The following is a 115,343-nucleotide window of genomic DNA, read 5'->3' as shown; positions in this document are numbered from 1 at the left end:
GGCAGGAACAGGCCGCTCTCGGACAGGGTCTGCAACAATTTTCCGCCGGCTGGCACGTGGATGGTTTTTTCGCCGTTGATCTCGATCGCCACCTCGCCGCTGCTGACCAGGCGCGAGCGGGCACTGAGAATAACCGCCACCAGGGCGAGCACGATCGCCGTGAACATGGTGACGCCGAGTACAATCGTCAGATTCATATCAACATTTCCGCCTAGAGGTTCATACCGCCGAAGGACATGAAGCCCAGCGACATCAGGCCCACCGTGATAAAGGTTATGCCCAGGCCCTGCAGGCCATCGGGCACATCACTGTACTTGAGTTTCTCGCGAATGCCCGCCAGCGCCACGATCGCCAGCGCCCAGCCGACCCCGGCGCCAGCGCCGAAGACCACGCTTTCGCCAAAGTTGTAGTCGCGCTCCACCATGAACAGGGCGCCACCGAGAATGGCGCAGTTTACCGTGATCAGGGGCAGGAATACCCCCAGGGCGTTGTAGAGAGCCGGGACATACTTGTCGAGAAACATCTCCATAATCTGGACAATCGCCGCGATCACGCCGATGTAGGACAGCAGGCCAAGGAAACTCAGGTCCACATCCGGCAATCCGGCCCAGGCCAGGGCCCCTTCCGCCAGCAGGTAGTTGTAGATCAGGTTGTTCACCGGTACGGTAATGGTCAGGACCACGATGACCGCGATACCGAGGCCGATGGCCGCCTGCACTTTCTTGGAGATCGCCAGGAACGTGCACATCCCAAGGAAGAAGGCCAGCGCCATGTTCTCGATGAATACTGCGCGAATGAATAGGCTCAGGTACTGTTCCATCACGCGCCCTCCTCGGCTGCCGTGTGCTTGGCCATGCGGAAATCCGGTTCCTCGACCTGCTTCCTGTCAACGCTGCGCAGGATCCAGATAAAAGCACCAATCAGGAAGAAGGCGCTGGGGGGCAGCAGCAGCAGGCCGTTGGGGTTGTACCAGCCGCCCTCTGTGACCAGCGGCAGCACCTCCATGCCGAACAGTTTGCCGGAGCCGAACAGCTCGCGGAAGAAGGCGACCGCCAGCAGCACCACGCTGTAACCGAGACCGTTGCCAATGCCATCGAAAAAGCTGGGCAGCGGCGGGTTCTTCATGGCGAAGGCTTCCGCCCGGCCCATGACGATGCAGTTGGTAATGATCAGACCGACGAACACCGACAGCTGCTTGCTGATGTCATAGGCCACCGCCTTCAGGATCTGGTCGACCACAATCACCAGCGAGGCGATGATCGTCATCTGCACGATAATGCGGATGCTGCCAGGGATGTGGGTCCGGATCGAGGAAATAAACAGACTGGAAAAGGCGGTCACCAGGGTAAGGGCGATGCACATCACCACGGTCACCTGCAGAGACGAGGTGACCGCCAGTGCGGAGCAGATACCGAGGATCTGCAGGGCAATCGGGTTGTCCTTGAAGATCGGGGTAACAAGGGTTTCTTTCATGGTCGTCATGTCAGGCCTCCCCGGCTTTCAGGTTGTTGAGAAACGGCTCGTAGCCCTGCTCACCCAGCCAGAAATGCACCAGTTGAGTGACGCCACGCGAGGTCAGGGTGGCCCCGGAGAGACCGTCCACACGCCAGCGGGCATCGGGACTGCCGGCATCCACGCTACCCTTGGCCAGGGCGAGTTCGACCTCGCCGCCGCGGTAGACCTGCTTGCCGGGCCACTGGGATTTCCAGCGCGGGTTGTCGACCTCGCCGCCGAGGCCGGGGGTCTCGCCGTGCTCGTAGAAGCCCAGCCCGGCCACGGTGTTGGCGTCCGATTCCAGGGCGATGAAGCCGTACAGGGTGGACCACAGACCGTAACCGCGCACCGGCAGGATGACCTTCTCCCAGTCGCCGCTGGCAGACTCCACCAGATACACCAGGGCGTAGTCCTCGCGACGGCCGATACCGGCGATATCTTCCTGCTGGCTCAGGTTCATGGAGCGCGACGGGTCCTTGGCCGCCTTTACCGGTTCGTAGCTGGCCGGGTCGACTGCATCGGTGAAGCGGCCGGTGCGCAGGTCCACGACCCGGGTCTGGATCTGGGCAAACTGCTCCTCGATCGAGGCCCCTTCTTGCAGCATCCCCGCCGCGGCGAGGATATTGCGCTTGCGATCCAGGGTCTTGTTGGCTTCCTGGGCCGGCTTCAGCAGCACCGCCGCGGTGGAAACCACCACCGAGCAGACGATGCAGAGGGAGAAGGCGACCAGCAGGGTCTTCCTGATGCCGTCATTCTTGGACACGGGCAAGCCTCCGTTTGATGTTGGACTGGATCACGAAGTGGTCCATGAGCGGAGCGAACAGGTTTGCAAACAGGATCGCCAGCATGATGCCCTCGGGGAAGGCCGGATTGACCACGCGGATCAACACGCACATCAGGCCGATCAGGATGCCGTAGGCAAACTTGCCGGTATTGGTAAAGGCAGCGGAGACCGGGTCGGTGGCCATGAACATCATGCCGAAGGCAAAACCGCCCACCACCAGGTGCCAGTACCAGGGCATGGCAAAGGCCGGATTGGTGTCGGAGCCGATGATGTTGAACAGGGTCGACAGGGCCACCATGCCCAGGAACACGCCGGCAACGATGCGCCAGGAGGCGATGCGGGTCACCAGCAACAGCGCGCCGCCGATCAGGATCGCCAGGGTGGAGGTCTCGCCGATGGAACCGGGAATGGAGCCGACGAAGGCGTCCATCCAGGTGATCTGCTGCTGCAGGGCCGCCATGCCATCGGAAGCCACCACCGACAGCGGGGTCGCGCCGGTGTAGCCGTCCACTGCGGTCCACACGGCATCGCCGGACATTTGCGCCGGGTAGGCGAAGTAGAGGAAGGCGCGACCGGTCAGGGCCGGGTTGAGAAAGTTCTTGCCGGTGCCGCCGAACACTTCCTTGCCGATCACCACGCCGAAGCTGATGCCCAGCGCGACCTGCCACAGGGGCACGTCGGGCGGGCAGATCAGGGCGAACAGGATCGAAGTGACGAAGAAGCCCTCGTTGACCTCGTGGCCGCGCTTCATCGCGAACAGCACTTCCCAGAAGCCGCCCACGACGAAGGTGACGAAATAGATAGGCAGGAAGTACAGGGCACCGAAGAAGAAGCAGTCCCAGAGGCTGGTGGGGTCGTAGCCACCGACAGCGCCGATCAGGCTGCCGCGCCAGCCGTCCACCGTGCCGCCGCTGGCGGCGAGGATGTCGTTGGCCTGGAAGCCCAGGTTGTACATGCCGTAGAACATCGCCGGGAAGGCCGCGAACCACACCGTGATCATGATGCGCTTGAGGTCGATACCGTCGCGTACGTGGGCGGTGCTGCGGGTTACCGAAGCGGGAGAGTAAAAAATGGTGTCCACCGCTTCGTACAGAGGGTACCACTTCTTGTAGCGGCCACCCTCTTCGAAATGGTGCTCGACACCGTCAAGGATCTTGCGCAGTCCCACGGTCTAACCCTCCTTCTCAATGCGTGTCAGGTTGTCCCGCAAAATGGGACCGTACTCGTACTTGCCGGGGCAGACATAGGTACACAGCGCCAGGTCTTCCTCGTCGAGGTCGAGACAGCCCAGGGATTGGGCGGTTTCGGTGTCGCCGACGATCAGCGCCCGCAACAGGTGAGTGGGCAGGTAATCCTGGGGCACCACGGTTTCATAGGTGCCCACGGGCACCATGGCGCGCTGGCTGCCATTGGTGTTGGTAGTCATCGCCAGCGGCTTGAGGCCGAACAGGCTGCTCAGGTAAATGCCGAGACTGGAGTGCTTTTCCGTGCCCGGGGACAGCCAGCCCATGAAGGCCCGATCGCGACCTTCGCGCAGCGCGGTGACCTGGTTGTGATAGCGACCGAGGTAGGCCGTTGGTGCCTGTACCCGGCGTCCGCCGAGAACGGAGCCGGAAATCACCCGGTTGTCACCCTCCTTCAATTCCCCGGCGCACAGCGCCTGCAGGTCAGCCCCGAGGCGGGTGCGCAGCAGACGCGGGTTCTCGACCTGCGGGCCGGCCAGGGCGATCACCCGGGTGGTATGAATCTGGCCATCCAGGAACAGGCGACCAAAGGCGATCACCTCCTGGTAGCCGATGGTCCACACCACCTTGCTGGCGCTGACGCCGCCGAGCACAAAATGGATGTGAGTGCCGGCGAGGCCCGCGGGGTGGGGGCCGGAAAATTCGGCCAGTTCAATATTTCCCGCCTGCCCCTGCGGCAAATTCGCGCCCGGCGCCGCGCACAGGTAGACCTTGCCTGCGGTGAGGCGAGCCAGCAGATCCTGGCCGAGGGCGAAGGCCTCGGGTTCCTCGGCAATAATAACCGCGGGGTCCGCTGCCAGCGGATGGGTATCGATAGCGGTGATGAAGATGGCCGCGGCCTCTGCATCCAGCGCCGGCACGCGGCTGAAGGGGCGCGTGCGCAGCGCAGTCCACTGGCCAGTGAGGTTGAGATGGTCGCGAATGGCCTGGGGTTCCAGTGCCCGGGCGTCGCCCGCGCTCCAGGAGGGGAAGCTTTCGGAGGCGTCGCCCTCGACCTCGATCACGACCGACTGCAGGGCCCGGCGGGCACCGCGGTTGATGGCCGCGACCACGCCGCCCGCGGGGGCAGTGTAGCGCACACCGTCGGTTTTCTTGTCGGTAAAGAGCAACTGGCCGGCCTTGACCCGGTCGCCCTCGGCGACTTCCATGGTCGGCTTCATGCCCACGTAGTCAGGCCCCAGCAACGCTACCGCGCGGGCCGCGGTGGCATCTTCAATGGCTTGCTTCGGAGCGCCCTGGATGGGGATGTCCATGCCCCGCTTGATCTTGATCATACGATCTGCCTACAGGTTCAAAGTAAGGATATGGCGGCCGCAACCGCGATGCAGAGCGGCGGGCATTATAGCCGAAGCCGCCGCCCAAAGGCCACAACGGGCGGCAGCAGCCGGTTGATTTTGAACAACTTTTACAACGCCGTCGTCACGCTTGTGTCTTTTTCGGATAGCGGGCGTAATTGATGCCCGCCATCTGCTCCAGGATCCGGTACACCTGGCAGCTGTAACCGAACTCGTTGTCGTACCACAGGTACAGCACTGCCTGCGTGCCGTTGACGATGGTGGCCTGGGCATCGTAAATGCAGGCGTGACGGGAGCCGACGAAATCGCTGGAGACCACCTCCGGCGAATTGGAGTAGTCAATCTGCTTGCGCATTTCCGAGTGCAATGCCATGTGGCGCATGTACTCGTTGACCTCGTCCCTGGTGGTCGCCTGGCCCAGGGTCAAATTGAGAATCGCCATGGAGACGTTGGGGATCGGCACCCGGATCGCGTTGCCGGTGAGCTTGCCCTCGAGCTGCGGCAGGACCTTGGCCACTGCCTTGGCGGCACCGGTCTCGGTGATCACCATGTTCAGGGGCGCGCTGCGACCGCGGCGGTCGGCCTTGTGATAGTTGTCGGTGAGGTTCTGGTCATTGGTGTAGGCGTGCACTGTCTCCACATGGCCGCTGATGATACCGAACCGGTCGTCCATGGCTTTCAGCGGCGGCACGATGGCGTTGGTGGTGCAGGAGGCCGCGGACACGATCTGGTCGCTGTCGTCAATCGCCCCGTGGTTGATGCCGGCCACCACGTTTTTCATCTCACCCTTGCCCGGCGCCGTCAGGATGACCTTGCTGACACCTTTGGATTTCAGGTGCAGGGAGAGGCCCTCCCGGTCGCGCCAGACACCGGTGTTGTCGATGATGATGGCATTGTTGATGCCGTAGGCGGTGTAGTCGATGCTGTCCGGCGAGTCGGCGTAGATCACCTTGACTTCGTTGCCATTGGCGACAAACGACTGGCGCTCCTCGTCGACGCGTATGGTGCCATCGAAGGCGCCGTGCACGGAATCGCGGCGCAGCAGGCTGGCGCGCTTGACCAGGTCGTCGGGGGCCTTGCCCTTGCGCACCACAACCGCGCGCAGGCGCAGGGAATCGCCACCGTCAGTCTTGTCGATCAGGATTCTGGCCATGAGGCGGCCAATACGGCCGAAGCCGTAGAGAACCACGTCCACGGGGCCGGCCACGGGCTTGGTGTCGGCGCCAATCAGGTCCGCTACCTGCTCGCGGACATATTCCTCCACGCTCATGCCGGCGCCATCGCCCTTGTCGTAATAGGCGACCGCGAGGCGGCCGATATCGATGTGGGCGGGGCCCAGGTTCAGTTCCGAAAGGGCCTTGACCACAGGGAAGGTTTCGAACTCGGACAGCTCGTTTTCCTCCACCTGGCGCACATAGCGGTGATCCTTCATGATCTGGGTCACGGCCTGGTTGACCAGCGGCTTGCCGTAAATGTAGCACTTGACGTTCTTGCGGCGGGAGAGTTCACCCACCAGCGGGATCATGCCCTCCGCCAGCGCTTCGCGCTCCTTCCAGTCCCTGAAATAGTCGTCGGGGCGCTCTCGCTTGCGTTCATTCACTCGTCTGTCACCTGTCTGCGGGGAAATCCGGGGTTCCAACGGGCGCGTATTATCCCGTTCCGACCTGCCGAGAGCAAGGCGCAGTGGTACTTTTCACTGCGCGCACTACAATAGGCCCCTGTTTTTTGCCAACCGCTGGTCACTCATGTTCAAACCCCTGCTTGCAAGCACCCCCTGGCCCGCCAAACCGGGCAGTCGCACCGCGATGGGTCCGTTCCACGGTTGCGCCGAGGCGCGCTGTATCGCCGAGCTGGCCCGGCCAGGGGAACTGCTGCTGGTGGTGACCGCGGACACCAGTTCCGCGCTGGCACTGGAGCGGGAACTGCCCTTCTTCCTCGATAGAGACATCGACATTCTCGCATTTCCGGACTGGGAGACACTGCCCTACGATAATTTTTCGCCCCACCAGGACATCGTTTCCGAGCGTCTGCAGACCCTCTACCGGCTGCCCAGCCTGGCGACGGGTATCCTGATTGTACCGGTGCCAACGCTGATGCACCGGCTGGCGCCCTCCTCCTACATTGCCGGCTCCAGCCTGGTGCTGGAGCCGGGGCAGACCCTGGACCGGGACAGTTTCCGGCGCAACCTCGAGCGCAACGGCTACCACAACGTCGATACCGTCTACGAACACGGCGAGTTTGCCCTGCGCGGTTCCCTGCTGGACATCTTCCCCATGGGCAGCGAACTGCCGTTCCGGGTCGATCTGCTCGACGATGAGGTCGACAGTCTGCGCACCTTCAGCCCTGAAACCCAGCGCACGATAGAGAAAGTTGCGGCCATCAACCTGCTGCCGGCGCGGGAATACCCTCTCAACCCGGCCGCCATCGACCGCTTCCGGATGAACTGGTACGAGGCCTTTGATATCGTCGACCACGATGCCTGCCCGGTCTACCACGAGGTCAGCGCCGGCCGCTCCCCGGGCGGCTGCGAATACTACCTGCCGCTGTTTTTCGATCACTGCGCCACCCTGTTCGACTACCTGCCCAAAGGCACGCCGGTGATTGCCATCGGCGACCACTACCAGGCCGCGCAGCGCTTCTGGGAGGATGCCAGCCACCGTTACAGCGAGTACGGGATAGACCCGCGCCGCCCCCTGCTGCCGCCTTCGCGCTGCTTTACCCCGGTAGAGGAGCTGTACCAGCTGCTGGGCGCCTGCCCTGTGCTGGAACTGCGCCGCAACCCGGACGCCCCGGTGCATGTGGCCAGTCCCTCGCAGTCCCTGCCGGACCTGGCACCGGAGGGCTCCCGGCAGACCCCCGCCGATCGCCTGCATCAGTTTCTCGGCCGCCACCGGGGGGCGGTACTGCTCTGCGCCGAATCCGCCGGCCGCCGCGAGGTGCTGCTGGAGACGCTGGCCGCGCACCAGCTGGCACCGCCGGAGGTGGCCAACTGGGCCGATTTTCTGGCGTCGGGCCTGGACTTCGCCATTACCACTGCGCCCATCGACCGCGGCATGTATTTTGGACCTGACGCCCCGGCCCTGGTCTGTGAATCGCAGCTGTTCGGCAACCGGGTCGCCCAGCGCAGGCGCCGCGGCAAGGCCGATGAGACCAGCGCCGAAAACGTATTTCGCGACATCAACGAATTGCGCGAGGGCGTACCGGTGGTGCATCTGGAGCACGGGGTTGGCCGTTACCTGGGGCTGCAGACGTTGCAGGTGGACGGTGCCGACAGCGAATTCCTGGCGCTGGAATACGCCGCCGGCAGCAAGCTCTACGTGCCGGTAGCCTCCCTGCACCTCGTCAGTCGCTACGCCGGCAGTGACCCGGAGCTCGCACCGCTGCACAAACTCGGCTCCGACCAATGGGAGAAGGCGCGCCGCAAGGCAACGGAGCGGGCAAGTGACGTCGCCGCCCAATTGCTGGAGGTCTACGCCCGGCGCGAAGCACGCCAGGGATTCGCTTTTGAGCTGCCGGCCATGGAATACGAACAGTTTGCCGCCAGTTTCCCCTTCGAGGAAACCGCCGACCAGGCCGCCGCCATCGAGGCGGTAATCGCCGACATGACCAGCCCCCGGGTCATGGACCGGCTGGTCTGTGGCGACGTCGGCTTCGGCAAGACCGAGGTGGCGATGCGCGCCGCCTTTATCGCCGCGCGCAACGGCAAGCAGGTGGCAGTGCTGGTGCCCACTACCCTGCTCGCACGCCAGCACCACAATTCCTTCGCCGACCGCTTTGCCGGCTGGCCGCTGACCGTGGAGGTGGTCTCCCGTTTCAAGTCCTCGAAGGAGCTGGAGGCGCTCACTGCCCGGGTCGCCAGCGGCGAGATCGACATCCTCGTGGGGACGCACAAACTGCTGTCCAGGGACTTCCGCTTCAAGGACCTGGGCCTGCTGATCATCGACGAGGAACACCGCTTCGGAGTCAAGCAGAAGGAAGCGATCAAGGCCCTGCGCGCGGAGGTGGATATTCTCACCCTCACCGCGACTCCCATTCCCCGCACCCTTAACATGGCCCTGGGGGGCATGCGCGATCTTTCCGTCATCGCCACCCCACCGGCGCGGCGGCTGTCGATAAAGACTTTCGTGCGCGAACACAATATCGCCCTGATCCGCGAGGCCGTGTTGCGGGAAACCCTGCGCGGCGGCCAGGTGTACTACCTGCACAACGAGGTCCGTACCATTGAGGAAACCGCGCGCAAGCTGCGCGAACTGCTGCCGGACCTGTCGATTGCCGTGGCCCACGGCCAGATGCGGGAGACCCAGCTGGAGCAGGTAATGTCCTCGTTCTATCACCAGCGTCACCACATCCTGCTGTGTACCACGATTATTGAAACCGGCATCGACATTCCCAATGCCAACACCATCATCATTGAGCGTGCGGACAAGTTCGGTCTGGCGCAGCTGCATCAGCTCCGCGGCCGGGTCGGTCGCTCCCACCACCAGGCCTACGCCTACCTGCTGTGCCCTCCCCGCTCGGCGATTACGCCGGATGCGGAGAAGCGGCTGGAGGCGATCGAGGCTGCCGGCGACCTGGGTGCCGGCTACCTCCTCGCCACTCACGACCTGGAGATCCGTGGCGCCGGAGAACTGCTGGGGGATGAGCAGAGCGGCCAGATCCAGAGTGTCGGCTTCGCCCTCTACATGCGGATGCTGGAGCGCGCGGTGGCAGCCCTGCGCCGGGGCGAGATTCCGGACCGGGATACCCCCCTGGACGCCGGTACCGAGGTCAACCTGCACCAGCCGGCGCTGATCCCCGACGACTACCTCCCGGACATCAATACCCGCCTGGTTCTCTACAAGCGCATCGCCGCGGCGGCACACGAGCGGGATTTGCGCGCGATCCAGGTGGAAATGATCGACCGCTTCGGCCTGCTGCCGCAGCAGGTGAAGAACCTGGTGCAGGTGGCGCGCCTGCGCATCCGCGCCGACGCCCTGGGCATCGCCGGCATTGAGGTTGGCCCCGCCGGTGGTAACATCGACTTTCGCGAATCCACGCGGGTCAACCCGCTGAGCCTGGTGAAGCTGGTGCAAACCGATCCCAGGGGCTACCAGCTCGCGGGATCGATGCGCCTGCGCTTCAAGCAGAGCCTGGAGGAGCCCGAACAGCGCCAGCAGTTTGCCGATCAGTTGCTGGACAAATTTGCCGCCGATGCTACGGAAGATGCCGCCTGATGACCCGAGTCCCCGTCCGCTCCCTGCTCACTGCCGTTCTGGCGGTCCTGCCCCTGCTGCCCCTGCACGCCCAGGAGGATGAGCGCTGGTATCAGGTGGAGCTGCTGGTGGTCGCGCACACCGACCCTGAAGCCCAGCGCGCGGAGCGCTGGGAGCCGCTGCCGGCACTGGCCTACCCCGGGCAACTGCGATTCCTGATCGACCCGCAGCGCCTGCAGGCCAACATGGATGCCAGCGAACGCGCCGAGGACAGCGAGGTCGATGCGCGCGGCTTGCAGCGCATATATCTGGCGCCGCAATGGCAGCCCGCAGGATTGCCGCTTGAGCACGAGAGCAGCGAGATAGCGCCCGTCGCAGCCCCCGGCGAGGAGGATGCTGTGGACGCGGCTGCCACTGCAGCGGGTGAAGCTCCCCCAACCGCAGCCGGAGATGGCGTCGAGCAAGAGACTGCTGCGGCACTGGAGGAAGAGCCACCACGCCTGCCGACGCCGTTTGTAAAATTGCCGGCCAGCGCCCGCGAATTCCGTGGCAAGGCCGCGTACATGGAGCGCAACGGCCCCTATCGCATCCTGTTTCACGAAACCTGGTGGCAACCGGTATCCGCACAGCGCAGCGCCCTGCCACTGTTGCTGGACCAGTCCGGTGACAGCGCCAGCTACCCGCCGCTGCAGGGCACCATTACCCTGTACCTGTCCCGCTTCCTGCACCTGGAAACCAATCTCTGGCTGAACACGGACGGCAGCTACTTGCCGGGCACCTGGCGCATGCCGGCACCGCCTTTGGGGCCAGCGTCACTGGAGCTGGTGGAGGCACCGTTGCTGCAACCCGAGCTGGAGGCAATTCTCGATTTTGGCGCTGCCTATGATCCGGCCTGGGACCAGGCCGGGGAACCCGCAGGGATGCTCCCCCCGCCGGCCTACACCTGGCGCCACGCGGTGCTGCTGCAGCAGCAGCGGCGCATGCGCTCCAACGAGGTGCACTACATCGATCACCCCTTGCTGGGACTGGTGATCAAGATCACTCCGTTGAGTGACGAGGCACTGCAGGAAGCAGACTACGACGAGGCTATCCTTCCGCTGCTGGAGCGGACAGATTCGACAGCAGCGTCTGCAACAGGGTTCTGACCACGCCCGCTTCCCGCTCCAGGATGTGCCGCATCATGTCCAGCGTCAGCGGCAGATCGCCGAGACCGGCGGCGGGATTCACCACCATGCAGACACAGGCGTACGCCATGCCCAGCTCCCGAGCCAGGGCGGCCTCGGGCATTCCGGTCATCCCCACCACATCACAACCGTCTCTGGCCAGACGCCGCACCTCGGCGGCGGTTTCCAGCCGCGGCCCCTGGGTAACGCCATGGGTACCGCAGGGCTCATGGGCAATGCCCGCCCGTTCCGCCGCCTCCACCAGGGCCAGCCGCAACTCGCGGTCGTAGGGCTCGGTGAAGTCGATATGCTGCAGGCTGCCACTGCTGCCGTCGTCGAAGCTGTGCTCCCGGCCCCAGGTATAGTCGATCAGCTGGTCCGGGATCAGCAGCCGCCCGGGCTGCATGTCCGGGCTGATGCCGCCCACTGCGTTGATCGCCACCACCCGGCTCACGCCGAGCCTGTGCAGGAGACTGATATTGGCGCGATAGTTGATGCGGTGCGGAGGAATCGACCGGGGGCCGCCGTGACGATGCAGAAAGTACAGGGACTGCCCTCCCAGGAGACCCTCCTGCACCGGGCCCGAGGGGGCGCCGAATAACGTCTCGGCAGCGTGCTCACGGACGACGCTGAGTCCCGGCAGTTGCTCGATACCGGTACCGCCGATAATACCGATGGTGCTCATTGCTGCGCCTCCATGCCAGTTGTTGTTAGACAATTTTCTTATTTAGGGAGCGGCTGCTCTTTGCGGTTCAAGCATAACCGCTGCCAGCGAACATCAGGCCAGCTTTACAAGTGAGGCGCAAGCAACTGATCTGGCGCAGAAAACCCTCGAAGCTCAATAAACCGCTATTTCCAGCGGCTTTTTTAGATCGTTAACGGATAATGGACAGCCTTGGCTGGCGTGTTATGTTGGGACCAGAGTGTAGCGAGGGAGAGGGGAAATGAAAATGCTGAGCCCCGTAGTTGGTGGCTGGTACAAGGATCTGGAGACGAACACCCTGTTTGAAGTCGTCGCCTGGGACGAGGCCAGCCTGACCATTGAAACCCAGTACCTGGACGGCGAGGTCGCCGAATACGATCTGGACATGTGGCGGTTGATGCCGCTGGAACGGGTCGCCGCGCCCGAGGACTGGCGCTCCCCGTTCGAGCTTGACGACGATGACGGCCTCGATCCAGATCTGCCCTTCCATCCCGAGGACTGGAACAATCCTGTGAGCATGATCGAGCCCGATACCATGTACGGCGTCGAAGACTACTGACAGGATCCGCCGACGCTCCCTTGTGGTCGCCGTGTTTTACTGTATATAATCACAGTCACTGTATAAATACACAGATGGACTGGTTATGGAAAAGCTTACGCAGCGGCAACAGCAGGTGCTGGATATCATTCGCCAGCATATCGACCAGACCGGTTACCCCCCGACCCGGGCGGACATTGCCAAGGAACTGGGATTCAAGTCCGCGAATGCCGCGGAAGAGCACCTGAAAGCCCTGGCCCGCAAGGGCGCCATCGAAATCATTGCCGGTGCCTCCCGCGGCATCCGCCTGCCGGACAATCCGGGCATCCCCATTATCGGCCGGGTCGCTGCCGGCAGTCCGCTGTTGGCGGCGGAGCATATCGAGGACTACTGCGCCCTGCCGCCGGATTTCTTCAAGCCCGCGGCGGACTATTTTCTTCGGGTCCACGGCGACAGCATGCAGGATGTCGGCATTCTCGACGGCGACCTGCTTGCGGTGCACCGCACTGCGGTGGCGCGCAACAATGACATAGTGGTGGCACGTATCGAGGACGAAGTCACGGTGAAGCGACTGCGGCGCGGCTCCAGCAAGCACATTGTCGAGTTGTTGCCGGAGAATGCGGATTATGAGCCGATACGTGTGGATTTGCGTGAGCAGGACTTTGCCATCGAGGGTTTGAGCGTCGGCGTGCTGCGCCGGGGTGCCTGAAGTAGCCACTGTCGCAGGCGCAGCCTCGCGGTTCTAGCACTCGTCGAGGAAGTCTCCCGCCTGGGTGAAAGCGTCGTCCAACTGCTGCGCCAGGGCCTGCAGGCTGTCCGGGTCGGGCAGGTTGGCGGCAGGCGCCGCCAGGCTGTCCGCGCTGCGCCGGGGCTGCTCTGCGCCCGGCTCCTGCACCAGTTCAGCCAGCCAGCCCCGTTGCTCCAGACGGGCGAATTCCGCAATTTCCACCGGCACCGCCTTGCCCGGTGCAACCGGCGGCAGTGACGTTACGCTGTGGGGCGGTGTGGCTGGCAGCTGTGCCGGCTTCTGCAGGTCCAGCAAAAACCAGCCGTAGGCATCCAGCAGGTGACCGCGTACCGCCGGCCCGTAGGCCTGGGCGAGGACACTGGCGGGGATATCCTCGGCAGCGAGATCCCGGCGCCAGGCCCGCAGCAGCAACCTGGCGAGGTAGAGCCCGTGGTTGGCCTGTCCACGCAGTGAACTCATGACTTCTTGCGCGCCGCCTTGCGCTTCGGTGCGGCTTTTTTCTTGCGCGCGCCCGCTTTTTTCGCTGCGGGAGCGCTGGATTTGCCGCCCTCTTCCACCTGCCAGGCGCCGCCCCGGAAAACCGCGCGCCAGCCGGTAGGTTTACCGTCCTGCTCGGTCATCACGTATTGCTCGCCCGCCTTGCGACTGTAGCGAATCTGGCTGCGATTGCCCTCCGGGTCGGTGACCGGGGCACTGAACAGGAAAGTGTACTTCGGGTCGATCTCGCTCTTGTGCGGCAGCAGCTCATCAACGAAAGGTGCCCGGGTCTCTCGGTTGCGGGGAAACTGGCTGGCAGCGAGGAACAGGCCGGCTGCACCGTCGCGCAACACATAGTGATCCTCGACTTTCTCACAGACCAGTTCCGGCATCGGCACCGGATCCATTTTCGGCGGCGCCGCCTCGCCGCTGCGCAGGAGCTTGCGGGTATTCTTGCAGCTGTCGGAGGTGCAGCCGAAATACTTGCCAAAGCGGCCGGTCTTGAGCTGCATCTCGGCGCCGCACTTGTCGCATTCGAGCACCGGGCCGTCGTAGCCCTTGATCTTGAACTTGCCCTGCTCCACCTCGAAGCCGGGACAGTCCGGGTTGTTGCCGCAGACATGCAGCTTGCGCTGCTCGTCGATCAAATAGCTGTCCATGGCGGCGTTGCAGAGCTTGCAGCGGTGCTTGCTGCGCAGCAGCCGCGACTCCGCTTCATCGTCGGCGTCCTCGCGGATGGCTTCATCACCCGGGGTCAGGTTGATAGTGTTCTTGCAGCGCTCCTTGGGTGGCAGTGCGTAGCCGGAGCAGCCCAGGAATACGCCGGTACTGGCGGTGCGAATCTGCATCGGCCGCCCGCACTGACCACAGGGAATGTCCGTGGGCGTGGGTTCGTTTGGCTGCATGCCAACCGGCTCCGGCTCCTCCGCCTTGTCCAGCAGCTGGCGGAAGTCGGCATAGAAGTGGTCCAGCAGTTCACGCCAATCCAGTCCGCCCTGGGCGACTTCATCCAGGCGCTCCTCCATGCTCGCGGTAAAACCGTAGTCAAGCAGCTCCCTGAAACTGTTCTGCAGGCGCTCGGTGACAATGTCACCCATTTTCTCGGCATAGAAGCGCTTGTTCTCCAGGCGCACATAGCCCCGGTCCTGAATGGTGGAGATGATGGAGGCGTAGGTCGAGGGGCGACCGATACCGCGCTTCTCCAGTTCACGCACCAGGCTGGCCTCACCGTAGCGCGGCGCCGGCTTGGTGAAGTGCTGGGTCGGCTCCAGGGCCTCCAGGGCGAGACTGTCGCCCTGCTGAATGTCAGGCAGTACTTCGTCCTCACCCTTGCGGCCGCCGGCGCCCTGCACCCGGGTGTAGCCGTCGAAACGGATGATCCGGCCCTTGGCCGCCAACTCGTAGTCGCCGGCAGTCACCGTTATGGTGGTGGCGGTATATTCCGCGGGTGTCATCTGGCAGGCCACGAACTGGCGCCAGATCATTTCATAGAGTCGCTCGGCGTCGCGCTCCATGCCCTGCAGGCCCGACTGCAGCACATTCACATCGGAGGGACGGATCGCCTCGTGGGCCTCCTGGGCGCCGTCCTTGCTGCTGTAGCGGTTGGGGTTCTCCGGCAGGTAGCGGGGCGGAAAGTTGGCGCCAATATACTCGCGGCAGGCGTTGACGGCCTCGCTGCTGAGGTTGGTGGAGTCCGTGCGCATGTAGGTAATATAGCCGGCCTCGTACAGCCGCTGCGCCATCATCATGGTCTTTTTCACGGTGAATCCGAGGCGGGTACTGGCGGCCTGCTGCAGGGTGGAGGTGATGAACGGCGCCGGCGCCTTTGAGCGGGTCGGCTTGTCTTCACGCTGGCTGACCACGTAGGGCAGCTGCTCCAGTTGTGTGGTAGCCGCGCGTGTGTCCGCCTCGTTGTCCGGGCGAAAGGCTTCGCCGCGGTGCTTGCGGACCTGAAAGCGGACGCTGTCTTCGCCCTTGGGCAGCAGGTCGGCGTGGACCTCCCAGTACTCCTCGGGAATAAAGGCGCGGATTTCCCGCTCACGCTCCACGATCAGGCGCACTGCCACCGACTGCACACGACCCGCGGACAGGCCCCGGGCCACCTTGGCCCACAGCAGCGGCGACACCATGTAGCCCACCACCCGGTCGAGAAAGCGCCGGGCCTGCTGGGCGTTGACCCGGTTCTGGTCGAGATGGGAGGGATGCTCAAAGGCTTCACCAATGGCTTTCCTGGTGATTTCGTTGAACACCACCCGCTGGTAGCGGGAGTCGTCGCCGCCGATCGCCTCGCGCAGGTGCCAGGCGATGGCCTCCCCCTCGCGGTCAAGGTCGGTCGCGAGGTAGATGGCATCGCTGCTGGCTGCCAGCTTGCGCAGTTCAGCCACCACCTTTTCCTTGCCGGGAAGGATCTGGTAGGAGGCCTTCCAGCCGTGCTCCGGGTCGATCCCCATGCGCCGCACCAGTTGCTCGCGGGACTTCTTCTTGCGGTGCTCGACCTTTTCTTCCGGGGAAAGCTTGCGGGTGATGGCAGCCTGGGCGGCGCGTTCCTTGGGGTCAACCGGTTCGGCGCTGCCGGCGGTGGGCAGATCGCGGATATGGCCGACGCTGGACTTGACGATGAAATCCGGGCCCAGGTACTTGTTGATGGTTTTCGCCTTGGCGGGCGATTCTACGATGACCAGTGATTTACCCATAATCTCCTGCAAAAGTCGCTGCTGGCGGATCGCCATCGGACCGAAAAGGTGGCATATATAAGGGTCCAGCGCGCCCGGGTCAAGGAATCTGTTCCGCCCAGGCCAGCAGAATGGTGCGAATCTCCTCTACGGTAGCTGTATCGCCCTGTTCTTGCCAGTACACCCCACAGCTGCCCTCGTCGATGCTGGCCGCGAGAATATCTGCGCCACAGGCGAGCAAGGGTTCCGGTATCGGTGCGCGGGCTCCGGCACCCACTGACTGCCATTCACTGTCGCGCTGCAGCCAGGCGCCGCGACGGCTGCCGCGACCTTTCGAGGGTGCCAGTCGGCGGCCGTAGTAGATGACATCCTGTTGCGCCTGGGGCACCCTCCCCGCCGCCCCCCCCGGCAGGGAACGGAATTCGACGAACAGCCCGCCGACGGCCGCCGCCTCACGCATGGCAGCCTGTCGACGCTGGCGTTTGCTCGGCAAGAAGTGGGTCAGCGGCGCCAGTGCAACAACAACGATAAAGGCGATCAACAGGTAATTCAGCAAAGGGGGCCTGACTCAGGTCAAAGATGCGGTTAAAGTGGGCAGCCGTTGCCGCGGCAGGCGTTGCCCTCGCGGCATTGTATGCTATAACGGGGCCTGATTTCTCTGACACGCTGTGGGGGTTTGTTAATGTCCAATTACAAAAAGCTGATTATTGCCGTCGACCTGAGTGAAGATTCCTCTCCGGTGGCGGAGCGCGCACGGGGGCTGGTGGCTGGCACTGGCGCCGAACTACACCTGATTCACGTGATCGAGCCCCTGAGCTTTGCCTACGGCGGCGATATTCCCATGGACTTCTCCGGTATCCAGGACGAGATCCACCAACAGGCTGCGCAGCAACTGGCGCGCTTTGGCGAGAAGTACGACATTGCCCCGGAACGCCAGCACATTGTGCTCGGCCGGCCGGAAGTGGAAATCCACAGCAAGGCCGAGGAAATCGGTGCCGACCTCATTGTGGTCGGCAGCCACGGCCGCTATGGCCTGGCCCTGCTGATGGGCTCCACCGCCAATGGCGTCCTGCACGGCGCCACCTGTGATGTGCTGGCAGTGCGGGTCGGTTCCGCCAGGAACAAGGACTAAGCAGCGGCGGTCGAGACCAGCAGGCCACCCGGGCCCCGGGCGCCGTCGCAGAGGCCCTCCAGGCGCTCTGGACAGGCGCGCAGTCCTGCCAGGGTGGCCCTGCCCGGGGGCAGCCCCTGTTGCCTGCGCGGCCCGCTACCTTTGGCCGTTCAGGAAGACTGCCAGCTCGGCGGCGCCGAAGGGCCACTCCAGTTCCGCTCCGTCGCGACGCTTGAGCACGGGTATACGCAGGCCATAGCGCGCAAACAGGTCCTCCGAATCGCTGATATCCACCTTGATGAAATCCCCGCCCAGACCGTCCTGGGCCGCCTGCAGCAGCAGGGTCTCGGCCTCATCGCACAGATGGCAGGCACTGGTCCCGTACAAGATAGGCTGGTCCTGACAAAGCTCTGGCACCGACGCGCTCCCTGTTGTTTAATGCCCGTCGCGTGTGATTACGGCGGGTCCTATGGATTGCGGTCGTCACCGACCGGAGGTTATGATCAAGCGGTACAGTATTCTGAACCGCATAATAGCAAAGCCTGGAGTACCTGACGTGGCACTGTTTTCCCAACCGACCGCTCGCGCCCTGGCCATACTCGATCTGCTTATGGCCAACCCGCAGCAGGCCTTTGGCCTGACCGAGATGACCCGGCGCCTGAACCTGAACAAGGCCACCTGCCACGCCATTCTCACCACCATGTCCAATTATGGTTTCCTGGTCCAGCACCCGAAAACCAAGGCCTACCGGCTGGGGCCTTCCATTATAGCCGCCGGCAACGCCGCCTTTGCACAGTTTCCGGTACTGGAATACGCCCGTCCGGAGCTGGAGAGCCTGAACAGCGACCTCAGCATGGGCTTCGCGGTTACTGCCCGCTCCAAACTGCATCAGGTATTGCTGGCCCTGTATGGCAACGCCACCCCTTTGATGGACTCATTCCAGCTCGGCCTGCGCCTGCCCAACACGGCACCTATCGCAGCCTGCTTCACCGCCTTTTCACCCGCCAAGCAGCTGGAGGCCTGGCTGACACGGGCCCATGAGTCCCGCGGCGGCTACAACGAGCGCCTGGACCAGAAGCTGCGGGTATCGGTAATCGCCATCCGCGCCCGCGGCTTCGAGGTCACCCTGAAGACCAGGGCCGAGGAGGAGCTGACCCGTGAACTGACCCGTATTCACCAGTCCTGGAGCCTTGAAGAGCTGGAGGAAGCCACCAACAAATACCAGCAGGATGCCTGCCTGGAACACTACCACCTGGACCGGATCGAACCCAAGGCCCGCTACGAGGTCAGCACCATCGCCGTGCCGGTGTTCGTCTACCGGCAGGTGCCGGTAATGTGCTTCGTCGCCGGCTCAATTGCCGGGCCCGTCACCGGCGCCCAGATCGAAGATATTGCCGGCCGCATGAAACAGTCCGCGGACAAGGTCACCCGGCTCGCCAGCGGCCACGAACACAGCGTCTGAATCCTTGAACGGCCCTGGCGACTACACAGCGCGCAAGGCGTTCTTTGACCGTGTACTGACGGTCTACGGGCGCAAGCCCGTGCTGGAAGCACTGCTGGACCCCGCCCTGACCTTGCACGCCCTGCACATCGCCGACAGCAATCGCGATGGCGGCGTGATGGCCGAGATCCTGCGGGCCGCCCAGCGCCGCGGCGTGGAGCCGCGCTACCACGGCCGCGCCGAGCTGGCGCGCATTTCCCGCAACGGACGCCAGGACCAGGGTGTGGCGGCGGACATCCTCTGCCCCGCCTTCCAGCGGCTGGAGGACTACCTGGAAAAGCTGCCGGCGCCGCCGCAGCGCCTGCTGGCGCTGGACGGTATCACCAACCCGCAGAACCTGGGCATGATCATTCGCTCCGCCGCCGCCGGACAGATCGACGGCATTGTGCTGGCGAAACGCGGCAACGCGGCCCTGGGGCCGCTGGTAATCAAGGCCAGTGCCGGCACCGTCTATCGGGCGCCGCTGCTGGCCTGTGCAGAGCTGCCCGCGGCGCTGCGGGCCTGCAAGACCGCCGGCATCAGTGTTTGCAGCCTGCGCGCGGACGCCAGCGAGAGCCTGTTCAGCCACCGGCCCGGGGGGCACTGTGTCTATGTGCTGGGCAACGAAACCGAGGGCGTCTCCGCCGCCACCGACGCGCTGGCGGACGTGGCCCTGGGGATTCCCATGCGCAACGGGGTGGAATCACTCAACGTGGCGGTAACCGCCAGCCTGATTGCGTTCTCCGGCTACTTGGACAAATAGCCCATGGCCTCTTCGAGGCCGCGCAGGGTCAGAGGGTACATGTGGCCCTCCAGCAGCTTGTGGGTCATGGCGGTGGACTGGGTGTACTCCCACTCCTCCTGCGGCACCGGGTTGATCCAGATGACTTTCTCGTAGGTCTGCTTCAGGCGCCGCATCCATACCTCGCCCGCCTCCTCGTTCCAGTGCTCCACCGAACCGCCGGGCTGGGCGATCTCGTAGGGCGACATGGCGGCGTCGCCGACGAAGATCACCTTGTAGTCGTGGCTGTACTTGTGCATGACGTCCAGCAGCGGCAAGCGTTCATTGTGCCGGCGGACATTGTTGCGCCACACGCTCTCGTAGATGAAGTTGTGGAAGTAGAAATACTCCATGTGCTTGAACTCGGTGCGCGCCGCGGAGAACAGCTCCTCGCACACGCGCACGTGCGGGTCCATGGAGCCGCCGACATCGAAAAACAGCAGCACCTTCACCGCGTTGTGTCGCTCCGGAACCATCTTGATGTCCAGCAGCCCCGCATTGCGGGCAGTGGAACGGATGGTATCGTCCAGATCCAGCTCGTCGGCGGCGCCGGTGCGGGCGAACTTGCGCAGCCGCCGCAGGGCCACCTTGATGTTGCGGGTACCCAGCTCCACGCTGTCGTCGAGGTTGCGGAATTCACGCTTGTCCCAGACCTTCACCGCCTTGCGGTTGCCGCCATTGGGGCCCACGCGGATGCCCTCCGGGTGGTAGCCCTGCTGGCCGAAGGGCGAGGTGCCGCCGGTGCCGATCCACTTGCTGCCACCCTGGTGGCGCTCCTTCTGCTCCTCCAGCCGCTTCTTGAACTCCTCGATCAGCTTTTCCAGCCCGCCCAGGGATTCAATCTTCTCCCTGTCCTCGTCGGACAGCTGCTTCATGAATTCCGCCCGCAGCCAGTCGTCGGGGATAATGGCTTCAATGACGTCGTCCAGCGCCTCCAGGTCCTTGAAGTGCAAACCGAAGGCGCGGTCAAAGCGGTCGAAGTACTTCTCGTCCTTGACCAGGCAGGTGCGGCTGAAGTAGTAGAAGTCATCGATGGAGCCGAAAGCGACGTGCTGTTGCATGCCCGCCAGCAGGTCCAGCAGCTCGCGAGTCGTGACCGGTATGCCGGCGTCGCGCAGGCCGTGGAAGAAGTTGACCAGCATGAGGCTAGCGGCTTTCCCGGCGGTGCATGAAGGCCAAACGCTCCAGCAGGTGCACATCCTGCTCGTTTTTCAGCAGGGCGCCGTACAGGGGCGGAATGGCCTTGCTGGCATCGCGGTTCTTCAGTACTTCATCGGGAATGTCGTCGGCCAGAATCAGCTTCAGCCAGTCGATCAGCTCCGAGGTGGAGGGCTTTTTCTTCAGCCCCGGAATCGAGCGCAGGTCGAAGAACACTTCCATTGCTTCCTGCACCAGGGCCTGGGCAATGCCCGGGTGGTGCACGTCGATGATCTTGCGCATGGTGTCGCGGTCGGGGAAGTTGATGAAGTGGAAGAAGCAGCGGCGCAGGAAGGCGTCCGGCAGTTCCTTCTCGTTGTTGCTGGTGATGATGATGATCGGACGCTGTTTCGCCTTGATGGTCTCGCCGGTTTCATAGACGAAGAATTCCATCCGGTCCAGCTCCACCAGCAGGTCGTTGGGGAACTCGATGTCGGCCTTGTCCACCTCGTCGATCAGCAGTACCACCTGCTCATCTGCCTCGAAGGCCTCCCACAGCTTGCCCTTCTTGATGTAGTTGGCAATGTCCTGGACCTTGGCATCGCCGAGCTGGGAGTCGCGCAGGCGGGATACGGCATCGTACTCGTAGAGGCCCTGCTGGGCCTTGGTGGTGGACTTGATGTGCCACTGGATCAGGCGCTTGCCCAGCCCCAGGGCCACCTCCTCCGCGAGCATGGTCTTGCCGGTGCCGGGCTCGCCCTTGATCAGCAGCGGCCGCTGCAGGGTGACGGCGGCGTTGACCGCCATCCGCAGGTCGTCCGTGGCAACGTAGCGTTCGGTTCCCTCAAATTTCATAGTCAGTCCATCAGCAGTCAAAAACAAAGCGGCCAAGGGTAGCGACGGCGGCCGCGCGAATCAAGGCGCTTTGTCAGCGTCCGCGTCCGCGCGCATGCCGCGTACCTCCGCGTCCGCGGCCGCGTCGCCGTCCTGGTTGAAGCGGCGCTGCCAGATCTCGAGTTTGCGCCGGCGTCGGCGCCAGTACACGAAAGCGCCGATCGCAATCGCGGCCAGCACGATGGCCGCCAGGCTCAGGGCCGGGCCCTTGAGGTCTTCCTCGGGAACATCCGGCGGCCGGGTGCTGATGGTGGGGGCAGCCTCGGGGGCAATCACCTCCACGTACAGGGGCAGCTCACGTTCCAGGGTCTCCCCCTTCAGTTCCACCAGCAATTGATAGCGCCCCCCGCGTTCGAACGCGGGAATGCTGACCCGGTACTCGCCGGTCGCGGGCAGCGGATAGGTGCCGGTGACGTCTATGGTTTCGCGGAAATCGTCGGGGCCGGTAATCAGCACACTGATGGCAAACAGCTGCATCAGGTCCTGACTGGTGATGACTTCGCCACTGTCGCGCAGGCGGATGCCCAGCTCCGTGACCCGGTCCGCGGGCAGACTGTTGGGCAGCGGATCGACTTCCAGTTGCAGATCCGATATCACCGATACCCGGCTGCGGGCGCCGTCGGGCACCGCCAGGGTCCAGGCGCCACGCTCCGGCGCAGTGACCGTTACCAGCGCAAACTGGCCGCTGCGGAACCATTCGACGCCGTCGCGCTTCTCGTCCGGATGGTATTCCTCTTCACCGGGGCTGGTCAGGGTGACGTCGGTGGTCGGCTGGTCGTAGAACACGAGCGCAGTAAACTCGTCGACACTGTCATCAATGAGGAAAATGTTGCCTACCACCGGCACCCGCGCCGAGGGCGCAACCATTTCCAGGGACTGGACGAAAATCCCGGTCAGCTCGGCGGCGGTTTCGGCCTTCTCGGCAATACCGGCGGTGGTATCCGCGAGTGCCCGCAGGAAAGTCCAGTCGGCCTCGTCCGAGAGCGCAATGGTATGCACCGGAATCCCGGTGGCACCCAGGTCGGGGGCGGTATCCGCCAACAGGTCACGGGCCGCGGCGGCATTCGCCATGGGCGAAGGCGATACATCCACCTTGCCGTCGGTCAGCAGCACGATGCTGGTGCGGTAGGCGGAGCTGAGGCTGCCGAGATCATAGGTGGCCGCGGCCAGGGCAGAGGGAATATTGGTACGCTGGCCCGAGTTATCGATCCGCGCTACCGCCTCCAGGGCCTGCTCCCGCCAAGCGGCGTTGACCGTGGCATGGGGCACGATCTGCTCGACGCTTTCGCCAAAAATCCAGACGCCGGCGCGGGCGCCCTCTGGCAACAGCCGCACGATCAGCTCCAGCGCCGGGCCTCGCAGGTTGTCGGGATCCGACTCTTTCATGCTGCCGGAGATGTCGATCAGCAGCCGCAGGTCCGGTTGCGGCCCCAGCGGCGCCTGGGCGTGGAGCCTGGCAGCGGGCAGCAAAGTGGCCAGCAGCAACAGCGCCACAGTCAGCCAAACGGGTGCTTTCGTGCTCAGCTTGGGCATGATGAATCCTCCTTTCAGGGCCTTTTGGCGACCCGGGGTTTGCGCAGGACAAGAATGCGCAGGAGCAGCGTCAGCAGCAGCGCCAGCGCCACGGCGACAGCCAGGGGTCGCAACGCGTGCTGGGCGGCCTCTGGCCCTGCGGTCAAAAGCTGGAAGGCGGCGACGATCAACGCCGGCGCCAAAGTGTCAACTCCTTCATAAGGATAGGCCGGGGTCAGCAGCAGGGCCAGTCCGGTCAGCAGCAGCAGCCAGCGCCAGACCGGCCGCCAGCTACGCCGCAGCCACAGGAACAGGGCGCCGAGCGCCAATACGGCGGAACCTGTGTAGACTGCCAGCGCCGTGAGATAGCCCTGATCCTCCAGCATTATCGCTCCTCCTCGACCCAGTGTACTATGTGCTCCTCATGGCTGTCCGGATGCACATGCTCCTCCGGCAGGACGCGCCCGCGGACGGAGATACCGGCGCGGTGCACCGAGTCTGGATCGCCCGATAGCAGTGGATGCCACTCGCGCAGGGGCTCACCCCGGGCTCGCAGCCGATAGGCGCAGGTGGGCGGCAGCCAGTCCAGCGCCGCCTGGTTGTCCGGAGTCAGGGTGACGCAGTCCGGCACCAGCGCACTGCGGCGCGGGTACTGGCTGCAGCGGCAGCTGTCCGTATCCAGGTAGCGGCAGCTGATGCGGGTATAGAACACCTCGCCACTGTCCTCATCCTGCAGCTTGTGCAGGCAGCAACGACCGCAGCCATCGCACAATGCCTCCCACTGCGCCGCGGTTAACGCGGCGAGGGGTTGCTGCCACCAGTCAGCCACCTGCGCTATCCCGCACACGCGCACTCTCGCGCTGCAGCAGTTCAGCGTCGGTCGGCGGCATCTGCAGAAAGAAACCCTGGCTCTCGATTTTCTCCAGGACTTCCGCTGCCTGCACCCGCGCCAGCTTGCGGCCGGCATCCAGGGCCAGCACCATCACCGGTTGCGGCTCGCCAAACTGGGCCAACAGCAGCTCTGGCACCTCAGCCAACCCCATGGTCTTGTCCACGTACAGATACATTTCGGGCTTCCGCGGGCTGCGGAAAATCTGGCAGATGCGCTTCATGTCGCGGCCTCCAGGACCCGGCGCAGTGGCGCGATCACCCGCTCTGCACGCCAGCCGCCCCAGGCCGGCGGATCCGGCAATTCCGCTCCGAGTTGCTGGCGCAGCAGGATTTCGTAGTCTTTTGCCTGCAGCAGTGCTTCCGGCGCCACCCCCAGTTCGCGGGCGATGATCTTCGCCCGGGTCTTGAGTGCCTGCAGCTGTTTGCGTTCAGCGGGCTCCAGCGGCTGCGGCAAGCGCGGCGGCAGCTCAGACTCGGGCAGATCCCGCTGCGCCGCCAGCAGCGCCAGCAGGGCTTCGCCGTCGCGGCGCAGGGCGCCGGGACTCAGGCAGCCGCTGCGCTCGACCGCCGCCAGACTCTGCGGGTCCGTTTCGGCCAGCACCAGGCAGGCGTTGTCATCGATGATCCAGCCCCGGGGCTTGTTGCGGCTGCGAGCAGTGTCTTCGCGCCAGGCGCAGAGAGCGTGCAGGCGCGCGGTGGCGCGCCGGTCCAGCTTCCAGGCAGATTTAATCCTGTGGGCAAAATTGAGGTTGTCGGCGCGAAAGTTTGCCAGCGTGTCGGCGCCGTCCGCCAACACCCAGTCCAGCTTGCCCTGGGCCACACAGAGACCCTGCAGCTTGCGCCATACCGGCAGCAGGTGGGCCACGTCCTGGGCAGCGTATTCGCACTGGGAGGCGGTCAGAGGACGCTGCAGCCAGTCCGAACGGGTCTCGCCCTTGGGCAGGTCCACGCCCTCCAGGTCGAGCACCAGGGCGCGGTAACCCATGCCGAAACCGTGATCGACCAGGGCCGCGGCGCGCTGGGTGTCGAACAGGGGTTCCGGCAATACGCCCAGCCAGCGATCGAAGACCTCCAGGTCCTCGCTGGCGGAGTGCAGGACTTTTATTGTGCGCGGGTCCTGCAGCAGGGCCCGCAAGGGCGCCAGATCGGTCAGCGGCAGCGGGTCGACCAGCCAGGCCTTGTCGCCAAAGCAGAGCTGCACCAGCGCCACCTCGGGATAGAACGTGTTGGTGCGCATGAATTCGGTATCCACCGCCACGGCCTCGGCACCTGCATGCTCGGCCAGCAGTGTCGCCAGGGCGGCGTCACTCTCGATCAATTTCCACTCCACGCTCAGGACTCCTGTGCCATCTGCCGGCGACCGCTGAATGCGTGGGCCAGGGTACTGCCATCGACATATTCCAGCTCCCCGCCAAGAGGCACGCCGTGGGCGATGCGCGACACGTTGATGCCCCGCGGCAGCAACATGTCCGAGAGGTAGTAGGCGGTGGCCTCGCCCTCTACTGTGGGATTGGTGGCCAGGATCACTTCGGTGACACCCTCCTCCACCACCCGGGCCTGGAACCGATCGAGGCCAATTTCCTTCGGGCCGATGCCGTCGATCGGCGACAAGTGCCCCATCAGGACAAAGTAGAGACCCCGGTAGCTGCCACTCTGCTCCACCGCCAGCACATCGCCGGGGGTTTCCAGCACACAGATGGTGTGGTGGTCCCGACGCGGGTCGCTGCATATTTCGCAGACATCCAACTCGGTGAAGTTGCGGCAGCGGCTGCAGTGATCTACCCGATCCACGGCTACCTGCAGCGCATCGGCCAGCGCCAGGGCGCCGTCACGGTCGCGCTCCAGCAAATGCAGGGTCATACGCTGAGCGGACTTGGGGCCGACGCCGGGGAGACAGCGCAGGGCATCCATCAGATTGCTGAGGGCGGGACTGAATTTCATGCAGTTCTCTACAGGGAGCTCAGAAGGGCATCTTGAAGCCGGGGGGCAGACTCATCCCCGAGGCGAGTCCGGCCATGGCCTCCTTGTTGTGAGCCTCGACCTTGCGCACCGCGTCGTTGACCGCCGCTGCCAGCAAATCCTCCAGCACTTCCCTGGGCTCGCTGAGCACGCTGTCGTCGATACGCACACGCTTGACGTCGTGACGGCCGGTCATGGTCACGATCACCAGGCCCGCAGCGGCCTCGCCGGTGACCTCGGACCTGGCCAGTTCTTCTTGCGCCTTCTGCATGTCAGCCTGCATCTTCTGGGCCTGCTGCATCAGATCATTGATGCCTTTCATCTCGTCTCCTCAGGAATCCATGGGGGTAATCGAGCCGCGGTCCAGTTCACCGTCAAAGCGCTGGATCAACTGCTGCAGCAACGGGTCGTGCTCGATGGCCTGCTCCGCTTCCAGCTGGCGCTCCGCGGCGCGACGCGCGCTGCGTTGGGCAGGGGTTTCCAGCTGTGGACAGCCGGGCTCAATGGAAACAGACACCGGGGTGTCGAAGTAGTTCTGCAGCGCCAGGCGGATACGATCCGCGTGCCCGGGGTTGAACAGGGCGAGGTTGCTCTCGTCCAGCACGAACTGAAAATCCGTGCCCTGCTGAGCCTGTAGCGCGCAGTGGGAAGCGATATTCTGGACGATACCGGCAAGACCAAGCCTGGCAAGCAGGTCCGGCCAGTCTTCGGGCGCCATCATCGACGGCGCCGTAGCGCGGTCGATGCGAGAAGCGGGTGTGGCTGCGACTGACGGTTCGGGCCGGGGTAGCTGTGCGGGCGCGGGCCCGGCAGCGGGTGCAGGCGGCTGGATCGGCGGGGGCGCTGCGGCGGGCGCAGGCGCTGGGGACCGGGCTTGCGGCACCGGTTGCACTGGGCGGGAAGCAGTGCCATTAGCGCCATTTTGTGAGGCGGGGGCGGCTGGGGTCGCACTGCCCGAGCCCGAGCCCGCACCTGCTGCGGAGGAATCATCGCCACCGACCGCGCCGGAATCCGGCAGCAGCGCCGGCCGGAAGGCCAGCATCCGCAGCAGGGTCATCTCAAAGCCGCTGCGCGGATCCGCGGCATGCGGCAGGTCACGCTTGCCGTTCAACGCCATCTGGTAGAACAGCTGCACGTCTTCCGCAGTCAGCCTGCCCGCCAGCGCCTCGATACGCTCGGCGTCACCGCGGCTATTGTCGCGCAGTTCCGGCAGCACCTGGGCCACCGTGATCCGGTGCAGCAGCGACTGCATTTCCTCGAGGCTGGATTCAAAGTCCGGCGCGTGCTCGGCCATGCGCGCCACAGTGTCCAGTAGGGCCGCCGGCTCTCCCGCCGCAAGCGCGTCGAGCAGCTGATAGACAAAGCTCATGTCCACCGTGCCCAGCATGCTGCGAACCCCGGCTTCGGTGATGCTGCCGGAACCAAACGCGATTGCCTGGTCGGTGAGACTCAGGGCATCGCGCATGCTGCCATCGGCGGCGCGGCCCAGCAGCCACAGGGCAGGCTCCTCGAAGCGGATCATCTCCACCTCCAGCACCCGCGCCAGGTGGCCTGCGATCTGCTCCGGCACCATGTTTTTCAGGTTGAACTGCAGGCAGCGCGAGAGCACGGTGGCGGGCAGTTTCTGCGGGTCCGTGGTCGCCAGCAGGAACTTCACGTGCGGCGGTGGCTCCTCAAGGGTTTTCAGCAGGGCGTTGAAGCTGCTGTTGGAGAGCATGTGTACCTCGTCAATCAGGTACACCTTGTAGCGCGAGCGGGTGGGCGCGTATTGCACGTTTTCCAGCAGGTCGCGGGTGTCTTCCACCTTGGTACGGGAGGCAGCGTCGACCTCCAGCAAGTCCACGCTGCGGCCTTCGGCGATCTCGGTGCAGGAACTGCAGTTGCCGCAGGGCTCGGAGCTGACGCCAGTTTCACAGTTGAGGCTTTTGGCGAGAATGCGGGCGATGGTGGTCTTGCCGACGCCGCGGGTGCCGGTAAACAGGTAGGCATGGTGCAGGCGGTCATGGTCCAGAGCATTGATGAGCGCCTGCAGGACGTGTTCCTGACCAACCATTTCGCTGAAACGGCGGGGGCGCCACTTGCGGGCGAGAACCTGATACGACATTGAACAAGGGCCTTGCAGAAAAGCGTAGAGGATACACCAAAGCAAGCGGAGGGGGTAAAGTAGAGGCAACCCGAGCAGCCACACCCCGGCACACGCACCAGTAACTACCGTTGCTCCCTTCCGGGCCTGGCGGGGTTCGCTACCTGGCGTTGCGAGGGGACCACCCGGGTCGCCAAGCGGCGCATTCTCCCCGAAACCCTGCCGTGCTGCAAGTCACGTTGGTGCCACTGGTCTTCCCGGGCGTTCGATGCCAACGCCAGACCCGCCGACAAATCCCGTACCCCCGGCCGGTCATTGGGTCGCTTGCCAACCAATGTTAGTCGATATAACATCTATGTTATTCGCTCTAACATTGGTCGCCCCCATGCCAGGCTCCACCCGCCCGAACACCGGCAGTAGTCGAACGCTGCTGGTCAGCCTTGGCCTCGCCGCCGGGCTCACTGCGCTGCTGACCACCGCCATCACGCTCCGCGCCAGTCTCGCAGGACATCCACAATCAGCACCGCTGCCGGTCACGACTACCCTTTTCCGGCAGCAGGACAGTTACGAGCAGGCCCTGCGCCTGACCGGACTCCTGCAGGCCCGAGCCCGTGCCCGGTTGGCGTTTGAGGTGCCCGGACTGCTGCTGTCACTGAGCGCCCGGGAAGGCGAGCATGTGACAGCCGGCGCAGCACTCGCGCAACTGGACACCCGGCAACTGCAAGCGCAGCGTGCGGTGGCTGCCGCCGACCTGGCCAGCGTCGAGGCAGACCTGGAGCTGGCGCGCCTGCGCAGCGAGCGCAGCACCCGGCTGCAAGCCACTGGCGCCATTTCCGCCCAGGATGCGGATGCAGCGCGCCTGGGCGCGGCGGCCCTCGCCAGCCGCCGCCAGGCTCTGCTTGCGCGACTGCACAGTATTGATCTGGACCTGGAGAAATCCACTCTGCGCGCACCTTATGAAGGCGTCGTCGCCGCACGCGACGTCGATCCGGGCACGGTACTGGCAGTCGGCACACCGGTGTTGCAGCTGGTTTCCGCCGGTACCCTGCAGGCGCGCATTGGCATCCCCGCCGGTCACGTTGCTGCACTTGTGCCCGGGGAACGCTATCCGCTGCAATTGCCCAGCGGCTCAGTGGATGCGGTCCTGAGTGCAGTGCGCGCGGACCTCGATCCCCGTACCCGCACTGCCCTCGCCGTATTCGACCTGCCAGCCGGTGCCGCGGCACTGGACGGTGAGATCGCCACCCTGGTGCTCTCGGAAACAGTGGCCGCCGCCGGCGGCTGGCTGCCGATCAGCGCCCTGCTGGAAGGCGAGCGCGGCATCTGGACGGTACTGCGTCTGGGTCAGCGTGACGACGGCGCCACGGTAGCGCAGCGCGAGGCGGTGGAGGTCCTGCATGTCGACGGCAACCGAGCCTATGTCCGCGGCACTCTGCAGCCTGGCCAGCGAGTGATAGCCGATGGCATTCACCGTATCGCAGCCGGCACGCCGGTACAGCCGCTGGAGTCCTGAGATGCTCGCGCGCATTTTCTACAACAACGGCCGCTACTTCACCCTGCTGGTGCTGGTGATTCTGGTGGTGGGTATCTCCAGCCTGCGCTCCATTGCTCGCCAGGAAGACCCGACCATAACCAATTTTGTCGCCATCGTTACCACGGTCTACCCCGGTGCCGATCCGGCCCGGGTCGAAGCCCTCGTCACTCGGCCGCTGGAGGATGAACTGCGTCAGATCGCAGAGATCGACGAACTCAACTCCACTTCCGCCAGTGGCATTTCCAGCATCACGGTGAAGCTGGTGGACACCCTGTCTGCGCAGGATATCGAGCGCAGCTGGTCGGAGATCCGCTACGCCATCGATGATGCCGCCAGTCACTTCCCCCCGGGCGTGGCGCCACCGGTGTTCGACGACGACCGTTTCAGCGCCTACACCGCCATTGTCGCGCTGCGGGCACAGGACGCCGTCACGGTACCCCTGTCCCTGCTCAATCGAGTGGCGCTGGATTTTGCCGATGCCGCGCGCAATTTCAATGGCACGGAACTGGTGGATCTGTACGGCGAACCGGAGGAGGAAATCCGCGTCGCCATCGACGAACAGGCACTGATCAGCCGCGGCCTGGGTCTGGATGAGGTGGCTGCCGCCCTGCAGGCGGCCGACCCGCGCACAGCTGCCGGGCGCAGTGCCGGGGCCGGCAATGACTTCCTGATCGAGGTCGGTGGCGAGTTCAGCAGTACCGCCCGGGTGCGGGAAGTCGTTCTGCGTGCGCAAACCGACGGCAGCGCCGTGCGCCTGGGGGACATCGCCCGGGTCTACCGCGCCGAAGTTACTCCACCCGCAGCCCGGGCGCTGGTACAGGGCCGGGAGGGCATTCTGGTAGGTGTGGTCATGCTCGACGGCCGCCAGGTGGACAAGTGGGCCCGGGACTTCAGCGACTTTGTGGATGACTACCGCGCGCTGGCGCCCCAGGGCATCAGCCTGGAGATCAGCTACGACCAGAGTATCTATACCCTCGAGCGCCTGCAAAGTGTCGCCATCAATCTGGCAGTGGGAGTCGTGCTGGTGCTGTTGGTACTGCTGTGTACGATGGGCTGGCGCGCGGCCGTGGTGGTGGCCTGCATCCTGCCCCTGTGCACCCTGTTTTCGGTGGCGGTTTTGTACCAGCTGGGTATCGGCATTCACCAGATGTCGGTCAGCGGCCTGGTGGTGGCGCTGGGGCTGCTCGTGGACGGCTCCATCGTCATGACCGACGAAATCCGCAAGCGCCTGGTGGACCACGGCGACAGCCCCCTGTCCTCCATCGCTGGCGCCGTGTCGCGCCTGCGGGTGCCCCTGCTCTCCTCCACCGCGACGACGGTGCTGGCCTTCATGCCCATGGTGATCCTGCCCGGGCCCGCCGGCGACTTCATGAGCTCCATTGCCATCGCCGTGGTGGTAATGCTGATCGGCTCGCTCTTGTTGGCGCTGATCGTGACCCCGGTACTGGCGGCCTGGCTGCTGCCAAAGGGACTGCAGCGCACGGGTCGCTGGTGGGAAATGGGCGTGCGCAGTGGCCACCCGGGGCGTCTGCTGGTGCGCACCCTGGACTGGTCCCTGCGCAATCCCGGAAGTTCCGTGGCGCTGGCGCTGGTGCTGCCGCTGACGGGATTCCTGTGCCTGTCATCCCTGACCGCACAGTTCTTCCCCGGTACCGATCGCGACCAGATGTATCTGCAGGTGAAGCTGCCGGACGGGCGCTCCATCAATGACACCAGCGCCCTGGTACAAAAGCTGGATGCACAACTGCGCGCGGACCCGTTGATCCGGCGGGTGGACTGGACCATCGGCGAGAGTGCGCCTGCCTTCTACTACAACATGTTCCGCACCCGCGAGCGGATCCCCAGCTGGGCCGAGGCGCTGGTGCTGACCACTGACCCGAAACAGACCGATGCGCTGATCCGGCGCCTGCAGCGGGAGGTGGACCGGGACTACCCCGCGGCGCGTATCATCGTTCGCGGTATCGACCAGGGACCACCGGTGATGGCGCCACTGGAGGTGGAAATCTATGGCGACAACCTGGATGTGCTGAGGGCGCTTGGCGAGCAGTTTAGACTGCGGCTGGAGCAGTTGCCAGACGTCACCCACACCAATACCAGCCTGGTGGCCGGCGCGCCCAAGCTGGTGTTTGAGGCCGACGAAACCCGGCTGCGGCTGGCGGGCCTGCAGCGGCGCGACGTCGCCGCGGCGCTTGACGCGGCCCTGACCGGCATCACCGGCGGCGAAGTGCTGGAAGGCACCGAACGCCTGCCAGTGCGGGCGCGGCTGGAGGAAGCGAGCTGGGGCAGCGCCGGCCAGATCGCCGCCCTGCACCTGCCCCTGCGTAACGGCGCGGGCGCAGAAAGCGGTATTCCCGGCGTCGCCCTGCAGAGTCTGGGCGAGTTCACGCTGGTGCCTTCCCGCAGCCCCATCAGCCGCACCCGCGGTGAGCGTACCAACATCGTGCAGGCCTACCTGACCCGCGGAGTGCTGCCGGAAGAGGCGCTGGCCCGCCTGCGGGCCGATCTGGAAGCGAACCCCGTTCCGCTCCCCGAGGGCTACCGCGTCGGCTTTGGCGGTGACAGCGACGAGCGCGCCGGGGTGGTGGACAGCATCATGGCACCCATGGGGATGATCATCGCCATGCTCGTGGCTACCATCGTGCTCACCTTCAATTCCTGGCGCCTGTCGCTGGTGGCCGTGCTGGTGTGCATCTGCTCCACCGGTCTGAGCCTGCTGTCGCTGGCGGTTTTCCAGTACCCCTTCGGTATCCAGGCCCTGATTGGGGTTATCGGCTCCATCGGCGTGTCCATCAATGCAGCGATCATCATCATGACCGCCCTGCAGCTCGAACCGGGCGCCATGGCGGGCGGGCTTCACGCCATTCGCGGCGTGGTGATGGACTCCAGCCGCCACATTGTCTCCACCACCATTACCACTTTCGGCGGCTTCCTGCCCCTGATCCTGGAGGGGAGCCAGTTCTGGCCGCCCTTTGCCATGGCAATTGCCGGCGGCGTGTTGTTGTCCACCGTAGTCTCCTTCTTCCTGGTGCCGCAACTGTTCCTGTTGCTGCGCCGGCGGCCGGGCCTGTTTCCAGCGCCTGCTACAGCCGCCGCGGGGGAACTCCAGCGATGACCGGGAAACCAAAAGTGCAGCCCCGCGGGTACCATCACGGTGATCTGCGCAACGCGCTGATCATCGCTGCAGCGGAATTGATCGAGGAGAGCGGCAGCCTCGACTTTGCCATGATCGACGCTGCACGCCGCGCCGGCGTCAGCAGCGCAGCGCCCTACCGCCATTTCAGGGACAAGGCCGCGCTCCTCGATGCCGTGCTGGAGTTCGCCTTCTTCGCCCTGAGCCAGGAGATGGATGCGGTGACCCGCAACCAGGAGCGCGGCAGCATCGAAGCCATCGTTGCCCTGGGTCAGGCCTATATCCGCTTTGTCACCGGCCACCCGCAGTTCTATGACCTGATGTGGGGAGACCGCGACAAGCGTTTCGTTGACGACGTCGAAAACGAACTGCGAAGCTCCGGATTCTACCTGCTGGTAGCCACGGTGGAGGCCTGGTGTCAGCGTAGCGGCCGCGATGGGGAAGATGCCCTGACCCTGTCGATCAAGCTCTGGGCCATGGCGCACGGTCTCAGCGGCATCGCCATGCACGGCCACGTCGAGCGCTTCCTGCCCCAGGCGGATGTGTACTCCCTGCTGGAAAGCAGCACCCAAACCTTTCTGGAAGGTGTACGACGAGGAGCGTGAACTGCCCACCCTTCCCCCAGGTTCTGCCGGTGGGCGTGAACGGTGGAGACTCTGGACAGGTTGCCCGCTAGCCGGGGCGAGCCACCCGCAACAGTACGAACGCCAGGATGATTGCCGGCAAGCCGGTGGCGGCGGTAATGAAAAAGAACGGTACCCAGCCCACCAACTCCGCCAGCATCCCGGTGAAACCCGCCAGCAACTGCCCGGGCAGGGTCATCAGCGAACTGAACAGGGCGTACTGGGTGGCAGTATAGGCGGTGTTGGTGAGACTGGAGAGGTAGGCGATAAACACCGAGATCGCCAGCCCGCCGGAAACATTGTCGGCCATGATCGCCAGCACCAGGCCATGGGTTTCCGGGCCGATGAACGCCAGCCAGGCAAAGGCCAGGTTGGTAGCCGGCGCCATGAAAGCGGTCAGGAGCAGAATGCGGGCGATACCGAAACGGGCCACCAGCAAGCCGCCCACCACGGCGCCCAGCAGGGTCATGCCGAGACCGAAGGCGGCGGCGATATTGGCAATCTGGGCCTTGCTGAAACCGAGGTCCAGATAAAAAGGGTTGGCCATGACCCCCATGAAGATATCAGTGAGCCGAAAGGTCGCGATGAAAGCGAGAATCAGCAGCGCTACGCGGCCATAGCGCTGGAAGAACTCCGCAAACGGGCACACCACGGCGCCGATGAGCCAGGCCTGCATGTCCCGGCGCCAGCCCCGGTGCACAGTAGTGGCCAGGTAGTCGGTCACCCGCTGCTCGAACTGCAGCGTAGTCTGGTTCACCGCAACCGTCGGCTCGGCGATCACCAGGGTGGTGACGATGCCCACCGCCATCAACAGCCCCATGACGCCATAGGCCAGCGACCAGCTGTCGAGATTGGCGAGGTGCAGCGCCCCCGCCCCCGCCGCCAGGATCGCCACCCGGTAGCCGGTCACGTAGGTGGCCGCCATCGCTCCCTGGCGGTGCTTTGCCTCCGCTTCCACTCGGTAGGCGTCAATGGCGACGTCCTGGCTGGCGGAGCCGAAGGCGGCCAGTATCGCCCACAGGGCCACCAGACCCAGTTGCTCCCGCGGGTCGGTGAAGGCCATGCCCAACAGGGCCGTGGCGATCACCACTTGCGCCAGTAGCATCCAGGCCCGCCGCCGCCCCAGCAGCCGGCTGAGCAGCGGCAACTGGGCGCGATCGATTAGCGGCGCCCATAATACCTTGATGGAATGGGCCATGCCGACCCAACTGAGAAAGCCTATAGCCGTCAGCTCGACGCCCAGATCACGCAGCCAGGCGCTGAACGTCCCCCCCACCAGCAGCAGCGGCAGGCCGGCAGAAAAGCCGAGGAACAGCATGCCGATGACCCGGGGATTGAGATAGACGCGCAGGCCTTCGGGGGCGGGTTCGGCTGCAGGCCCGGTCACGGCTTTGCGGCTGCTCCGGATGCCAGCCGCCCCAGGCTCCCGGCATTACCGACAGCGGCAGCAATCTGGGTGCGGGCGATCCAGCCCATGACTGAAATGCGGTTATCCATTGGACGCTTCTTCCGGGGTGGCTGCGAGGCGCTACATCATAGCGGGTGCGGGGTCTGGTGCAAACGTCGGGGAATGGCGTATTCTGGACGCGATTTCCCGGTCGTCCCCCACTGCATCCAGACATGAGAGAGTCCAGTGACCGATCCATACAACCCTGTAAACCCGACCCGCGCCGAGATCGATGCGCTACCCGGCCTGACCCTGCTGGAATTCGGCACTGACTGGTGCGGGCACTGCCAGGCGGCGCAACCCATCATCAGCGCGGCAATTGCGGAGCATCCAGCGTTGCGCCACCTCAGGCTGGAGGACGGCAAGGGCCGACCGCTGGGCCGCTCTTTCGGCGTCAAGATGTGGCCCACACTGGTATGCCTCCGCGATGGTCAAGAGGTCGGCAGACTGGTGCGTCCGTCGAGCACAACGGCGCTGCAGGAGCTCTTGGCCAGGGCATGGAAAGAGCGCCCGGAACAAGGGTCCAGTGCCCGCTTGCGTTAGGGGCAGGTAAACGCCCGCAGCATGAAAAAAGCCTGCCTGACATCCATTCCGGTGTTGCTGCTGGCAGCGGGATTGCTGTGGACGATGCTGCCGCTGCTGTATCCAGACTGGGCGGAGGGCAAGCAGGCCGCCGAGCCGCAGGTGTTGCTCGGCACAGACTTCAGTCCGGTCGTCGCGGCAGAAGCCAGGTCCGAGGGTGACGCGCTGCTGATCACCCGCATGCAAACGGATGCAGCGGTGTTCCGGGCCAATCCGCGTTTCGATGCCTCTCGCTACCCGCAGCTGCGCCTGCATCTGCAAGGCCTGCGCCCGGAGTCGCGGCTGTTCCTGTTCTGGCGTACTGCTGAACTGCCCACCCGACAGCGTTCACTGGAGCTGGATCATTACCGTGATGGAACCCAATGGTTCGCCCCGGGCCACAGCGAGTTCTGGCGCGGCACAGTGGTGGAGGTGGCGATAGGAGTCTTTGGCGAGGCCGGTACAGAACCCTTGCGACTGCGAGAGCTTGCCTTCCATGGCGTGACCCGCGAACGCATGGCGGCCCGCATGATCGCGGAGTGGAGCAGCTTCCAACCCTGGCTGCATTCGGCCATGAACCTGCATCGGGGAATTCCGCCAGCGGCGGTCGCACACCCCAACGCCGTAGCCGCGCTGGGAGTCGCGATCGCGCTGCTTCTGCTGGTCATTGCTGCGGCAGTGCTGCGCCTGTCCCGGCGTACCGTCGTCGCCGCGGGGTTGCTGGTGCTGTTCCTGCCCTGGCTGGTACTGGATCTGCTGTGGCAGGGGCAGCTCAACACCCGCGTGGCGCTCTCCCGCGATCAGTTCGGCGGCCTGGACCAGCAGACTAAACACCAGCGTGACCTCGACTCGGCGCTGTTCAATTATGCACAGGAATTGCGGACATTGGTGCCTGCGGATCCACAGCAACGCTTATTCCTGCTGCACGATTCCCGCGGCCACAATTACCAGCGCCTGCGCCTGCAGTTTCACCTGCTGCCCCTGAACATCTATAACTATGGCTCGACCCTGCTGCCGGTCGGCGAGATGCGCCCCGGCGACTATGTGTTGCAGTTCGGCGCGCTGGAGGGGCTGCACTACGACCCCGCCAGCGGCCTGCTCACAGGTAACAACCAGCGCTGGCAGGCACTCATGCTCAGCCAGCATGAGCTGGGACGCCTGTTTCGCCTGACCCGGGAACTACCGCCTGTCGCGACGGGGCAGCGTCGATGATGCCATTGCTGGAGGAGATAAATCTTCCTGGACTGCTGGTCGCTACCTTGCTGCCCTGGTGCGCGGGAGCAGTCGCGGCGCGAGTGATCATCGGGGCGGCTCCCCTGAGCCTCTTGCTGGGCCACGGATACCTGCTGGGACAACTGCTGGTGGTGATACTGCTGCTGGGCTGGGACGCGGCAGGTTTAACCTTCGCCTTCGCGCCGCTGGCGGCTCTGCTCGGCGGCGTCACCGTGCTGGGCAGCCTGCCGTGGTTGCGCAGGTTCCAGCGTCAGCGACGTTCACACCCGCTTTGGCCAGGTGCGATGAGGGTTCACTGGCGGCACATGCTGTGGTTGTTGCCGTTGCTGTTATTCCTGACGGTTCGCGGCAGCGCAATGGCCCAGGAAATGGCACTGCGGCCCCTGTTTGCCTGGGATGCGTGGATGAACTGGGTACCTCGGGCGGTGGTATGGTTCCAGCACGGGGAGCTCACTGCCTTCGGCACCCCTGACGCGTGGCTGGCCGCACCTCCAGCCACTGAACTCTACACCCTCGGCAACTGGCGCGCCGGTGATTATCCGCCCGCGATACCTTTGCTATTGTTGTGGCAGATGCTGGGAGCTGACAGCTACGACCATACACTGCTCTATCTGCCCTGGCTGCTACTGCCCGGCGCCTGCGCCCTGGCCCTGTGGGGACATCTGCGAGCACTGGATCTGCCGCACTGGGCAACGGCGCTGGCGCTCTATGCCTTGTTGAGCCAGCCCCTCCTCACTACCCACAGCACTCTGGCGGGCTATGCCGATCTGTGGCTGGGCGCGGCCTTCGGTCTTGGCGCCATGGCATTGGCCCACTGGCAGCATACTGGCGCCTGGCGCCACGGCCTGCTGGCCATCACCCTGGCGCTCATGTGCGCCCTGTTGAAGACTCCCGGGCTCGGTTTTGGTGCGCTGCTGCTGGGGGCGGCGGTGATCCTGCTCTGGCGCCCTCCTGCTCGCTGGTTGCTGGCCTCGGCAGCGACGGTCTGTACCCTGTTGTTGCTGGGGCTCCTGCTGGGCCTGCACCCGCGCGTCGCGGAACTGGACGCGCTGCTGGTGCTGGACCTGCCGTGGACCCTGCCCACACTCACACTGGCGCCGCGCCCACTGCTACCCTACCTGTGGCAGGCATTGTTCGTGCAAGCCAACTGGCACCTGTTGTGGCTGTTGCTGCCGACCTGCCTGCTCGCGGGACTGGCCTGGCGCGGACTGGCGAGCCTGCACAGCATTGCCCTGCTGGTGCTGGTGGCGGGCTTCGGCCTGCTGTTGTTCCTGTTCGGGTTCACCCACTATTTCAAGGAAGCAGCAAACTTTGTGACCCTCAATCGCACTCTCCTCTACCTGGCGCCGCTGGCGGTGTATGTGGCCTTTGCCCAGCTCGCGCCAATACTGGCGCCGGACTCGTCCCGCTGATGGCTGGCCGCGGGCGGGAATCGCGACTGGCACGACTGGCGCCGCTGCTCGACGCCACGGCCCTCTGTGCCGCTGGCTATGGTGCGTTCCACCTGCGCTTCCCCCACCACGAGACAATGGAACCTCACTACCAGCTGGCCCTGCTGCTGGCGGTACTGCTGGCCCTGTTGTGGCTGCCCGCGACCCGGGCTTACCTGCGCCCGGGCTGGTTGCAGCCGGGCGCAGGATTGCGCGTGGCGGCACCGGGTCTGGCGCTGCTGTACGGCAGCCTCATGCTCGCCGCCACCTTGACCAAGACGACGGCAGATTTCTCCCGCATCTGGATGGGCAGCTGGGTCCTGCTTGGCATCGCGCTGATGGCGCTCTGGCGCCTGCTGGTCGCCCGCACAAGTGCCGTCAATCCGTTACGGGTGGTGTTGCTCGGGAGTGGCCTCCGCGCCCGGGACGCTGCACGGTCCCTGCGGGCACAGCACGGCAGCGCTGCGGTTGCGGGCTTCATATCACTGTTGCAGGAGACGCCAAGGGGGGACCTGCCCGCACCGGTACTGGGCACGCTGCTGCAGCTTGCAGATGTGCTCGCGGCAGAACCCGCCGTTACCGAGCTGTGGCTGGCAGCGGACAACAGTCCCGCCGGCGACGAGGATATCCTGCCACTGGCGTTGCAATTGAGCAGCGTGCCACTGCGGGTGGTCCCCGATGCGAGTCTGCTGCGGTTGGTGGGTCACAGCATTACCGAGGTGGCGGGAGTCACGCTGATCGAACTCAATGCGACCCCCCTGGATGGTCCCGACGCGCTGCTCAAGGAAGCCTTTGACCGCAGCGTTTCAACGTGCTTGCTGTTCCTGCTGGGGCCATTTCTGCTCCTGCTCGGCCTGCTGGTACGGCTGGACTCACCCGGGCCAGCGCTGTTTCGGCAACCGCGCCACGGCAGCGACGGCCGGATTATCCAGGTGTTCAAGTTCCGGACCATGGTGTACCAGCAGCAAACCGACGAACGCCAGGCGCGCCCGAACGACCCCCGGATTACCCGGCTGGGTGCCTTCCTGCGACGCAACAGTCTTGATGAACTGCCGCAGTTGCTGAATGTACTGCGTGGGGAGATGTCCCTGGTGGGACCACGGCCACACCCGGTATCCCTCAACGAGAACTTTCGGTACCAGATCAATGCCTACATGCAGCGACACCGGGTCAAGCCCGGAATCACCGGGTGGGCCCAGATTCACGGTTTGCGCGGGGAAACCGACACCCTCGACAAAATGCAGCAGAGACTGGACTACGACCTCTACTACATTGAGCACTGGTCTCTGTGGCTGGACCTGACAATTCTCCTGCGCACGGCGCTGCGTGGTTGGCGCCACAATGCCTACTGAGGAGAATGTTTTCACGAGCCCCGCACTGGTGGAATTCGCGGGCACTGCACTGGCCCCTTCCACCCTGGCAGAACTGCTCGCCTGGCTGCAGCAGCGGTGGCATAACGGCGAGCGGGGCCTGCTGCTGGGCCATCACAACCTGCACAGCCTTGTTCTTTGCCAGCGGGAGCCAACGGTCCGTGAATTCTACCGCAGTTGCCAGCGTTGCTACGTGGATGGCGTGGCGGTGCTCTGGTTGCTGCGCGCGGCGGGCTTTGATACGTCCGCGGCACAACGCTTTACTCTGATGGACAGCCTGCCGACGCTGTTGGAGTGGCTGCAAAGCGCCAACCTGAGCGTATATTACCTGGGCGGATCACCATTGGCTGCCGAACGCGCGCGAGCCTGGCTGGCGCGGGACTATCCACAGCTCAGGGCCAGGCTGCAACACGGCTACGACCTGGCAGAGGCAGAGACCATCAGCGCCATCAACCAGTTTCGCCCCGACCTGTTGCTGGTGGGTATGGGCATGCCGCGGCAGGAAGCCTGGCTCTTGCGCCACCGCGCGCAGCTCGACGCCGGCGCCATGCTGCAGGCGGGGGGGACACTGGACTATTACACTGGACTGCAGGCCAGGCCACCACTGTATCTCAGCCGCATCGGCCTCGGCGGGCTGTACCGCCTGCTGCTCGACCCGCGCCGACTCTGGTACCGCTACCTGGTCACCCCATGGTCGCTGCTGTGGCCCACAGTGAAGTTGCGGCGCGCCCTCGCCCAGGGGCGCCGCTGACCCGTCATCTATCTACCCGCGTCGCCGTGTGGCCAGAATCGTCCCCTGTAGGCCCAGGCGCCGCCATACCAGCACCAGACAGCCAGTATTGATCAGCAGACTACTGGCCACGCTGGTCAACGCCGCCCCAACGGCGCCCCAGATCGGTACCAGCCAGACCAGCAGCAGCAGATGACTGAGCGCGGCAAAGGCACTGACCCGAAGTGCAGGCCCCTGGTGCCCGGTCATCAGCAGCAGGATCTGGGCGGGGCCGAGCGCAACGCCAATCAGCCGTCCCAACAGCAGCGCCCCCAGGATAGGCTGGGCGTGCAGAAATGCCGCGCCAAACAAATGCAGCAGGAATTCAGAGCAGAGCCAAACCCCCGCAGCGAGCACCAGGGTCGGCCAGAGACCGATATGTGCGGCCTGGGTAACTACCGCCTGCAGGCGGCCCCGGTTGTGGCTGGCGTGCGCGGTCGCCAGCCAGGGCTGAATAACGGCGCTCGCGACCACTGCGGGCGTAGACGCGAGCTGGGCCAGGCGCTCGGCAATAAAGAACGCACCTGCCGCGGCGGGGCCCGCGAGCACACCCACCGCCAGGGTGTTGGCGTAGGTCATCACCAGTCCACAGGCGCTGGCACCGAACACCGGCAGTCCCTCTCGGAGCAGGCGGCTCAACCCTGGTACCGCGACTTCATCCGCGGTCGACGGCGCCACAGGCGCGCGCGGCGGCCGCCGGCCCAGCCGCCATTGCACACCGTGTACCAGCGCCAGTCCGCTGACCACGGCCAGCAGGGCCTCGATCGCGCTGAGGCGGGGCCCGGCAACTACCACGGCAGCGAGGGCCAGGACCGCGGTAAACAGGGGCCGCAGAACCTGGTAGGGGAGGAACGCACTCACTGTATGGCCACGGGCACGGCTCAGACCCTGGTACAGGAGCGTGGTAGCGGCGAGAGGCGCGCCCAACAGCGCCAGCAAGGCGATATCCGGAGCCACGGTAATAGTCGGTGGCAACTGCCACAACAGCAGTCTACCCAGGGCAAATATCAGCACTGAAGCCAGTGCGATCAATGCCAGTGCCCGCCTCAAAACAGCGCCCTGGGCGCGTCGATCCCCGCGCTGAACCTGAACCGCCATGTGGCGGCCGGCGACAATGGGCAGCCCCATGGCCAGTACGCCGCCGACAAGAAACAGCAGATTTTGCCCCCAGACATAGAGACCGTAGGCACTGGGGTCGGCGATGAGTCGCGCCAGCAGGATCTGCAACAGGAAGACCAGTAGCAGGCCGACGCCCTGCACGGCCCCCACCAGCACCCCGGCCCGGGCCACGTCCCCGAACAACCAGTCCGGCGTCAGGCGGTCTCGCCAGCTGCGCCTGTCTGGTACGTCCCTGCCGTGCTCGCCAGCGGTCACTCAGGCCCCGGTGCGCTCGCGGAAATACCTGACCGTATGTGCCAAGCCCTGTGCCAGCGCGACGCGCGGCTGCCAATCCAGCAGCTCCCGCGCCAGGCGGATATCCGGCTGGCGCTGCCGGGGATCATCTTCCGGCAAGGGCTCATGGATCAGTTCTGACCCGGTGCCGGTCTCGGCCAGCACCTGCATTGCCAGTTCACAAATAGTGAACTCCTGCGGGTTGCCCAGGTTCACCGGCCCGGTGACGTCGTCGGTCGTGGCCATCAGGCGTATCAGTCCCTCCACCAGGTCGTCGACGTAACAGAAAGAGCGTGTCTGCCGGCCATCGCCATAAAGTGTGATGGGTTCGTCGCGCAGGGCCTGGACAATAAAGTTGGAAACCACCCGGCCATCGTTGGGCTGCATTCGCGGACCGTAGGTATTGAAGATTCTTGCCACTTTGATGCGCAGGCCATGCTGGCGATGGTAGTCAAAGAACAGCGTTTCTGCGCAGCGCTTGCCCTCGTCATAGCAGGCTCGGGGGCCAACGGTATTGACCCGGCCCCAATAGGCCTCCGGCTGGGGATGCACCTCGGGGTCGCCGTAGACCTCGCTGGTGGAGGCCTGCAGTATCTTTGCCCGCAGCCGTTTCGCCAGCCCCAGCATATTGATGGCGCCGTGGACGCTGGTTTTCGTGGTCTGTACCGGGTCGCGCTGATAGTGCACCGGCGACGCCGGACAGGCGAGGTTGTAGATCTCGTCCACTTCCACGTAAAGAGGAAAAGTCACATCGTGACGCAGCAGCTCGAAATGGGGATTGTCCAGCAGATGCAGGACGTTATCGCGTGTGCCGGTAAAAAAGTTATCCACGCAAAGCACATCGTGGCCGAACTCCAGCAATCGTTCGCAGAGATGACTACCGATAAAGCCGGCACCACCAGTGACGAGGATCCGTTTGCGTAAAGCCTGCTGCATGATTTTGTTCCTGACCGGACAAGTACGAGGCGTTACCTGTATGACTGGAAAGGATGTCTCCGGTACAGCACCCAATTTAAGTGGCGGGGGCAGAAGGACTCGAACCCTCGACCTACGGCTTAGAAGGCCGTTGCTCTATCCAGCTGAGCTATACCCCCGGGACGCGGCGGCGAGTATAGCACTGCTCCAGCGTGACCTACAGCATGCCCGCAATCTGTGGCAGTATTCCGGCATTGTCGCTACCAGCCGCGAACGAGAGCGCTGTTCACTCGCTATGACTGATCCAATTCAGCGAATTCTGACCGTCGTGTATTCGCTGGAAAAGGGCGGTACCCAGCGCGCGGCGCAAAATTTTGCCGAGGGTTATCAGGCCAATGGCCTGGACTCGCGGGTTCTCTACACCCGCGAGGACGGCCTGCGACGCGGGGAGCTGGAAGCCGCAGGCCTGCCAGTGTATTGCCTGTTGGACAGTGCTGACCGGATATCGCTGCTGCAATGGCAGCCGCAGCTGGTGCACCTGCATTCGCATCTGCTGACGCTGGCGGAGTTCGAACTGATCGAAAGGAGTTTCCCCGCTGCCCGGATGGTGGAGACCAACGTCTTTTCCATTCCCAGCCCCTGGGCCGGCCGGCTGCAGCTGAGCTTGCAGCTCGCCCAGTGGTGCCTCTGGCGCTACATGCGCCGCGCCGGGGCGGCTTGCCCGGTCTCGGTGGTGCCCTACCCCGTAAAGATCGCTGCCTTCACCCGCTCGGCAGAGCATGCGCGCCGGGACTTTCGCGCAACGCAGGGACTGCAACCTGATGACATCCTGCTGGGGCGTATCGGGCAGTCCTTCGATGGCAAGTGGTCGCCGCTGCTGATCGACACGTTCAATCGCCTGCGCCGGCAGCACCCTCGCCTCAGGTTGCTGGTGGTGAACCCGCCGCCCGCTATCCTGCGGGGTATTGCCCGCTCCCGCTGGCGCGAGGATATCGTGGTCATCGACCGCATCGAGGGGGATGCTGCACTGTGTGACTGCTACTCCGCGATCGATATCTTTGTGGCGATTTCCGATCTTGGCGAGAGTTTCGGCATGGTACTGGCGGAGGCGCAGCTCTGCGAAACGCCAGTGGTCACCTTCGCCACGCCCTGGCAGGACAATTCCCAGATCGAAGTGGTGGCGGACGGGGTCGGTGGCGCGGTGGTTGCCACCCGCCGGGCACTGGAGGCCGCGCTGCAAGAGCTGATCGACGATCCTGGCCTGCGCCAAAAACTGGGGCGCCAGGGCCGGGCACACATCGCGGCTGCCTATGACCACCGCAGCGTTGCACGACTCGCGCTGGCGGCCACAACCCCGCCCCTGGAGGCACCGGCCACGCCCGAGCCACTGCAGATGATGAAGCGGGTGCGCGGATCACTGGACCCGGTCTCGCGCTGGCTGTTGCAAAGGCAGAGAGGGCTTGCCTGGCTGCGCTACACCACAGGCTACGAACCCTGGCGCCGCCTGCCGGGACGCTTGTTGCGGAAATTCTACCGGCGCTTGCGGGCAGATGACGGCAGCAGCCACTGAGCCGGCAATGCAGCGACTGACGCCAGCCGCCCCGACAGTGAACCTTCGGCAAGCAACAGGGCATAACAGTAGTTAAGCGCCAGGCGCATGCGCCGACGCAGTCTGCTTGCGCCGCTACGCTGGTGGATTTCGGCTCGCAGTTCCTCCAGTCGCGGGCGCTGCCGCAGGTCGAAAGCCAGGGCCAGCATCTGCGCCATGCGCTGACGACGCTTGAGATCAATGTAGCGTCGCGCCAGGTGGTTCATCATCGCGAATGCATTGGTGCCGTGAATCCGATAATGGAAGCCCGGCGTCGCGCAACTGTATTTAAGTGCGCCTGCCACGGACGCCGCACGCACCAGCACCCCATCCGCAGACAGTCGCGTTGTGGCGTGGCTTTGCGGATTGACCCGCAGCAGGCGCAATGCACGTGCGTCAAGCGGGCACTCGTCGGAAAAATGCCGGCGCACCGCAAGTAAACGTTCCACCAAGGGACGGCTGAAGGCCAGGCCCGACGTCGGTGTACCGAGAAATTCCCCTCCAATCAGGGTCGACCAGCGGCTGGGCCCGGTAGGTCCTTCCGGAATGGCAATACGCGCCAGCAGCTGCTGCATCGCCTGCACCTGTTCGGCCGGGGCGCCACCCGGCACGGCTGCGGAAAAAAACATGCCGACGTCGGGGTGTTCACGCCCCAGCAGGCGCAGGCGGTCGAGATAGCCGGGCAGGAAATAGTCGTCGCTGTCCAGCAGTGCCAGCAGGTCCCCGGTCGCCGCCGCCATGCCATTGAGCACTGCAGCGAGCTGGCCCTGGTTGCGCTGCTGGATAATGCAGAGACGGGTATCGTGGCGGTAACGGTCCAGAATGGACACAGAGTCATCTGTCGAGCCGTCATCTACAAGCACCAGTTCATCATCGGGGTCAAGCTGGGCAAGGGCCGAGTCGATGGCGTCGGCGAGGAACCGGCCGTAGTTGTAATTGTTGATGACAACCGACAGTTTCACGGTGGGGGCCACCCGTCATTGCTATCGAATCAGGAAAGGGTGGGGTGGCCGACGGGTCTTGAACCCGCTACCTCCGGAGTCACAATCCGGTGCTCTACCAGGTGAGCTACGGCCACCACTGCGTGGTCTGAAAACTGTGGTACCAACCTGACAGCTGTGGCCAAAAGTTGGTCGGGGTAGAGAGATTCGAACTCCCGACATCCTGCTCCCAAAGCAGGCGCGCTACCAGACTGCGCTATACCCCGATGATCCTGCGGGCCATGTTGAGCCGCCCGTTTTCAGGAGCCGCATCATACTCAGCCCCCACCGGGGCGTCAACGGCGTATTGGTGATTTTACCCCAGTTTCGGCCGCCGCGCCCCTCCCATTTGCAGATGCCGCGTGGGACAATACGCGCCCTCCTCAACCCCTCACTACAGGAAAACAGCCCATGTCAGCTCTGGTTCTGGACGGCAAGACCCTCGCGGCCCAAACCGAGGCCGACCTGCTCGCGCGAGTGGAGCAGCTCAAGGCCAGATCCGGGGGCAAGACCCCTATTCTCGCCACGATCCTGGTCGGCGACGACCCTGCGTCCGCCACTTATGTGAGAATGAAGGGCAATGCCTGCCGCCGCGTGGGCATGGAATCGCTGGCGGTGGAACTGCCTGCCGCCACCAGCACCGAGACCCTGCTGGCGAAAATTCGGGAACTTAACACCAATCCGGATGTGCATGGCATCCTGCTGCAGCACCCGGTGCCGCCGCAGATCGACGAGCGCGCCTGCTTCGACGCCATTGCCCTGGAAAAGGATGTCGACGGCGTCACCTGCCTGGGCTTTGGCCGCATGGCCATGGGCGAGAATGCCTATGGCTGCGCCACGCCCCAGGGCATCATGCGTATCCTGGAACACTATGGTATCGACATCGAGGGCAAGCACGCGGTGGTCGTGGGCCGCAGCCCCATCCTCGGCAAGCCAATGGCGATGATGCTGCTGCAGAAGAATGCCACAGTCACCATTTGTCATTCGCGCACCCGCGACCTGCCATCACTGGTGGCGCAGGCGGATATTCTGGTGGGTGCCGTGGGCAAGCCGGAGTTCATCCGCGCCGACTGGGTCAAGCCCGGCGCGGTGGTCGTGGATGCGGGCTATCATCCCGGCGGGGTCGGCGACATCGAACTGGGGCCGCTGGCGGAGAAAGCCGGCGCCTACACACCGGTACCGGGCGGCGTCGGCCCCATGACCATCAACACCCTGATCCTGCAGAGTGTCATGTCCGGGGAAAAATCTCTGGGCTGACGCCAAAGCCTGGCAGTGACTGCGAGCCCCGACGACGGGCGCTCCGGCTTAAACCCTTCGCCAGCGCGTTCCCTCGCGGGAATCCTCCAGTTCTACGCCGGCCGCCAGCAGTTCTGCGCGAATGGCGTCGGCGCGGGCATAGTCCTTGTCTGCCTTGGCCTGCTGGCGCTCATTGACCAGCATGGCGATCGCCTCGGCGTCGATGCTCTCCTCCCCCGCTCCGCCCTGCAGCCATTCCTCGGGATCCTGCTGCAGGATCCCCAACAATTTTCCCGCCGCCAGCAGCCGCGCCTTGAGAAGTGGCTGCTCAGCGGCGGGTGCCTTGTGCAGCTGCTTGGCCAGGGCGTGTAGCTCGGCAATCGCCAGCGGCGTGTTGAGGTCATCCTCCAGGGCGCGGTAGAACGGCTCCTCGGCCAGGGCGACTTTGCCAGCTGCCGGCACGTCCTGCAGTGCGCGCAGGGTATTGTAGAACGCGGCCAGGGTGGCCTCGGCCTGGTCCAGCAGTTCCGCGGAAAAGTTCAGCGGCGAGCGGTAGTGCGCCGACAGCAGCGCAAAGCGCAGTACTTCGCCGCGGTAGTGGCCGAGCAGTTCACGAACCGTACGGAAATTGCCCAGGGACTTGGACATTTTCTCACCGTCGATATCCAGGTAGGCGTTGTGCATCCAGTAGCGCACATAGTCGCCGCCGTGGGCACAGCGACTCTGGGCGATCTCGTTCTCGTGATGGGGGAAGATCAGGTCGCGGCCACCGCCGTGGATATCGATGGTCTCTCCGAGGTGGGCGCGAATCATGGCCGAGCACTCCAGGTGCCAGCCCGGCCGGCCCCGGCCCCAGGGGCTGTCCCAGCCGGGATCGGCCGCCGCCGCCGGTTTCCACAGCACGAAATCGCCCGGGTGGCGCTTGTAGTCGGCCACCTCCACCCTCGCCCCAGCCAGCATGTCATCCAGGGAGCGCTTGGACAGGCGCCCGTAATCGGGCATGGACTCCACCGCGAACAGCACGTGCCCCTGGCTCTCGTAGGCGTGACCCTTTTCAATCAGGGTCTCGGTGAGCGCGATCATGGCATCGATATTGTGAGTGGCGTGGGGCTCCAGCGTCGGCGGCAGCGCATTGAGTGCGGCCATGTCTTCCCGGTATTTGACGGTGAATTCCGCGGTGACCTCATCGATGCTGCGACCGGTGTCCCGGGCGGCGGCGATGATCTTGTCGTCGACGTCGGTAATATTGCGGGCGTAGGTCACCTTGCCGTACCGGGTCTGCAACAACCGGAACAGCACATCAAACACCACGACCGGACGGGCATTGCCGATATGGGCGAGGTTGTAGACCGTGGGTCCGCACACGTACATGGTGACGCTGTCGGGCTGCAGCGACACGAAGGGCTCCTTGCGTGCGCTCAGGGTATTGTAGACAGTAATACTCATGCCTGGTCACCGCCGCCCGCGTTCCAGGTGTCACGCAGGCCGATGGTGCGATTGAACACCGGCTGCTCCGGCGTATGCTGGTAGCGGTCGGCGACGAAGTAACCCTCGCGCTCGAACTGGAAACCCTGCTCGGGGGCGGCGTCTGCCAGCGACGGCTCGATCCAGGCATCGGTCACGACCTTGAGCGAATCCGGGTTGAGAAAGTCCATGAACGCGTTGTCGCCGCGATCCGGCGCCTCGTGGGTGAACAGGCGGTCATAGAGGCGCACGGTGGCACGGCGCCCGGCACTGGCGGATACCCACTGGATCACGCCCTTGGGCTTGATCCCGTCCGCAGGGTCCTCGCCAAAGGTGTCGGGGATGGTCACCGCGTGCACTTCGGTGATATTGCCGGCGGTGTCCTTGACCACCTCCGTGGCCTCCACCACGCAGGCATTGCGCAGCCGCACCCGCTTGCCCAGCACCAGGCGCTTGTACTTCTTGTTCGCCTCCTCGCGGAAATCATCGGCATCGATGTACAGCTCGCGGGTAAACGGCAGTTCCCGGCTACCCAGGTCTTCGCGGGTCGGGTGCGCCGGGGCAGTCAGCACCTGGCGGTGGTCCGGCGCCAGGTCCGTCAGCACCAGTTTCAGCGGATGCAGCACGCACAGGGCCCGCGGCGCGTTCTCGTTGCGGTCGTCGCGGATGGCGTGCTCCAGCATCGCCACGTCCACCACGCCGTCACTGCGGGTGACCCCGATCATGTCGCAGAAAGTGCGGATCGCGGCGGGGGTAAAGCCGCGGCGACGCATGCCGGCGATGGTCGGCATGCGCGGATCGTCCCAGCCGTCGACAACGCCCTCGTCCACCAGCTGCTTGAGCTTGCGCTTGCTGGTGACGGTGTAGTTGAGGTTCAGGCGCCCGAACTCGTACTGGCGCGGGCGCGAGGGTACCGGCAAGTGCTCGATAAACCAGTCGTACAGGGGCCGGTGGTCCTCGAATTCCAGCGTGCAGATGGAGTGGGTGACGCCCTCGATGGCATCCTCCTGGCCGTGGGCAAAATCATAGGTGGGGTAGATGGCCCACTCGCTGCCGGTCTGGTGGTGAGCGGCCTTGCGGATACGGTAGAGAATGGGGTCGCGCAGGTTCATGTTGGGCGCGGCCATGTCGATTTTCGCCCGCAGGACCTTGCTGCCCTCGTCGAACTCCCCGGCCCGCATCCGCGTCAGCAGGTCAAGGTTGTCCTCGACGCTGCGCTCACGATAGGGACTGTTGCGCCCCGGCTCGGTCAGGGTGCCGCGGTATTCCCGGGCCTGCTCGGCATTGAGTTCGCAGACATAGGCGTCGCCATTGCGCACCAGGTGCACGGCCCAGTCGTAGAACTGCTGGAAATAGCTGGAGGCGTAGCGCACTTCGCCCGCCCATTGGTAGCCCAGCCAGCGCACGTCGGCCTGGATGGATTCGATGAATTCCTGGCTCTCCTTTTCCGGGTTGGTGTCGTCAAAGCGCAGGTTGCAGCGACCGCCGAAACGCTCCGCCAGGCCAAAGTTCAGGCAGATGGACTTGGCGTGACCCACGTGCAGGTAGCCATTGGGCTCCGGCGGAAAGCGGGTGACCACCTCCTGCACGCGGCCGCTCCTGAGGTCGTCGGCGATGAGAGTCTGGAGAAAGTTGTTGGCGGGCTTGATGTCCATGCGGTCCGGGTCGGCTCCAAAAACCGGGCATTATACTGCCTGATGCGGAGCCCTTACAGGACTTTGCGCCCAGTGGCGGGCAGTTCTGCCGCACGCTGTGTTTTACTGGCCGGGAAAAGTCCGTATCATTGCGCACTCTTTTGACAGCGGCGACTTTAACCATGGTAATCATCAAAACGACCTTCGGCGATATCACTTTGAGCCTGGACGCCGAAAAGGCTCCCGCCACCGTGGCCAATTTCCTCAAGTATGCCCGCGAGGGGTACTATGACGGCACCATTTTCCACCGGGTCATAGACAACTTCATGATCCAGGGCGGCGGTTTCGACACCGAGATGCGCCAGAAACCGACAGGCGCGCCGATTGAGAACGAGGCCGACAACGGCCTCAAGAACGACTTCGGCACCGTCGCCATGGCCCGCACCATGGATCCGCATTCCGCCACGGCGCAGTTCTTCATCAACGTGAAGGACAATGATTTCCTCAACCACAGTGGCAAGAACGCCCAGGGCTGGGGTTACGCGGTGTTCGGCAAGGTCACCGCCGGCGAAGAAGTGCTCAACAAGATACGCGCACTCCCGACGACCAGCCGCAATGGTCACCAGGATGTACCGAAAGAGCCGGTGATCATCGAGACCGTCGAAATCATTGAGGACTGAGACAGGCCGCCGCTGTGCCCGCGACCTATTTCATCGCCGATCTTCATCTGGAGGCGACCCGTCCTGGTACCACCCGGGCCCTGCGCCGGTTTCTGCTGGAGCACCAGGACTGCGACGCTCTGTATATCCTCGGTGACCTGTTCGAGGCCTGGATTGGTGATGATGACGACTCGCCACTGGTGCGGGAGGTGGCAGAAATGCTCACGCGCTTCAGCGCCGCCGGCCCGCGCCTCTACCTGATGCAGGGCAATCGGGATTTCCTCCTCGGCAAGCAATTCTGCCAGCGCGTGGGCGGCAAGTTGCTGCGGGATCCCAGCGTGGTCAATCTCTATGGCGAGCCGACCCTGCTCCTGCACGGCGACAGCCTCTGCACCCGGGATACCGAATACCAGGCCTTCCGCAAGACCACACGTGCCAGGGCCTGGCAGTCCGAACTGCTGGCCCGCTCCCTGGAGGAGCGCCGGACCCTGGCGCGTGAGCTGCGCAATCGCAGCCGCGAGGCCACCAGCAACAAGGCCGAAGACATCATGGATGTAACCCTGGAAGAGGTGGAGCGCGCTCTGCTGGACCACGAGGTGCAGCGGATGATCCACGGCCACACCCACCGGCCGGCGCGCCACGATCACGCCGCAGGCACCCGCTGGGTACTGGGTGACTGGGACCAGAAAGGCTGGTACCTGGAGGTGAAGCCCGACAGCTGCACTTTGGTAGATTTTGATATAAAACAATAGGTTATAAATACAATCTGCAACAGTATCGAGATCTATTTGCGCACGGTCGCCACACCTGAGGCGAACATTTCTGCCGGCACGCCACTGTGGAACCGGAACTCACTGTCGACACTCTCGATCAGCCGCGCCTCACAGTTGCGCAGGGCGGCCAGCCGTTCCTCGATCTCCGCCGCGGGCGCCAGCGCTGCGGCCAGCCCCAGGTAATCCTCGAAATGTCGCGCCTCGGATTTCAGCAGGGAACTGTAGAAATCCGCCAGCTCCGGGTCCAGCACCGGGATCAGCGCCGCGAAGCGTTCGCAGGAGCGGGCTTCGATCAGGGCACCCACCAGCAAGGTGTCTACCAGGCGACCCGGTTCGTTGCCGCGCACCTGCCGCCGCAACTCACCGGCGTAGCGCGACGCGGATAGCTGCGGATAGGCCATCCCGCGCTTTTGCATGAGAGCAAACACCTGCTCGAAATGGCGCAACTCTTCCCGCGCCAGCCGCGACAGCTTCTGCAGCAGGCGCGGTTGCTCGACGTAGCGGTACATCAGGTTCAGCGCGGTGGATGCCGCTTTCTTCTCGCAGTTGGCGTGGTCCACCAGCAGCAGTTCCGGGTTTGCCAGCGCCCATTCGATCCAGGCCGGGGGCGTGGCACAGGGCAAAAACGCACGCACCGGTGCCAGCACAGTCTCAGGCTGCATCAATGCCCCTCTCCGCCGAACAGGTCCGGGGTTCGCATGTAGCGGTCATAGTGGGCCTCGGAGAGAATATAGAACTCCTGGTCTATCAGGTCCCGCAACCGCGGCAGGCCCAGACTGCGAAATTCGGCATTGACGCTGAAGCCAAAATCCTCGCTCCGCGCAATCTGCCCGGCGCCCGCCTTGAGCAGGCTGAATACCTGGCAGTACTCATCGTGGTCGGCGTTGTGGCGTACCTGCTGCACCTGTAGCTGCCACCTCAGCAGGGCGTGATCGACCACCACCAGCTTGTTGCTGACACAGCGCGAGAGAAAGTCCGCCAGGCGTCCGTCTATCGCCAGCTTCTGTTCGTGGGTGTAGCCATTCCAGTGGATCACTTCGTGACTGAAACGCTTGCAGCCGCGACACACGGCATCGCCGATGCCGGTGGAGCAGACCCCGATACAGGGTGTCTTGACGACGGGCTTGAGCATAGTCTGGTGCGGAAAAACGGGGCTATTCACGGCCCGAAAGTGTAAGCCATCGACCGCCTGAATGCACGGTATAAGCGGTGCGCCGATTTATCTTGCCCCACTGCTGGGCTATACTGCCGCACCAGTTTCCACCGCAGCACAGGCAGCCAGCAGACCTGCCCGCAGCGCCACCCGTCACCGCAACAAGGAGCTTTACCGTGCTAGAAGCCTATCGTGAACACGTGGCCGAAAGGGCCGCCCTGAATATTCCGCCCAAGCCCCTGAGCGCCGAACAGGTCGCCGCCCTGGTAGAGCTCCTCAAGAATCCGCCCGCCGGCGAAGAAGACTTCCTGCTCGACCTCATCAGCACCCGCGTGCCCCCGGGCGTGGACGAGGCGGCCTACGTCAAGGCCGGGTTCCTCTCTGCCGTGGCCAAGGGTGAGGCCGAGTGCAAACTGATCGACCGCGCCGCCGCGGTCAAGCTGTTGGGCAACATGCACGGTGGCTACAATATTGAAACCCTCGTTGGCCTGCTGGCAGACGCGGAACTGGGTGCCCTTGCGGCCACCGAGCTCAAGCACACCCTGCTGGTATTCGACGCCTTTCACGACGTGGATGAACTGGCCAGGGCCGGCAACGCCAACGCCCGGGCAGTCCTGGAGTCCTGGGCCGAGGGTGAATGGTTTACCAGCCGCCCGGATGTGCCCGAATCGATCAAGGTGGCAGTCTTCAAGGTCACCGGTGAAACCAACACCGACGACCTCTCCCCCGCCCCCGACGCCTGGTCGCGCCCGGACATTCCCCTGCACGCGCTGGCCATGTACAAGATGACCCGCGACGGTCTGAGCCCGGAAGAGCACGGCGTCACCGGACCCATGAGCCAGATAGCGGAGCTGCAGGCCAAGGGCCTGCCGGTAGCCTTCGTCGGCGACGTGGTCGGCACCGGCTCCTCGCGCAAGTCCGCGACCAACTCGGTGCTGTGGTTTTTCGGTGAGGAAATGCCCGGGGTCCCCAACAAGAAGGGTGGCGGCATCTGCATTGGCGGCAAGGTAGCGCCGATCTTCTACAACACCATGGAAGACGCGGGGGCGCTGGTGTTTGAAGCCCCGGTCGATGACCTGAACATGGGCGACGTGATTGAAGTGCGCCCCTATGACGGCAAGATCCTGGCCGAAGACGGTACCGTGCTGTCAGAATTCGAACTCAAGTCCGATGTGCTGCTGGACGAAGTCCGCGCCGGAGGCCGCATCAACCTGATCATTGGTCGCGGCCTTACCACCCGGGCCCGGGAAGCCCTCGGCCTGCCCCGTTCCACTTTGTTCCGCACCCCGGAAGTGCCCGGCGACACCGGCAAGGGCTTTACCCTGGGGCAGAAGATGGTCGGCCACGCCTGCGGCGTCGACGGCGTGCGCCCCGGCACCTACTGCGAGCCGCGCATGACCACGGTCGGCTCCCAGGACACCACCGGCCCCATGACCCGGGACGAGCTCAAGGACCTGGCCTGCCTGGGCTTCTCCACCGACCTGGTGATGCAGTCCTTCTGTCACACCGCGGCCTACCCGAAGCCGGTGGACATCGACACCCAGCACAGCCTGCCGGACTTCATCATGACCCGTGGCGGCGTCTCCCTGCGCCCGGGCGACGGTATCATTCACAGCTGGCTGAACCGCATGCTGCTGCCCGACACTGTCGGCACCGGCGGCGACAGTCACACCCGTTTCCCGATGGGCATTTCCTTCCCCGCGGGGTCCGGCCTGGTAGCCTTTGCCGCTGCCACCGGGGTGATGCCGCTGGACATGCCGGAATCGGTGCTGGTGCGCTTCAAGGGCAAGATGCAACCCGGCATCACCCTGCGCGACCTGGTTCACGCCATTCCCTACTACGCCATCCAGCAGGGCCTGCTGACGGTGGAGAAAAAGGGGAAGAAGAACATCTTCTCCGGTCGTATCCTGGAGATCGAAGGCCTGTCCGGCCTGACTGTGGAACAGGCCTTCGAGCTGTCGGATGCCTCCGCCGAGCGTTCCGCTGCCGGCTGCACCATCGCCCTGGACGAGGACACCATCGCCGAGTACCTGCGTTCCAATGTGGTGCTGCTGCGGGCAATGGTTGCCGAGGGCTACGGTGACGCCCGCACCCTCGAGCGCCGGGCCAGCAAGATGGAAGAATGGCTGGCCAACCCCAGCCTGATGCAGGCCGATGCCGACGCGGAGTACGCCGCAGTGATCGAAATCGACCTGGCAGAGGTCAAGGAGCCCATCGTCTGCGCCCCCAACGACCCGGATGATGCGCGTTTGCTCTCCGACGTCGCCGGCGACAAGGTCGATGAAGTGTTCATCGGCAGCTGCATGACCAACATCGGCCACTTCCGCGCCGCCGGCAAGCTGCTGGAGCAGCACAAGGGCAGCCTCTCCACCCGCCTGTGGATTTCCCCCCCCACGCGGATGGACCAGCATCTGTTGATGGAAGAGGGTTACTACAACATCTTCGGTCGCGCCGGCGCGCGCACCGAGATGCCCGGCTGCTCTCTGTGCATGGGCAACCAGGCCCGGGTGGCGGCGAACAGCACGGTGCTTTCCACCTCCACCCGCAATTTCCCCAACCGCCTCGGCGACGGTGCCAACGTCTACCTGACGTCGGCGGAACTGGCGGCAGTGGGGGCGATTCTGGGCAAGCTGCCGACCCCGGAGGAATACCTGCAGTTCGCCAGCAAGCTCGATGCGATGTCAGCGGAAATCTACCGCTACATGAACTTCGACCAGATTGTGGAGTTCCAGCACAGCGCCGAGGAAGGCAAGCGCATCGCCGCGGTGCAGGTCGACGTGGTCAGCGCCGCCTGAGCAGCAGTTCCAGCCGGCTATCCGCGAGCAGTACGCTGCGCTCGAAGCGGAAGTCGGCCAGCACTTCCTGCAACCGGGCCTGGGGCATGGGCGCGTAGCCGGCAAGCGGCTGCCGTCTGGCCCGCAGGGTCAGGGTGTCTGCGCTGCGTATACCGTGAATCCGTGAATCCTCTGGCGCACCGCGCTTGTGGACGCTGAAGGCGTGGCCGCGAGTGCCCGGGTGCAGGTGCGGCCTCAGCAGCTGGAGCAGCGCTCTGGCGGCTGCCTCGGGCAGGTAGTTGAACAGATCCCAGAACAGGCAGATGTCGAAGCGGGTCTCTGGCGCCAGGGGCAGCAACGCCCGAAACTGCTCAAGATAGGTGATACCGTCTTCCTCGGGCAGTAACGGCAGGTCGCGGAAAAGATCCGCAATGTGCAGGGTGCAGGGTGCAGCGGCAAAGAATGCCACCGTTTCCGGCAGTGCCGGGCCGACGTCCAGCACCGTGACCCGCTCCCCTTCCCCGGCGCGCTGCAGTACCGACGCCAGCAGCTGCGAAGCCTGGCTCTGCGGGGTCACTGTCCGGGCAGGCGCGATGCCGGGCCGAGGGAGACTCGGGGCATGGGACTCAACCGTGTTTCAGATCCAGTCCCGGACTCTGCTTGCTCGCATCCCCGGCAGTGGCAGCGGGCTTCTCGACCTTGGGTGGGGACTGTGCAGTGCGGGTGTCACCCGGATCCATGTCGATGCTGCCCTTGAAGATGGCGCCATCTTCAAGGGTAACCCGCGGCGCGATAATATTGCCCCGAACCCTGCCGGACTTGGCGATGACCACCTTCTCACTGCCGGTGACATCACCGGCCACTTCGCCCTCGATCTTCACGATCTTGGCCTTGATATCCGCAGTCACCTTGCCGGACTGGCCGACGGAGACTTCGTGGTCCCCAAGGTCGATAGTGCCTTCGACCTTGCCCTGGATCAGCAGATCCTCGCCTCCGCTCACGGTGCCCTTGATATGAATGCTCGGTCCAATCATCGCGGTGTTCCTCGTGGCGGCAGGTTGCGGCGTGTTCTGGTCTGCGGGCGCGCGCGGCGCCGCGACCGGTTCGGGTGCGGGCGCTTCCGCCGGCGGTTTGTTTCTGTTTCGATCAAACATCGGATCGCCACCTTGATACGTGTGGGGATGGGCAATCGTAGCAGGGCCGGGGATACTGTGAAAGCGCTCCCCTCAGGTATCTGGACTTTTCCCCCACTGGCCGTGCGCCACTGGCCGTGCGCCACTAGGCGTGCCCCATCAGCTCAGGCGGGTGCGGAAATCCTCGTAGCCGAACTCGCGGACAGTTTCCAGGGTATCGGTTGCCGAGTTCCAGAGCACGATGGCCGGCAGCCGGGTACCGTTGAAGGTGCTGGTCTTGACCATGGTGTAGTGCGCCATGTCCCTGAACACCAGCCGCTGGCCGATCTGCAGGGGCGCGGGGAAGCTGTAGTCGCCGATCACGTCACCGGCGAGGCAGGTGAGCCCACCGAGGCGGTAGCTGTGGCCCAGTTCGCCCGCCTCCCCGGCCCCCATGAGCTCCGGCCGGTAGGGCATCTCCAGGGTGTCCGGCATATGGCAGGTGGCGGAACAGTCGAGAATGGCCTGGTCCAGGGCATTCCAGGTCAGGTCCAGCACTTCGGTGACCAGCACGCCGGTGCCGATGGCGACCGCCTCCCCCGGCTCCAGGTAGACCTGCACCGCGTAGCGGCTGGCAAAGTCGCGGATGCAGGCCACCAAGTCGTCGATCTGGTAACCGGGACGGGTAATGTGATGGCCGCCGCCAAAATTGACCCATTCCATCTGCGGCAGCAGGTCGCCGAATTTTTCCTCCACCGCCGCCAGGGTTCGCTGCAGTGGAGGGAAATCGTGTTCACAGAGGGTGTGAAAATGCAGGCCGCTAATCCCCTCGAGGGTACTGACGTCCAGCTGCGAGCGCGGAATCCCCAGCCGCGAGCCCGGTGCACAGGGGTCATAGATGGGTACGTCGCCCTCGGAGTGCTCCGGGTTGATGCGCAAGCCGAAGCGCAGCGCCGGCCGTGCACGCTGTGCCGCGAGGCACAGCGACCGAAACCGGACCCACTGGGCACAGCTGTTGAAGACCACGTGGTGGGCTATCTGCAGGATCTCGCGCAGATCCGCTTCGTGATAGCCAGCGCCGAATACGTGCACTTCGCCGCTCTGGTCCGGGCCGCGATAGTACTCATGGCCGAGGCGCGCCTCGTGCAGGCCGCTGGCGCAGCTGCCGTGCAGGTAGCGCGCGGTCAGGTCCCCCAGGCGCCAGCAGGAAAAGGCTTTCAGCGCCGCCAGCACTTTCGCACCGCTGGCATCGGCCACCTGCCTGAGGATCCCCAGGTTGCGCTCCACCGCCACCTCGTCCACCACGTAGCACGGGGACGGCAGGCGCACGAGGTCCAGCTTGCTGAAATCCGTGAACTGGAAAATCTGCACCCTAGATATCCTGGCCCTTGACCACGTCCAGACGGAAGGACGGATCCAGCTCCACCACGGTCCAGGGCAGGCCATAGCGGTTCATGTCCGCCATGAAGGGGTCCGGGTCGCGCTGCTCCACGTTCCAGACGCCGGGCTCGCGCCAGTGACCCTCGAGGATCATCTTGGCGCCGATTACCGCCGGCACCCCGGTAGTATAGGAAATGGCCTGCGACTGCACCTCGCGGAAGCATTCCTGATGGTCGGCGATGTTGTACAGGTACATCACCCGCTCCTTGCCGTCCTTGCTCCCGCGCACGATACAGCCGATGCAGGTCTTGCCCTTTGTCCGTGGCCCCAGGGTGGAGGGGTCCGGCAGCAGGGACGCCAGGAACTGGATAGGCACAATCTTGTGGCCCTGGAATTCCACTGGTTCAATGCCGGTCATGCCCACGTTGCGCAGCACTTCCAGGTGCGTGAGGTAGTTTTCCGAGAAACTCATCCAGAACTGAGCGCGCTTGAGCCCCGGAAAGTGCTTGCTCAGGGATTCCAGCTCTTCGTGGTACATGCGATAGATGTTGTAGGCGCCAACCTCCTCCGGGCACTCGAAGCGCGCCTGCTTGGACATGGGCGGCGTGGTGACAAACTCACCATGCTCCCAGTGCCGACACTCGGCACTGACTTCGCGGATATTGATTTCGGGGTTGAAATTGGTGGCGAAGGGATAGCCGTGATCGCCGCCGTTGACGTCGATGATGTCCAGCTCGCTGATCTCGTCGAAGTAGTGCTTGGCCAGGTAGGCGGTGAAAATGTTGGTGGCGCCCGGGTCAAAGCCGCTGCCGAGGATCGCGGTCAGGCCAGCGTCACGAAATCTGTCCTGGTAGGCCCACTGCCAGTGGTACTCGAATTTCGCCGTGTCCTGCGGCTCATAGTTGGCGGTGTCGAGGTAGTGTACGCCCGCCGCCAGGCAGGCGTCCATGATGGTCAGGTCCTGATACGGCAGCGCCACATTGATCACCAACGCCGGCTGCTCGGCCTTGAGCAGGGCAGTGAGCTCGGCGACGTCATCCGCGTCCACCCGGGCGGTGCGGATCGGCCGCGAGACCTGGGCGGCGATGGCCTTGCACTTGGACTCGGTACGGCTGGCCAGCACAATCTCACTGAACACTTCCGTCAGCTGCGCGCACTTGTGTGCGACCACGGCGCCGACGCCGCCGGCGCCGATAATCACTACTTTGGACATGTCATTGCTCCTTTACTGCCACCTGATTCAGTGGTGTTCGAAGTAAGTGTAGCCCTGCAGGCTGTCGCGGAAGGCACGCAGGATTTCCTGGCGTTCGGCCACGGAAATGCGGCCGCTGCGCACCGCGTTTTCCGCCACCTGGCGGAATTGTTCCTGCATGTGCTTGGGTTCGTATTCCACGTAGCTCAGTACATCGGCGATGCTGTCGCCGTGGAACTCGCGCACGAAGTCAAAACTGCCGTCGGCATTGACGCTGACGCTGACCACGTTGGTATCACCAAACAGGTTGTGCAGGTCCCCCAGGGTCTCCTGATAGGCACCGACCAGGAATACCCCCAGGGTGTAGTCTTCATCTTCGCGCAGGTCGTGCAGTGGCAGGGTGCTGCTGGCACCTGCAGGCAGGGAAAACTTGTCGATCTTGCCGTCGCAATCGCAGGTGAGGTCCGCGAGCATGCCACGCCGAGCGGGCTCCTCCTGCAACCGGTGCAGGGGCATGATCGGGAATACCTGGTCAATGGCCCAGATATCCGGCAGCGACTGGAACAGGCTGAAGTTGCAGTAATAGATGTCCGACAGCAGCTCCGGCAGATTCTCCAGCTCCGGCGGCACCCGTGTCAGCTCCGGCAGCATGACCACGATGCGCTGCAGTACCGCGAGGCAGATGTCATCCGCCAGGGCGCGTTCGCGCAGGGTTGCCTGACCGTGCTGGAACATCTCGCGGATCTCATCGCGATAGAACAGGGCGTCGTTATAGCACTCCTGGAAGTTATCGCGCCCCACCACATCCAGCACTTCGCGGATATGGCGCAGGGTCTCGTTGCAATTTTCCGGCAACACCTCGGGAATGTGCTGCGGCTCCCAGGTTCGAACGTCCAATACATTGAACAGCAGCAGTGAGGAATAAGCCACGGTGGCGCGGCCGGACTCCGAGACAATGATCGGGTGCGGTATCCCCAGCGGGTCGAAGGTGTCGCGAATACTCTCGACAATGTTGGCGCAGTATTCTTCCAGCTGGTAGTTCATCGAGTGGGTGCTGTTGGTGCGGGCTCCCTCGTAATCCACCGCCAGGCCGCCGCCGAGGTCGAGATAACCCATGGCCGCGCCCTCCTCCACCAGTCCGGCATAGAAGCGGCAGGCCTCCAGCACGCCGTTGCGGACGTTGCGGATATTGGGTACCTGGGAGCCCAGGTGGCAGTGCAGCATCTGCAGGCAGTGCAGCATGCCAGCCGCACGCAGCTCGTCGACAACGGTGATCAGCGCGGGGGTAGAGAGGCCGAAGATTGAGCGGTCGCCGCTGTCCTGGCTCCAGTGACCATCCACTTTCACCGAGCTCTTCATGCGCACGCCAATCAGCGGCTCGACGTCCAGGGCCCGGCTGCGCTCGATGATCATGCGCAGTTCGCTGACCGACTCCAGCACGAAGAAACAGGGGTAACCCATGCGCCGCGCGTAGAGGCCCAGGTCGATGAACTCCGAGTCCTTGTAACCATTGCAGACCACCAGGCTTTCGGTGTCGCGCAACTGGCTCAGGGCGATGGTAAGCTCGGCCTTGCTGCCGGCCTCGAAACCGTGGTGATAGCGGGTGCCGTAATCGGCAATCTCCTCGATCACGTGACACTGCTGGTTGACCTTGATCGGGAATACGCCGCGGTAGACGTTTTGGTAACCGCCCTTGGCAATGGCATCCGCAAATGCTTCATTGAGCACTTTTATGCGGTGGTCCAACACGTTGCGGATACGCAGCACCGCGGGCATTTCCAGATTGCGCGCACGCATCCCGGCAACAATGTCCATCAGCGACACGCTGACCTGGCCCGCATCGGAATTGACCGTCACCTGGGCGTGGCCGCTGTCCCCGATACTGTAGTATCCGGCACCCCAGGCGTTGATGCCGTAGAGTTCGGCGCTGTCGGTGACGCTCCAGCCCGCTGCGGGCTGCGCTGAGTCTGTCATGATCCTCCCGTGTTCAGGGTCAATGCACAAGGAGGCAATCGTGCCTTCAGGTGCAGCTGTTGCTGGCAACTGGCATGGGTCGTGTGAGTCGTGGAAACGGCGCCGATTTTAGGCCGCTGCGGCGCAAACGCAAGTGCTAATTCCCACCGGCCAGCCCTGGGCAACAGACTACCGCGCCAGTTTGGTAGTTTTCAACCTGCGCCGACGCGATCCATGACAGGCACCCGCCGCAGGCACTATATTAAAGCAATTCCGCCAATGGATGACACATGCCTGCCCACAGCGTCAAACAGCCTGCCACAGCCCGCACGGATCCGCGCCTCGGGATCAGCATAGAACGTGCGCTGCCCGCCGACCTCGAGGCCCTGCTGGCGATCGAAGCCGCCTGTTTCAGCAGCGACCGCCTGTCCCGGCGCAGTTTCAAGCGCTGGCTGCGGCGCGGGGATTGCGTGTTCCTGGTGGCGCGGGAAGGTACCGACCTTGCCGGCTACTGCCTGGTATTGCTGCGCCAGGGTACGCGGCTGGCGCGGCTGTACTCGCTGGCGGTGGCGCCAGACTATCAGGGTCTGGGGCTGGCGCGGCGGCTGCTGCAGCAGGCCGAGCTGGACACCCGCGCCACCGGCGCCCTGTACCTGCGCCTGGAAGTCGCCAGCACCAACCGCGCTGCGATTGCGCTCTACCAGGAGCTTGGCTATACCCAGTTCGGCCTCTACCATGACTACTACGAGGACCACGGCGATGCCCTGCGCATGGAGAAGTGTATCCGCCCCTACGAGCCCGGCGGCGATTCCCACTCCATTCCCTGGCTGGCCCAGACCACGCCTTTCACCTGCGGTCCCGCGTCGTTGATGATGGCCATGGCAGGGCTGGATAGCAGCTACGAACCAACGCCGCTGGAGGAAATCGATATCTGGCGCCAGGCCACCACCATTTTCATGACTTCCGGCCACGGCGGTTGCCACCCCCTGGGCCTGGCCATTGCCGCCAATGCCCGCGGCTTCCGCAGCGAAGTCTGGGTCAACACGGTAGGCCCGCTGTTCCTCGAGGGCGTGCGTGACGAGAACAAGAAACGGGTCATGAGCCTGGTCCACGACGCTTTCGTGGTCCAGTGCGACCGCCACGATATTCCCGTGCACTACCAGGACATCGACCAGCAGCAGCTGGTGGAGCTGTTCGACGCCGGTGCCAATATCCTGATCCTGATCTCCACCTACCGCCTCGACAGCAAGAAGGCGCCACACTGGGTGGTGCTGTCCGGCTACGATGACAGTTGCCTGTATGTCCACGATCCGGAGCTGGATGACCTCGGCAGCCCGAATGCGGCCCGGGACGCCAACAAGGCGCCACTGGACTGCCAGCACCTGCCCATTGCCCGCGCCGACTTTGCCGCCATGAGCCGCTTCGGCGGTAGCCGTCTGCGGGCGGTGGTGGTGGTACAGGCGGCGAGGGGGCGGCGCAAGGCCAGGCCATGAGTGCCGATCCCGACTATCTCGCTCTGGTGCGGCAGCTGTCCGAGCGCATGGTGCTGGCCCAGCGCCCAATCCGCATCCTCGACGCCATCAAGTGGAGCGGCGCGGTGCGCAAGGATTTTTTTGCCCGCGGCTGCCGCGAACTGCCGCGCATAGACCGCGACTATTACCGCGAGAAAAACCCCCTCGAATTCGAACCCGCTGCCAAGCGTGCGGAATTCCAGGACATCGAGCGCGACATCGCCCGCAAGCTGGGCCAGCTCAATCCCCTGGCCCAGATCATGCGCCGCATGTGCCGGGAGTACCGGAGCGTAGTGCAGATGCTGGAGGCGCGGGGCGAGCCCGATTTCGGCACCATCTCGGTGGACCTGTACGGATCCGCCTCGGATGTATTCCACGCCGGCGATCCGACCCTGGCTGACCTGGGCACGGCGATGGAGGACACTCTCACCAATCTGCTGCAAAACCGTTCCATGCAGGAGTCGCCCAAGGACATTCCCGCCGCGCGGGCGGTGGAAATGCTGAATGAACGACTGCTGAAAGTATTTCCGGACGCCGGCATCCGGGTCCTGCTCAACGACCAGATGACGGCGGATGCCGCCGCCGGCTCCGACTACCTGAAGATCCGCAGCGACGCCCGCTTCAATCGTCTCGACATCGACGTACTGGAAGTGCACGAGGGCTGGGTGCATCTGGGTACCACGCTGAACGGTGGCGCCCAGCCGGCCTGCACTTTCCTCGGCAAGGGGCCGCCCTCTGCCACCACCACCCAGGAGGGGCTCGCGGTACTGACCGAGATCCTGACCCTGCGCTCCAGCCCCTCGCGCCTGTACCGGCTGATCAACCGTGTCAGGGCGGTGACCCTGGCCGAGGACGGCGCCAGTTTCGTCGACGTATTCCACTACCTCCGCGACCACGGCATGGGCGAGGACGATGCCTGGAGCATTGCCATGCGGGTGTTCCGCGGCAGCACCCCGGAGGGCAAGCCCTTCACCAAGGACCTGGCCTACATGCGCGGCTTCGTCCAGACCTACAATTTCCTTCGCCTGGCCATGAGCGAGGGCCGCCTCGACAGCCTGCCAGTGCTGTTTTGCGGCAAGATTACCCTCGAGGACATCCAGACCTGGCGCCTGCTGATCGACGAGGGGGTGGTGGAAGCGCCCCGCTTCGTACCTCCTCACTTTGCCGACCTGCAGGGTCTGGCCACCTGGATGAGTTTCTCGCGCTTTATCGCTTCCCTGAACTTCGACCAGTTGCAGGCCGACTACGGCGCCCTGCTTTAGCGCTTTTCCGGCGTCGGCATCCGCTGCAGTTGCCGGCGCAGGTTTCGCAGCTGTTGCTGGCCGGCACCGTGGTCTCGCATGCTGCCGGCGTAGGCCAACTGTTCAAAGCCCTCGGTAAACTCCCGTGCCCAGCGACCCAGCGCCGGGTCCACAGCGGCGATCCGCCGGCAGAACGCCCGCGGGCCTTCACCAGGCTCGCGCTCCAGGCCACGCCGGGCCAGTCGGGCACAGAAGGCCAGGTACAGCTGCTGTGCGGGATCCAGCGGCCGCCGCCGATGCCGCCCCAGCAGCAGCCAGGCCACCGGCACCAGCACCAGCGCACCGCTGGCAAGCACGATGATGACGAAGGTCCGTGCGCGTACGCTGCCGAACAGTTCCTGCAGCAGCCGATACTGCTCTGCACTGTCGAAGCCCACGACCCAGCTCTGCCAGCGATAGGTCACGGCGTCGTAGCGCAACCTGAGCATATTGACCCAGTTCACGCCCCGGTAGCGCAGGGGCGACAGCGGCGAATTGGCGAGGAAACTGCCCTCCCCGGCCACTGCCTGCTCCAGGCCCAGTTCGATGCGATCCGGGGACACGGCACCGGTAGGATCCACCCGCACCCAGCCCCGCCCCTCCAGCCACACCTCGGCCCAGGCATGGGCGTCGAACTGGTGCACGATCACCGTGCCGTTGACCGGATTGATTTCCCCACCCTGGTAGCCCGCCACGACCCGCGCCGGCACCCCGGCGGCACGCATCATCACGGTGAAGGCGTGGGCATAGTGCTCGCAGAAGCCGCGCCGGGTATCGAACAGGAACTGGTCCATAGGCTGCGCACCCGTCAGCAACGGCGGTTGCAGGGTATAGACAAAGTTCTCGCGATTGAAGTGGGCCAGGACTGCGTCCACAAATGCTGCGTCGTTGGCGCTGCTGGCGTACAGCGCCCGGGCCAGTTCACGAGTACGCGGATTGCCGCTCTCTGGCAGTGCCAGTTCTGTGCGCCGGCGCCAGGATGACAGCTCGGGTTCCAGCAGGGTCTGTGGCCAACTGCTGACCGTGTAGCGCAGCTGGTCCTCAACCTCGACCGGCGAATACAGGCGGAAGTCGGGGGTCTCCATCACGCCTGGCTGCTGCGAGCGTGCGTAGCGCAGGCTGTAGAGCCAATTCTGTTGCGTGGGCAACATCAGCACCGAATACGACAGCTCCGGCCCCGTCAGTTCCACGGTCCGCGGCCGCAGCTCTTCCCCAGGCAGCTCGCGATAGCGCAGGCTGCGCCAGGCACCGCCATCGAGAACACTGAACACCAGCCCCCGCCAGTACAGTTCCGAGCGCGGCGGGATCTCGCCCTCGAACTGCACCCGGAAGGCGACTTCGTCGGATTGGCTCAGGCTGGAGATGTCTCCGGGCTTCATGAAATCGCTGACCCCGGTCCTGGCGGCGTGACTCTTCACCGGCACCGTCCACAGCGGCCCAATACGTGGAAACAGGAAGAACAGCACCAACATCAACGGAAATGCCTGCGCCAACATCAGGGCCGGCAGGCGCAAGGTGCTCAGGCGAAAGCGGTGCTCACCGGGCCGGTGCAGGGCCACCAGCGCGGTAGTCACCAGCAGCACGGTAAACAGGGAGTACAGCACCAGCAGCAGATCCTGGGTAAACAGGAAGGCGGTGACACAGATGAAGTAACCGAGGAAGATCAGTACGTAGGCGTCCTTGCGTTTGACCAGTTCCAGCAACTTGAGGGCGAAGGCCGTCAGCAGCAGGGCGACGGTGGGCTCCAGTCCCAGCAGGTTGCCGTAGCTCAGGAAGATGGCGGCAAAACCGGCGCCGATCAGGGCGATGCGGGAACAGCGACCCGGGTAGGATACCCGCCCCTGGTACACCAGCAGGCGCCAGACTGCAGTCACCAGGTACACCAATACCACCCATACGGGCAACCGCCCCAGGTGGGGCAGTAACAGCGCGAACTGGCTGAGGATAATCCACACCAGGGCGTTGCGGGGAATCAGGCTGACGGCAGCGCTGCGCGGACTCACGACCGCTGCCCCCCGATACCAAACAGCGCCAGCGCGGTCAGCACCCGTTCCAGCTGTGCTTCGCCCCGGGCGGGGGGGATTTCCGTTCCGGGCAGGCGCAGACCGTAGTCATCGCCGCCGCGCTCGCATGCCAGCGCCCAGTGACAGAGGTGGGAAAGGCGCTGTTCCAGTGGAATGCCGGGGAACGCATCCCAGTCCAGCCAGGCGCTGCGATCGGTGTACGCGGCATAGTGCTTGCTCTGCAGGGCCTGGCCCTTGGCCAGTCCCTTCCAGTGCACCTGCCGCAGGGAGTCCCCGGGCCGGTATTCGCGGAAACCGTAGAAGTCATCGCTGCCGGCGACGGCTACCGCTGCGCCCTCGGGGCTGTCGCTGGTGGTTCCGGGAAGCTCCGGCGAGGCCAGCGGCTGCGGATAGACCAGCGCCCGCAGGTCCAGGTCGACCCAGGTCCAGCAGCGCAGCAGTCCCAGGGGGTAGCTGCTCTCCAGCAACAGGCGTCCCGGGTGGTGCCAGCCGCGCCTTGCCACCGGCACGAACAGCCGCAGCTCCGCGCTATCGCGGTCGTCCAGGCTGACCTCAATATCTCCGCCCCGGGGCCAGGCCAGACGCAGCCCGTAGTGGGCAGCGCGGCGGCCATGCTGCAGGCGCAGGCTGAACTCGCTCTGCTGCCCCGGGAAGGCGGGGCTCGCAGCCAGCGCGTGCAGGCTCAGGCCGGCCAAATTGGCGTAGGTGTGGAGAATGCCAACAATGAACAGGGTAGCGAGCAGAAAGGCTACTGCGTAGGCCATGTTGTTCTGGTAGTTGATCGCGGTGAGCAGGATCAGCAACAGCAGGAGGACGAAGAACAGCCCGGGCAGGGAGGGAAAGATGAAGATCCGGCGCTGATCCAGGGTCACCGAACGGGCCGGCGGAATCCGCCGCTCCAGCCAGCGGCCGAAGCGACCTCGCGGCGCGTCGATGGCGTGCTCTGTCGCCTCGCCGGAAGCGGCCATCGCCGGGCTCAGCGCCCTATCACGTCCACGCTGCGCTGGAGCAGATCCACCAGCGCCTGGCCGTCACCGGCGTAGTCGCCGCTGGGTACCAGGCGATGGCCGGCCACTGCCGCCAACACTGCCTGCAGGTCCTCCGGGACCACGTGGCTGCGGCCATCCATGAAGGCCCAGGTGCGGGCACAGTCCAGCAGGGCCAGGGCCCCCCGTGGCGACAGGCCGACAGCGAACTCCCGGCTCTGGCGGGTAAACGCCACCAGGCGCTGCAGGTAGTCCAGCAAGGTCTCTGCGACATGCACCCCGGCTACCGCTGCCCGAAATTCGCGCAATTGCTCCGGCGTCAGGCAGCGGCGCAGCGGCGCGGTGCTGAACCGGCCGGAGTGCTTGCTGAGGAACATCTGTCGCTCCGCCTGTGGATCCGGGTACCCCAGCTGCAGCCGCATCAGAAAACGGTCCAGCCGGCTCTCGGGCAGCGGGTAGGTGCCGGACTGGTGGATCGGGTTCTGGGTGGCAATCACGAAAAACGGTTCCGGCAGCGACCGGGTCTCACCCTCGATGGTCACCTGGCCTTCGGCCATGGCCTCCAGCAGCGCGCTCTGGGTGCGCGGTGTTGTGCGATTGATCTCGTCGGCCAGCAGTACCTGGGTAAAGATGGGGCCGGGATGGAAGCTGAAGCTGGCATCGTTGCGATTGTAGACCGAGACGCCGAGTATGTCGGCCGGCAGCAGGTCGCTGGTGAACTGGACCCGCTTGTAGGACAGCCCCAGCACTTCCGCGAGGGCGTGGGAGAGCGTGGTCTTGCCCATGCCCGGCAGGTCCTCGATCAACAGGTGGCCGCGGGACAGCAGACAGCACAGCGCCAGGCGCACCTGTGCTTCCTTGCCCAGCAGCACGGTGCCGACTTCCGCCACCGCGCTGTCAATTGCGGCCTGTATCTCCATGTCTACACTCCCGCGGCTGTGTCAGCCAACCGCCTCCAGCCCGCGCTGCAAGTCCGCGCGCAGGTCCTCCACATCCTCCAGTCCCACGGCGATACGGATAAGGCTGTCACTGATGCCCGCCTCCGCACGCTGGTCCGGTGTCAGGCGGCCATGGGTGGTGGTGCCGGGATGCACGATCGTGGTCTTGGCATCTCCAAGATTCGCCGTCAGCGACATGATGCGGGTGGCGTCGATACAGCGCCAGGCCGCATCGCGGTCGCCGTGGAGTTCAAACGACAGCACTCCGCCGAAGGCCCGCTGCTGGCGGCTGGCCAGGGCGTGACCGGGGTGGCTCGGCAGGCCCGCATAGTAGACCTGGCGTACCTGGGGCTGTTGTTGCAGCCAGCGGGCCAGATCCAGCGCCGAGCGCGAATGCGCTTCCATGCGCAGACGCAGGGTCTCCAGCCCCTTCAGGAACACCCAGGCATTGAACGCGCTCATGGTGGGGCCGCAGGTGCGCATGAAGACAACCATCTCATTCATCAGCGCCCGGGAGCCAACCACCGCACCGCCGACGCAGCGGCCCTGGCCGTCCAGGTACTTGGTGGCGGAATGGATAACGATGTCCGCGCCCAGTTCCAGTGGCCGCTGCAGGGCCGGAGTACAAAAACAGTTGTCTACCACCAGCAGGGCGCCACCGGCGTGGGCCAGGTCCGCCAACTGGCCAATATCCGCCACCTCGCACAGAGGGTTCGAGGGCGTCTCGATATACAGCAGTTTCGTTTCCGGGCGCATGGCCGCCTGCCACTGCTCCAGGGCCAGCAGCGGCACGAAGTCCACCGCCACCCCGAACTTGGCCATGTAGCGCGCAAACAGGTTGGTGGTGGTGCCGAAGACGTCGCGGGAACAGAGCACGTGGTCGCCGGCAGCGAGCAGCGCCATGCAGGTGCTGAGTATCGCCGCCATGCCCGAGGATGTCCCCACCGCGGCCTCCCCGCCCTCCAGTGCCGCCAGCCGTTCCTCGAAACTGCGCACGGTGGGGTTGGTATAGCGGGAGTAGACGTTGCCGGGGCTGTCGCCGGCAAAGCGCGCCGCGGCATCCGCCGCGGAGTCAAATACATAGCTGGAGGTGGTGAAAATCGGCTCCGAGTGCTCGCCCTCGGCGGTCCGGTGAATCCCCGCGCGGATGGCGAGGGTATCGGGTTTGGCAGCCGCCAGCGGGTCGTCGCTCTGGTTGCTCATGGGACCTCAGCTGGCGTCGTTGTGGATGCCGACCACCGTGCCCTCGGCCAGCAACTGGGTGCGGCTCTGGGTCTGGGCGTCGTCATTGCGCAGGGCTTCGATGCGGTCGAGATAGGCGCGGTCGACATCGCCGGTAAGGTACTCGCCGTTGAACACCGAGCAGTCAAAGCCAGAGGTTTTCCTGTTGCCGGAGCGGGAACACTGCACCAGATCCTCGAGATCCTGGTATACCAGCCAGTCGGCGCCGATCAACTCGCAAACCTCGTCTACACTGCGATTGTGGGCAATGAGCTCGCTCGCCGACGGCATGTCGATGCCATACACATTCGGATAGCGCACCGGCGGCGCGGCGGAGGCGAAATACACCTTGGCGGCGCCGGCATCTCGCGCCATCTGGATAATCTGGCGGCAGGTAGTACCGCGCACGATCGAGTCGTCCACCAGCATGACGTTCTTGCCGTCGAATTCCAGCGGTACCGGGTTGAGCTTCTGGCGCACGGATTTCTTGCGCTGGTTCTGCCCCGGCATGATAAAGGTGCGGCCAATATAGCGATTTTTCATGAAACCTTCGCGGAACTTGATCCCCAGGTCGGAAGCCAGCGCCTGACCGGCAATGCGGCTGGTATCGGGGATGGGAATCACCACATCAATATCGTGGTCGGGGCGCAGGCGCAGGATCTTGCGGGCCAGGGCCTCGCCCTGGCGCATCCGGGTCTTGTACACGGACACGCCGTCCATCAGCGAATCCGGGCGTGCAAAGTACACGTGTTCGAAGATGCAGGGACTGAGCTGTGGGTTGGTGGCGCACTGGCGCCGGTGCAGCTTGCCATTGGCGTCGATAAAAACCGCTTCCCCGGGCGCGACGTCGTCGATCAGGCGAAAGCCGAGGACATCGAGCGCAACACTCTCGGAGGCAAGCATGTACTCGTTGCCGTCAGGCGTCTCGCGCTGCCCGACCACCAGCGGGCGGATACCGAAGGGATCGCGGAAACCGACCACGCCGTAGTCCACCACCAGGGCCACCGCGGCATAGCCGCCGCGACAGCGCCGGTGCACCGCGCTTACCGCCTGGAAAATGTCATCGGCGCCGGGACTGAGTTTGCCCAGAGTCTGCAGTTCGTGGGCAAAAACGTTGAGCAGCACTTCGGAGTCGGAGTCGGTGTTAAGGTGGCGCAGGTCGTCCTGAAACAGCTCCCGGGTCAGCTGATCGGAATTGGTCAGGTTGCCGTTGTGGGCCAGGGCGATACCGTAGGGAGAGTTGACGTAGAACGGTTGCGCCAGTGCCGGCCCGGAGCTGCCTGCAGTGGGGTAGCGAACGTGGCCAATGCCCATGGGACCCTTGAGCCGCTGCATGTGATCCTGTCGGAACACGTCCCGTACCAGGCCTTCACTCTTGCGCTGATTGAAGCGACCACCGCGACAGGTCATGATCCCTGCTGCGTCCTGGCCGCGGTGCTGCAGCACCGTCAGAGCATCATAAATATCTGGCCCGACATCGCCCGTGCCTACCAGTCCAACCAGCCCGCACATCCAGTATACACCTCGTTTTCAAGTCCTGATTGCCGACAGCCGATCGCTATTCAGCTGCCCCAGCATTTGCATTGCCCAGTTCAGCAGGGCATCGATTTGTGGCATCAAATGGGCCTGGTAGAGCCAGACCTGGTCCCGCGGCGGCAGCAGTTCCCGAATCAGGAACACCAACACCAACACGATGATGACACCGCGGGCAAAGCCAAAGATGGTACCCAGGAGCCGGTCCAGGGTACCGAGACCCGTGGCTCTTACCATCTGTGCCATGAGCATGCTCAGCAGCCCTGTGACCAGCAACACGCCAACCAGCAGCAGCAGCCAGGCGGTGATATAGCGCGCCGTGATATTGCTGACTAGCCCGGTCATGCGCGAGGCCAGTTCACCGGCGAACACATAGGCTATGACGAACGCCGCAATCCATCCCAGCAGGGACAGGGCCTCGCGCGTGAAACCCCGCAGCAGGCTCAGCAGCGTGGACAGGGCAACGATCGCAACCACAACCCAATCCACCCAGGTAAATGCATCCAGCATCAACATCCCTGCCCTGCCCTCTGGTTCCTGTAGCCCGCGCGGCGCATTCTAGCAGAGCGGCGGTGTCCACTGAAGGAAAGTCGGGAAATCACGGGGCCCGCACCAGGATGGCCCGCACTAGGGCAGATAGCGCTTGACCAGGGAGTTGACACCAAACTCGGCGTCAATGCCGGATTGCAGCGCCTCCAGCCGGGCGCGCTCGAATTTGGGCCCCACGTTGACCCGGTACATGGTGCGGCCGTCGATCGCGACCGGGGCCACCCAGGCTTTCTCGCCACGGGCCTCCAGGCGCTGGCGCAGCTGTTCCGCTTTTTCGGCGCTGCTGACGCTGGCAACCTGCAGCATCCAGGCCACCGGCACGCCCTGGGCGTCAATCACTGGCTGCTCCGGTCGCTCGGTGCGGGTCGCACCCGGCGCTGGCACGGCAGAAGGCTGCTCCGATGCCGGGACCGGAGACATGCTCTCTGCAGGCACAGGTTCGCTGAACTCCCGGGATTCTGCCTCTGCAAGCACGGGATCGGCGAATTCCGCCTCGTTGTATTCCAGTTCCGGGGAGCCGCGCAGGCCGGCAGGGTCCGGAGCCGCGATCGGTGTCTCATCTACTTGCGGCCGCGGCGGGATACGCAACTCCTCCATCCCTGTACCCTGGTCGGGATCGACGAAGATGATCGGCCAGAAGATGACGCCGAGAGCTATCAGAATCAGGGCGCCGACCAGTCGCTGCTTGAGGATATCGTTCACCTGTTATCCCTTCCCCTGCTCCTTTGCCAGCCAACTCATTGCCGCTGCTACCGTATGAAAGGACCCGAATACCACCAGCCGATCCCCGGGCGCCAGCACGCTGCGGGCGCGGGCCAGGGCCTGGCGCAGGTTCTTGCTGACACTGATCATCCCCTGCCCGGCGCCGCGCAGCAAGCCCGCAATGTCAGCGGCTGGAGCAGCGCGTGCATTGCCCGGCTGGTCGGCCAGGAACCAGGCGCCAAAGCGTTCACCGGCAGCTTCGATCATTGCCTTGATATCCTTGTCTGCCATGGCAGAAAAAACAGCAATAGTCTTTCCATTACATGGAGTTATGTCTATAAACTCAACCAATTTGTTAACCGCTGCGGGATTGTGTGCCACGTCCAGAATCAGATCCAGGCCGGACACCGTCAACCGCTGCCTGCGTCCCGGTGGCTGCAGCCCCGGAATCACCGCCGCGATATCCGCATCGGAGGCAGGCCGGTCCAGCAACTCCAGCACCTGTAGTGCGGCGCAGATATTGGCCGGCAGCAGGGCTGCGTTGTTCATGACAGGCAGTTGCCGACGCCCCCCGGTACTCGTCTGCAACCACCCCCCCCAACCCTCGCCCACCGGCACAAAACCGAATTCCTGCCCCAGCCAGCGCGCATCCGCAGCGCTAGCCGCGACCGCTGCCAGCAGCCCCGCCGGCTCCCTCGTCGCAATGACCGCTGGTTTGCCGGAGCGCAGGATGCCCGCCTTTTCCCGCGCGATCTGGTCCAGGTTGTCGCCCAGCCAGTCCTGATGATCCAGGGCGATACTGGTTATCACCGCAACCGTCGGGTCGACAATGTTGACCGCATCGAGGCGGCCCCCAAGCCCGACCTCCAGTACCACCACCTCCACCGCGCGGGAGCGGAACAGGAGCAACGCGGCCAGAGTCGTGTATTCAAAGTAGGTCAGGGAAATCTCGCCGCGTGCCGCTTCAACATCCTCCAGTGCCGCGACAATTTCCGCGTCCCCTGCTTCCTCTGTATTGATGCGGATACGCTCATTGAAGCGCAGCAAATGAGGTGACGTGTAAACGCCGGCGACAACACCGGACCGGTGCAAAAGGCTTTCCAGCGCGGCAACCACCGAACCCTTGCCGTTGGTGCCAGCCACTGTGACCACGGGTACCTTCACCGGCAGCAGGCCGAGGGTGTTGGCGACAGCCGCAACGCGGTCCAGGCCCAGCTTGATGGGTTGCGGGTACAGCGCCTCCAGACGTGCCAGCCAGACGGCCAGCGCAGACTCAGTCATCCCGGTTGTCGGGATTGAACTCGACCGGCTCCTCTGAATCCGCACTGCTGGCATCTTCTTCATCCTCGTCGGCTGTTGCCGCCACGAGTTCCTGCCCGGTCAGTTTCGCCAGCAACCGCGCCAGCGTATCGCGCATGTCATTGCGGTGCACGATCATGTCGATAGCGCCGTGTTCCAGCAAGAATTCACTGCGCTGAAAACCCTTGGGCAACTTCTGGCGGATCGTCTGTTCGATGATGTTGGGCCCGGCAAACCCGGCGCGGGCATCGGGCTCGGCGACATTGATGTCCCCCAGCAGCGCCAGCGATGCGGAGACGCCGCCATAGATCGGATCGGTCATCACCGAAATGTAGGGTACCCGGGCGATTTTCATGCGCTCGATAACAGCGCTGGTTTTGGCCATCTGCATCAGCGAGATCAGCGCTTCCTGCATGCGCGCGCCGCCGGAGGCAGAGAAGCATACCAGGGGAATGGATTCCTGCAGCGCCAGTTGCGCTGCCCGGGTGAATTTTTCCCCGACGGCATACCCCATGGAGCCGCCGTGGAACGCGAACTCGAAAGCCACGCAAACAATCGGCAGACCCTCCAGGGTGCCGCGCATCGCCACCAGCGCGTCCTTTTCACCGGTAGATTTCTGCGCCGCCGCAATGCGATCACGGTAGCGTTTCTTGTCGCGAAACTTGAGACGGTCGAGCGGTTCGATGTGGGCCAGGATTTCTTCGCGGCCTTCCTTGTCGAGAAAAATGTCCAGCCGACGGCGCGCACCGATGCGCATGTGGTGGTCACACTTGGGGCAGACATCGTCATTGCGTTCGACGTCCGGCCGGTACAGCACCGCGTCGCACTTGACACATTTTTTCCACAGCCCCTCGGGTACGCTGGAGCGCCGTTCGCCCTCCTCCTTGCGCACTCCGGACGGCAGTATCTTGTCAATCCAGCTCATGGCATCTCCCGTTTGGTGACACCATTATAAACCTGTGCGGCAGCAACTAGTACCCTGGCTCCCAAATATCGACAGTCCATTTCCGGAGGCAGAGTCTAGGGCGCGATGCCGTCCAATCCCTCACGGATCTCTGCCACCAGCGCCGATGCTGCCTGCAGCAGTCCGTCGTGATCGGCACCCTCGCTGGCGGCGCGGGCAATGCAGTCCACCAGCGCACTACCCACCACCACGCCGTCGGCACTGGCGCCAACGAGGCGGGCAGATGCCGCGTCCTTGATACCGAAACCTACGGCCAGCGGCAACTGGGTGTGCGTGCGGATTCGCGTCAGGTGCTCGGCAACGTCGGCGGCGTCGAGATTGCCGGCGCCGGTTACACCCTTGAGTGCCACGTAGTAGACGAAACCACTGGCCTGCTCGACGATAGCCTTGATCCGTGCCGAGGGCGTGGTCGGCGCTATCAGGAAGATATTGTCCATGCCTACCCGATGCAGCTCGGCGTTGACAGCGGCCACTTCCTCCGGCGGGATATCCACGGTCAGCAGGCCGTCGACACCGGCCATTGCCGCACGATCGGCAAAGACGCCATGGCCCATGTGCTCGACCGGATTGGCATAGCCCATCAGCACTACCGGCGTCTCCGCATCCTGCTCACGAAAACTCTGCACCATGTCCAGGGCATCGCGCAGGCGCGCACCGTTGGCCAGCGCCCGCTCGTGGGCCTTCTGGATAACCGGGCCCTCGGACATGGGGTCGGAGAACGGCACTCCCAGTTCAATGATGTCCGCTCCGGCCGCCACCAGGGCATGCATCAGCGGTACCGTCAGCGCCATCTCCGGATCGCCGACCACGATATAGGGAACCAGCGCCTTCCGACCCTGGGCTGCCAACTGCTGGAAGCGTCCAGCTATTCTGCTCACTACTGCCTTCTCCTTAGAAATCTATGCCGTCGATATCGGCGACCGTGTGAATGTCCTTGTCGCCCCGCCCCGAGAGGTTGATGATAATGTGCTGCTCCGGGGTCATGGTCGCGGCCAGTTTTTCCGCATAGGCCAGCGCGTGGGCGCTCTCCAGAGCGGGCATGATGCCCTCGGTGCGGGTCAGGTCGTGGAACGCACGCAGCGCTTCGTCATCATTGATGGTGACATAGTTGACGCGGCCGATATCCTTGAGCCAGGCGTGCTCGGGACCGACACCCGGATAGTCCAGGCCCGCTGACACCGAGTGGGTGTGCATGATCTGGCCATCCTCGTCCTGCATCAGGTAGGTGCGATTGCCGTGCAGCACGCCGGGGGTGCCCGCGGTGAGCGGCGCGGCGTGTTCGCCGCTGGCAACGCCATGGCCGCCGGCTTCTACACCGTACATGACCACGCTTTCATCTTCGAGAAAGGGGTGAAACAGGCCTATGGCATTGGAGCCACCGCCGACGCAGGCCACCAGGGCATCGGGCAAACGCCCGGTCCTGGCCAGGGACTGGGCCCGCGCTTCGCGACCAATCACGCACTGGAAATCGCGCACCAGCATCGGGTAAGGGTGCGGGCCGGCCACGGTACCTATGATGTAGAAAGTATCGTCGACATTGGTGACCCAGTCGCGCATGGCCTCATTCATCGCATCCTTCAGGGTGCGCGAACCGGAGGTAACGGGCACCACGGTGGCGCCCAGCAGTTTCATCCGGTATACGTTGAGCGCCTGGCGGCGCACATCTTCCTCGCCCATGAAAACGTGACATTCGAGGCCGAGGCGGGCGGCGATCGTGGCGGTAGCTACGCCGTGCTGGCCGGCGCCGGTCTCGGCAATCACCCGCCGCTTGCCCATGTGCTTGGCCAGCAGGGCCTGCCCCACAGTGTTGTTGACCTTGTGAGCACCCGTGTGATTGAGATCCTCGCGCTTGAGGTAGATGCGGGCACCGCCAACGCGGTCGGACCAACGGCGGGCCTCATAGAGGGGAGAGGGACGCCCGACATAGTGCGCCAGATCCTCGTCCAGTTCGCGCTGGAACCCTGCATCCTGCGACAGTTCCCGGTACAGTGCCTCCAACTCCGCCAGTGCGGACATCAGGGTCTCGGCGACAAACTTGCCACCGTAGACGCCGAAGCGGCCCTCGGCGTCAGGCACTGACGCAAATATCCTGCTGGTCATTTCCGTGGTCATGGTCTGCTCCCCTGAAAAAATTTAGCCACGTACGGCAGCAATGAAGCGCCGCATCTTTCCCGCATCCTTGATGCCCGGTGCGCTCTCGACGCCACCGCTGACGTCCACCGCGGCCGGTCCGACACCGGCGATGGCAGCGGCGACATTGTGCTCGTCGAGCCCCCCGGCCAGTACCAGCGGCCGCGGCAACACCGCGGGAATGGCCGTCCAGTCGAACGTTTGGCCGGTGCCTCCGGGAACGCCGGGCTGCCAGCTATCCAGCAACAGTCCACGGGCACTGCTGTAGCCACTGGCCACCTCGCCAATATCAACGCCGGGGCGCATCCGCAGCGCCTTGAGGTAGGGGCGTTGGAACTGGTCACAGAACGCCGGCGTCTCGGCACCGTGGAACTGGATACAGTCTACGGATACGCACTCGAGGATGCGCTGGATTGTTGCCACCGTCTCATCAACAAACAGTGCCACAATCGCGACAAAGGGCGGCACCGCCGCCACGATCTCGCGCGCCTGCTCGGGGGTCACGCAGCGCGTGCTGGGCGCGTAAAACACCAGGCCCAGAGCGTCCGCCCCCGCCTCACAGGCGGCCCGGGCATCGGCGCTGCTGGTAATGCCGCAAATCTTGACAAGGGTTCGTGACACGGGCGCTGGCTATCGCTTGCTGAAGGGCCGGGATGATAGCAGAACCCGGGGGGCAGTGTCTTCAGGTCCCCAGCAGCAAAGGCCCCGGTGACGTAGCCGGCAGGTCGAAGCGCTCCGGGTAGACCACATCGACCAGGTACAGGCCAGTGGCTGACGCGGTATCGGCGGCACGGGTTCGGTCCTGGCCGGCCAGCAGCTCCTCTATCCAGACCGGCTCCCTGCTGCCGATACCGACGGCCATCAGGCTGCCAGCAATGTTGCGTACCATGTGGTGCAGGAAAGCGTTGGCCTGGATATCGATGACCACCAGATCCCCGCGCCGAGTGACCTCGCAGTGATCGACGCAGCGATAGGGGGTGCTGGACTGGCAGGACGCGGCGCGAAAAGCGCTGAAGTCTTGCTCACCCAGCAAAAACCGGGCCGCAGCATGCATGCGCCCGATATCCAGTGGATAACGCTGCCAGCTGAGTTGCCGCCCCAGCAATGCCGGGCGGATGGCAGTGTTGGCAATCACATAGCGATAGCGTCTGGCCAGGGCCGAGAAGCGTGCGTGGAAATCTTCGGACACAGGCTGTGCCCAGTGCACCCTGATGTCAGGGGGCAGACAGCTGTTGCTGCCAATGACCCATGCCTTGCGACTGCGCGCCGTGGGCGCATCGAAGTGAATCACCTGGGCGTGAGCGTGCACGCCGCTGTCGGTGCGTCCCGCGCAGTGGACGCGCAACGGTGCCGCGGCTATCTCTGACAACGCTGCTTCGAGTGTTTGCTGTACCGTGACAGAACCGGGATGGGGCTGGGCCTGCCAGCCGTTGTAGGCACTGCCGTCATATTCGACGCGGCAGGCGATGCGGGTACCGGGGGGCAGCGGATCCGTAGAGAAGATCCGCCCTTCACTCTGCTCAGCCAAGTCTGTCGAGCAGCTCCCGCGCGTCCTGTTGCTGCTCGTCGCTACCCTCTGCCACGACCTCTTCGAGGATCTGGCGCGCGCCATCGTCATCGCCCATGTCTATATAGGCGCGAGCCAGGTCAAGCTTGGTGGAGAGTGGGTCGCCATCGTCAGCGAAGACAAAGTCGTCGTCGCTGCTGTCGCTGCGCCCGCGGTTCCGGTCAAATTCCGCCGACACGTCCAGCTCCTCCACCGGACTGTCCTCGATCTCGAGACCGAGAAAGTCGGGCTCGTGATCTACCGAGGGGACGAGCTCATCGCGGCCGTCGACTGAGCCAAGATCGGCGAGGTCCGCCAGCTCGCCGCTGAGGTCTTCCGCGGGAGCCGCTGCTGGCGTCGGCGCCGGCTCGGGTTCTGGCTCGGGTTCTGGTTCCTCGGCGGCTGCTTCGATGTCCTCAAGATAGGGGTTGGCAGCAGACAACTTGCTGGCGGAAATGGCCTCCGCCCTGGCGATGGCGTCGCTGTCGCCGCTGCGCCTCAGCTCGGCAAGCTGGGTCTCGGCTTCGCTTTGATCGCCAGTTTCAATAGCCAGCTCCAGCAGCTTGAGGCGGTAGGCAGTGTTGCCGGGATCTGAACGCAGCGCCTTGCGCACCAGGTCAATCGCCTGGGTATAACGGCCATAGGCGATATAAATATCCGCCTCGGCGAGGGCGTCCCCGGCCTCGACATCCGATGCATACTGGTCATGTTTGCGTTCGCCGTAACCACGCTGACCGGTGGCGGCCGGCTCGAGATTTTCGTCCTCAGTGACGGCAGGCGCGGCAGCGACAGCGCTCGTGCCAGCGGCCAAAGCCGCAGGCGCGCTGTCGTCTTCGTCCAGATCCAGCTCCGAGTCCCGCAGCTGGATATCCGCGAAAGCATCCTCCCGCGACTGCTTGCGCTCGGCGGGACGCGGCGTGAGACCGACTGCAACCGCATCACCTGCATCACCCGCATCCGCATCCGCCTGGCGCCGACGCCAGAACAGTAGCCCGAGCAAGCCCGCCAGCAGCACACCACCGGCAATGTACAGCCAGCTCCCAGAGCCACCGTCTGCTGGGCCCGGCGCGGCGGCGGGAGTTGCGGCTGGAGCGGGTGCGACTGTGGTCGCAGGAGTCGGGGCAGCAGGTGCTGCGGGCGCAGGATCCAGGGCGAGCTGCTCTGCTCCGGCCGGGTCGGAATCCGCGCCCGTATCACCGGGCAGTGTCGCGCCGCTCTCGGCGGCCGCCAGCGCCTGCTGCAGGGAGGCGATCTGCGCATCCTTCAGCTCAACAACCCGCTCCAGGGTTTCCAGGCGCTCGGCCAACGCGGCGACGCGCTGACCCAGTTCCGCTCGCTCGCGCTCGGAGCGTTGCAATTCGTCCAAGGTGTCCGCGTTTACGGAGGGTCGCTGCTGCCCGGGCGCAACCGCATCCTGCTCGGGCCCGGCTTCCTCTCCGGACGAAATTCGCAGGGCCGGGCCGGCAGTGGCAGGTGCTGAAGCGCGCCCGGTACGCCAGTCTTCATTTTGCTGCCGTACAGCGGCCAGGGCAGCCTCCACATCGGCCTCGCTGATGTCACCGGACGCCGGCAGGTAGATGATGAATCCCGCCTTGATCCTGTTGATATTGCCATCAATGAAGGCATCCGGATTCAGGCGTTGAATTTCCAGCATGGTCTGCTGTACGGAAACGCCCTCCAGACGGGCCCGCTGGGCAATGGTCCAGAGGGTCTCGTCGCGGCGGATCATGTAGCGGGCACCGGGGGCGGGTTCGGCAGCCGTGTCGGCGTTGAAACCGCGCCGGGGCATGGCGCCGGGAGCCAGCTCGGACTCGCGCGTGCTCACCCGGGTGCCGGTACCCTCGGCTTCACTCCCGGTTTTTTTTTCCTCGGTGCCAGCCGGGGCGCCCTCGACAGCCGCCACTCTCTCAGTCGCCGAGACCACCGGGGACCGCGTATCGAAGGCAGGCGGATCGACCAGCACCGTGTAATTGCGCAGCAGGCGCCCGGAGGGCCAGCGCGCTTCGACGATGAAATCCAGATAGGGTTCCAGTACCGGGTCCTCGGAGGTGAGCACAATCACCCCGCGACCACTGCCGTCAATGTCGACCTCGAATTTCACGCCGGTCAGGAAATACGCGCGATCAATGCCCAGCCGGTCAAAATCTTCCTCGGCGGCGAGGCGAACACGGATCTGGTCTTCGTGCAGGTTGCCGATGTCCAGCAGGCTGACGCGCGCTTTCAGCGGTTCGTTGAGAAAGGACTGCAGGGTCAATTCGCCAAGGCCGAGGGCCCATGCCGACCCCGCTTGCAGACAACCCAGGGACACCAGTGCTGCTGCCAAACGTTTCTTACGAGCCATAAACACGCCTTGTTATCCTTCCCCTGGCATCACTCAAGCCGGTCTCCCCTCGGTCCCAGCCCCTGTATGACGCTTCTGAAGATACCCGAAGTATGTTTTAACGCAAGTTTTTAATCAAGATAAGTACTGATCAGTGCCTCGGCAATTTGCACACTGTTCAGGGCTGCGCCCTTGCGCACATTGTCGGATACCACCCACAGGTTCAGGCCCCGCGGATGGGAGATATCCTCGCGGATCCGGCCGACAAAAACCGGGTCCTTGCCAGCACTATCCGTGGCTGGAGTCGGATAACCGCCATCGGCGTGCTCATCCAGCACGGTAATACCGGGGAAGGCCGCAAGCAGCTTGCGCGCATCTGCCGCGGAAATTTTCTCGGCGGTTTCGATATGCACGGCCTCGGAGTGACCGAAAAACACCGGCACGCGAACGCAGGTCGGATTGACCTGGACGCTGCTGTCGCCGAGGATTTTCTGGGTCTCCCACACCATCTTCATCTCTTCCCGGGTATAACCGTTGTCCTGGAAGACGTCGATATGGGGCAGCACGTTGAAGGCGATCTGCTTCGGATAGACCTCGCACTCGATTTCCTTGCCGTTCAGCAGGCGCGCGGTCTGCCCGGCCAGCTCTTCGATGGCCTCCTTGCCCGTACCGGAAACTGCCTGGTAGGTGCAGACATTGATACGCTCGATACCGACCGCATCGTAAATCGGCTTCAACGCCACCAACATCTGGATGGTGGAACAGTTGGGATTGGCAATGATATTGCGGGTGGCATACCCCGCCAACGCCTCCAGGTTTACCTCCGGCACCACCAGCGGGATGTCCTCGTCGCGGCGGAAGTGGGAAGTGTTGTCGATCACCACGCAGCCCGCTGCAGCAGCCTTGGGCGCGAACTCTTCCGAGATGCTGCCGCCGGCGGAAAACAGCCCTATCTGCGCCTTGCTGAAGTCGAAATCAGCGAGGTCCGTTACCTTTACCTGCTTGCCGCGAAAGGTAACGGTTTTGCCCGCAGAGCGCGCGCTGGCCAGCGGGTAGAGAGTGCCTACCGGGAAATTGCGCTCCTCGAGAATGGCCATCATGGTTTCGCCGACTGCGCCGGTCGCGCCGACAACGGCGACATCGTAAAGTTTGCTCATAAATACCTCTGTATTCCGGAGTGAATGATCAGGCCTGCAGGGCGGCAACCACGGCCGCGCCCATCTCCCGGGTCGAGACCGGGGTCATGCCCTCACCGTGAATGTCCGCCGTACGCAAACCCTGATCGAGAACCGCGCTGACCGCGTCCTCAATCGCCGCCGCGGCTGCCGGCGCGGCCAGGGTATAGCGCAGCATCATCGCCACGGACAGAATGGTCGCCAGCGGGTTGGCCTTGCCCTGCCCGGCGATGTCCGGCGCTGAACCGTGGCAGGGTTCATACATCCCGCGGCCGTTCTTGTCCAAGGATGCCGAGGGTAACATACCGATGGAGCCGGTGAGCATGGCGGCCGCGTCCGACAGGATATCGCCAAACATGTTGCCGGTGACCAGGACATCGAACTGCTTCGGCGCCCGCACCAGTTGCATGGCGGCGTTGTCCACGTACATGTGGCTCAACTCCACATCTGGATACTCCCTGCCCACCTCCTCCATGACCTCGCGCCAGAGCACGGTGACCTCGAGCACGTTGCTCTTGTCCACCGAGCAGACGCGGTGGCTGCGCTGCCGGGCCAGCTGGAAGGCCAGGTGACCAATCCTGCGGATTTCCGATTCGCTGTAGATGTAGGTGTTGAAACCCTGGCGTTCGCCATTTTCCAGCGTGCGGATGCCGCGCGGCTCACCGAAGTAGATGCCGCCAGTCAACTCGCGCACGATCAGGATATCCAGTCCCGCCACAATGTCGGGCTTGAGGCTCGACGCCGCAGCCAGCTGCGGGTAGAGAATCGCCGGGCGCAGGTTGCCGAACAATTCCAGCGCCGAGCGCAGGCCCAACAAGCCGCGCTCGGGGCGCAGGTGGCGTTCGACGTTGTCCCACTTCGGCCCACCCACTGCACCCAGCAGAATGGCATCCGCCGCCCGCGCGCTGGCCAGGGTCTGTTCCGGCAAGGGCACCCCGTGCTCATCTAGGGCCGCACCACCCAGGAGGCCATGCTCAAGCTCCAGGTCGAGGCCAAAGCGGCGGTCAACCGTTTCCAGCACAGTGACAGCTTCCGCCATGATCTCCGGACCGATGTAGTCGCCCGGCAATACCAGGATCTTTCTGCTCATCTCAGCGCTGCTCCCGTCCGATTGCATCAAACAGCCAGGGCGAACTTTGTCGCCAGCGCTGCTCAAAGCTGCGGATGGCACCTGCGCTCTCCAGAGTGACGCCAATGTCGTCGAGGCCCTGCAACAGGCAATGCTTGCGCGCAGCGTCCACCTCGAAGCGCATCACCTCGCCGCTCGGGGTCTCAACCTGTTGCCGCCCAAGGTCCACCTTGAGCCGGTAGCCTTGCTCCGCGTACAGCGCGGCAAAAAGCTCTTCCACCTGCTCGGCCGGCAGTACCACCGGCAGGATGCCGTTCTTGAAACTGTTATTGTAGAAAATGTCGGCGAAGCTGGGGGCGATAATACAGCGAAAGCCGTAGTCTTCCAGCGCCCAGGGCGCATGTTCGCGGCTGGAGCCGCAGCCGAAGTTTTCCCGCGCCAGAAGAATGGAGGCACCCCGGTAGCGGGCATGGTTGAGGGGGAAATCCGGGTTCAGCGGCCGCTGACTGTTGTCGCGACCAGGCTGGCCCTCGTCGAGATAGCGCATTTCATCGAACAGATTGGGGCCAAAGCCGCTGCGCTTGATCGACTTCAGGAACTGCTTGGGAATGATCATGTCGGTGTCGACATTGGCGCGGTCCATCGGCGCCACCAGGCCCTCCAGTACGGTAAAGCTTTTCATGCGTCAGTCTCCTGCAGGCTGCGTACATCGACAAAATGGCCGGCAATGGCTGCCGCGGCGGCCATCGCCGGACTCACCAGATGGGTGCGGCCGCCGATCCCCTGACGCCCCTCGAAATTGCGGTTGGAGGTGGACGCGCAGTGTTCTCCGGCGCCGAGTTTGTCGGCGTTCATCGCCAGGCACATGGAACAGCCCGGCTCGCGCCACTCCATGCCGGCGTCGAGAAAGATCCTGTCCAGGCCCTCGGCTTCGGCCTGGGCCTTGACCTGGCCGGAGCCCGGCACCACCAGCGCCTGCTTGATACTGGCGGCAATGTGCTTGCCCTGCACCACCGCGGCGGCGGCACGCAGGTCCTCGATCCTGCTGTTGGTACAGGAGCCGATGAACACGCGGTCCAGATGGATATCGGTAATCGCCATGCCCGGCTGCAGGCCCATGTACTCCAGCGCCCGACGGGTGCCTTCCCGGCGGGAGGCGTTGTCCATCTGCGTCGGGTCCGGGAGGATGCCGCCGACGGGCAGCACCATCTCCGGCGAGGTACCCCAGGTCACCTGCGGCTGGATGTCCTCTCCCTGCAGGGTGACCACCTTGTCGAACTGGGCATCGGCGTCGCTGTGCAGATCGGCCCAGGCGGCGACGGCCGCGTCCCACAATCCATCCGTCGGGGCATAGGTGCGGCCGCGCACGTAGTCCAGCGTGGTCTCATCCACCGCGATCATGCCCATGCGGGCGCCGGCTTCGATCGACATGTTGCACAGGGTCATGCGTCCCTCCATGCTCAGGGCGCGGACCACCTCACCGCCGAACTCGATGGCGTAACCGGTGCCGCCGGCGGTGCCGATCTGGCCGATGATGGCGAGCGCCACGTCCTTGGCAGTAACCCCCGGCTGCAGCTGTCCATCCACGCGTACCAGCATGTTCTTCATCTTTTGCTGCACCAGGCACTGGGTCGCCAGCACGTGTTCAACTTCGGAGGTGCCAATACCGTGGGCCAGGGCCCCGAGGGCGCCATGGGTCGATGTGTGGGAGTCGCCGCAGACCACGGTCATGCCGGGCAGGGTTGCGCCCTGCTCGGGTCCAACCACATGTACGATCCCCTGCCGCAGATCGTTGATTGGAATCTCGGTGATGTCGAAGGCGAGACAGTTGTCGTCCAGAGTCTGTACCTGCAGGCGCGAGATCTCGTCGACAATGCCGGCGACGCCGCCGGCGCGCTCCGCCGCCGAGGTCGGCACGTTGTGGTCCGGCACCGCCAGATTGGCGTCCAGACGCCAGGGTCTGCGCCCGGCCAGGCGCAGCCCCTCGAAAGCCTGCGGCGACGTCACCTCGTGAATCAAGTGGCGGTCGATATAGATCAGGGCGGAACCGTCGTCCCGTTGCTCAACCAGGTGGTTGCGCCAGAGTTTGTCGTAGAGTGTCAGCCCGGCCATGAGAACCCTCGCCTGCCAGTGATTGCAATGTCCCGATAATAAACTTGACCATCAGATAACTCAAATTTATTATTTTTATCCAACTCATTCCTAAAGGTAATTTACGTGGATATCCAGAACCTGCGGGCTTTCCTGCTGGTAGCGGAGGAAGGTTCCTTTTCCCTGGCCGCAGAACGGCTGCATCTGTCCCAGCCAGCGGTCAGCAAACGCATCGCGCTGCTGGAGCAGAGTCTGGGCTGCGAGTTGTTTGACCGCATTGGCCGCCACATCGGCCTCACCGAGGCTGGCCAGGCTCTGCTGCCCCATGCCAAGGCTATCGTACAGCAGCTGTTCACCGCCGAGCAGGCCGTGCGGGACCTGTCCGGGGCGGTTGCGGGCCAGTTGCGCCTGGCCACCAGTCACCACATCGGGCTGCACCGATTGCCGCCGGTGCTGAGCGCCTTCAGCAAAGCCTATCCGGAGGCCAATATCGACATCGACTTCATGGACTCCGAGCAGGCCTACGACCTGATCATGCAGAGCCGTTCGGAACTGGCTGTCGTTACACTGGCGCCGGTCGCCGACGACAGCATGGTCACCCGGCCGCTATGGCGGGATCCGCTGGTGTTCATGGTGGCGGCCGATCATCCCCTGGCCGCCAGCGGCGCCTGCAGGCTGGCGGATCTCGCCCGGCACCCTGCAATCCTGCCCGGACTCAACACCTACACCGGCCAGATCGTGAAGCGATTGTTCGCGGATCACCGGCTGTCCCTGCAGGTATCCATGGCCACCAATTACCTGGAAACGATTCGGATGATGGCCTCCGTCGGCCTCGGTTGGACCGTATTGCCGCAGACCATGCTCGACCCGGACCTGGTGGCGCTGCCGGTTGCCGCCGTCGAACTCGAACGCACCCTGGGGTTGGTCTACCACCGCAGCCGCAGCCTGTCGCGGGCGGCGCAGGCGTTCGTCTCGGTACTGGACGCATTCGCCGACGGCGACTGAGCCTACTCTACGGCGAGCAGGCCAGACTCGGGTGGTGGCTGCCGCCAGATGCCGTCGTGGTCTGGCAGATAGAAGGTGCCGTTGAAGCGCGCCACCGCACCCTCGGGGCCGCTGATGACCCCGCTGCTGAAGCCGAAGCGCCGCTTGACGCTGACCTGCAATACATCCGCCTGCAGCCAGTCGCCCTTGCGACCGGCACTGATGAAATCCAGCGCCAGATTGATGGTGGGACTGCCCGCCACCCGCCCGGCGGCCTGGTTCACCCCGGTGGCCGCGGCGATATCCGCCAGCGTGGTAAGCACACCGCCGTGGCAGATGCCCATGACATTGCAGTGCTGCTCGCATACCCACAGACCGAAACTGACCCTTTCGGAATCAATCCGACGGAAACTCGGTTGCAGGGTGTCGGTAAAACCCAGCCCGGCAGGCAGGGGCTCAAAACCCGGCGGCAATGTACTGCCCGTCATGCTCACCTCTTCATTGTTGGTCAAAAAATCCCCATCTCCAGGCCGGTGGCGAAGGCCTCGCCCATTGCCGCCGCCTGTCGGCGATGCTCCGCGGTCACCTCACCGCGACAGATCACCGGCTCCAGCGCGGGCGTCAGCGGATAACCTGACAGAATCCGCCGCGCCTGTTCGCGGGCACCGCGGCCATCATTGCCGGCGCTGAGCAGCAGCGCATAGGGCAGTACCCGACCCGCCTCACCCACAGGGTAAAAGGTCCGATCGAGGAAGTCCTTGATGCCACCGCTGAGGCTGCCGGAGTTTTCCGCGCCCACCAGCACCAGGCCGTCCGCCGCCAACAGGTCGGCGCTGCCGGCATCCCAGGCTCGTAGCACTCTCACCTGCAAACCCGCCACGGTTGCGGCCGCGCTGCTGCAGGCCTGCGCCAGCTGTGCACTGGCACCGCTCTGGCTATGGTAGACAAGCAACAGCGTGCGCATAGTGGCCCCCATCAAATTCGCTCTCATCCACCGCTTATCCACAGATCAGCCTGTGGATAACTGTGGGGATAGCTTGCCAGCAAAGCGCCTCCGACTCCAGCGAGCGCAACTGGCAGGTGCCGGGTGGCACCGGAAAATAAAGTGACATTCTTCATATTTTTCATGCGGTTAAAGCAATTACCTGAAATGATCACTGAAAAATGACCCGCCCTCTACACACGGATTCCGGGGTGTCAAGGAATGTGGACAGTGTTTTTCCTGCGGGTTTGCAGCCGCTTACCTCCGAGACCAGGGGCTGTCGTGTCTCGGCAGCGTGGCCGGAGCCACCAGCCGCCAGCACTGGTGAATTCGACTGTTGCGCTGGAAGTCCGGATCGAGGGTGCTGCGGGTAATATCCTCGCACGGGTAATCCGCCTCCAGGGCCGGGTCCAGCCGGAATCCCCGGCGATTATTGGAAAAGTACAGTACCCCGCCGGGACGCAATACCGCCATTGCCGCGCGCACCAGGCCGGCGTGATCCCGCTGCACATCGAAGGACTCCGACAGCTTGCGGGAATTCGAGAACGACGGCGGGTCCAGCAGGATCAGGTCGAAGCGGCGGCCGCAGGCCTGCAACCAGGCCAGGCAGTCACCGCGCTCCAGCAGATTGCGGGTTTCGTCGAGGCCATTGTGGGCCAGGTTCTTGCGCAGCCAACCGAGGTAGGTATTGGACAGGTCGACGCTGGTGGTGCTGCGGGCGCCCCCCAGGGCGGCGTGTACGGTTGCCGCGCCCGTGTAGCAGAACAGATTGAGGAAATCCTTGCGCTCGGCTTCACGCCCCAGGCGCAGGCGCAGGGGACGGTGGTCCAGGAACAGGCCGGTATCCAGGTAGTCGCGCAGGTTGACCAGCAGCTGCGCCCTGCCCTCGCGCACCGAGACCAGCTCGCCGCTGCTGGCCTGCTTGCCGTATTGCTCGTCCCCCCGCTGCCGCTGGCGCACCTTGTAGACGATGTGTTCCGGCTTCACGTCCAGCGCGGCGGGCAGCGCCGCCTGCACCTCAGCCAGGCGGGCGACCGCTGCCGCGGGATCGACGTCCCTGGGCGCCTGGTATTCGGCCACGTGTACTTGATCCCCGTAGATGTCTACTGCGACAGCATATTCCGGCATATCGGCATCGTACAGCCGGTAGCATTCGATACCCTCGCGCTTGACCCAGCTGGCCAGCCTTCGCCGGTTCTTGCGCAGCCGGTTGGCGAACATCTGCGCCCCTTGCGAGAGCTCGGCAGCCGGTCTGCTGGTGGTGTCCGGTTGCGCCCGCGGCAGCTTGTCGCTGAGCCGGTTGTCACTCAGATCGAACAACAGCAGGCTGGATTCCAGCGCGCCGTTCCAGAGCTTGTACTGCTTGTGGCTGCGCAGGCCCGTGGCGCGGCCCAGGTCCTTGTCGGCGGTAAAAATGGCCGCCTGCCAGCCCGGGAATTCCCGCAACATGGTTTCGCCCAGCTGTCGGTACAGGTACTGCAGGCTGTCCTTGTCCCCAAGGCGCTCACCATAGGGCGGATTGCAGATCAGCAGTCCCAGCGGCAGCGGCAGGTGCGTCGGCCGGGTCAGCTCCGCCAGCGGTTTGCAGCTGACCCGCACCACCGCTTCCAGGCCGGCACTGGCGATATTTTCCTGCGCCCGGTGTATCACTTTCGGATCCGCATCATAACCCCGGATTTCCGGCAAGCGCGCCTGCTTGCCGCGCTCGGCGCGACCGCGGGCATCGCTCAACAGGGCCTGCCACTGGGGTGCGCTGTGGCCTTGCCAGCGCTCAAAGCCAAACCGGGGCCGCGCCAGCCCGGGGGCAATATCCGCCGCCATCATGGCGCCTTCCAGCAGCAGGGTTGCGGAGCCACACATCGGGTCGATCAGGGCTCCGCCCCGCGCCGCCATCCCGGGCCAGTCCGCCCGCAGCAGGATTGCCGCCGCCAGGTTTTCCTTCAGCGGCGCTGCCCCGGCCTGCAGGCGGTAATTGCGCCGGTGCAGGCTGCCGCCGGAGATGTCCAGGGCAAGGAGGATGCCATGGCGGGACAGGCGCACATTGAAGCGCAGGTCCGGGTCGGCCCGGTCCACCGAGGGGCGTTTGCCGCCGTGCTGGACAAACCAGTCGACGATGGCATCCTTGCAGCGCTGGGCGCCAAACTGGGTGTTGCGGATATGGGTGTTCTCACCGCTGAAATCGATGCTGAAGGTCTGCTCCGCGGACATGATCCCGGTCCAGTCCACCCGCATCAGCCCGGCATAGAGCGCATCGGCATCCTGGGCTTCGAATTTCGCCAGCGGCAGCAGCACCCGATTCACAAGGCGTGACCACAGACAGGCCCGATAGCCGATCGCGAGCGGGCCGTCGAAATAGACCCCGGCGACGGTTTCCCGGCCCCCGCTGGCCCCCAGCGCCAGCAGCTCCGCCAACAGCAGTCCCTCAATCCCCTTGGGGCAGGTGGCAAACCACTGCCGTGTGGCACTGGCGGACAGGCTCGCGGGGGCTGCGTTATCTTGGGTGGAACTGCTCATGCCGGCCATCCTGAAGGGCACTGGTAAGGCCGCCCAGTGTACCGGAAAGTCGGCCCCGGAATGTCCCGATATTCAGGCGTCGGGGTACTAACTGCGCTTGCGCGGCACCCGTTTGCGCGCCCGGGCGGGCGCCTGTTTGCGCACAGGGGCCCGTGGCGGGGCGTTGGCGAGCTTTTCCTTCATCATTACATCCAGCACCAGCTGCGCGGCACTGTCGATGTAGCTGATAAAACGCTCGTGTTCCTCATCGGTCAGTGTGCGCAGCTCGTCGTGCTGCCGATAGAGATTGACGAAGCGGCGCTCGCGCTCGTACTGTCGCGGCAGGGTCATTACGCCCCACTGCTCGAGAACCTGTTCCAGCTGGGGATTGTAGGTGCGCAGGAACTTGATCAGAAAAGGTACCGGATCGTGCCGGGCCAGCAGGCTTGCGCTGCGCAGCACCAGCTCCAGGGGCATGATTTTTTCCCCACTCTCGACATCCTCCAGCACTGACTTGTCGGAAACGCCGAGGCTGTCTGCCAGCTCCTTGAGTGACAGACCCGCGGTCTCGCGGGCGTCGCGCAGGAAGTGACCGGCATCGGCCATCGCTTCCAGGCGCTCCGGCTCAAAACTGTTGAGCAGTGTATTGCGCAGCCAGCCTTCACCGAACATGGCGGTCATGGTGGCCGTGTGGCGGGCGATTTCCAGTGTTCCCCCGGCCACCTGGCCGCTAAAGCGCATCAGGCCCGCCAGCAGGCTCTCGGTGTCGTTGCCCTGTGATTTTTTCTCCGCCATGGCTACAGCTTAGCCCAACCCGCGGCTGTTGCCGAGATCTGCATGCGACCGCGCGCCGGCACAGGAAGCAGCGTCACAGCCCTGATTCCAGCCGGAAAATCTCCCGCAGAATCCCCCGCCACTCGTCGTACTGGTGTTCCAGACTGCCGTTCAGTCGGTAGACACTGCCGCTGACCTCGAGAACCGTTGGCAATACCTCATTGTTGAAACCCCGCGCCAGGTCTTCCAGGTCCTGTTGCTGGATCTTGCTCCATTTAAACGCGTTGTAGGTCTGCTCCATGGCGGCATAGGTTCCCCGGGCACCGGCGCGGTCGCGCTGCGCCAGCCGGCGCTGGTAGTCCTCCCGGTACAGGGCCTGCTCGCGGCCGTACTGGCGCCAGAGGTTGTAGGTGGGCTGCATGGCCTGATAGAGGGCAACATACTGTTCATCGACGGTATCGATAAAGCGGAACTCCTGGCTGCGAATGAGTTCCACCCGGGCCAGCATCGGGTCAGCGGCCGCGGGTCGCCGCAGCAGCTGCTGGCGCCCCGCTGCATCCTCCGCCACGAACCCGGCAAAGTACTCCGGCGCCAGATAGGCCGCCTGCCGCAGCAGTGCGATCTCGGGCAATTGCTGCACTTCCGCGGCGGGGAGGCTGCGGTAGGTTGCCAGCAGGTCGTTTGCCACCTGGCGGTAGAGATCGATAAAAGGATCGCTGTCGTTCGCTACCGGGTAGTCCGTGCCCTGCGCCTCGTCAACATAGACGCGGTCCAGCCAAACCCGGCCGCTGGCATCCTCGGCGCGGATCTGCAGAACCAGGAAACGGCCATCGGAGTGCAGGATCTCGCCCTCCAGCTGCAGCGCGGCGGCCGGCTGCGACTCCGGCAGCACCCGCACCGCACCCCAGGCGTTGCTCGCCTGCAGGACCTGGCGCAGACGCACGGCCAGGTAGCGGGCCTCGGCCCGGCGGATGTCTGGGAAAATGCCCTGGCGGCTGAGCCCCGCAGTCTGCGCGGGAATACCCGGGTCAAAGCTCACCAGTGCCAGATCCAGCGCCGGCTGGGGTGGCACGGGCAGGGTATCCAGGGCGACCGCCCCCACCGGGGGCGGCCAGGTTTGTAGCGCCATGGGCAGCGGCTGGGGCGATTGCGGCCCCGGCGTACTCGCACAGCCAGTCAACAGCAGGAGCACGCCCAGACACAGGCACGGCAAGAACGTCAGGGCGTTTCGGTAGTGCACACTTTGCCTCGGGTAAGGGTCTGTTCGCAGGAGAAGCCGTGGGCCTCAGGGTCCATGCGGCGGTAGACCCGGTTCAGGGTGAACGGGTAGGACACCCGGTCGGAACTGACCGTGGTGGCAATATTGAGCATCTGGCCAGCGGGCCCCAGAGTCAGGCGATGGCGAATGGACAGGCCTTCGGGCAGTGCCAGTACAAACAACAGCTGGTGTCCATCCCAGCCGCAAAACTCACTGCCCAGCGGTGTCTCGACCACCGTGGGCCGGCCGTCATGGAAGTCGCAGTCGAGGGCAAAATCGCCCTCCCGGCGTACACGTATCTGGCGCGGATTCTGCTCGATATCCAGCAATTGTGATTTGGTCACCAGATCCGCCATCTGCGCCAGGCCAATGATTGAGGCACCGCTGTCCGTGCTTGAGCCCCCAACCATCAGCGCAGCGCCGGGGCCGCGCCGCTCGCTGCCGGCAGCCTGGGCCCGTCGTTCCGCCTCGCGCTGCAGCTCCCGGACCAGGCCATTGAGGCGCACCTGGATATTGTCGCTCTGGCCGTAGTCCAGAGACCAGCTGCCGCTGAAGTCGACACCGGTGCGGGAGGCAACGGGCTGGCGCTGTTCCTGGCTCGCGCATGCGGCGAGCAACAGGATCAGGAGAGCGGGCAAGGCATTGGCGAGAGCTTTCATCGGCGCCCAGTGTAACCCAGGCGCCCGTTTTACAGCAGGGGGTTGAGCCTAACCAAACAGCCCCTCTCCCACAGCCAGGCGCCGACCGAGGGCGGCGACCTGGGCGCCACTGGAACCCAGTGCCATCTCGTTGTAGCGCAGCCAGAGACAGTAGCGCCAGAGTGGATAGTCGCGGTCGATACCGGTGCCGCCATGCACGTGCTGGCAGGCATAACTGACGCGGTGGCCAACATCCCCCGCCCAGATCTTGGCGATCTGCACCTCGGTGGTCGCTGCTTGTTCATCGCTGAGCAGGGACAAGGCCTGCCAGGTGCACAACCGCAGGCATTCGACATCAATGTAGCAGTCCGCCAGACGGTGCCCCACCGCCTGGAAGGTGGCAATGGGTACTCCGAACTGCTGCCGCTCACTGGTGTAGCTGGCCGCCATCCGCAGGGCGTGGTCGGCAGCGCCCAGTTGCTGGGCGCAAAGCGCCGCCGCACAGCGTTCGCGGGTCCAGGTCAACAGCTTTTCGCCGCCGGTTGCCATGACAACGTCCGCAACCGGTACAGTGACAGTAGCCAGGGTTACCCGGCAGTGCGGCTCGAAGTGAGTCATCTGCAGGTCGGTCAGGCTGACGCCCGCGGTCCGGGTGTCCAGTAGAACCACAGCAGTGGCGCCATCCCGATGTACGGGCAGCAGCAGCCAGTCGGCCTCGCGGGCAAACGGTACCGCGGCACATTCGCCGTCCAGTATCAGTGTATCGCCTTGCTGCCGCGCCTGGACCCTGGTCGGATCCGCACTGCTCAACCCGGTCCAGAAGTCGCCGGTGAGCAGCAGCTCGCCACGGGCCGCGGCAGGCAGGATTCGCTCACGCAGGTCCGCCGGAGCGAATTTTTGCAGCGGCAGCAGCGCCGACACACAGTGGGCCAGCACCGGTACCGGCGCCACGCTGCGTCCGAGTTCCTCGACAAACAGTCCCAGCTCCATGAAACCCAGACCCATGCCGCCAAATTCCTCCGCCACCGCCGCGGCAGGCAACCCGGCTTCGAGCAGCGTTTGCCAGAGTTCCCGGTCGAAACGAGCAACCTTGAATTCATCGTAGGCCGCCAGGCTGGCGGGAGTGACCGCGTCGTCGAGGATCTTGCGGGCAAGCCCACGCAGCTGTTCCTGAATGTCGGACAGTCCAAAGTCCATACCTGGGCTCCTCTCAACGGCTGGCGCGGGGCATCCACAGCCCCGCGGCGGAAATGATGTCGCGCTGGATCTCGTTGGCGCCGCCACCAAAGGTAATGATGGAAGCGGTGCGATACAGGCGTTCGATGCGACCGGCCTGCTCCTGCGCGCCGGGCGAGTGTGAACGCAGCAGGCCGGCTTCGGCGACTATCTCGCCGAGCAGGCGATAGACTTCGATGAAACCCTCGGAGCCAAAGACCTTGGCCGCAGAGGCATCGGCCATTCCGAGGGTGCCCGCGGTCATGGCCCAGGATTGCTTGTAGACGATCAGCTTCATGCACTCGATCAGGGCCCGGCTGCGCGCCAGATTGGCCTGCACCCAGGACTGCGCTGCCAGCGGCTGGGCATCATCCGCGATCGTGTCACGCGCCCAGTACACCACCTGATTGAACAGTTCGGAGATGGGGCCGAAATTGATCAGGCTCAGCCGCTCCCGGTTGAGCTGGCTGGTGATCAGTTTCCAGCCGCCATTCAGCTCCCCGACCCGGTGGTCGTCACTGACCCGGATATTGTCGTAGAAGGTCGCGTTGGTACGCACACCGCCCAGGGTGTGCACCGGCGTGCAGCTCCAGCCCGGATCGCTGTTGGGTACCAGGAACATGGAGATGCCCTTGTGCTTTTTCGGCGCCTCCGGATCGGTGCGCACGGCCAGCCAGGTGTAGTCGCAGAAATGGGCCAGGGAAGTCCACATTTTCTGCCCATTGATGATCCAGTCGTCGCCGTCACGCACCGCGCTGGTGCGCAGGGCAGCCAGGTCGGTGCCGGCACCGGGTTCGGAATAGCCAATGGAGACCAGCAGCTCGCCGCGCAGGATCTGCGGTACGATCTGCTCCCGGATCCAGGCGTTGCCGTGCTCCGCCAGCGTTGGGCCCACGGACTCGGTGGTGAGGAACGGAAATGGATAGCCCGCCCGCATGACCTCCTCCACGAACACGAATTGTTCCAGTGGCGACAGGCCACGGCCGCCGTATTCCTCGGGCCAGCCCAGGCCGATCCAGCCATCGCGACCCATTCTGGCCAACGCCGCGCGCCACAGGGGACCACCGCCCTCACCCATGTCGCGCTCGCATTCGGCGCGCAACTCCGGGGTCATCAGCTCGCGAAAATAGGCGCGCAGCTCGTCGCGCAGCTCAAGCTGGGCAGGGGTAAACTGTATCTTCATCTCAGGCTCCGGACGTTTGCTGTACAGATGATAACCGCAGCGACCTGAAGGTGCAGGCGGGCCCGCGGCCAAACTTAGTGGCGAAAGCGCTCAGGTCGCTGCCTGCAGCCGGCGCAGGTCCTGCAGGATTTCCCGCCACATGGGGTCGGGCGCGGCGTAGGGAGCATAGATCGCCAGCCGGTCTGCGCAGTCACCGTAGCGCGCCAGCAGGGCCGCGGCGATATCACCGGGATGGCCGCTGACAGCAAAGGCGGCGACAAACTCATCATCGATGCGCTTGCCGAGCTCGTCCCATTGCCCCTGCTTGGACAGCGAGTTCAATTCCGGCTGCAGATCGGCGTAGCCAATCGCCGCCATCGGTGGCAGGTAGGCGGGCGTCGAGGCATAGAACCCCAGCAGTCCACGCACGGCAGCGGCGGCGGCCTCGCGCCCCGCCACATCGTCCCCGGTGATGACAATGGCATTGACCTGCAGGGTGAAATCCGCGCGCGACCTCCCGGCCTGTGCCAGGCCACGCTCCACCGCCGGCAGCGCCTGCTCGCGCAGGAAACGCTCGTTGTTGAACGGGTGGACGATCAGGCCATCGGCTACCTCGCCGGCGATTTCCGTCATCCGCGGGCCGAGGGCGCCGAGCATGATCGGCGGCACCCCAAAGGGGTTGGGGCCGGGGTTGAACATCGGCGTCATCAGGGTATGACGATAGAACTTGCCCTCATAGGAAAGCCGTGTGCCGTTCTGCCAACAGTCAAAAATCGCCTTCAGGGCAAGGATATAGTCGCGCATGCGTGTCGCCGGCGGGTCAAAGTCGATGCCGAAGCGTTTCTCTATATGCGCCTTGATCTGGGAGCCGATACCGAGCAGAAAGCGGCCCTCGCTGAAGCGCTGCAGATCCCAGGCCTGGTAGGCGAGGTGCAGTGGATTGCGCGGAAAGGCGACCGCAATGCCGGTGGCGATGTCCAGCCCCGGCGCGTGCTCGGCCGCCAACACCAATGGCAGAAACGGGTCCCAGCTGCCTTCCAGGGTATAGACCCCGTCATAACCGATCGCGGCCAGACGCCGGGCTTCGGCGGCCGCACCTCCCAACTGGGCATAAAACGGCCCGTCGATTTTAATCGTCACTGCCTGACTCCCGAATTTTCGCGCGGCGAATCCTGCCGGCAGCGCAGGTTATAGCGCAGAGCGTCGCGACTCGGCCACGAGAATGTCGTCATGAGATCCAATCTGCCCAGCCGCCACGCGACAGGCCTGCCGCTGGTACAGATAGGTGTACGTCCGGGCGCGCTGGCGCCCACAGTCTACGCCATAATCGCCCACTCGACTGGAGGACCCCAACAATGAAAACCGGAATCTGCCTGCCCTACATGAAAGCCGGACTGACCCGTGAAGACTATCTGCAATGGTTCCAGCGTGTCGACGCCGGCCCCTTCCACAGCGTCTCCTGCGGCGAGCGCGTCCACGGCCCCACATTTGACATGCGTGTACTGCTGGCAGCGGCGGCCGCTTGTACCAGCCGGGTGCAGATCACCCCGACCCTGTATGTGCTGCCCATGCACAGCGCGGTACAGGTGGCCAAGGAAGTGGCCAGCCTGGACATCCTCTCCGGTGGCCGCGTTCAGCACGTCTGTGTCGGCTATGGCGGCCGCGAGGCCGACTATGCCGCGGTCGAAGCGCCCTTCAAGGGCCGCTACGGCCGCATGGACCAGCAGGTAGCCACCCTCAGGCAGGTCTGGAACCAGCAGGAAGTGATTCCCGGCGCCGGCGCCATCGGCCCCCTCCCCACCCGCGACGGTGGCCCGCAATTGCTGGCCGGCGCGCTCGGTCCGAAAAGCATTGCCCGCTGCGCCCAGTGGGCCGACGGTCTCTACGCCTGGTCCGGCAACGGCGAACAGGCCGAGCTCGCCAACGCCTTCCGCCTCGCCGACGAGGCCTGGGCCGCCGCGGACCGGGAACACAAGCCCTACCGCCTCGGCGGCTTCTGGTGCACTTTGGCCGACAACGGCCCGCAGCGGCTGTACGACTATGTCTACGACTACCTCGCCATCGCCGGGCCGGAGATCGCCAAAATGATGGCGGAGTCGGTGCACCGCAGCTCCGGGGATGCGATTCTGGAGGCCCTGGACAATGCCGAGGCAGCGGGCTGCGAGGAGGTCTTCCTGGTGCCGGCGACGGCGGATATCGCCGAGGTCGACCGGCTGGGGGATCTGCTGCTGCGGCGCGGGTGACTTCTGATCGCTCCGTTCCACCGGCGGCCTGGCGGACTGTGCGTCCCGGCGCTGCGTCGCTCCCGTGCCTGCGTTGACGCAGCGGCCGCAAGGCCGCCCCGCGAACGAAGCGATCCAAGGGGCACTCCCGGAGCGACGCAGGGCCGGGACGCGCAGTCCGTCTGGCTGCCACCAGAACGAAGGGAACACGGAGCAGTGCTGAGTGCCTCCCGACCCGCCCCCTTTTCCGCTATACTCGCGCGCTTCGCAAGCCAGCAACTGACAACCAGACCGGGGGGCCCATGGCCAAGCGTGTATATCTGTTCAACGAGGGCAGCAAGGACGACCGCGACCTGCTCGGTGGCAAGGGCGCCAATCTCTGTGAAATGACCTCGCTGGGGCTGCCTGTACCCTTCGGCTTTATCATCACCACACCCACCTGCCGCGAATTCTTCGAATTCGGCAACAAGCTTCCGCCCCTGCTAGAGCAGGAGTACCGGGTCGCCCTGGACCTGGTGGAAAAAAAGATGGGCGCGCGCTTTGGCGACCCGGAGAATCCGCTGCTGTTCTCGGTGCGCTCGGGGGCGGCGGTGTCCATGCCCGGCATGATGAATACCATTCTCAATCTGGGCCTGAACGACGAGATTGCCGCCGGACTGGCGCGCAAGACCGACAATCCGCGTTTCGCCTACGATTGCTATCGCCGCTTTATCCAGATGTTCGCGAACGTGGTACTGGAAGTCGACGGCGAGCAGTTCGAGCACGAGATCGAGAAGTACAAGGCGGCCCACGGCAAGCGCAATGATGTGGAGATGAGCGCCGATGACTGGCAGGAGATCATTCGCATCTACAAGACCCTGGTGGACTTCCCGGAGGATCCTTTCGTCCAGCTCAAGCTGGCGGTCGAAGCCGTGTTCCTGTCCTGGCATACGCCCCGGGCCTACGTGTACCGGGAGATGAACAACATCCCGGAGACCCTGGGCACGGCGGTGAATGTACAGGCAATGGTGTTCGGCAATTTTGGCGACACCTCGGGCTCGGGGGTGGCGTTCACCCGCAACCCCTCCAACGGCGAACACAGCTTCTTCGGTGAATTTCTGTTCAACGCCGCCGGCGAGGACGTGGTGGCCGGCACCCGTACGCCGCTGCCGGTGAGCGCCCTGCAGGAGCGTCTGCCCGAGGTGTACGCGGAGCTGTTTCGCACCCAGGAACAGCTTGAGAAGCACTACCGGGATATGCAGGACCTGGAGTTCACGGTACAGGAAGGCAAGCTCTACATGCTGCAGACTCGCAGCGGCAAGCGCACCGGCCGGGCCTCGGTCAAGATCGCCGTGGACATGGTACGGGAGGGCCTGATTACCGAAAGCGAAGCCCTGATGCGGGTATCGCCGGAACACGTGGAAGCTTTCCTGCACCCCATGGTGGACCCGGACCAGAAGACCGAGATTGTCGCCACCGGCCTGCCCGCGAGCCCCGGCGGCGCCACCGGCAGCGTTGTATTCTCGGCTGAGGAAGCGGTGCAGGTTGCGGCCACCGGCCAGAGCGTGATTCTCGTGCGCCGGGAGACCACGCCCGAGGATATCCACGGCATGAAGGTCGCCGCCGGCATTCTTACGGAACTCGGCGGCATGACTTCGCACGCGGCGGTGGTTGCCCGCGGCATGGGCGTCTGTGCGATTACAGGTTGCGGCGGTCTGAGCATCAACTATGCCGAGGGCACTGCCACCACGGTCACCGGCGTGGTCATTCGGCGCGGCGATGTGATTACCCTGGATGGTACCGCCGGCGAGGTGATGCTGGGCGACGTCCCCAAGACCGAGGCCAGCGGTAGCGAGGACTTCCAGATTCTGCTGTCCTGGGCCGACGAGCATCGGCGCCTGAAGGTTCGGGCCAATGCGGAAACCCCGGAAGATGCCGCCAAGGCGCGCGAACTGGGTGCCGAAGGTATCGGCCTGTGTCGCACCGAACACATGTTCTTCGATGCCGAGCGCATCGACCAGATGCGCGGCATGATCCTCTCGGACAACCGTGAAGAACGCCAGGGTTACCTGGACAAGCTGCTGCAGTTCCAGGAAGAGGACATGCTGGCACTGTTCCGGGTAATGGACGGGCTGCCGGTGACGGTGCGTCTGCTGGACCCGCCACTGCACGAATTCCTGCCCCACACGGAGGAGGACATGGTCGCCCTCTCGCGCCGTATCGACAAGCCGCTGGAGAAGATCCGGGCGATGACGGAGAGCCTGAAGGAAGTGAACCCGATGCTGGGTTTCCGCGGCTGCCGCCTGTCCATCGTGCACCCGGAAGTCACCGAGATGCAGGTGAAGGCCATTATCAGCGCCGCGGTGCGCGCGACTGAAGAGGGTCTGAAGCCGCTGCCGGAAATCATGATTCCGCTGGTGGTGAACGTGCGCGAGATCCGCCTGATCAGCGAGATCATCGACCGCGGCATCCAGGCGGTGCTGAAGGAAAGGCAGGTTTCCGTGCCCTACAAGATCGGCACCATGATGGAAACCCCCCGCGCCGCGCTGGGCGCGGATCGGCTGGCAGCGGAAGTGGAGTTCATGAGCTTTGGTACCAACGACCTGACCCAGATGACCTACGGCTTCTCCCGCGATGATGTCGGCAAGTTCCTGCCCATGTACCTGGAGAAAAAACTGGTCGAGAGCGACCCCTTCGTTACTCTCGACCAGCGCGCCGTGGGCCGCCTGCTGGAAATCGCGGTGACCGAGAGCCGGGCGCGCAAGCCCGGGATCAAGTACGGCATCTGCGGTGAGCACGGCGGCGACCCGCGCTCGATCCAGTTTTTCCACGACCTGGGCCTGGACTACGTGTCCTGCAGCCCGTTCCGGGTGCCGGTGGCGCGTATCGCCGCGGCCCAGGCCAAAGTGCGGCGGGAAACCGAGACCCGTCGCTCCTGACACAAGGACCCAGACATGAACCAGAGCTTTTTCCCGCCGCACCGCATCCTCATGGGCCCCGGGCCCTCCGACGTTTCCGCCCGCGTCCTCGGCGCCCTGGGGCGGCCGACCATCGGCCACCTGGACCCGCTGTTCGTGGCCCTGATGGACGAGGTCAAGGGCCTGCTGCAGTATGCCTTCCAGACCGAAAACGCGCTCACCCTGCCGATTTCCGCCCCCGGTTCCGCCGGCATGGAAGCCTGCTTCGTCAACCTGGTGTCACCGGGCGACACGGTCATTGTCTGCCGCAACGGGGTCTTCGGCGGACGCATGCAGGAGAACGTGGAGCGCTGCGGCGGTACCGCGATCATGGTAGATGATGACTGGGGCCGGCCGGTCAGCGTCGACAAGGTTGCCGCCGCATTCCAGGCGAACCCGGAGGCGTCCCTGCTCGCCTTTGTCCACGCAGAGACTTCAACCGGTGTGCGCAGCGATGCCGAGACCCTGTGCGCACTGGCGCGGGAACACGGTGCCCTCTCGATTGTCGACACGGTGACATCGCTGGGCGGCATTGAGCTCAAGGTGGATGCCTGGGGGGCCGACGCGGTCTATTCCGGTACCCAGAAGTGCCTGTCCTGCATCCCCGGGCTGTCGCCGGTCACGTTCAGCCCGCGCGCGGTGGAGCGGATCCAGGCCCGCAGTCAGCGCGTGCAGAGCTGGTTCCTCGACATGCAGCTGGTGATGGGCTACTGGGGTGGCACCAGTAAACGCGCCTACCACCATACCGCACCGATCAACCTGCTCTACGCCCTGCACGAATCCCTGCTGATGTTGCGCGAGGAGGGCCTGGAAGCCGCGCACGCGCGCCACCGCCGCCACCACGAAGCGCTGGTGGCCGGTCTGGAGGCACTGGGTCTGGAGATGGCAGTGGCAGCGGAACATCGCCTGCCGCAATTGAACGCCGTTCGCATTCCCGACGGCGTTGACGATGCCGCCCTGCGCGCCACGCTGCTTGCGGATTTCAACCTGGAAATCGGTGCCGGACTCGGCGCCCTGGCGGGCAAGACCTGGCGCATCGGCCTCATGGGCCACGCCTGTACCGCGACCAACGTTACCCTGTGCCTCACGGCGTTGGCCACTGCCCTGGCCCAGCAGGGCCTGCGGCTGAATACCGGTGCGGCGCTAGAGGCCGCTGATGCGGTACTCGTCGCTGCCTGACAGGGGCTGGCCCAGCAGCATCTGCCACAATATTTCCACCTGCCCGTCGCGGCGGTTGCGGTGCATGGTGTAACTCACATGCTGCTCGGGAGCCGCACCCGGCGTGAGCTGAATACTCCACAGGGAGTCGATCTCGTTGGGCAGCAGCGAATAGCGAACGTCGATCACCCGCCCCGGAACCTGTGGGTGCCGGGCCACATAGTCATTGCTGAACCAGGCGAAACGCTCGACATCCCGCGCCTGCTGTGACGCCGGGTCCAGCCAGGGCAGGTCCCTGGCGGTATCCAGGCGGGGAATGGAGCTGCCCGGGTAGACTACCGCCGAGGGCCAGGTGCGCACGGCATCAACATGAAAATCGGTCGCAGTCTCGTACACGACCTTCCACACCAAAATGTTGGCAAAACTGGGCTTGGCCTCCAGCCGCAGGGGCACGTGGCCGCGCTCGGCGGCCAGGGCCTCGCCGAGGGTTTCCGCCCGCTCCCGCTGCCAGGCCCCCAGTGCCAGGTAGGCCAGTCCCCAGACCATTGCAGCCCTGGCCAGCGCGGGCCGGCGCCGCAGTCCGGCGACGACAATCAGCGCCAGGATCGGCAGGGTGAACAGGGGATCTATAATGGAGATGGTATTCCAGGCAAAACGCTGATCACTGAACGGCCACAGCAGCAGGGTGCCGTAGGTGGTGCAGGAGTCCAGCAGGCCGTGGGTGGCATAACCGAGGGTGCAGAACAGATAGCTGGGGCCGAACCCGAGCCCGGCCCTGCGCCCGATCAGGCGGTGCAACAGCAGCGCGCAAAGCAGGCCGCCGACCGGAATGAACACCAGCGCGTGAGTAAACTGGCGGTGATATTCCAGGAACAGCAGCGGATCTTCCGAGGAGCGGATGAGGACGTCGAGGTCCGGCGCCATCCCGGACAGGAATCCGAGCGCACCGGCCGCCAGCACCTGGCGCCGATTGGCCGCGGCCTGTGGCAGGGCCGCGCCCAACGCTCCCTGGGTTAAAGGATCCACAGACCAAGGTCCTGACTGGTGTGTTCCGGCGCGGGGGCCGAACAGGCATTTTTGCGCATGGTTTTACCGCTACTCCTTGCTTGCCAATGTTAACAGGTTCATGGTCGCCTTGGGTTACACTACGTACATGACTTAACTACGTTGCCGGGCTGTATCCGGACGAGGAGACTTTACATGCGCTTGAAGATTGCATCCATTGCCGCCGCCAGTGTTCTGCTGGCTGCCTGTACCACCAATCCCTATACCGGAGAGCGGCAGGCGGGCAAGGCGGCCACCTATGGTGTCGGAGCCGCAGCGGTCTGTGGCATCATCGGCTCCATGGACTCCAGCAAGCACGCCCGCAATGCGGCCCTGGGCTGCGGTGTCGTCGGTGCCGGCGTCGGCGCCTACATGGATGTGCAGGAAGCCAAGCTGCGCGAGCAACTGCAGGGTAGCGGCGTCCAGGTGGTCCGCGAAGGCGACAACATCCGTCTGGTGATGCCGGGCAGCATTACCTTCCAGAGCAATTCCTACAACCTGCGCGGCGACTTCTACCCGACGCTCAACGCCGTCGGCGAGGTACTCTCCAAGTATGGCGAGACTACCCTCCGGGTGACCGGCCATACCGACAACACCGGCAGCCGCCAGCTCAACCAGGAGCTGTCGGAGCGTCGCGCCGGCAGCGTAGCCGATTATCTGGTTACCCGCGACGTCAGCCGCTCGCGGATGCTGGTGCAGGGCATGGCTTTCGACCAGCCTGTCGCTGACAACAGCAGTGAACAGGGCCGCGCCCAGAATCGCCGGGTCGAGCTCTACATCCTGCCGCAAACCTGAGATCCGGGCACCTCAGTCGATGTCGAAACTGTAGTAGAGATCGACCGAACTCTCGAGCCGGCTCACCACTTCCAGCCACAGGCGCGCCTGCAGGTACAGGCGCGCGGTAAGGGTGTTGACCGGCTCATACAGGCCCACGCCGTAGGGCAGGTAGATGCGTTCGCCGATGTAGCCGCTGACCGTGGCCGCCGTCTCATCCTCCGCGCCCTCGGCGCCGAATTCGACGTTGCGCAAACCCGGCAGGCGATTGAGTTCCTCCACGATCCCGCTCTGGTTGACCAGCCCGGTGCCGACCGATAGCGCCATCGCCGTCCCGTCAGCACCGGCGCCGCTATCCATGCCGCGCCCGCGCACCAGGTAGGACAGGGTCTCGGTCTGCGACAGCGCCGGCTCCGAGTACAGGCTGATCCGGGGCGCTTCCAGAGTGCCACTGACCAAAACCCCTGCGCGCACATCCTCGGCGGGGATCTGCCGCTCGGCCCGCAGATTGAGATCCGGGTTTTCCGGCGCCCCGCTGAAGGAGATCCGGCCCTGACGCACCAGCAGACGCTGGCCGTAGGCGCGGAATTCGCCGCCGACAATATTCAGGTTGCCGAATACCTGCAGGGGCTGTCCGGACACCTGCTGCAGGGACAGGTCGCCGCCCACCGTGACATTCAGGTCGGCGCCCTGGACCCGGAACTTGTCACGGATCCGCACCCGGATTTGAGCGTCCAGATTAAAGGGGCTTTCCGGGGTTACCACGTTGCCGGCGTAGTCCACTTCCACCACGTCGGGCGACAGGGACACACTGCCGGCCGGCAGCTGCTCGTAGGCGAGAACACCTGACTTCACCTGCACCTCGCCAGTGACCACGACGCCCCCGGTAGTCGCTCGCAAGCGCAGGTCCGGGCTTACCACTGCCTCGGAGCTGGGCGGATACAGGAGACGGTTGTCGTCACCCCGCAGCAGCAGGCTTAGCTCGAAATCGGGCCGCAGGCTGGCATCGCCGCTGATTTCCAGTTCCCCGCCTCCGAGCACGGCGGTGCCTGCAAGTTCCGCACGGTCACCGAGCAGCGTCACCGCCAGCTCCACGGCACGCAACTCGGTGGGGTTGGCGTGGGCTTCCAGCGCGCCCCCGGCCCAGGTCAACTCGCCCATGACCTCGGGCGCCGCCAGGGTACCCTCCAATCGCAGGCCACCGCTCAATTCACCTTCCAGACGCGACAGTTGTGGCAAAAACGGCCGCAGGGCTGCGAGTTGCAGCTGCTCCAGGTCCAGGCTTCCTTCCAGAGCCTCGGCGCGATCGCCCGGCAGGTGCAGCGCCAGCGTCATGATCCTCGTGCCCTCACGCTGCATGGCGGCATCGAGCACCAGTCCGGACGCGCCCTGCTCAAGGTTCACAGTCAGGGAATCCCAGCTCAGGGTGGCAGACTCTCCCTCTGGATAAAATTGGGTAATGGTTCCCTCCGGACTCAGCACCTGGGCCGTGGCCTGCAGCGCGGCGTCCGGCTGCCACTCGGCGCGCACGGAAGCCGTCAGGGGACCGGCCACCTGCAATTGCTGTGGCAGCAGTGCAGCAAACAGGGCCAGGTCGCCGTCCAGGACGGCGGTGCCGCCACCGCTGGGTCCAAGCATCCACTCCGAGGCGCACAGAGTGCTCTCGGGCAAGCGCCAGCAGTGCGCCGCAATGCTGTTCCCGTCCGGCCCATAGTGCGCGGTAAACGGGGCTTCCAGCGTCAGTGGCCCCAGCGGCGTGTCGACACCATCGGTGCTCACCCGCACGGTCCAGTTGTCCCCGTCCTGGCGGGCAGCAAAGCGCAATTCACCCGCCAGCCTGCCGCCGGACGCCAGCACCAGTTGCGGCTCCTCCCGCGTTCCCGTGACCTGCGCCGCAACCGTGCCCAGGAAGACCTCGCCCACCAGCACCTGACGCAAGCTCAGACTGGCATCAAGCACCCCGTTCGCGGCCAGTGCCAGCTCCCCGGAAAGAGTGCCCTCGTCAATACGGATGTTCTGCCAGTGCACCCCGCTGGCGCTGCCCTGCAGACCTGCCGTGGCAGCTTGCGCCCGCCACTCGCCGCGCAGCTGCACACTGCCGCGGGCGCCCGACTGCCAGCGCCCGAGATCGGCAATGGCCAGCTCGATCACCGCGGCAGCCCCGTCGCCGCCATGGAGCCGCAGGTGCGCGCCATTGGCCTCTCCCTGCAGCTCGCCCCCGGTGATATAGCGCTTCGCAGCCAGTGCCAGATCGCCGCTCAGAGTCGCGGGCAGGCCATTGATTTCGCCGCTGACAGCCACATCGTCCAGGGTTGCCTGCCAGCCTCCGGCAGCCAGGGTACCCGTGCTTCCCAGCTGTCCGGACAAGGTGCCGAAAACGTAGTCGCTCAGCTCTGGCAGCGCGATTCCGGGTGATTCGAGCGACGCCTGCCAGCGTATTTCATCGCCGTAAGTCAGTGTTCCCGCCACGCTGACGCTGCCGTCGCCGGCGGAATCGGTGAGGCGCAGCTCCTGCAGGACTACCGTGGCGCCACGGTGAGTGGCCGCAAGACGCACATCCAGCCGCGGGTAGCCGATATCGTCCAGCCGCGCCTGCAGGGCCAGCACCTGTGTCTCAAGGTTACCTTCAACAGTCAGTGCCAGCGGCAGGGCCAGACTGGCATCGGCGAGCTCCGCTGGCCACCCGGGCAATTGCGCCAGGGCGAAAGCCTCCGGCCCCTGCACCCTGACCTCGGCCGTAAACGGCAGCTCCGGCTGCAGCAGGTCGACGTCTGCCGTCACCTCCAGGGCCGGCTCTCCGGCAATGCTCAGGACCACGGCGAGAGCGTCGGCCTGCCCCTCCAGCCGCAGCTGCAGAGAGCGACCGTGGAAGGTTGCCGGCACGACAGCGTTGGCCGGGCTGGCGTCCAGCTGCAGCGCCATGGGCCAGGCACCGGCCAGCTGCAGGTCACCGGCGGCACTCAGCGCGCCCCATTCGACGCTGTCGACTTCGAGGCTGGCCAGGGCCAGCTCGGCGCCCTGCCAGCGGAGGCCCAGGGAGAGCCGTTCCAGGCCCTGTTCGAACTCACCCACACGCAACTGCGGAGCCTGCAGCTCAAGACTTTCCACCACCAGCGACAAGGGCAGGGAGACCTCTGGCAACACCAGCGGTTGAGGATCCGTGTTCGCTGCCTCGCCGGGGTCGACGTCCAGCGACAATAGCCCGCCGGCGATCAGCGCCCCATCCACAACAATACCGGAATCATCCAGCTGCACTGCGAGACTGGCCCGCTGCTGCTCCCAGCTGCCCCCCGGCCAGCGCACCTGCAAGGCTTCGATCCGCACCACAGGCGCCAATAGACTGACTGGCAGCAGCAGCGGTTCGCTGCCAGTCGTTTCCACAACGGTATCTTCTTCCCCGCCCGCGAACACTTCAAAGGACAGATTGCCCAGATCCAGCTGCTCGAAACAGAACCGGCTCTGCCAGAGGCAGGCGGGCTCCAGCTCCGTGCGCAGGTCAGTCAGGCGCAGCTCGAAGTCCTCCGTCGCCAGAACCAGCTCTTGCAGGCGCAGCTGTCCCACGAGGCGGCCGCTGTGATACTCCACTTGCAGGGGCGCGAACGATGGCAACAGCGCCAGCAGCAGCCGTGTACCGGAGGCGGTGAACGGTGCTGCCGCCAGCAGTCCCAACACCAACACCAGCAGCAACACAATCCCCTGGGCCAGACGCTTCAAAACTCGGCTCCTATGTTGATGTGGACACGCCAGCCGGGGTTGTCTTCGCTGAGGCTGCGCGCCAGCTCGAGCTTGATCGCGCCCACCGGCGTCATGTAGTGAACACCGAAACCGGCGGCGTAGCTGGCGTCAAACTCGCCTTCGTCAAAAGCGTCACCAGCGTCGATAAACACGGCTGCACGCCAGTCCTTGAGGAACGTATACTGGTACTCGAGACTGGCGACCGCCAGCCGGTTGCCGCCCAGGACAAACTCGCGCTCCTGGCCATCGCGCAGCAACAGATCGACCTCGTTGCCGATGGATTGATAGGCGAATCCGCGAATGCTCTGGGAGCCACCGGCAAAGAAACTCAGGGACGGCGCCAGGTCGTCCCGCTGGCCGTCCCCCAGCAGTGCGGCACCGGCCTCCGCGCGGGCCACCAGACGGTGCCGCTCAGCCAGCGGCATGACGTAAATCCAGTTGGCGTAGAGACGGGTCATGTCGACACTGGACCCCATTTGACTGGATGTCGCCTCGACCGAATACAACTGACTGAAACCCCGCGTTGGGTTGACCAGGGGTCCCTCGCGATCCTTGTGGGAAATGGAAATGCCGGGGAGCAGATAGTCTTCATTGCCATTTACCGGGCCTGCGTCCCACCGTTCGTTCAGCAACCGCAGGTGATAGCTCAGGACCCAGTTGCCATGGCGCTGCTCCCGCCGCACCAGCGCCTCCTGCTGGCGGCTCTCCAGGTCACCGAACTCGTTCTGTTCCACCCGCAACCCCAACTGGAGCACATCATTCAACGGGTGGGTAAGCGGAATATTGTAGATAACGCGACCGCTGGGGTTGATTGCGGAGTACTCCAGACGGGTCTCCTGGCTGTGCCCGTGACGGTTGACCCGGGGTGTGCGCCAGGTAAGTGACACACGCTCTTCGGTGTCCGTGCTGTAGCCAATACCGACGTCAATGGTATGGCGCTTGGCGGGAAACAGTTCCAGGTCCAGGGGAACCTCGCCGTGCGCCCGCTCATCGACTGCCGGCCGCACTGTAATGGCGGAAAAATACCCGGTGCGCTGCAACTGCGACTGCAGGTTCTGCAGGGTGCCCAGCTCATAGGGCGCTCCCGGTTCGAAGCCCTGCAGTTTTTCCAGAAGCTCCCGGTCGAGAATCTCCTCGTCCAGGCGCAGTTCGCCTATGCGATAACGATCACCACTGGCGTAGTGCAGACGGACCCGAGCGGCGCCGGCCCCGGGCTCCACTTGCACCGACCGCTCCAGCAACTCGCCATCGAAGTAGCCTCGACGCTGGCCCAGACTCAGCAGCGAGTTGCGCAGGGATTCATAGTGACCGTGATGCAGGACATCACCCTCATTCAGGGGTTTGTTGGCCAGCAGGCGCGCAAATGCGGGGTCCGTGGCCGCGGCACCCATCAGCTGCAGGTCGAGTGAGCTGACGGTGACCGGGTCGCCGGGGTTCACCGCGATCAGCAGGCGCCAGGGGTCGCGTTCCCGGTCAAGACTGATATCGACATCGGCGCGGTAGTACCCCAGCGCCTGGAGACTGCTCTCCACGCGGTCCCGCGCCGAGGTCACGAAGTTCGCCCTCGCAGCCCTGGTCTCTGGTGCCGCGCCCAGCCAGGCTTCTACATTGGTCCGCTGGGCGCGCTCCAGGCCTTCGACCCGGTACTCCAGCATCGGCTTCCCATATCCCCTGGACGCGACCAGGAGTAACGCGAGAGAGAGGACCCGACCCCGAAAGCGGTGCATGGACGGCAACCGTCAGAGCCCGGTGACTGGATGGGCGTGACCCCAGTAGTTGAACCCCGCGAAGCGCGGTGTTCCAGGCAGATACAGGGTCTCCATGGACTGTGCCGCAAACCCCCCGGCCGCCAACAGCGCCGGAATATCCCGGTTCAGGTTGCAGCCACCGGCCAGGGTCCGCCAGACGCCATTGAGGCGATCCTGCCAGCGCACCACCTCGGGATCGGGGGCCCTGCCGTGTTCGCAGAACAACAGTTCGCCATCCGGACGCAGGACCCGCGCCATGCCCGCAAGGGCGGCAACCGGGTCGGGGATGGTGCACAGGGCGAAGGTGACCAGCACGGTGTCGACGCTGCTGTCGGGCAGCGGGATTTCCTCCCCGGGCAGGCCGATGAACTCCACTTCGAAATCCACGTGTGCCGCCCGCTTGCCGGCCAGTTCCCAGGACTTCTCCGAGGGATCGAGGCCGATCAGACGATCGACCCGGGCCGGGTCGTAGAACGGCAGGTTGAGACCGGTACCGATACCGATTTCCAGCACCGTTCCCCGCGCCCTGGGCACGATTTTCTGCCTTTGCCGCATGATCGGTTTGCTGCCGCAGGCACAATTGATGCAGTACGGCAGTATGTGCCGCTCGTAAAAGCCCATGCTGACTATCTCCCTGAAGTGCGTATGATTATAAAGGGGCGTGACGCGCAAGCCTACGTTATCGCCGCAGCAGATATAAGGAGTATCTACCGACATGTTTGAGGCGCTGGAGACCGGCAAGTTCCTCTCGCCGGACGATTACAAGACCCGGCAGCTGACACTGCGACAGGAATTGCTGGAGGCGCAGTTCGATCAGGCCGGGCGCGACTACCCCGTGATCATCCTGGTCGCGGGCCTGCCTGGCGCGGGCAAGGGTACTCTGGTGCACCGCTTCAACGAGTGGATGGACCCGCGCCGCATCGAGACCAGCGCCATCTGGATGCACTCCGACGAGGAGGAGGAACGCCCCTACTTCTGGCGTTTCTGGCGGAAACTGCCGCCGCGAGGGAAAACGGGCATCTTCCTCGGCTCCTGGTACACCCGTCCCCTGCACGATGCCACCGAAGGCAAGCTGGATTCGCGCGACCTGCAGCTGCAGCTGGAGGAGATCAACGGCTTCGAGCGCATGCTCCATGATGATGGCGCCCTGGTGATCAAGCTGTGGCTGCACGTCACCCGCGAGACCCAGCGTCGCCAGCTCAATGAAGAGGCACCGCGACTGCAACAGAATCCGCGGGTGGATGCCTACGCCGGACACTGGTGGGCGCAGTACCCGCGCGCCCTGGAGACCGCGGAGCAAATCATTCTCGGCAGCGACACCGGCCATACGCCCTGGCACCTGATAGAATCCGAAGACCGCCTGTACCGGGAGATTACCGGCGGTGAGATCATCCTGGGGGCCCTGCGCGAGCGCGCCAACCGCGATGCACAACCGGCTCGCAAGAAGAAGACATGCCGCGACAAGCCCGGTGTAAGGGACCAGCCCACCGTACTCGCGGGTGTGCCTGACGACCTGACCCTGGACAAGGACGACTACCAGGCCAAACTGTACCAGCATCAGCGCCAGTTGCAGGATCTGGCCTGGCTGGCACACCGCCAGCGGCGCTCACTGGTGGCGGTATTTGAAGGCTGGGACGCAGGCGGCAAGGGGTCCGCGATCCGCCGTGTCACCGCCGCCATCGACCCGCGCCTGTACCAGGTGGTCCAGTACGCCGCGCCGACCGATGAAGAGCGCGCCCACCACTACCTCTGGCGTTTCTGGCGCAGGCTGGAGCGGGATGGGCGCGCGACCATCTTCGACCGCTCCTGGTATGGCCGGGTGCTGGTGGAACGGGTGGAGGGATTCGCACCAGCAGAGGCCTGGCGCCGGGCCTACCATGAGATCAACCAGTTCGAGGGCCAACTGGTGGCCCACGGCTGCATCGTGGTGAAATTCTGGCTGCACATTACCCCGGAGGAACAGCTGAAACGGTTCGAGGACCGCCAGAAAAAACCCCACAAGCAATACAAGATCACGGATGACGACTGGCGCAACCGTGAGCGTTGGGACGACTACGCGCACGCAGTGGAAGACATGGTCGTTCACACCAGTACCGGATTCGCTCCCTGGACCCTGGTGGCCGGCAACGACAAGCGCTACGCACGGGTGCAAATCCTGCAGACCCTGTGCCAGACACTGAACCAGGCTCTCGGGGGCAAGTACCCGGCACCGGAGCCGGCCGCTATAATGAGCGATCATTTTCAACCCTCGGCCCCGAACCCATGAAACTGCATATCATCACCACCGGCGGAACCATCGACAAAATCTATTTCGATGCCAAGAGCGACTATCAGGTGGGTGCGCCCGTGATCGGGGAGTTGCTGCAACGGATGGGTGCGGGCTTCGCCTGGACCGTGGAATCCGCCATGCGCAAGGACAGTCTCGACATGACCGATGCCGACCGCGCCGCCATCCGCGCCGCCGCCGAGCGCTGCTCCGAGCAATGCGTGCTGATTACCCACGGCACCGACGGCATGGTCGCCACCGCCCGGACCCTGGCCGGCATTCCCGGCAAGTGCATCGTGCTCACCGGCGCCCTGCAGCCGGCCGCTTTCGCCCAGTCCGATGCGATTTTCAATATAGGCTGCGCCATCGGCGCCGTGCAGAGCAAGTCGCCAGGTGTCTATATCGCCATGAATGGCGAGGTCTTCGACGCCGACAAGGTGGTCAAGAACGTTGCGGCCAACCGCTTTGAACGGGCTGGGTAGGTCCGGCTGGCCAGCCGCATCAGCCGCCGAGCGGCAAGCCGCGATCCTCCTTGACTGCCTCGATGACCACATAGGTGTGCGTTTGCGCCACGCCCGGCAGGTCAACGATGCGCGCCAGTACCATGCGATAGGCATCCATGCCGGTTAACCGCAATTTCAGCAGGTAATCGAATCCGCCTGCCACCATATGGCACTCGGAAACCTCCGGAATCTGCACAACCTCGTCGCGGAAACGATCGAAAACCTCCGCGGTGGTCCGGTCCAGTGTTACCTGAATGAAGGCACTGGTACCAAACCCCAGTGCCGCTGCGTCCAGCCTGGCGCTGTAGCCCGCAATCAAACCCAGAGCCTCTAGCCTGCGCACCCGCTCGAGGCAGGGGCTGGGGCTAAGATTCACCCGCCGCGCCAACTCGACGTTGGACATCCGTCCATCTCCCTGCAGCAGGGACAAAATCAGGAGGTCTGTTCTGTCGATCGAATATGCATTGCTTACCTGCTTTCCCTTTAGCTTATTACCCATATTATGTTCTGCTTAAACATGATTTGACAGGATATTATGCACGGTGACCCCGAAAATAAACAGCTCATTCGGTACCCGGCTGCTTACAATGCAACGAGTCTGACTGCAGGAGGCTGCATCGATGTTATTTGACGGTTCACTCGCAACTGAAGACCCCATTCGCCGGGACCTGGAGGCTTTCTACCGCCGGGATGAAGCAGAGGTACTGGCATACCTGCTGCCCATCGCCGATATCAGCCAGGCCGCGCGCAGCCGGGCCTGGGAGCGCGCCAGAACGCTGGTGGTCAATATCCGCAAGGCCCAGCACGGCAAGGGTGGAGTCGACGCCCTGCTGCAGGAATACGCTCTCTCCACCGAGGAGGGCATAGTTCTCATGTGTCTGGCGGAGGCTCTGCTGCGGGTGCCGGACCGGCTCACGGTGGATCGGCTGATCCGCGACAAGCTGGCCGACGGCGACTGGAGTTCCCACCTGGGCAACAGCGAGTCCCTGTTCGTGAACGCCTCGGCCTGGGGTCTGCTGCTGACCGGCAAGGTGGTGAACTACAACGACGAGGACAACCCGCGCCAGTTCGGCCTGCTGAAAAAAACCATGGGCCGCCTCGGGGAGCCGGTAATCCGTGCCTCGGTACGCTACGCCATGCAGATCATGGGCACCCAGTTCGTCATGGGCACCAACATCGACAAGGCCCTGGAGCGTGCTCGTGGCCCCGAGGAAAGAGGCTATCGCTATTCCTACGACATGCTGGGGGAAGCCGCCTGTACGGCCGCCGATGCCCAGCGCTATTTCGACAGCTACCTGAATGCCATCGAGGCCATCGGCACCGCCGCCGCCGGGCGCGGGCCGGACACCAGCCCGGGTATCTCGGTAAAGCTGTCGGCGATCCATCCGCGCTACGAATTTGCACAGCGCGAACGGGTCATGGCGGATATGGTGCCGCGGTTGAAGACGCTGGCAATGGCAGCCATGCGGCACGACATCGGTTTTACCGTGGATGCCGAGGAGGCAGACCGGCTGATGCTGTCGCTGGACATTATCGAAGCGGTATTTGCCGACCCGGAACTCGGAGACTGGCAGGGCTTCGGCATCGCGGTCCAGGCCTACCAGAAGCGCAGCCTGTTCGTCATCGAGTGGCTGCGGGCGCTGACCCTGCGGGTGGGGCGCCGGATGATGGTTCGCCTGGTCAAGGGCGCCTACTGGGACAGCGAGATCAAGCTGGCCCAGGTGGAGGGCCTGGATGGCTACCCGGTATTCACCCGCAAGGCCGGCACCGATGTCTCCTACCAGGCCTGCGCTGCCCGCTTGCTGGCGTACCGCGACAGCCTGTATCCGCAGTTCGCGACCCACAACGCCTACACTGTCGCCACCATCCTGGAGCTCGACAAGGAACGCAGCGGCTACGAATTCCAGCGCCTGCACGGCATGGGTGAGACGCTCTACGACCAGGTTGTCAGCGGCGAAAAGATACCCTGCCGGGTGTACGCGCCGGTGGGTGTGCATGCGGATCTGCTGGCCTATCTGGTGCGGCGACTGCTGGAGAACGGTGCCAACAGCTCCTTCGTCAACAATATCGTCGACGAGAATATCCCGGTGGAAGCACTGCTGGAAGACCCGGTGGAAACGGTCCGCGGCTGGCGACAGAAAGCCAACCCCAATATACCCCTCCCCGTGAACCTGTACGGCGCCGAGCGCGCCAACGCTGCCGGCATGGACCTCAGTGACCCCAACACCCTGGGGCCTGCTCGCGAGAACATGCGGCAGTGGCTGCAGACCCTGCCCCTGACTCCTGCCCTGACCGGCAGTCGGCAGGAAGTGCGCAATCCGGCCGACCACAGCGAACTGATCGGCAGCATCGCACTGGCAGACGCCGACACCATTGAAGCTGCCGCAGCAGCGGCCCAGGCCGCGTTCCCGGGCTGGGCCGCGACGCCAGTCGCGGAGCGGGCAGACCTGCTGCGCCGCCTCGCCACAGCGCTGGAGCAGCAGCGGGACGAACTGATTGCGCTGTGCTGCAAGGAAGCCGGCAAGACCATTCCCGACGGCGTCGCCGAGGTGCGGGAAGCGGTGGACTTCCTGCGCTACTACGCTGCCCGCGCCGAAGAGGCGGAATTCGACGCGAACAAGCTTGCACCGCGTGGCGTGGTGCTCTGCATCAGCCCCTGGAATTTCCCGCTGGCGATTTTCCTGGGCCAGGTCAGCGCCGCCCTCGCCGCCGGCAACACGGTGGTGGCGAAGCCTGCCGAACAGACCAGCCTCGTCGCCGTGCGCACGCTGGAACTGATGCAGGACTGCGGCTTCCCGCCCGGCGCAGTGTCCTTGCTGGTGGCAGAAGGCAAGGCCGTCGGCGAGCAACTGGTGCCGGACCCGCGAATCAAGGCGGTGATGTTCACCGGCTCCACCGCCACTGGCAGCTGGCTTGCGCGCAAGCTGGCTGCACGCCCTGACGCGCCGGTGCCACTGGTAGCGGAGACCGGTGGCCAGAACTGCATGGTGGTGGATTCCACCGCGCTGCCGGAGCAGGTGGTGCGGGATGTCATCACTTCGGGCTTCCAGAGTGCCGGCCAGCGCTGCTCGGCCCTGCGGGTGCTGTTCCTGCAGGAGGACATCGCCGACAAGGTAATCGAGATGCTCATCGGCGCGATGCGTGAACTTCAGGTGGGAGACCCTGCGCTGCTTGCCACCGATATCGGCCCGGTCATAGACCGCAAGGCCCTCGGCGGCCTGGAAGATCACGTGCGCTACCTGGAAGCCACTGGCCGCCTGTTGCACTGCTGCGACATTCCCGCGCCAGGCGAGCATACCTTTTTCGCCCCGCGCCTCTACGAGATCAGCAACCTGGCGCTGCTGGAACGGGAGGTATTCGGCCCTGTCGTGCATATTATCCGCTATCAGGCCGCTGCCTTCGACGACGTACTGGAGCAGATCAACCAGACCGGGTTTGGCCTCACGTTCGGCATCCACAGCCGTATCGAGGAGGCCTGCAGCCGCGCTGCGGAACGGGTTCAGGCCGGGAACATCTATGTCAACCGCAACATGATCGGCGCCATTGTCGGGGTGCAGCCCTTCGGCGGTCGCGGCCTGTCGGGTACCGGCCCCAAGGCCGGGGGCCCCCAGTACCTGTCACGTCTGGTCACCACTGGCGAGGAAGCTGAAAACGCCACCGGACAGTGTCCGCTGCCCGGCGCGGACCGACAGGAGCAAGCGATGTATTCTCCGGGCGCCGCGCCCACGTCTGGCCGCTCATGGGCCCGGCGCGACCTGAATGAGCGCGTGTCGATCCTGCGCCAGTTTCTCGCCAGCTACGCACGGCGACCGGACGACAATCCGCTCATACTCGAGCACACCCTCGCCGCCGTGCGCGAACAACTGCGCTTCGCGGTCGGTTTACTGGCGGCACCGAGAATTCTGCCGGGCCCGACCGGGGAATCCAACAGCCTCCACCTGGAACCCCGTGGCTGCCTGCTGCTGGTGCTGGATGATGATCGCTACAACGGGGAATACCTGATGGCAGCGGTGTCCGCACTGGTTGCAGGCAACAGCGTCATCGGCGTGGCAACGCAGGAGCTGCTGCCGGAATGGCAGCCGCTGGTGCAGTCAATGACGGCTGCGGGTTTGCCCGACTCCCTGTTCTGCCTGCAGCCAATGGCCGCAGCCCGCGAGCTACTGCAGGATACGGCGCTGGCCGGTGCCATGGTCCACGCCCGCAGCCGCCACCTGCACACAGTGGCCCAGATACTGGCGACCCGTGACGGCCCGATTCTACCCTTGATCAGCTGCGTGACGCCGTCCACCCTGCTGCAGCAGACCATGCTGGAGAAGTCCGTGAGCATCGACACCACCGCCGCAGGCGGCAATGCCTCGCTCATGACCATGGCCAGCTGATCGCTGCAGTATGCGATAATTGTGCTTTCCTGCCTGACCACAAGGATTCGTCATGACAGCACTGCCACCCTGCCCGGCCTGCGGTTCGGCTTTCACCTATGAGGACAGGGCAACGCTGGTATGCCCGGAGTGTGGCCACGAATGGTCCGCGGCCGACACGGCTGCAACCGAGCCCGACGCCGTGTTTCGGGACGCCAACGGCAACCCGCTGCAAGACGGCGATACCGTGACGGTCATCAAGGACCTCAAGGTCAAGGGTTCGTCCCTGGTGGTGAAGGTCGGCACGCGGGTCAAGAATATCCGCCTGGTCGAAGGCGATCACGACATTGATTGCAAGATCGACGGTATCGGCGCCATGAAACTGAAATCGGCATTCGTTAAGAAGGCTTGAAACGTCAGGCGCTGCGCAGGGACTTCACGATCAGGTCGATGGTTTCCTGCAGCACCGGGGCATCGGTGGGCGCCCGATGATCACAATATCCCCCGGTCGGGGCTCCTCCCGAATCTTGCCCTTACGCAGCAGTAGCAGGCGCTCGCTGGTGATGGCGTAGTGCTCCCGGCGATTGCGTTTGAATATCAGGGGTCCGATGACCAGCACTGCCGCAAGGACCAGGATCATGTTGCGGGTGTCGGGATTTTCCTGCAGCTGCGCCAGAATCGGCTGCAGTTGGCCAGTCTGGCTGAACCACCACCAGGCCGCCGCGGCCACGGCGCCGGTCATCAGCAGGGAAGCAACAGCACCCGGACGCTTCGGGGTGTACTCGCCCTGCCAATAAACGCGCTCTCCGGGCATCAACACGCTTGCGATAACCGGGTCTATGCTGTCCAAGGGCAGCTCGGACTGTTGCTTGTCAACGCCCGCTATCGACTCCATGCCGCTGCCCTCGCTACCAGGGAATCAGGTTGTCAGGCGCTTTTATAAGTCAGAATCACTGTCCTGACCAGCCCCTAGCGCTTTTCGATCAGGGGCACCAGCGCCAGGCTGGCCAGCATCAGGCCGGCGAACAGGACGAAGGCCCAGTGATAGCTGCCAGCCACGTCCTGGACCCAGCCCGCCAGCGGCGGGGCCAGCAGATTGAACGGCATCAGCACGGGATTCATCAGCCCCATCACCCGGCCGTAGTTGGCGGGGCCAAACACGCCCGCCAGCAGTGCGCTCCACACGGGGATCATGCCGCCACCACCCAGGCCCACCAGCAGGCTGCCCGCCACCATGCGGACGTAGGACGGCTCACCGAACAGGCAGGCGAGGCCTGCGGCGACGACGGCAACCA

Annotated in this window: 100 protein-coding genes, 3 tRNA genes and 1 other RNA gene (2 of these 104 running past the window's edge); 31 read left to right on the top strand and 73 right to left on the bottom strand. The window is 64.5% G+C overall.

The features are described from left to right. From nqrF to RLO07_RS16340, 7 genes are all read right to left on the bottom strand, one after another. A protein-coding gene (gene nqrF, locus RLO07_RS16370; protein ID WP_462293216.1) for an NADH:ubiquinone reductase (Na(+)-transporting) subunit F crosses the window boundary here: on the bottom strand, positions 1–197 show its 5' portion. The gene continues 1,027 nt to the left of window position 1, outside the view; only the first 197 of its 1,224 coding nucleotides appear in the window; the start codon lies at positions 195–197; the stop codon falls past the left edge of the window. Positions 198–211: 14 nt separating this feature from the next. Continuing rightward, positions 212–820 carry an NADH:ubiquinone reductase (Na(+)-transporting) subunit E gene (nqrE, locus tag RLO07_RS16365; RefSeq protein WP_462293215.1) on the bottom strand — a complete coding sequence of 203 codons (609 nt, stop codon included), beginning with the start codon at positions 818–820 and terminating at the stop codon, positions 212–214. Next, positions 820–1,482 carry an NADH:ubiquinone reductase (Na(+)-transporting) subunit D gene (locus RLO07_RS16360; protein WP_462293214.1) on the bottom strand — a complete coding sequence of 221 codons (663 nt, stop codon included), beginning with the start codon at positions 1,480–1,482 and terminating at the stop codon, positions 820–822. Before RLO07_RS16360 ends, nqrE begins: the two co-directional genes overlap by 1 nt. A 1-nt stretch (position 1,483) precedes the next feature. Then, complete coding sequence (locus RLO07_RS16355; RefSeq protein WP_462293213.1) at positions 1,484–2,257, bottom strand: Na(+)-translocating NADH-quinone reductase subunit C; 774 nt, start codon at positions 2,255–2,257, stop codon at positions 1,484–1,486. After that, positions 2,244–3,446 (bottom strand): NADH:ubiquinone reductase (Na(+)-transporting) subunit B, encoded by a 1,203-nt coding sequence (locus RLO07_RS16350; RefSeq protein WP_462293212.1) that lies wholly within the window; start codon positions 3,444–3,446, stop codon positions 2,244–2,246. Before RLO07_RS16350 ends, RLO07_RS16355 begins: the two co-directional genes overlap by 14 nt. Before the next feature lie 3 nt (positions 3,447–3,449). Then, positions 3,450–4,796, bottom strand: coding sequence for a Na(+)-translocating NADH-quinone reductase subunit A (locus RLO07_RS16345; RefSeq protein WP_462293211.1), 1,347 nt, complete (start codon positions 4,794–4,796; stop codon positions 3,450–3,452). Positions 4,797–4,941: 145 nt separating this feature from the next. After that, positions 4,942–6,417 carry a glyceraldehyde-3-phosphate dehydrogenase gene (locus RLO07_RS16340; RefSeq protein WP_462293210.1) on the bottom strand — a complete coding sequence of 492 codons (1,476 nt, stop codon included), beginning with the start codon at positions 6,415–6,417 and terminating at the stop codon, positions 4,942–4,944. 145 nt (positions 6,418–6,562) lie between these two features. Between RLO07_RS16340 and mfd the strand changes: the two genes are divergently transcribed. Both mfd and RLO07_RS16330 read left to right on the top strand, forming a co-directional pair. Next, positions 6,563–10,030 carry a transcription-repair coupling factor gene (gene mfd, locus RLO07_RS16335; protein WP_462293209.1) on the top strand — a complete coding sequence of 1,156 codons (3,468 nt, stop codon included), beginning with the start codon at positions 6,563–6,565 and terminating at the stop codon, positions 10,028–10,030. Beyond that, on the top strand, positions 10,030–11,154 hold the full coding sequence (locus tag RLO07_RS16330; protein ID WP_462293208.1) for a CsiV family protein: 1,125 nt from the start codon (positions 10,030–10,032) through the stop codon (positions 11,152–11,154). Before mfd ends, RLO07_RS16330 begins: the two co-directional genes overlap by 1 nt. Here the strand turns inward: RLO07_RS16330 and RLO07_RS16325 are convergent. Beyond that, positions 11,096–11,857, bottom strand: coding sequence for an S-methyl-5'-thioinosine phosphorylase (locus RLO07_RS16325; RefSeq protein ID WP_462293207.1), 762 nt, complete (start codon positions 11,855–11,857; stop codon positions 11,096–11,098). The genes RLO07_RS16330 and RLO07_RS16325 overlap by 59 nt on opposite strands. Positions 11,858–12,116: 259 nt before the next feature. Between RLO07_RS16325 and RLO07_RS16320 the strand changes: the two genes are divergently transcribed. Further along, positions 12,117–12,434: a DUF6763 family protein gene (locus RLO07_RS16320; RefSeq protein ID WP_462293206.1), complete on the top strand. Its 318-nt coding sequence runs from the start codon at positions 12,117–12,119 to the stop codon at positions 12,432–12,434. Positions 12,435–12,519: 85 nt separating this feature from the next. Further along, positions 12,520–13,122: a transcriptional repressor LexA gene (gene lexA, locus RLO07_RS16315; RefSeq protein WP_462293205.1), complete on the top strand. Its 603-nt coding sequence runs from the start codon at positions 12,520–12,522 to the stop codon at positions 13,120–13,122. A 33-nt stretch (positions 13,123–13,155) separates the two neighbouring features. Here the strand turns inward: lexA and RLO07_RS16310 are convergent, their stop codons facing one another. From RLO07_RS16310 to RLO07_RS16300, 3 genes are all read right to left on the bottom strand, one after another. Then, entirely contained in the window at positions 13,156–13,620 is a 465-nt protein-coding gene (locus RLO07_RS16310) for a DUF6586 family protein (protein WP_462293204.1), read from the bottom strand. Beyond that, positions 13,617–16,331 (bottom strand): type I DNA topoisomerase, encoded by a 2,715-nt coding sequence (gene topA, locus RLO07_RS16305; protein ID WP_462293203.1) that lies wholly within the window; start codon positions 16,329–16,331, stop codon positions 13,617–13,619. The genes RLO07_RS16310 and topA overlap by 4 nt, the downstream gene beginning before the upstream one ends. Positions 16,332–16,410: 79 nt before the next feature. Continuing rightward, positions 16,411–16,866, bottom strand: coding sequence for a hypothetical protein (locus tag RLO07_RS16300; protein ID WP_462293202.1), 456 nt, complete (start codon positions 16,864–16,866; stop codon positions 16,411–16,413). A gap of 126 nt (positions 16,867–16,992) precedes the next feature. Here RLO07_RS16300 and RLO07_RS16295 point away from each other — a divergent pair, with 126 nt between their 5' ends. Next, a complete protein-coding gene (locus RLO07_RS16295) occupies positions 16,993–17,442 on the top strand; it encodes a universal stress protein (RefSeq protein WP_462293201.1) in 450 nt (149 codons plus the stop codon). A gap of 135 nt (positions 17,443–17,577) precedes the next feature. On the opposite strand, the gene RLO07_RS16290 is transcribed toward RLO07_RS16295, so the two are convergent. Beyond that, complete coding sequence (locus tag RLO07_RS16290; protein ID WP_462293200.1) at positions 17,578–17,808, bottom strand: glutaredoxin family protein; 231 nt, start codon at positions 17,806–17,808, stop codon at positions 17,578–17,580. Positions 17,809–17,977: 169 nt separating this feature from the next. On the opposite strand from RLO07_RS16290, the gene RLO07_RS16285 reads away from it, so the two are divergent. Beyond that, positions 17,978–18,883: an IclR family transcriptional regulator gene (locus RLO07_RS16285; protein ID WP_462293199.1), complete on the top strand. Its 906-nt coding sequence runs from the start codon at positions 17,978–17,980 to the stop codon at positions 18,881–18,883. Between the two features lie 4 nt (positions 18,884–18,887). Continuing rightward, positions 18,888–19,664 carry a TrmH family RNA methyltransferase gene (locus RLO07_RS16280; protein ID WP_462293198.1) on the top strand — a complete coding sequence of 259 codons (777 nt, stop codon included), beginning with the start codon at positions 18,888–18,890 and terminating at the stop codon, positions 19,662–19,664. Here RLO07_RS16280 and RLO07_RS16275 read toward each other — a convergent pair. The 11 genes from RLO07_RS16275 to ffs all read right to left on the bottom strand — a co-directional run bounded on the left by RLO07_RS16275 (position 19,649) and on the right by ffs (position 28,345). Next, positions 19,649–20,824, bottom strand: coding sequence for a vWA domain-containing protein (locus RLO07_RS16275; protein WP_462293197.1), 1,176 nt, complete (start codon positions 20,822–20,824; stop codon positions 19,649–19,651). The two genes, RLO07_RS16280 and RLO07_RS16275, sit on opposite strands and share 16 nt — an antisense overlap. Positions 20,825–20,828: 4 nt before the next feature. Beyond that, entirely contained in the window at positions 20,829–21,674 is an 846-nt protein-coding gene (locus RLO07_RS16270) for an AAA family ATPase (RefSeq protein WP_462293196.1), read from the bottom strand. Positions 21,675–21,734: 60 nt separating this feature from the next. Beyond that, the gene (locus RLO07_RS16265; RefSeq protein ID WP_462293195.1) at positions 21,735–23,246 is read right to left on the bottom strand and encodes a vWA domain-containing protein; all 1,512 of its coding nucleotides are present in this window, start codon (positions 23,244–23,246) and stop codon (positions 21,735–21,737) included. Between the two features lie 14 nt (positions 23,247–23,260). Further along, positions 23,261–23,611, bottom strand: a complete 351-nt coding sequence (locus RLO07_RS16260; protein WP_462293194.1) for a hypothetical protein — start codon at positions 23,609–23,611, stop codon at positions 23,261–23,263. Then, complete coding sequence (locus RLO07_RS16255) at positions 23,611–24,054, bottom strand: YcgN family cysteine cluster protein (RefSeq protein WP_462293193.1); 444 nt, start codon at positions 24,052–24,054, stop codon at positions 23,611–23,613. Before RLO07_RS16255 ends, RLO07_RS16260 begins: the two co-directional genes overlap by 1 nt. Beyond that, positions 24,047–24,337, bottom strand: a complete 291-nt coding sequence (locus RLO07_RS16250; RefSeq protein ID WP_462293192.1) for a YcgL domain-containing protein — start codon at positions 24,335–24,337, stop codon at positions 24,047–24,049. The genes RLO07_RS16255 and RLO07_RS16250 overlap by 8 nt, the downstream gene beginning before the upstream one ends. Beyond that, positions 24,334–25,446, bottom strand: a complete 1,113-nt coding sequence (rnd, locus tag RLO07_RS16245) for a ribonuclease D (RefSeq protein ID WP_462293191.1) — start codon at positions 25,444–25,446, stop codon at positions 24,334–24,336. Before rnd ends, RLO07_RS16250 begins: the two co-directional genes overlap by 4 nt. A gap of 2 nt (positions 25,447–25,448) precedes the next feature. Then, the gene (gene recR / locus RLO07_RS16240) at positions 25,449–26,057 is read right to left on the bottom strand and encodes a recombination mediator RecR (protein ID WP_462293190.1); all 609 of its coding nucleotides are present in this window, start codon (positions 26,055–26,057) and stop codon (positions 25,449–25,451) included. 19 nt (positions 26,058–26,076) lie between these two features. Continuing rightward, entirely contained in the window at positions 26,077–26,397 is a 321-nt protein-coding gene (locus tag RLO07_RS16235) for a YbaB/EbfC family nucleoid-associated protein (protein WP_462293189.1), read from the bottom strand. 9 nt (positions 26,398–26,406) lie between these two features. Further along, positions 26,407–28,179 (bottom strand): DNA polymerase III subunit gamma/tau, encoded by a 1,773-nt coding sequence (gene dnaX, locus RLO07_RS16230; RefSeq protein WP_462293188.1) that lies wholly within the window; start codon positions 28,177–28,179, stop codon positions 26,407–26,409. Positions 28,180–28,248: 69 nt separating this feature from the next. Further along, an RNA gene (gene ffs / locus RLO07_RS16225) (signal recognition particle sRNA small type) lies at positions 28,249–28,345 on the bottom strand. A 198-nt stretch (positions 28,346–28,543) separates the two neighbouring features. On the opposite strand from ffs, the gene RLO07_RS16220 reads away from it, so the two are divergent. The 3 genes from RLO07_RS16220 to RLO07_RS16210 are packed head-to-tail and all read left to right on the top strand — an operon-like array spanning position 28,544 to position 33,427. Beyond that, positions 28,544–29,671 (top strand): efflux RND transporter periplasmic adaptor subunit, encoded by a 1,128-nt coding sequence (locus RLO07_RS16220; protein WP_462293187.1) that lies wholly within the window; start codon positions 28,544–28,546, stop codon positions 29,669–29,671. A gap of 1 nt (position 29,672) precedes the next feature. Then, complete coding sequence (locus RLO07_RS16215; RefSeq protein ID WP_462293186.1) at positions 29,673–32,804, top strand: efflux RND transporter permease subunit; 3,132 nt, start codon at positions 29,673–29,675, stop codon at positions 32,802–32,804. After that, on the top strand, positions 32,801–33,427 hold the full coding sequence (locus RLO07_RS16210) for a TetR/AcrR family transcriptional regulator (protein ID WP_462293185.1): 627 nt from the start codon (positions 32,801–32,803) through the stop codon (positions 33,425–33,427). The genes RLO07_RS16215 and RLO07_RS16210 overlap by 4 nt, the downstream gene beginning before the upstream one ends. 67 nt (positions 33,428–33,494) lie before the next feature. Here the strand turns inward: RLO07_RS16210 and RLO07_RS16205 are convergent, their stop codons facing one another. After that, on the bottom strand, positions 33,495–34,832 hold the full coding sequence (locus RLO07_RS16205) for an AmpG family muropeptide MFS transporter (RefSeq protein ID WP_462293184.1): 1,338 nt from the start codon (positions 34,830–34,832) through the stop codon (positions 33,495–33,497). A gap of 246 nt (positions 34,833–35,078) precedes the next feature. On the opposite strand from RLO07_RS16205, the gene RLO07_RS16200 reads away from it, so the two are divergent. Genes RLO07_RS16200 through RLO07_RS16180 form a run of 5 tightly spaced genes read left to right on the top strand, consistent with a single transcriptional unit; the run spans position 35,079 to position 40,237 of the window. Beyond that, the gene (locus RLO07_RS16200; protein ID WP_462293183.1) at positions 35,079–35,435 is read left to right on the top strand and encodes a thioredoxin family protein; all 357 of its coding nucleotides are present in this window, start codon (positions 35,079–35,081) and stop codon (positions 35,433–35,435) included. Positions 35,436–35,456: 21 nt separating this feature from the next. Further along, positions 35,457–36,665 (top strand): hypothetical protein, encoded by a 1,209-nt coding sequence (locus RLO07_RS16195; RefSeq protein WP_462293182.1) that lies wholly within the window; start codon positions 35,457–35,459, stop codon positions 36,663–36,665. Beyond that, complete coding sequence (locus RLO07_RS16190; RefSeq protein WP_462293181.1) at positions 36,662–38,098, top strand: hypothetical protein; 1,437 nt, start codon at positions 36,662–36,664, stop codon at positions 38,096–38,098. Before RLO07_RS16195 ends, RLO07_RS16190 begins: the two co-directional genes overlap by 4 nt. Further along, complete coding sequence (locus RLO07_RS16185; RefSeq protein ID WP_462293180.1) at positions 38,098–39,468, top strand: exopolysaccharide biosynthesis polyprenyl glycosylphosphotransferase; 1,371 nt, start codon at positions 38,098–38,100, stop codon at positions 39,466–39,468. The genes RLO07_RS16190 and RLO07_RS16185 overlap by 1 nt, the downstream gene beginning before the upstream one ends. Then, complete coding sequence (locus RLO07_RS16180) at positions 39,458–40,237, top strand: WecB/TagA/CpsF family glycosyltransferase (RefSeq protein WP_462293179.1); 780 nt, start codon at positions 39,458–39,460, stop codon at positions 40,235–40,237. The genes RLO07_RS16185 and RLO07_RS16180 overlap by 11 nt, the downstream gene beginning before the upstream one ends. A gap of 12 nt (positions 40,238–40,249) precedes the next feature. Here RLO07_RS16180 and RLO07_RS16175 read toward each other — a convergent pair whose 3' ends face one another. The 3 genes from RLO07_RS16175 to RLO07_RS16165 all read right to left on the bottom strand — a co-directional run bounded on the left by RLO07_RS16175 (position 40,250) and on the right by RLO07_RS16165 (position 42,741). Beyond that, positions 40,250–41,629, bottom strand: coding sequence for a lipopolysaccharide biosynthesis protein (locus RLO07_RS16175; protein WP_462293178.1), 1,380 nt, complete (start codon positions 41,627–41,629; stop codon positions 40,250–40,252). Then, positions 41,630–42,583, bottom strand: coding sequence for a UDP-glucuronic acid decarboxylase family protein (locus RLO07_RS16170; RefSeq protein WP_462293177.1), 954 nt, complete (start codon positions 42,581–42,583; stop codon positions 41,630–41,632). An 81-nt stretch (positions 42,584–42,664) separates the two neighbouring features. Further along, positions 42,665–42,741 (bottom strand) — tRNA-Arg (locus tag RLO07_RS16165). A gap of 116 nt (positions 42,742–42,857) precedes the next feature. Here RLO07_RS16165 and RLO07_RS16160 point away from each other — a divergent pair. Continuing rightward, positions 42,858–44,132 (top strand): glycosyltransferase family 4 protein, encoded by a 1,275-nt coding sequence (locus RLO07_RS16160; RefSeq protein WP_462293176.1) that lies wholly within the window; start codon positions 42,858–42,860, stop codon positions 44,130–44,132. Here RLO07_RS16160 and RLO07_RS16155 read toward each other — a convergent pair. The 3 genes from RLO07_RS16155 to RLO07_RS16145 all read right to left on the bottom strand — a co-directional run bounded on the left by RLO07_RS16155 (position 44,093) and on the right by RLO07_RS16145 (position 45,357). Further along, positions 44,093–45,112: a glycosyltransferase family 2 protein gene (locus tag RLO07_RS16155; protein WP_462293175.1), complete on the bottom strand. Its 1,020-nt coding sequence runs from the start codon at positions 45,110–45,112 to the stop codon at positions 44,093–44,095. The genes RLO07_RS16160 and RLO07_RS16155 overlap by 40 nt on opposite strands. Before the next feature lie 40 nt (positions 45,113–45,152). Beyond that, positions 45,153–45,228, bottom strand: a tRNA-His gene (locus RLO07_RS16150). Between the two features lie 52 nt (positions 45,229–45,280). Then, positions 45,281–45,357: transfer RNA gene (locus tag RLO07_RS16145), tRNA-Pro, on the bottom strand. Between the two features lie 184 nt (positions 45,358–45,541). Between RLO07_RS16145 and folD the strand changes: the two genes are divergently transcribed. After that, positions 45,542–46,387: a bifunctional methylenetetrahydrofolate dehydrogenase/methenyltetrahydrofolate cyclohydrolase FolD gene (gene folD / locus RLO07_RS16140; protein WP_462293174.1), complete on the top strand. Its 846-nt coding sequence runs from the start codon at positions 45,542–45,544 to the stop codon at positions 46,385–46,387. Between the two features lie 48 nt (positions 46,388–46,435). Here folD and cysS read toward each other — a convergent pair whose 3' ends face one another. Both cysS and RLO07_RS16130 read right to left on the bottom strand, forming a co-directional pair. Beyond that, positions 46,436–47,812, bottom strand: a complete 1,377-nt coding sequence (cysS, locus tag RLO07_RS16135) for a cysteine--tRNA ligase (protein ID WP_462293173.1) — start codon at positions 47,810–47,812, stop codon at positions 46,436–46,438. Beyond that, positions 47,809–49,485, bottom strand: a complete 1,677-nt coding sequence (locus RLO07_RS16130) for a glutamine--tRNA ligase/YqeY domain fusion protein (RefSeq protein ID WP_462293172.1) — start codon at positions 49,483–49,485, stop codon at positions 47,809–47,811. Before RLO07_RS16130 ends, cysS begins: the two co-directional genes overlap by 4 nt. 161 nt (positions 49,486–49,646) lie before the next feature. Here RLO07_RS16130 and RLO07_RS16125 point away from each other — a divergent pair, with 161 nt between their 5' ends. Continuing rightward, positions 49,647–50,144: a peptidylprolyl isomerase gene (locus tag RLO07_RS16125; RefSeq protein WP_462293171.1), complete on the top strand. Its 498-nt coding sequence runs from the start codon at positions 49,647–49,649 to the stop codon at positions 50,142–50,144. A gap of 14 nt (positions 50,145–50,158) precedes the next feature. Continuing rightward, the gene (locus tag RLO07_RS16120; RefSeq protein WP_462293170.1) at positions 50,159–50,875 is read left to right on the top strand and encodes a UDP-2,3-diacylglucosamine diphosphatase; all 717 of its coding nucleotides are present in this window, start codon (positions 50,159–50,161) and stop codon (positions 50,873–50,875) included. Positions 50,876–50,907: 32 nt separating this feature from the next. Here the strand turns inward: RLO07_RS16120 and RLO07_RS16115 are convergent, their stop codons facing one another. Together RLO07_RS16115 and RLO07_RS16110 are read right to left on the bottom strand one after the other, a co-directional pair. Next, entirely contained in the window at positions 50,908–51,558 is a 651-nt protein-coding gene (locus RLO07_RS16115) for a MiaE family protein (RefSeq protein ID WP_462293169.1), read from the bottom strand. Then, entirely contained in the window at positions 51,558–52,028 is a 471-nt protein-coding gene (locus RLO07_RS16110) for a DUF1289 domain-containing protein (RefSeq protein WP_462293168.1), read from the bottom strand. Before RLO07_RS16110 ends, RLO07_RS16115 begins: the two co-directional genes overlap by 1 nt. 197 nt (positions 52,029–52,225) lie before the next feature. On the opposite strand from RLO07_RS16110, the gene acnB reads away from it, so the two are divergent. After that, a complete protein-coding gene (gene acnB / locus RLO07_RS16105; protein ID WP_462293167.1) occupies positions 52,226–54,844 on the top strand; it encodes a bifunctional aconitate hydratase 2/2-methylisocitrate dehydratase in 2,619 nt (872 codons plus the stop codon). Here acnB and RLO07_RS16100 read toward each other — a convergent pair. The 5 genes from RLO07_RS16100 to speA form a co-directional block, all read right to left on the bottom strand. Beyond that, positions 54,831–55,400, bottom strand: a complete 570-nt coding sequence (locus RLO07_RS16100) for a hypothetical protein (RefSeq protein WP_462293166.1) — start codon at positions 55,398–55,400, stop codon at positions 54,831–54,833. The genes acnB and RLO07_RS16100 overlap by 14 nt on opposite strands. Before the next feature lie 49 nt (positions 55,401–55,449). Then, positions 55,450–55,857, bottom strand: coding sequence for a bactofilin family protein (locus RLO07_RS16095; protein WP_462293165.1), 408 nt, complete (start codon positions 55,855–55,857; stop codon positions 55,450–55,452). A 258-nt stretch (positions 55,858–56,115) separates the two neighbouring features. Continuing rightward, on the bottom strand, positions 56,116–57,306 hold the full coding sequence (gene nspC / locus RLO07_RS16090; RefSeq protein ID WP_462293164.1) for a carboxynorspermidine decarboxylase: 1,191 nt from the start codon (positions 57,304–57,306) through the stop codon (positions 56,116–56,118). A gap of 1 nt (position 57,307) precedes the next feature. Continuing rightward, positions 57,308–58,528: a saccharopine dehydrogenase family protein gene (locus RLO07_RS16085; RefSeq protein WP_462293163.1), complete on the bottom strand. Its 1,221-nt coding sequence runs from the start codon at positions 58,526–58,528 to the stop codon at positions 57,308–57,310. 27 nt (positions 58,529–58,555) lie between these two features. Continuing rightward, entirely contained in the window at positions 58,556–60,481 is a 1,926-nt protein-coding gene (gene speA / locus RLO07_RS16080) for a biosynthetic arginine decarboxylase (protein WP_462293162.1), read from the bottom strand. Between the two features lie 269 nt (positions 60,482–60,750). Between speA and RLO07_RS16075 the strand changes: the two genes are divergently transcribed. Continuing rightward, positions 60,751–61,953, top strand: coding sequence for a GNAT family N-acetyltransferase/peptidase C39 family protein (locus tag RLO07_RS16075; protein WP_462293161.1), 1,203 nt, complete (start codon positions 60,751–60,753; stop codon positions 61,951–61,953). Continuing rightward, positions 61,950–63,233: a flavohemoglobin expression-modulating QEGLA motif protein gene (locus RLO07_RS16070; protein ID WP_462293160.1), complete on the top strand. Its 1,284-nt coding sequence runs from the start codon at positions 61,950–61,952 to the stop codon at positions 63,231–63,233. The genes RLO07_RS16075 and RLO07_RS16070 overlap by 4 nt, the downstream gene beginning before the upstream one ends. Here RLO07_RS16070 and RLO07_RS16065 read toward each other — a convergent pair. The 18 genes from RLO07_RS16065 to leuC all read right to left on the bottom strand — a co-directional run bounded on the left by RLO07_RS16065 (position 63,230) and on the right by leuC (position 83,819). Next, entirely contained in the window at positions 63,230–65,254 is a 2,025-nt protein-coding gene (locus RLO07_RS16065) for a transglutaminase TgpA family protein (protein WP_462293159.1), read from the bottom strand. The two genes, RLO07_RS16070 and RLO07_RS16065, sit on opposite strands and share 4 nt — an antisense overlap. After that, positions 65,251–66,243 carry a DUF58 domain-containing protein gene (locus tag RLO07_RS16060; RefSeq protein WP_462293158.1) on the bottom strand — a complete coding sequence of 331 codons (993 nt, stop codon included), beginning with the start codon at positions 66,241–66,243 and terminating at the stop codon, positions 65,251–65,253. Before RLO07_RS16060 ends, RLO07_RS16065 begins: the two co-directional genes overlap by 4 nt. 8 nt (positions 66,244–66,251) lie before the next feature. Further along, a complete protein-coding gene (locus RLO07_RS16055) occupies positions 66,252–67,181 on the bottom strand; it encodes an AAA family ATPase (protein WP_462293157.1) in 930 nt (309 codons plus the stop codon). 21 nt (positions 67,182–67,202) lie between these two features. Further along, positions 67,203–68,402 carry an O-succinylhomoserine sulfhydrylase gene (locus tag RLO07_RS16050; protein WP_462293156.1) on the bottom strand — a complete coding sequence of 400 codons (1,200 nt, stop codon included), beginning with the start codon at positions 68,400–68,402 and terminating at the stop codon, positions 67,203–67,205. 6 nt (positions 68,403–68,408) lie between these two features. After that, the gene (purF, locus tag RLO07_RS16045) at positions 68,409–69,932 is read right to left on the bottom strand and encodes an amidophosphoribosyltransferase (RefSeq protein WP_462293155.1); all 1,524 of its coding nucleotides are present in this window, start codon (positions 69,930–69,932) and stop codon (positions 68,409–68,411) included. An 18-nt stretch (positions 69,933–69,950) separates the two neighbouring features. After that, on the bottom strand, positions 69,951–70,463 hold the full coding sequence (locus RLO07_RS16040) for a CvpA family protein (protein WP_462293154.1): 513 nt from the start codon (positions 70,461–70,463) through the stop codon (positions 69,951–69,953). 117 nt (positions 70,464–70,580) lie between these two features. After that, the gene (locus RLO07_RS16035) at positions 70,581–71,204 is read right to left on the bottom strand and encodes an SPOR domain-containing protein (RefSeq protein WP_462293153.1); all 624 of its coding nucleotides are present in this window, start codon (positions 71,202–71,204) and stop codon (positions 70,581–70,583) included. Positions 71,205–71,207: 3 nt separating this feature from the next. After that, on the bottom strand, positions 71,208–72,485 hold the full coding sequence (locus tag RLO07_RS16030; RefSeq protein WP_462293152.1) for a bifunctional folylpolyglutamate synthase/dihydrofolate synthase: 1,278 nt from the start codon (positions 72,483–72,485) through the stop codon (positions 71,208–71,210). Next, complete coding sequence (accD, locus tag RLO07_RS16025; RefSeq protein WP_462293151.1) at positions 72,478–73,428, bottom strand: acetyl-CoA carboxylase, carboxyltransferase subunit beta; 951 nt, start codon at positions 73,426–73,428, stop codon at positions 72,478–72,480. The genes RLO07_RS16030 and accD overlap by 8 nt, the downstream gene beginning before the upstream one ends. A 95-nt stretch (positions 73,429–73,523) precedes the next feature. Next, positions 73,524–74,345, bottom strand: a complete 822-nt coding sequence (trpA, locus tag RLO07_RS16020) for a tryptophan synthase subunit alpha (RefSeq protein ID WP_462293150.1) — start codon at positions 74,343–74,345, stop codon at positions 73,524–73,526. Between the two features lie 13 nt (positions 74,346–74,358). Further along, positions 74,359–75,579, bottom strand: a complete 1,221-nt coding sequence (trpB, locus tag RLO07_RS16015) for a tryptophan synthase subunit beta (RefSeq protein WP_462293149.1) — start codon at positions 75,577–75,579, stop codon at positions 74,359–74,361. Positions 75,580–75,600: 21 nt separating this feature from the next. Next, entirely contained in the window at positions 75,601–76,218 is a 618-nt protein-coding gene (locus RLO07_RS16010) for a phosphoribosylanthranilate isomerase (protein WP_462293148.1), read from the bottom strand. A 61-nt stretch (positions 76,219–76,279) separates the two neighbouring features. Continuing rightward, positions 76,280–77,125, bottom strand: a complete 846-nt coding sequence (gene truA, locus RLO07_RS16005; protein WP_462293147.1) for a tRNA pseudouridine(38-40) synthase TruA — start codon at positions 77,123–77,125, stop codon at positions 76,280–76,282. After that, a complete protein-coding gene (locus RLO07_RS16000) occupies positions 77,118–79,484 on the bottom strand; it encodes a FimV/HubP family polar landmark protein (RefSeq protein WP_462293146.1) in 2,367 nt (788 codons plus the stop codon). The genes truA and RLO07_RS16000 overlap by 8 nt, the downstream gene beginning before the upstream one ends. Before the next feature lie 110 nt (positions 79,485–79,594). Further along, positions 79,595–80,620, bottom strand: coding sequence for an aspartate-semialdehyde dehydrogenase (locus tag RLO07_RS15995; RefSeq protein ID WP_462293145.1), 1,026 nt, complete (start codon positions 80,618–80,620; stop codon positions 79,595–79,597). Between the two features lie 28 nt (positions 80,621–80,648). Then, positions 80,649–81,728, bottom strand: a complete 1,080-nt coding sequence (gene leuB / locus RLO07_RS15990; RefSeq protein ID WP_462293144.1) for a 3-isopropylmalate dehydrogenase — start codon at positions 81,726–81,728, stop codon at positions 80,649–80,651. A 1-nt stretch (position 81,729) separates the two neighbouring features. After that, complete coding sequence (gene leuD / locus RLO07_RS15985; protein ID WP_462293143.1) at positions 81,730–82,389, bottom strand: 3-isopropylmalate dehydratase small subunit; 660 nt, start codon at positions 82,387–82,389, stop codon at positions 81,730–81,732. Continuing rightward, positions 82,386–83,819 (bottom strand): 3-isopropylmalate dehydratase large subunit, encoded by a 1,434-nt coding sequence (leuC, locus tag RLO07_RS15980; RefSeq protein ID WP_462293142.1) that lies wholly within the window; start codon positions 83,817–83,819, stop codon positions 82,386–82,388. Before leuC ends, leuD begins: the two co-directional genes overlap by 4 nt. Before the next feature lie 105 nt (positions 83,820–83,924). Here leuC and RLO07_RS15975 point away from each other — a divergent pair, with 105 nt between their 5' ends. Then, complete coding sequence (locus tag RLO07_RS15975; RefSeq protein ID WP_462293141.1) at positions 83,925–84,803, top strand: LysR family transcriptional regulator; 879 nt, start codon at positions 83,925–83,927, stop codon at positions 84,801–84,803. A gap of 2 nt (positions 84,804–84,805) precedes the next feature. On the opposite strand, the gene RLO07_RS15970 is transcribed toward RLO07_RS15975, so the two are convergent. The 9 genes from RLO07_RS15970 to RLO07_RS15930 form a co-directional block, all read right to left on the bottom strand. Beyond that, a complete protein-coding gene (locus RLO07_RS15970) occupies positions 84,806–85,270 on the bottom strand; it encodes a PaaI family thioesterase (RefSeq protein WP_462293140.1) in 465 nt (154 codons plus the stop codon). A gap of 20 nt (positions 85,271–85,290) precedes the next feature. Continuing rightward, positions 85,291–85,746, bottom strand: coding sequence for an NAD(P)H-dependent oxidoreductase (locus RLO07_RS15965; RefSeq protein ID WP_462293139.1), 456 nt, complete (start codon positions 85,744–85,746; stop codon positions 85,291–85,293). Positions 85,747–86,022: 276 nt separating this feature from the next. Further along, positions 86,023–88,278, bottom strand: coding sequence for a bifunctional 23S rRNA (guanine(2069)-N(7))-methyltransferase RlmK/23S rRNA (guanine(2445)-N(2))-methyltransferase RlmL (rlmKL, locus tag RLO07_RS15960; protein ID WP_462293138.1), 2,256 nt, complete (start codon positions 88,276–88,278; stop codon positions 86,023–86,025). Positions 88,279–88,365: 87 nt separating this feature from the next. After that, positions 88,366–89,052, bottom strand: coding sequence for a helix-turn-helix domain-containing protein (locus tag RLO07_RS15955; protein WP_462293137.1), 687 nt, complete (start codon positions 89,050–89,052; stop codon positions 88,366–88,368). A 73-nt stretch (positions 89,053–89,125) separates the two neighbouring features. After that, positions 89,126–90,160, bottom strand: coding sequence for a hypothetical protein (locus RLO07_RS15950; protein ID WP_462293136.1), 1,035 nt, complete (start codon positions 90,158–90,160; stop codon positions 89,126–89,128). Between the two features lie 89 nt (positions 90,161–90,249). Beyond that, a complete protein-coding gene (locus RLO07_RS15945; protein ID WP_462293135.1) occupies positions 90,250–90,948 on the bottom strand; it encodes a hypothetical protein in 699 nt (232 codons plus the stop codon). Between the two features lie 48 nt (positions 90,949–90,996). Next, positions 90,997–92,124, bottom strand: coding sequence for an acyl-CoA dehydrogenase family protein (locus tag RLO07_RS15940; protein WP_462293134.1), 1,128 nt, complete (start codon positions 92,122–92,124; stop codon positions 90,997–90,999). Between the two features lie 13 nt (positions 92,125–92,137). Continuing rightward, entirely contained in the window at positions 92,138–93,325 is a 1,188-nt protein-coding gene (locus RLO07_RS15935; protein WP_462293133.1) for an acyl-CoA dehydrogenase family protein, read from the bottom strand. A 90-nt stretch (positions 93,326–93,415) separates the two neighbouring features. Continuing rightward, positions 93,416–94,444 carry a TIGR03617 family F420-dependent LLM class oxidoreductase gene (locus RLO07_RS15930; RefSeq protein ID WP_462293132.1) on the bottom strand — a complete coding sequence of 343 codons (1,029 nt, stop codon included), beginning with the start codon at positions 94,442–94,444 and terminating at the stop codon, positions 93,416–93,418. A 215-nt stretch (positions 94,445–94,659) separates the two neighbouring features. On the opposite strand from RLO07_RS15930, the gene RLO07_RS15925 reads away from it, so the two are divergent. The 3 genes from RLO07_RS15925 to RLO07_RS15915 all read left to right on the top strand — a co-directional run bounded on the left by RLO07_RS15925 (position 94,660) and on the right by RLO07_RS15915 (position 99,641). Beyond that, complete coding sequence (locus RLO07_RS15925; protein ID WP_462293131.1) at positions 94,660–95,547, top strand: LLM class flavin-dependent oxidoreductase; 888 nt, start codon at positions 94,660–94,662, stop codon at positions 95,545–95,547. A gap of 281 nt (positions 95,548–95,828) precedes the next feature. Then, the gene (ppdK, locus tag RLO07_RS15920; protein WP_462293130.1) at positions 95,829–98,444 is read left to right on the top strand and encodes a pyruvate, phosphate dikinase; all 2,616 of its coding nucleotides are present in this window, start codon (positions 95,829–95,831) and stop codon (positions 98,442–98,444) included. 15 nt (positions 98,445–98,459) lie between these two features. Further along, on the top strand, positions 98,460–99,641 hold the full coding sequence (locus RLO07_RS15915; protein ID WP_462293129.1) for a pyridoxal-phosphate-dependent aminotransferase family protein: 1,182 nt from the start codon (positions 98,460–98,462) through the stop codon (positions 99,639–99,641). Here the strand turns inward: RLO07_RS15915 and RLO07_RS15910 are convergent. Next, positions 99,606–100,646 carry a metal-dependent hydrolase gene (locus RLO07_RS15910; protein ID WP_462293128.1) on the bottom strand — a complete coding sequence of 347 codons (1,041 nt, stop codon included), beginning with the start codon at positions 100,644–100,646 and terminating at the stop codon, positions 99,606–99,608. The genes RLO07_RS15915 and RLO07_RS15910 overlap by 36 nt on opposite strands. A gap of 174 nt (positions 100,647–100,820) precedes the next feature. Between RLO07_RS15910 and RLO07_RS15905 the strand changes: the two genes are divergently transcribed. After that, positions 100,821–101,459, top strand: coding sequence for an OmpA family protein (locus RLO07_RS15905; RefSeq protein ID WP_462293127.1), 639 nt, complete (start codon positions 100,821–100,823; stop codon positions 101,457–101,459). 12 nt (positions 101,460–101,471) lie between these two features. On the opposite strand, the gene RLO07_RS15900 is transcribed toward RLO07_RS15905, so the two are convergent. From RLO07_RS15900 to RLO07_RS15890, 3 genes are all read right to left on the bottom strand, one after another. Further along, complete coding sequence (locus tag RLO07_RS15900; RefSeq protein ID WP_462293126.1) at positions 101,472–105,152, bottom strand: translocation/assembly module TamB domain-containing protein; 3,681 nt, start codon at positions 105,150–105,152, stop codon at positions 101,472–101,474. Next, complete coding sequence (locus RLO07_RS15895) at positions 105,149–106,828, bottom strand: autotransporter assembly complex protein TamA (protein WP_462293125.1); 1,680 nt, start codon at positions 106,826–106,828, stop codon at positions 105,149–105,151. The genes RLO07_RS15900 and RLO07_RS15895 overlap by 4 nt, the downstream gene beginning before the upstream one ends. Positions 106,829–106,912: 84 nt before the next feature. Then, positions 106,913–107,542: a class I SAM-dependent methyltransferase gene (locus RLO07_RS15890; protein ID WP_462293124.1), complete on the bottom strand. Its 630-nt coding sequence runs from the start codon at positions 107,540–107,542 to the stop codon at positions 106,913–106,915. A gap of 94 nt (positions 107,543–107,636) precedes the next feature. Between RLO07_RS15890 and pap the strand changes: the two genes are divergently transcribed. Continuing rightward, complete coding sequence (gene pap / locus RLO07_RS15885) at positions 107,637–109,187, top strand: polyphosphate:AMP phosphotransferase (protein ID WP_462293123.1); 1,551 nt, start codon at positions 107,637–107,639, stop codon at positions 109,185–109,187. Beyond that, positions 109,184–109,669: an asparaginase domain-containing protein gene (locus RLO07_RS15880; protein WP_462293122.1), complete on the top strand. Its 486-nt coding sequence runs from the start codon at positions 109,184–109,186 to the stop codon at positions 109,667–109,669. The genes pap and RLO07_RS15880 overlap by 4 nt, the downstream gene beginning before the upstream one ends. A 19-nt stretch (positions 109,670–109,688) precedes the next feature. Here the strand turns inward: RLO07_RS15880 and RLO07_RS15875 are convergent, their stop codons facing one another. Beyond that, positions 109,689–110,189, bottom strand: a complete 501-nt coding sequence (locus RLO07_RS15875; protein ID WP_462293121.1) for an Lrp/AsnC family transcriptional regulator — start codon at positions 110,187–110,189, stop codon at positions 109,689–109,691. Between the two features lie 121 nt (positions 110,190–110,310). Between RLO07_RS15875 and putA the strand changes: the two genes are divergently transcribed. Next, positions 110,311–114,069: a bifunctional proline dehydrogenase/L-glutamate gamma-semialdehyde dehydrogenase PutA gene (putA, locus tag RLO07_RS15870; protein WP_462293120.1), complete on the top strand. Its 3,759-nt coding sequence runs from the start codon at positions 110,311–110,313 to the stop codon at positions 114,067–114,069. Between the two features lie 52 nt (positions 114,070–114,121). Further along, positions 114,122–114,460, top strand: a complete 339-nt coding sequence (locus RLO07_RS15865; RefSeq protein WP_462293119.1) for a zinc ribbon domain-containing protein YjdM — start codon at positions 114,122–114,124, stop codon at positions 114,458–114,460. Between the two features lie 30 nt (positions 114,461–114,490). Here the strand turns inward: RLO07_RS15865 and RLO07_RS15860 are convergent, their stop codons facing one another. Then, a complete protein-coding gene (locus tag RLO07_RS15860) occupies positions 114,491–114,943 on the bottom strand; it encodes a hypothetical protein (RefSeq protein ID WP_462293118.1) in 453 nt (150 codons plus the stop codon). 74 nt (positions 114,944–115,017) lie between these two features. After that, on the bottom strand, positions 115,018–115,343 hold the 3' end of the coding sequence (locus RLO07_RS15855; protein WP_462293117.1) for an MFS transporter. 889 nt of this gene lie beyond the right edge of the window; 326 of the gene's 1,215 nt are visible here — the last part of the coding sequence; its start codon lies beyond the right edge, outside the window; its stop codon occupies positions 115,018–115,020.

The sequence above is a fragment of the Haliea sp. genome (assembly GCF_040221975.1).
Lineage (GTDB): Bacteria > Pseudomonadota > Gammaproteobacteria > Pseudomonadales > Halieaceae > Haliea.
Note: the sequence above shows the minus strand (reverse complement) of the source record. Positions and strands in the feature narration are given on the sequence as shown.

Excerpts from the sequence above, each read along its gene's own strand:
- nqrE (WP_462293215.1), bottom strand. The coding sequence starts at position 820 with ATGGAACAGTACCTGAGCCTATTCATTCGCGCAGTATTCATCGAGAAC.
- RLO07_RS16360 (WP_462293214.1), bottom strand. The coding sequence starts at position 1,482 with ATGACGACCATGAAAGAAACCCTTGTTACCCCGATCTTCAAGGACAAC.
- RLO07_RS16345 (WP_462293211.1), bottom strand. The coding sequence starts at position 4,796 with ATGATCAAGATCAAGCGGGGCATGGACATCCCCATCCAGGGCGCTCCG.
- mfd (WP_462293209.1), top strand. The coding sequence starts at position 6,563 with ATGTTCAAACCCCTGCTTGCAAGCACCCCCTGGCCCGCCAAACCGGGC.
- RLO07_RS16330 (WP_462293208.1), top strand. The coding sequence starts at position 10,030 with ATGACCCGAGTCCCCGTCCGCTCCCTGCTCACTGCCGTTCTGGCGGTC.
- RLO07_RS16325 (WP_462293207.1), bottom strand. The coding sequence starts at position 11,857 with ATGAGCACCATCGGTATTATCGGCGGTACCGGTATCGAGCAACTGCCG.
- RLO07_RS16320 (WP_462293206.1), top strand. The coding sequence starts at position 12,117 with ATGAAAATGCTGAGCCCCGTAGTTGGTGGCTGGTACAAGGATCTGGAG.
- lexA (WP_462293205.1), top strand. The coding sequence starts at position 12,520 with ATGGAAAAGCTTACGCAGCGGCAACAGCAGGTGCTGGATATCATTCGC.
- RLO07_RS16310 (WP_462293204.1), bottom strand. The coding sequence starts at position 13,620 with ATGAGTTCACTGCGTGGACAGGCCAACCACGGGCTCTACCTCGCCAGG.
- topA (WP_462293203.1), bottom strand. The coding sequence starts at position 16,331 with ATGGGTAAATCACTGGTCATCGTAGAATCGCCCGCCAAGGCGAAAACC.
- RLO07_RS16295 (WP_462293201.1), top strand. The coding sequence starts at position 16,993 with ATGTCCAATTACAAAAAGCTGATTATTGCCGTCGACCTGAGTGAAGAT.
- RLO07_RS16275 (WP_462293197.1), bottom strand. The coding sequence starts at position 20,824 with ATGCTGGTCAACTTCTTCCACGGCCTGCGCGACGCCGGCATACCGGTC.
- RLO07_RS16270 (WP_462293196.1), bottom strand. The coding sequence starts at position 21,674 with ATGAAATTTGAGGGAACCGAACGCTACGTTGCCACGGACGACCTGCGG.
- RLO07_RS16265 (WP_462293195.1), bottom strand. The coding sequence starts at position 23,246 with ATGCCCAAGCTGAGCACGAAAGCACCCGTTTGGCTGACTGTGGCGCTG.
- RLO07_RS16260 (WP_462293194.1), bottom strand. The coding sequence starts at position 23,611 with ATGCTGGAGGATCAGGGCTATCTCACGGCGCTGGCAGTCTACACAGGT.
- RLO07_RS16250 (WP_462293192.1), bottom strand. The coding sequence starts at position 24,337 with ATGAAGCGCATCTGCCAGATTTTCCGCAGCCCGCGGAAGCCCGAAATG.
- recR (WP_462293190.1), bottom strand. The coding sequence starts at position 26,057 with ATGAAATTCAGTCCCGCCCTCAGCAATCTGATGGATGCCCTGCGCTGT.
- RLO07_RS16235 (WP_462293189.1), bottom strand. The coding sequence starts at position 26,397 with ATGAAAGGCATCAATGATCTGATGCAGCAGGCCCAGAAGATGCAGGCT.
- dnaX (WP_462293188.1), bottom strand. The coding sequence starts at position 28,179 with ATGTCGTATCAGGTTCTCGCCCGCAAGTGGCGCCCCCGCCGTTTCAGC.
- RLO07_RS16220 (WP_462293187.1), top strand. The coding sequence starts at position 28,544 with ATGCCAGGCTCCACCCGCCCGAACACCGGCAGTAGTCGAACGCTGCTG.
- RLO07_RS16215 (WP_462293186.1), top strand. The coding sequence starts at position 29,673 with ATGCTCGCGCGCATTTTCTACAACAACGGCCGCTACTTCACCCTGCTG.
- RLO07_RS16210 (WP_462293185.1), top strand. The coding sequence starts at position 32,801 with ATGACCGGGAAACCAAAAGTGCAGCCCCGCGGGTACCATCACGGTGAT.
- RLO07_RS16195 (WP_462293182.1), top strand. The coding sequence starts at position 35,457 with ATGAAAAAAGCCTGCCTGACATCCATTCCGGTGTTGCTGCTGGCAGCG.
- RLO07_RS16190 (WP_462293181.1), top strand. The coding sequence starts at position 36,662 with ATGATGCCATTGCTGGAGGAGATAAATCTTCCTGGACTGCTGGTCGCT.
- RLO07_RS16185 (WP_462293180.1), top strand. The coding sequence starts at position 38,098 with ATGGCTGGCCGCGGGCGGGAATCGCGACTGGCACGACTGGCGCCGCTG.
- RLO07_RS16180 (WP_462293179.1), top strand. The coding sequence starts at position 39,458 with ATGCCTACTGAGGAGAATGTTTTCACGAGCCCCGCACTGGTGGAATTC.
- RLO07_RS16170 (WP_462293177.1), bottom strand. The coding sequence starts at position 42,583 with ATGCAGCAGGCTTTACGCAAACGGATCCTCGTCACTGGTGGTGCCGGC.
- RLO07_RS16160 (WP_462293176.1), top strand. The coding sequence starts at position 42,858 with ATGACTGATCCAATTCAGCGAATTCTGACCGTCGTGTATTCGCTGGAA.
- folD (WP_462293174.1), top strand. The coding sequence starts at position 45,542 with ATGTCAGCTCTGGTTCTGGACGGCAAGACCCTCGCGGCCCAAACCGAG.
- cysS (WP_462293173.1), bottom strand. The coding sequence starts at position 47,812 with ATGAGTATTACTGTCTACAATACCCTGAGCGCACGCAAGGAGCCCTTC.
- RLO07_RS16130 (WP_462293172.1), bottom strand. The coding sequence starts at position 49,485 with ATGGACATCAAGCCCGCCAACAACTTTCTCCAGACTCTCATCGCCGAC.
- RLO07_RS16125 (WP_462293171.1), top strand. The coding sequence starts at position 49,647 with ATGGTAATCATCAAAACGACCTTCGGCGATATCACTTTGAGCCTGGAC.
- RLO07_RS16115 (WP_462293169.1), bottom strand. The coding sequence starts at position 51,558 with ATGCAGCCTGAGACTGTGCTGGCACCGGTGCGTGCGTTTTTGCCCTGT.
- RLO07_RS16110 (WP_462293168.1), bottom strand. The coding sequence starts at position 52,028 with ATGCTCAAGCCCGTCGTCAAGACACCCTGTATCGGGGTCTGCTCCACC.
- RLO07_RS16095 (WP_462293165.1), bottom strand. The coding sequence starts at position 55,857 with ATGATTGGACCGAGCATTCATATCAAGGGCACCGTGAGCGGAGGCGAG.
- RLO07_RS16085 (WP_462293163.1), bottom strand. The coding sequence starts at position 58,528 with ATGTCCAAAGTAGTGATTATCGGCGCCGGCGGCGTCGGCGCCGTGGTC.
- speA (WP_462293162.1), bottom strand. The coding sequence starts at position 60,481 with ATGACAGACTCAGCGCAGCCCGCAGCGGGCTGGAGCGTCACCGACAGC.
- RLO07_RS16075 (WP_462293161.1), top strand. The coding sequence starts at position 60,751 with ATGCCTGCCCACAGCGTCAAACAGCCTGCCACAGCCCGCACGGATCCG.
- RLO07_RS16070 (WP_462293160.1), top strand. The coding sequence starts at position 61,950 with ATGAGTGCCGATCCCGACTATCTCGCTCTGGTGCGGCAGCTGTCCGAG.
- RLO07_RS16060 (WP_462293158.1), bottom strand. The coding sequence starts at position 66,243 with ATGGCCGCTTCCGGCGAGGCGACAGAGCACGCCATCGACGCGCCGCGA.
- RLO07_RS16055 (WP_462293157.1), bottom strand. The coding sequence starts at position 67,181 with ATGGAGATACAGGCCGCAATTGACAGCGCGGTGGCGGAAGTCGGCACC.
- RLO07_RS16050 (WP_462293156.1), bottom strand. The coding sequence starts at position 68,402 with ATGAGCAACCAGAGCGACGACCCGCTGGCGGCTGCCAAACCCGATACC.
- purF (WP_462293155.1), bottom strand. The coding sequence starts at position 69,932 with ATGTGCGGGCTGGTTGGACTGGTAGGCACGGGCGATGTCGGGCCAGAT.
- RLO07_RS16040 (WP_462293154.1), bottom strand. The coding sequence starts at position 70,463 with ATGCTGGATGCATTTACCTGGGTGGATTGGGTTGTGGTTGCGATCGTT.
- RLO07_RS16030 (WP_462293152.1), bottom strand. The coding sequence starts at position 72,485 with ATGACTGAGTCTGCGCTGGCCGTCTGGCTGGCACGTCTGGAGGCGCTG.
- accD (WP_462293151.1), bottom strand. The coding sequence starts at position 73,428 with ATGAGCTGGATTGACAAGATACTGCCGTCCGGAGTGCGCAAGGAGGAG.
- trpB (WP_462293149.1), bottom strand. The coding sequence starts at position 75,579 with ATGACCACGGAAATGACCAGCAGGATATTTGCGTCAGTGCCTGACGCC.
- RLO07_RS16000 (WP_462293146.1), bottom strand. The coding sequence starts at position 79,484 with ATGGCTCGTAAGAAACGTTTGGCAGCAGCACTGGTGTCCCTGGGTTGT.
- RLO07_RS15995 (WP_462293145.1), bottom strand. The coding sequence starts at position 80,620 with ATGAGCAAACTTTACGATGTCGCCGTTGTCGGCGCGACCGGCGCAGTC.
- leuB (WP_462293144.1), bottom strand. The coding sequence starts at position 81,728 with ATGAGCAGAAAGATCCTGGTATTGCCGGGCGACTACATCGGTCCGGAG.
- leuD (WP_462293143.1), bottom strand. The coding sequence starts at position 82,389 with ATGAAAAGCTTTACCGTACTGGAGGGCCTGGTGGCGCCGATGGACCGC.
- leuC (WP_462293142.1), bottom strand. The coding sequence starts at position 83,819 with ATGGCCGGGCTGACACTCTACGACAAACTCTGGCGCAACCACCTGGTT.
- RLO07_RS15970 (WP_462293140.1), bottom strand. The coding sequence starts at position 85,270 with ATGACGGGCAGTACATTGCCGCCGGGTTTTGAGCCCCTGCCTGCCGGG.
- RLO07_RS15965 (WP_462293139.1), bottom strand. The coding sequence starts at position 85,746 with ATGCGCACGCTGTTGCTTGTCTACCATAGCCAGAGCGGTGCCAGTGCA.
- rlmKL (WP_462293138.1), bottom strand. The coding sequence starts at position 88,278 with ATGAGCAGTTCCACCCAAGATAACGCAGCCCCCGCGAGCCTGTCCGCC.
- RLO07_RS15955 (WP_462293137.1), bottom strand. The coding sequence starts at position 89,052 with ATGGCGGAGAAAAAATCACAGGGCAACGACACCGAGAGCCTGCTGGCG.
- RLO07_RS15950 (WP_462293136.1), bottom strand. The coding sequence starts at position 90,160 with ATGGCGCTACAAACCTGGCCGCCCCCGGTGGGGGCGGTCGCCCTGGAT.
- RLO07_RS15945 (WP_462293135.1), bottom strand. The coding sequence starts at position 90,948 with ATGAAAGCTCTCGCCAATGCCTTGCCCGCTCTCCTGATCCTGTTGCTC.
- RLO07_RS15940 (WP_462293134.1), bottom strand. The coding sequence starts at position 92,124 with ATGGACTTTGGACTGTCCGACATTCAGGAACAGCTGCGTGGGCTTGCC.
- RLO07_RS15935 (WP_462293133.1), bottom strand. The coding sequence starts at position 93,325 with ATGAAGATACAGTTTACCCCTGCCCAGCTTGAGCTGCGCGACGAGCTG.
- RLO07_RS15925 (WP_462293131.1), top strand. The coding sequence starts at position 94,660 with ATGAAAACCGGAATCTGCCTGCCCTACATGAAAGCCGGACTGACCCGT.
- ppdK (WP_462293130.1), top strand. The coding sequence starts at position 95,829 with ATGGCCAAGCGTGTATATCTGTTCAACGAGGGCAGCAAGGACGACCGC.
- RLO07_RS15915 (WP_462293129.1), top strand. The coding sequence starts at position 98,460 with ATGAACCAGAGCTTTTTCCCGCCGCACCGCATCCTCATGGGCCCCGGG.
- RLO07_RS15905 (WP_462293127.1), top strand. The coding sequence starts at position 100,821 with ATGCGCTTGAAGATTGCATCCATTGCCGCCGCCAGTGTTCTGCTGGCT.
- RLO07_RS15895 (WP_462293125.1), bottom strand. The coding sequence starts at position 106,828 with ATGCTGGAGTACCGGGTCGAAGGCCTGGAGCGCGCCCAGCGGACCAAT.
- RLO07_RS15890 (WP_462293124.1), bottom strand. The coding sequence starts at position 107,542 with ATGGGCTTTTACGAGCGGCACATACTGCCGTACTGCATCAATTGTGCC.
- pap (WP_462293123.1), top strand. The coding sequence starts at position 107,637 with ATGTTTGAGGCGCTGGAGACCGGCAAGTTCCTCTCGCCGGACGATTAC.
- RLO07_RS15880 (WP_462293122.1), top strand. The coding sequence starts at position 109,184 with ATGAAACTGCATATCATCACCACCGGCGGAACCATCGACAAAATCTAT.
- RLO07_RS15875 (WP_462293121.1), bottom strand. The coding sequence starts at position 110,189 with ATGGGTAATAAGCTAAAGGGAAAGCAGGTAAGCAATGCATATTCGATC.
- putA (WP_462293120.1), top strand. The coding sequence starts at position 110,311 with ATGTTATTTGACGGTTCACTCGCAACTGAAGACCCCATTCGCCGGGAC.
- RLO07_RS15865 (WP_462293119.1), top strand. The coding sequence starts at position 114,122 with ATGACAGCACTGCCACCCTGCCCGGCCTGCGGTTCGGCTTTCACCTAT.
- RLO07_RS15860 (WP_462293118.1), bottom strand. The coding sequence starts at position 114,943 with ATGGAGTCGATAGCGGGCGTTGACAAGCAACAGTCCGAGCTGCCCTTG.